The following is an 89,737-nucleotide window of genomic DNA, read 5'->3' on the forward strand; positions in this document are numbered from 1 at the left end:
CTGGAACGGCGCTACCGTCATCCGCCCCGTAAAAAGTCATCATCAAGGAGACAGTTGAACTTTCATAAACGACAGAAAAAACATTGTTTTTAAATGGATTTTCCTTAACTTAATGGCAGTGATGCTCTTGCATGGGAACGCCTATTAAGTTTCCCGGGGATACTACGCTTTGCCGGGGCTACGCACCCAATGCTGGTACAGTTTTTGGGCCAGGCCATCCAGAATGAAGCCAAGCGCGCCAATAAGCACAATCACGGCCATCAGTTCTGAATAGGCAAGCCGGTCGCGGGTGTCCAGGATAAAGTAGCCCAAACCGGAGCTCACGCCCAGCATTTCACACGGAACCAGGACAATCCAGATAACACCAATGGCCAGCCGCACACCGGTCAGTATATGGCCTAAAACACCTGGAAGGATGATTTTCAGCAGGACTTCCTTACGGGTTGCGCTTAGGCTTTTGGCCAGCATCAGCCAGCGCGGGTCCAGTTGCTTGACACCCGACGCGGTATTCATGATGATGGGCCAGACAGCGGCAAAACTGAGCAGGAAGTAAATGGGCGCATCGCCAATACCAAACACCATGACGGCAATGGGCATCCATGACAAGGGCGAAATCATGCGCAGGAACTGGAAGGCGGTGCTGGTCGAGTTCTCAAGGGCGCGTGAGGCACCAATCGCAAGCCCAGCCGGAACGCCGATCAGCAAGGCCAGGCCCAGGCCCACCAGTACCCGTTTGAGGCTGGTCAGGGTATGCAGGGTGAGCTGGTTCTGAACCAGCAGCTCGTACAGGCTGCTGAATGTTTGAGCCGGACTTAGCAGGCTGGCCAGTGAGACATTCGCTTCCAGCAAATGGGTTCCCAGACTCCAAAGGGCAACCAGCATGAGCAAGCCACCTATGCCAAGGGAAAAACGGGCATTGAAGCCGGGTTGTTTGAAATTGGTATGCATAATTTTCGCGCTGGTATAAACGCCTGCAGCCCGATTTGGACAGCTTGCAGGCTGAAGTAAATGTTTAACCGGTAATGATTTCCTGCCGGGTGAATGACTCCAGGCCGAAAGCAGCCGGGCCACCATTATCGAGAATGGCTTTTTTCACAAAGCGGTCGTCCACAAGGTCGCTGGCCACAAAGGCAGGATCAAGTGCCTGCAGGAAATCGTTTCTGCCTGACACCAGGGTGTTCTTGAGTTTTCTGACCAACTCTTCGGTGTAGCTGGGAAAAGGATAAGGCTGAAAATCGATCCGTTTCTCATTCCATTGTGTATTGACGATTGCGCCATTGCTTTCGTACAGCTCCCGGTTCAGCAATTCGGGCACCAGAACCTGTGACAGTGCCTCCAATGAATGCGGGGTATAACGCTTGGCGTTATCCTTGGACAGGATTTGGGCGGTTTCGCTTCTATTATCCTGTATCCAGGCCTGGGCCTGGACAATGGCATTGACCACTTTCTGGGTCCATTCGGGGCGTTCCTGCAAGTCTTGCTCATGCATCAGCACCACACAGCAGGCGTGATCTTTCCAGACGTCACCGGTAAAACGCAGGATCTTGCCCACTTTAAGCACTTCGGCCGAGGCATTGAAGGGTTCGGCAACGGTATAACCGGCAATTTGTTTATTGGCCAGTGCGGGCACCATGTCAGAGGGTGGCATGACAACCAGCTTAACCTGTTGGCTGGTGGGGTTGCCTTCACTAATGGGTTCAAGCCCCTGGTTCTTGAGCAGATGTTGCAACACGACGTTATGCAGGGAATACCAGAATGGAATGGCAACGGTTTTTCCACCCAGGTCTTTAATCTGGTTGATTTCGTGCAAAACGGTCAGGCCCGATCCGGACATATGGTTCCAGGCAACCACTTTAGCCTTGGATTGGCTGCCATAGCGTGCCCAGACAGTCATGGGGGCCAGCAGATGCACCACGTTTACCTGGCCAGCCAGAAATGCCTCCACCAGTTGTGCCCAGCTGCGGAACATGCGGGGTTGTTCCACCTCGAGCCCCTGGGCCTGATAGTATTGCTGATGATCGGCGACCAATAATGGCGTGGCATCGGTAATGGGCAAATAGCCGATTCTTACCGGTGCATTGGGGTCTGCGGCACGGGCCTGGTTGTGCATTTGCAATAAAGGCAGTGCACCCATGGCGGTAAACAAGCCCGATAGTTTTAAAAACAGGCGACGGGCATCTGAAGTGGTGTTGTTAGCGTCTTTCATGTGTCTTCTCTTGGCCGGTAGGTGGCGAGGAACTGTTTTTTATAAGGGGTTCAGGCTGCCATGCTGGCGTTGTTGGCAGCGGTTTTGTTACGTGCCTGCCTGAGCAATTGGATAATTTCCACCCTGGTCTGGGTCAGTGTCGGGGAAATGGTGTCTCTGGGGTGAGGCTGGGTGATCGACCACTGGCCAATCTGGCGGCCCGGCATATCTCCGATCAGAATGATGCGGTCGGCGACAAGCAGGGCCTCATCAATGTCATGGGTCACCAGAATGGCGGCTGATTTGTGTTTTTGTGTGATTTGCAGCAGGAGTTCCTGCATTTCACTGCGGGTGATTTCATCCAGTGCGCTGAAAGGTTCATCCAGTAAAAGGATTTCAGGGTGGCGTGCCAGGCTGCGAGCCAGTGCCGCACGCTGGGCCATGCCGCCAGACAGCTCGGATGGATAACGCAAGCGGGCGGCAGTCAGGTTGACCTCTTCAATCGCCGCTTGCACGCGGGCATTGATTTGTTCCCGGGAGATGTGGGGCTGATGCTTGAAATCCAGGCCAAACCGGACGTTTTCTTCCAGATTCAGCCAGGGCAGCAGGCTTGGATCCTGAAAAACAAAACCCAGGCGCGGATGTGGACCCTGCAAGGGTTCATTGTTGACCTTTACGGTGCCCTGGTCGGCATTCTGCAGGCCGGCCAGTACACGGAGCAGTGAAGACTTGCCCACGCCGCTGGGACCCAGGATGGCCACAATTTCACCTTCAGACAGCTGCAGGGAGAAGTCGCGCAATACAACGGTGGGCGACTGTTTGGGCCTGCTGTAACTGAGTTGGAGTTGTTGGGCATCCAGAACGGTTTTCCTTGCCAACGGTGTCGGGTTCACCATGATGGGTCCTTGTTTAATCGGGAATGAGGTAGAAATCGGCCTTGGTCACGCCGCAATCGGGGCACTCCCAGTCATCGGGAATATCCTCGAATTTGGTGCCGGGAGGCAGGCCGTGTTCGGGAAGGCCAAGCGCTTCATCGTAAATCAGGCCGCAGGGGCCGCACATCCACTGTTTCATTATGCTGCCTCCATGTTGGAATGTTGTTCAAGATCATGAATTTCTTTGCGTAAATGCTTCAGGGCGGGCGTTACGATGGCCACAAAAACAGCCTCTCGCAGGCGTCGCTGGGCAGGGTGACGCATCAGGTAACCTTTGGCGCCCGCATGCAGAAGGGCTGACTGTGCTGCTGCCAGGGTGGCTTCAGACCCATTGGCACGGGCGCGTAAAATGTCCAGAATGCGGGCGGTGCCGTTTTCTGCCTGTGGTGCCAGGCTGCTGACTTCTTTTCTTAAGGTATCAAGACGGGTGGCCAGATCCGTTTCCTGTTCATCCAGGTAAATATTGACATGGGCCGTGGTGATATTGCTTTCCCGAATGGTTTTCAGGCTGCCTTCAATAATGCCAAAGCCAATACCCGATTGACCCAGTACAAAACCGGGCTTGATACGGCTGATAAAGGCTTTGAACTGATCGGGCCGGGCCAGGACGTCATCAGCGCTGACGCGAACATTCCTGAACCGCATGTTCAGGGTTTGGGTGCCCTCAAGACCGGAAAATTCGGGGCAGGGATTCAGGGCCAGCCCTTCGCTGTCGCCCCGTACGGCAAACATGATATAGCCTTCTTCGCCTACCGATGCGGCAACAATGGCAAGATGATCGTTGCCGATATTGGAAACCCATGGCAGGGAACCACTTACCATATAGTCTTTTCCTTCACGCGTGGCGGTCAGATGGATCTTTTCGATGCCGGCAAGGTGTTTGACGGTATTGGACATGCCGGTGCCAGAGAGCAGTTTGCCCTGGGCCACCAGGGGCAGGTAGCGCTGCTTGACCGTCTCATTGGGTGAATGCAGCAAATACCAGGCACAGGTGGACTGGCACCAGGTAAGGAATGCCGTGGAACCGCATTCACGGCCCACTGCCGTGATGATGTCGATTTGGGTGTCCAGGCCCAGTTCAACACCCCCGTATTCTTTTGGAATGGCTGCGGAAAACCCGCCCAGCGCGCCCAGTTGATGCAGGAAGTCAGCAGGGTAAACCCCTTCCTGGTCAATGGCACTGGCCAACGGGGCCAATTCGGTTTTTACCAGGTTGACAATGGAGGCTAAAAGAGCGGTCGTATCGGTTTGACTCACAGCAATATTCCTTACGGGCAGGGAAGAATCTATAAAGAATCAGGCAAAAGGTTGCAACTCGGGGTTAATGGGTGTTTTGGCCAGATTATTGGCGTAATTGCACAGGGTGGCCAGGCTGACGCCCAGAACGGCATCCAGTGCATTGGCTTGTGTATAGCCGGCTGCCAGGAAGTCATTCAGTTGCGCATCGGATACCTGACCCTTGTTTTCCATGACGGCAATGGTAAATTGGGCCAGTGCATTCAGTTTTGGATCGCTAAGCGCCTGGGTGTTGCGCAGGGCCTGAATGAGTTCTTCGGGCATCAGGTTTTTCTTGCGGGTAATGGCGGTATGGCCGGCAACACAAAAACCGCATCCGTTCAGGGTGGCGGCAGTAATTTGCACGACTTCACGTTCGGCATCGCTAAAGCCGTTGCGCGCATTGATGCCACCAACGACCTGGTAGGTTTCCAGGGCGGTGGGGGCATTGGCCAGAACGCCAATCAGGTTGGGGATGAATCCGTTGTTTTTCTTGACGTTTTGCAGGCGTTCGCTGGCTTCGGCGGGGACGGTGTCGAGGGTATGAATGGTTAAGCGGCTCATTATTTTAAACTTTAAATAAATGGGTTTATATTACCTACAAGTATAATGATCGCTGTTATACATGAAAAACAATAAGTGGTAATTTGCTTATGCTTTATTGTTATGTGAGCCGGGAAGAGATGATATGGGGGTACATGGACGATGGCAGTGATGTGTTTTTGTTCGGCAGCTTGAGCTGAGCGTGCTACTGAGACAGCGAAGAACCACCGCCAGAAATGAAAAAGCCCTTAACTTAAATAAAGATAAGGGCTTTTGAATTTTGTGGCGGAGCGGACGGGACTCGAACCCGCGACCCCCGGCGTGACAGGCCGGTATTCTAACCAACTGAACTACCGCTCCGCAGCGGTATGCTTAAAGTCAACATCAAACTGGAAAGTTTGGCGTCCCCTAGGGGATTCGAACCCCTGTACCCACCGTGAAAGGGTGGTGTCCTAGGCCTCTAGACGAAGGGGACAGGACTTTGTCTAACTGATATTAATGCTTCGTATGTGTAGCATTAAAAAGGCCCTGAAAAAGTGTCAGGGCTTTTGAATCTTGTGGCGGAGCGGACGGGACTCGAACCCGCGACCCCCGGCGTGACAGGCCGGTATTCTAACCAACTGAACTACCGCTCCGCAGCGGTATGCTAAAGTCAACATCAAACTTTAAAGTTTGGCGTCCCCTAGGGGATTCGAACCCCTGTACCCACCGTGAAAGGGTGGTGTCCTAGGCCTCTAGACGAAGGGGACAGGACTTTAACTTAAAACTTACTGCATTTTGATTGTGAGCCATAAAACTGTTTCACAACCTGCTTCGCTAAACCTTTCCAAAGAAAGTTGGTGGAGATAAGCGGGATCGAACCGCTGACCTCTTGCATGCCATGCAAGCGCTCTCCCAGCTGAGCTATACCCCCAATTGAGTGACTAGCGAAGAATTAGAATTATGCACGTGTTTATATTTTTGTGCAATGCCTTTTTGCTTCTTGTGTACAAAAAAGCCACATTTCAATTATGTTGCCTTAAAAATGATGTTTTTTTACCAATAAAATGATGTTTACACTTGCCTGGGATTTTTTTGAAAAAAATCAGGTTTTTTTTCTGGCAAGTACACCCAGGCCGATACAAAACAGTGACAATATAATTATCAGGCTATTGCCAGTACGTGCATATAGGGTATGGCCTTGTGTTCCCTGTACCTGTACATCCAATACGCCCGGAATGGCGGTGGGCAGGGCGGCAATCAGGTTTCCACTGGCGTCTATGGCTGCGGTTGTACCGGTGTTGGTGGCACGCACCATGGGGCGGGCGGTTTCCATGCTGCGCATGCGGGCAATTTGCAAATGTTGTCCCAGGGCAAAGGTATTGCCAAACCAGGCCAGGTTACTGACGTTAAACATGATGCTGGCGCCCGGAGAGCCATCGGGCCGGGCAAAAAGGGCGGGCAGCAGCTCCTCGCCAAAAACGTCTTCATAGCAGATATTGGGTGCAAAAACCTGGTCTTGTACCACGAAGTTGTGCTGTAAAGCGGTGCCCCGGTCAAAATCGCCAAGTGGTATGCCAATAGCGTGAACAAACCAGCGAAAACCGTAGGGAATGAATTCGCCAAAAGGAACCAGGTGCTGTTTGTCATAAACAGGCAGCCCCAGGCCGGACATCAATGCCTCGGTGCTGGTGTTCCCATCAAGGGCGATCACGCTGTTGGTGTAGCGCTCACCACGATGATCCAGAGTGCGCAAAGGGACACCCATGAAAAAAACGCTTTGCGTGTGTTCGGCAAGCCGGGTGACCGAGTGCCAGAATTCCGGGCTCATCCTGTCCTGGAAGCCCGGAATAATGGTTTCCGGGAAAATGATGACTTTAGCGGGCGCTTCAGGGTCGGCAGGCTCCAGCAAGGCCAGGTCAAAATTCTCATACATGCTTTCCATCATGGTGTCGGGATGGAACTTGCGGTCTTGGGAAATGTTGCCCTGAACCAGCCTGATTGAAATGGGGTTGCCATGCGGTTGGTGCCAGGAAATTTGTTTCAGGCCGAAACTGATCATGAACAGGCAGACAATGGAGATGAGGCAGAGGATTGATTTTTTTTGCTGTTGTTTTTGCAGGAAGACAAGGCCGGCAGCCAACAGTGCGGATACCAGTGCCGCCATAAAACCCACTCCGTAAGCGCCCAGGACGGGGGCCCAGCCGGACAGGACGCTGTCGGTGTGGGCATAACCCGTGCTGTTCCAGGGAAAACCGGTAAATATGAAGCTGCGCAACCAGTCTGATAATGCCTGGCAACCGGCCCAGACAAGTATGAAGCTGGCCACGCTGCTGCGTGACAGGTAGCGGCTTACACTGGCGGCAAGGACGGGATACAGGCTTAAGTAGGCGGATAGCAGGAAGACGGCAGCGGCGGCCAGCGGGGCGGCCAGCGCCCCGTAGGTATTCATGCTAATGAACAGCCAGTAAATGCCTACGCAGAAATTGCTGATGCTGAACCAGGCAGCGTGCCAGGCAGCCTGGCGTACGCTTCCAGCCCTCAGGACATACCAGGCCAGTATGCCCAGGGTGATGATTTGCGTTGATGACAGGCTCCATGCGGGAAGCGGGAAAGCGGAAAAGCTCAGGGCATGCAAAGCGCCCGCGGCAAGCAATAAAAGCCGGTGCATCATGGTTTAGTTGTCTTTGTTGGTAACAGCGGAAGAGGTGGAGCGCTTGACATGCAGCCATAAGGCACGCCTTGCATCGGCACGCAAGACCCGGAACCTCAGGTTTTCGTGGTCATGCGTGTCTCCACGTTGGGGGATATGATCCAGTTCTGCCGCCAGCCAGCCGCCAATGGTGTCATATTCATCTTCGGGAATATGGCTGTTGATGGTTTGGTTGAAGTCGCTGATATCGGTGATGGCCATGACCCGCCAGGCATTTTCCGACTCGGGGAAAATGGTCTGTTCGGCGTCTTCATCGTATTCGTCTTCAATATCGCCCACAATTTGCTCAAGGACATCTTCCATGGTGATAAGGCCGGTAATGCTGCCGTATTCATCGATGGCGATGGCAAGATGATTGCGGTTTTCCTTGAAGTCGCGCAACAGCTGGTTGAGTTTTTTTGTTTCGGGCACAAAGTAGGCAGGCCGGATCAGGTTGCGGATATTAAGGTTGGGTTCGTTGAAAAAACGCAGCAAGTCTTTGGCCAGCAAAATGCCGATAATGTTGTCACGCTCATTTTCATAAACAGGAAAACGCGAGTGCGCCGTATCAATAATGATGGGCAGGAGTTCCTGCAGGGATTGTGAGGCATCAAGCATGTCCATGCGTGAGCGGGGCACCATGATGTCGCTGACATTTTTTTCGGTAACCGAAATGGAGCCCAGGATCATCGTGTAGGAGTCGTCATCAAGTATTTCCCTGTCATGTGCGGTGCACAGGATTTCCTGGATGTCCTTACGGTCTTCGGGTTCGCTTTGGCCGATAAGGGTTTTAAAACGCTGCAACAAAGTACGTGCGGCTGATTTTTTGGCTGACTTTGTTTCCGAGTCAGCCTCGCTGGAAGGATATGGGTCTGTTGACATCTCTGGACGTCTAGTTAATGGGAATTCAAGCATAACTCAAAATTATTCAGTTTTGATGAAATTTCGGCTTGTTCATTGAAAATGCCTGAATTTCCCCCTTAAGCGTGCTTATTTTTGTGGATTATTAACGCTCCAGATAAGGGTTTTCGATATGTAAACGCGTCAGGATGGCAATTTCCATGGCTTCCATGTGTTCGGCCTCATCATTGCTGATATGGTCGTAGCCCAGGGCGTGAAGGGTGCCGTGCACGACCAGGTGGGCGGCGTGGTTTTTAAGCGGTTTGCCCTGTTCGGCGGCTTCTTTTTCCAGTACCTCAAGGCACAGGATAATGTCGCCGCGGGCCGTTCCTTCCGGGTCGACACCGTATTCGAAGGTCAGGACGTTGGTGGCGTAATCTTTGTTGCGATAGCTGGCATTGAGGGAGCGGCCTTCATCGGCGTCTACCAGGCGCAGGGTCAGTTCGGCACGCTGGAACGCATCGGGACAGTCCCGGCTTGCAGCCTGAACCGCTTTCAGGGCCCAGGCACGCAGCTGCTGACGGGACAGTTCCGGCGCATCAACGGCATATTGAACGGTAAAGCTGAGAACGGGTTCTGGCATGATGGTTTAACGGTAAGAAGATTAACGGGAAGTGTGGCTGGAGACCGCCTCTGACTCATCGTAGGCATCGATGATGCGAGCCACCAGTGGATGACGGACCACATCTTTACTGGAGAAACGTGAAAAAGCAATGCCTTCGACCGACTGCAAAACCTGCAGGGCATGAGACAGACCGCTTTTTTGCCCTTTGGGCAGGTCAACCTGTGACGGGTCACCGGTAATAATGGCCTTGCTGCCAAAACCAATGCGGGTCAGGAACATTTTCATCTGTTCCGGAGTGGTGTTCTGGGCTTCATCAAGGATGACAAAGGCATGGTTCAGGGTGCGGCCACGCATATAGGCCAGCGGTGCGATTTCAATCGTTTGCTTTTCGAACAGGCGCTGTACTTTTTCAAAGCCCATCAGGTCGTAAAGCGCGTCATATAAAGGGCGAAGGTATGGATCCACCTTCTGGGCCAGGTCGCCGGGCAGAAAACCCAGGCGTTCGCCAGCCTCTACCGCTGGACGCGTCAGAATGATGCGTTGTACGTTTTCACGCTCCAGGGCATCAATGGCGCAGGCCACGGCCAGCCAGGTCTTGCCCGTGCCGGCCGGGCCTGTGCCAAAGGTAATGTCATTGCGCAGGACATTATTCAGGTACTGGCGCTGGCTGGGCGTTCTGGGGCGCAGGTCGCTGCGTCGCGTGCGCAGGATGATGGTGTCGCTTTCATCGTCCAGTGGTGGCAGATCGTCCTGCTCTGTTGGCTGGCTTGATGAGGCGGGTGTCGCTTTGTTGTGCGGAGAGGCCTTCTGCTCTACCAGGCCCAGCTGGATATCATCGATGGAGAGGTCTTTGTGGCGGGCCCGCCGATGAAAAATCTCAATGCTGTTGCCCGCCTTCAGGGCCTGCTCGCCTTCCAGGGTAATGCGGTTGCCATTACGGCCAAGCTTGACCCCCCAGGCCTGGGCGATTTGCCGCAGGTTTTCATCGAGGGGGCCACATAGATTGGCCAACTGCATATTGTCGCCATCAAGGGTGATGATAACCGGCTGGTTGCGTTTGACGGCCATTAGCTAACCTGCTCGCTGGTTACCACCTCGCCACGCAGTGAATTGGTGTAGACATCGGTAATGCGTACATTGACGATTTGGCCAATGAGGCGTTTGGGTGCGGAAAAATTGACGATCCGGTTGTTTTCGGTACGTCCGGTCAGCTCGTCTTTGTCGCGGCGTGATTCGCCTTCGACCAGCACGGGCTGAATCGTGTTGAGCATGGCATGGCTGATGGCCTTGGCCTGTTTGTTGATTTGGGCCTGCAAGCGTTGCAGGCGCTTGAGCTTGACCTCGTAAGGGGTGTCATCATGCAGGTCGGCGGCCGGCGTGCCGGGACGACGCGAATAGATGAAAGAAAATGAAGTGTCAAAATTGACGTCTTCGATCAGCTTCATGGTGGTTTCGAAGTCGGCATCGGTTTCACCGGGAAAGCCAACGATGAAGTCGGAGGACAGCGTCAAACCGGGACGTGCTGCATACAGTTTGCGGGCAATGGCCTTGAATTCAAGCCCGGTATAACCGCGCTTCATGGCGGCCAGGATGCGGTCGCTGCCGGTCTGGATGGGCAGGTGCAGGAAAGGCACCAGCTTGGGCAGGGCGCCGTGCGCTTCAATCAAGCGGTTGGTCATTTCCTTGGGATGGGACGTGGTATAGCGGATGCGTTCAATGCCCGGGATTTCATGGACATATTCAAGCAACATGGCGAAGTCGGCGATTTCACCGCTGTCTCCCATGGTGCCACGGTAGGCATTGACGTTCTGGCCCAGCAGATTGACTTCTTTAACCCCTTGGTCTGCCAGGTCGGCCACTTCCTGCAAGACGTCTTCAAACGGACGGGAAATTTCTTCGCCACGGGTATAGGGAACCACGCAAAAACTGCAGTATTTGCTACAGCCTTCCATAATGGAAACGAATGCCGACGGACCATCAACGCGGGCAGGTGGCAAGGCGTCGAATTTTTCAATTTCGGGGAAGCTGATATCGACTTGCGAGCGGCCGGTTTCCTGCCTTTTATTGATCAGGTCTGGCAGGCGGTGCAGGGTCTGGGGGCCGAAAACGACGTCAACGTAGGGGGCACGGCGAATGATGGTGGCCCCTTCCTGACTGGCCACGCAACCGCCGACACCAATGACCAGGTTTGGTTTTTTCTGTTTGAGCTGATTGGCGCGTCCGAGGTCTGAAAAGACCTTTTCCTGGGCTTTTTCACGGATTGAACAGGTGTTGAACAGGATGACATCGGCATCTTCCGGATCGTTGGTCAGCTCCAGGCCCTGGTTTTCACGCAGTACATCAGCCATTTTGTCAGAGTCATATTCATTCATCTGGCAGCCGAAAGTCTTGATGTAAAGCTTGCGGATGCTGCCATCGGGGGCGGCCAGGGAAGACAGGGGAGATTCAACCGCTTCAGGATTAAAGCCGGGACGTTTGAGGTTTGTTTCTTGCATAATCGAATACCGGTGCGGGTTTAAGCCCGGGGGCAAAAAAGGAAAAGCAGATTGTACTCTTATTGTCGCTCTTTTTTCTATCTGTTTGTTTTTACATTGAAAAATGTCCCAAATTAAATTACCCCCAAAAACCGGTGATATCCGGGCGTTGGGGGTAATTTCAATGGCAAGGGTTTATAAGTCGTTTACCTTGTGGCGTGCATCAGCCTTCCATGATTTCGGCGGCAGGGTCTTCTTTTTTGGGTGCTTTCACCATGTCTTCACGTTTGACACCCAGCCACATGGCAAGGGAGGCCGCCACGAAAACCGATGAATAAATGCCAAACCAGATACCGATGGTTAAGGCCAGCGAAAAATAATGCAGGGTGGGACCTCCAAAAAAGAACATGGACAACACCATCATCTGGGTAGAACCGTGAGTAATAATGGTACGGGAGATGGTTTGGGTAATGGAGCTGTCAATGACTTCGCGAACCGAAGTTTTGCGCTGTTTGCGGAAGTTTTCACGGATCCGGTCCATGATAACCACCGATTCGTTGACCGAGTAGCCAAGGACAGCGAGCACGCCGGCCAGTACGGGTAAAGAGAACTCCCATTGGAAAAAGGCAAAAAAGCCCAGAATAATCACCACGTCGTGCAGGTTGGCAATCATGCCGGCAATGGCGAATTTCCATTCAAAGCGGAAACCCAGATACACAATAATACCCAGGACCACAAAGAAAAACGCTTTCAGGCCATTGCTGAACAGTTCGCCACCTACCTGTGGGCCAACAAATTCAACCCGGCGCAGTTCGGCACTGGGGTCTGCCTGTTGCAAAATCTGCATGACCTTTTCGCTTTGCTCGGCCGACGAGACGCCCTCCTGAACGGGCAGGCGAATCATGACGTCTTGCGAGGTGCCAAAATTCTGTACCTGGAAGTCGGTATAACCCAGGGAGGTCACTGATTTACGGATGGAGTCCAGTTCGGCGGGCTGCTGGTAATTGACTTCCATGACGGTTCCACCTGTAAATTCAATCGAAAGGTGAAAACCGCGGGTAACGATGAAAAATACCGCCAGTATGAAAGTAATGGCACTGATCGCGTTAAGGATTGGTGCATACTTCATGAACGGTATGGTTTTACGGATTCTGAATAATTCCATTTTAATTCCTGGTACCCGAACCGCCAGGGTTCAGGTACATTGTTTTCGTGTTAAACCTTGCTTGTGGATGAAAGCGTTTTATTTCTCTGCATCCGGTTTCCAGACAGTACCGATAGCCAGGGTTTTGAGCTTTTTACGACCGCCATACCAAAGGTTGACCAGTGCACGGACACCCACTACGGACGAGAACATGGAGGTCAGGATGCCAAGGGTATGCACGACGGCAAACCCACGGATGGGGCCACTGCCAAACGCCAGCAATGCCAGTCCAACAATCAGGGAGGTCAGGTTTGAGTCAAGAATGGTTCCCCACGCCTTGTCAAAACCGGTATTGATGGCCTGTTGCGGCGAGGCACCGCCACGCAGTTCCTCCCGTATCCGTTCGTTGATCAGCACGTTCGCGTCAATCGCCATACCAAGGGTAAGGGCCAGCGCCGCAATACCTGGCAGGGTAAGCGTGGCCTGCAGCATGGAGAGCAGTGCCAGCAGCAGCAAGACGTTGAAGATCAGGCCCAGGGAGGAGAAAATACCAAAGAGGTGATAGTAAATAATCATGAACACGGCAATCATGATGAAGCCGTACAGGGTGGAATCAAACCCTTTCTTGATGTTTTCCGCACCCAGGCTTGGGCCAATCGTGCGTTCCTCGATAATGCTCATGGGCGCGGCCAATGAGCCGGCACGAAGCAACAGGGATACGTCGGCCGCCTGCTGGGCAGTCATGCTGCCTGAAATCTCAACTTGTCCGTTGGGGATTTCACTGCGGATAACCGGTGCGGTAACGACTTGTCCGCGGTTGTTTTCAAACAGGATAATGGCCAGTCGTTTGCCAATGTTGTCGCGGGTGGTGTCGCGAAAAATGCGGGCACCTTTGTTGTCCAGGGTCAGGTTAACGGTGGGTTCCTGGGTTTGCTGGTTACGGCCGGCCTGGGCGTTTTCCAGGTTTTCACCAGTTAGCAGGACCTGGCGGCGCACCAGAATGGGGCGGCCGTCGCTGTCCTTGAAAGACTCCAGTCCGAATGGCACCGTGCCACTGGCCAGGGCAGACATGGCTGCGGGTGAGTCGTCGACCATACGCAGTTGCAGGGTGGCGGTACGGCCAAGAATTTCCTTGGCCTTGGCGACATCCTGAATGCCGGGCAATTGAACAACGATACGGTCGTTGCCCTGCTGCTGGATAACCGGCTCGGCAACGCCCAATTCATTGATGCGGTTATGCAGGGTAAGAATGTTTTGTTTGAGGGCGGTTTGTTCTACCCGGGCGATTTCGCTTGGGCTGATTTGTCCTGTCAGGATGAATTTGCCGTTATCGGCAGATTCGGTAAAGGTCAGTTCATTGATACGGTTACGGAACGCGGCAATGGCTTTGTTGCGGTCGGTATCGGAGGCAAAGGTGGACACAACGGTGGAGCCTACCTTGTTGACGGACTCGACGTCAACTTTCTGGTCGCGAAGAATGCTGCGGATGTCGGTGGTCAGCGTGTCATAGCGCGATTCCAGTGCGCCTTTCATGTCGACCTGCAGCAGGAAGTGAACGCCACCGCGCAAGTCAAGACCCAGGTACATGGGGTTTGCGCCCAGGCTGGTCAGCCAGTCGGGAGATCCGGACAGCAAGTTCAGGGCAACCGTATAGTCGGGCTCTTGTGTATTGGTATTCAGGCTGCTCTCAAGGATGTCTTTGGCCTTAAGTTGGTTATCGGTGGAAGCGAAGCGGATGCGGATGGTGCCCACCGGACCATTTTGCTGAAAATAGGAGCCCGTATAAGGAATGTTGTTTTGTTTAAGGATGCTGTCAACGCGGCTTAACAGCTGTTGATCGACCTTGAGTGTAACGTTTGCGCTAGAAACCTGGACAGCAGGCGATTCCCCGAAAAAGTTCGGGATGGTGTAAACGATACCGATTACCAATGCAACCAGTACCATTAGGTATTTCCAGAGAGGATAGCGGTTCATGCCGTAGCCGTATAAATATGTGGATTAAAAAAAGAAAGCCCTTAAAAAATTAAGGGCAGGGCAGCCTTACAGTGATTTGATGGTGCCTTTGGGCAGGATATTGGTAACGGCTCCGCGCTGTAGCAGGACTTCAACGGGTTTTTCGGCCAGTTCGGATACTTCGATGGTAATGTAGTTGTCGGTTACTTTGCTGACTTTACCCAGCAGGCCACCTGATGTAATGACTTCATCGCCTTTGGCCAGTGCTTCGACCATGGCTTTATGTTCTTTCTGGCGTTTCATTTGTGGACGGATCATCATGAAATAAAGCACCACAAACATGAGGATGATTGGCAGAAAACTTGCCAATCCACCCGCTGCGCCCTCGGGGGCGGCTTGAGCAATAATGAGTTGTGATAAATCTGTTGCCAGCATGGGGGACTCCAAAAAAATAATTATATTAACGGGATATTGTAGCGGAACTTGATTATTCGATGCCTCTTGCGCGATCTTTTGCGAATTGTTCTTTCCATTGTGCAAAAGTACCGTTCTCCAGTGCCGTGCGCATTTCCTGCATTAAGTTAAGATAGTAATGCAGGTTGTGAAGAGTATTCAGGCGGGCACCGGTAATTTCATTGGCTTTTTGCAGGTGATGCAAATAAGCGCGGGAAAAGTGTTTGCAGGTATGGCAGTGGCAGGTCGGGTCCAGTGGGCGGGTATCATCCCTGTAACGGGCATTGCGGATCTTGATATCGCCAAAGCGGGTAAACAGCCAGCCATTACGGGCATTGCGTGAAGGCATGACGCAGTCGAACATGTCCACGCCGTTGGCGACGCCATCAACCAGGTCCTCGGGGGTACCCACGCCCATCAGGTAACGGGGCGCATTTTCAGGCAGCTTGTGGGTGATGTGCTGCAAAATGCGCAGCATGTCTTCCTTGGGTTCACCCACCGACAGGCCTCCAATGGCATAGCCATGGAAACCGATATCGGTGAGGCCGGCCAGGGATTCATCACGCAGGGATTCATACATGCCGCCCTGGACAATCCCAAACAGGGCATTGGGGTTTTCCAGTTGATTGAAGGTGTCTTTGGAGCGTTTGGCCCAGCGCAGTGACATGCGCATTGAGCGGGCCGCCTCTTCCTGGGTGGCCGGGCGGCCATCAATCATGTAAGGGGTACACTCATCAAACACCATGACGATATCAGAATTCAGGGAACGCTGGATGCGCATGGATTCTTCGGGCGTCAGCAGCAGCTTGGCGCCATCAATGGGCGAAGAAAATTTAACGCCTTCCTCTGTGATTTTGCTGCGCAGGTCACTAAGGCTGAATACCTGAAAACCACCCGAATCAGTCAGGATGGGCTTGTTCCATTGCATGAATTGATGCAAGCCGCCATGCTTTTCGATCACTTCGGTGCCCGGGCGCAGCCAAAGGTGGAAGGTGTTGCCCAGAATAACCTGGGAACCGATTTCCTCCAGCTCATGCGGCAACATGGCCTTGACGCTGCCATAGGTACCAACCGGCATGAACATGGGCGTTTGCACGGTGCCATGGTTTAAGGTAAGGCTGGCGCGTCGGGCCTTGCCTTCGGTTTTTAACAGTTCAAACTTGAGTCCTGACATATTTTTTCAATATAAATGATTTTTATCGGGGAGCTGGGCTGCCTTGCATTCAGGCGCGTGGCGCTATGAACATGGCGTCACCATAGCTGAAAAAACGGTATTGCTGTTTGATGGCGTGTTGATAGGCCTGGCGCATGGTATCAAGGCCACACAGTGCTGAAACCAGCATAAGCAGGGTGGACTGGGGCAGGTGGAAATTGGTAAGGAGCCCGTCTATGACCTGGAATTCGTAGCCAGGGGTAATAAACAGGCGGGTGTCGGCCGAATGGGCACGCGGACATTTTGGTCCGGCAAGACCGCCTTGATGAGCGGCCGATTCCAGTGCACGCACGCTGGTGGTGCCTACGGCAATCACGCGCCCGCCGTTGGCCCGGGTTTGTAAAATGGCCTCTACGGTTTCTTGTCCAACGGTATACCATTCGGCATGCATGGTGTGGTCTTTTAATTGTTCAACCCGCACGGGCTGAAAGGTGCCTGCACCCACATGCAGGGTTACAAAGGTACAGTCAATACCTGCGGCTTTTATTTTCTGCAACAGCGCATCGTCAAAATGCAGGCCGGCGGTTGGGGCGGCAACGGCACCGGGTTCCCGGGCATACACGGTTTGATACCGCTGCTCATCGGACGAGTCGGCCTCGTGCTGGATATAGGGTGGCAAGGGAGTCGCGCCGTATTGATCCAGCAGGTCCAGGACATTTTTTGGAAAACGAAGGTCAAACAATTCACCTTCGCGTCCAAGTACCTCTGCCTCAAAAGCGTTTTCAAAGACCAGTCGGGTACCTGCCTTCGGTGATTTACTGGATTTAAGATGTGCCAGGGCACGGGTGGGCTCGGTTATGCGTTCGATCAGGGCTTCGATTTTTCCACCGCTTTGCTTTTGTCCATGCAGGCGTGCCTTGATGACCTTGGTGTTGTTAAAAACAAGCAGGTCGTTGGGTTTTAGCAGATTCACGATATCGGGGAAGGCAAGGTCGTGGAACCGGTCTTGCGGATCGATGTGCAACAGGCGGCTTTGTCCGCGGGATGCAGGGGGTGTCTGGGCGATAAGCGCTTGTGGCAACTCATAATTGAAGTCGGCAACAGTTAGCGTATTGTTGATCTGATACATGAAAACAGCAAAGGTAATTGGAAAAATATCGAAGGGCGTATTATCATTTCGGCATGGTTAATGCTGGGCAAGGGGTTATTATAAAGCGAGTTTAACCCTGCGCCATTGAAATGAATGGCTCAGGAAAGTTATGCCCTTTTTCAGCACTGGCAGACTGAATATATTGTATTGTGAATCCATCGGAGAAATTATGGCCATCCACGAGATCCGGCACCCCCTTATCAGACATAAACTGGGCATTATGCGCAGTGCAGATCTGAGTACAAAAAGTTTTCGCGAATTGGCCCAGGAAATTTCAGCGCTGCTTACTTATGAGGCCACTAAAGACTTCCCACTTGAAAACACCACCATCAAGGGGTGGTGTGGTAATGTTGTCGTAGAGAAAATTGCGGGCAAGAAAGTAACCGTTGTGCCCATCCTGCGTGCCGGTATTGGCATGCTGGAAGGTGTTCTTTCGCTGGTTCCGGGCGCCAAGGTCAGCGCTGTTGGCATTGCCCGCAATGAGGAAACCCTCGAGGCCGCAACCTACCTGAAAAAACTGGTGGATGACCTGGACCAGCGGATTGCCCTGATTATCGACCCGATGCTGGCGACCGGCGGTTCCATGGTTGCCACCATTGACATGTTAAAAGCGGCCGGTTGCCGCGAGATTCGCGCGCTGGTTCTGGTGGCGGCACCGGTGGGCATTGAAAAAGTGCTCAGCATTCATCCTGATGTGGAAATTTACACCGCCTCGGTGGATGAAGGCCTGAATGAAAATGGTTATATCATTCCCGGACTGGGTGATGCCGGTGACCGGATTTTCGGCACCCGGCAAAAAGATTAAGGAAAACCCCGCCAGTTCCTGTTTTTGTTACGCGGCCGTTACAGTATTGTCTTGTATTTTCAAACAAGATAAAGAAGAAACAAGTCGTCATGTTTTTTTGTTTTTTCTATATTGTAGTTGCCAAAAATCATATATGATGTTCTGAAGCCCGTTAACTTTTTGGAGAAAGCAAATGGCCATACGAAAAAGTCTGGAGCAAACCGAAGAGCAATTGCTGGAAAGCCTGCGCAAAAGTGTTGAAGAGGCGGAAGCATTGCTGAAAGAAGCCGCAGGTGCCGGTGAAGAAAAAGCGCATGAATTAAGGGCAAGGGCAATGGGTGCCATTCACAGGGCAACCGACAGTTTCAAGGAAACCCAGGAAAAAGCGATTGCCCAAAGCAAGGAAGCCGTACGGGTGACCGATGAGTACGTTCATGAAAACCCATGGCGCTCAATTGGCATGGTGGGCCTGGCAGGCTTGTTGTTGGGCGTTATTATTGGTCGTCGTTAAGTATTAAAGGGTACCGCCTTTATGACCGTCAGGCATGATCTGAAGAACGCGGTTGGCAGCCTGTTTAAAATCGCTGCCACCCGCGTGGAGTTGTTTGGGCTTGAAGTGGCCGAAGAAAAAGAGCGTATGCTGGGCATGCTGTGGTTGAGCATGTTTGGTTTTGTTTTTTTTATCCTGGCCCTCATGAGTGCAACTGTATTGGTTGGCCTGTATTTTTGGGGTACCGAATACCGTTTTGTCGTTTTGCTGGGGCTGGTGCTATTTCATACCCTGGCTGCACTGGCCTGTTTTTGGTATGTCCGTTCCCATCTCATCAGGAAAAATCTGCCATTTTCCGCTACGGTCAAGGCCCTGCAAGATGATGCGCAGTGTATACGGGGCAAAACACCGGCAGCTACCGAGGATCGCCCATGAACCGAAAAGAACGGGAGTTGCACAAACAATTTCTGGTTGCCCGAATAGAGGTTGAGCGGGAAATTGCCAGTCTGAGTTTCAGAAAACTGGCTCTCTCGGCTTCCCCACGTGCACTGAAGCAGCAATTACTGCAAAGCGGTAACCTGGGCTTGTCCCGTATGACAGGTATTCCTTCTACCTTGTTTGCTTACCTGGAAAAGAACCCGCGTCTTAGCCTGTTGGTTAGCCGGGTTTTGCTGCGCTCCAGCAAAACCCGTTCAAAAGTGCTTAGGCCGGTGGTGCTGGCGGCGGTTTCCTGGTTTGTTTACAATAAATTCCAGAATCGGGAAAGCAAAGCGCCTTCCCGTCAACCGGTTACTACAAGCCCAGATCCTTCCATAGAGAATCCACCCGGGTTTTGACATCTGCATCCATCTTGATGGGCGTCCCCCATTCGCGTTGGGTTTCACCAGGCCATTTATTGGTGGCATCCAGTCCCATCTTGCCACCCAAACCAGATACCGGAGAGGCAAAATCCAGGTAATCAATGGGCGTGTTTTCAACCAGTAGCGTATCCCGTACCGGGTCCATTCGGGTAGTCATGGCCCATACGACTTCTTTCCAGTCGCGGGTATCAACATCGTCATCAACTACAATAATGAATTTGGTATACATGAACTGACGCAGGATGCTCCAGACGCCAAACATGACACGTTTGGCATGACCAGCGTATTGCTTACGGATGGAAACGACTGCGAGCCGGTAACTGCAGCCTTCCGGTGGCAGGTAAAAGTCAACGATTTCAGGTAGTTGCTTCTTTAGCAGGGGAACAAATACTTCATTCAGGGCCACTCCCAGCACCGCAGGTTCATCGGGAGGTTTGCCGGTATAGGTTGAGTGGTAAATGGGGTTTTTGCGCATGGTAATGCGCTCAACCGTAAAGACCGGGAACCAGTCCTGTTCGTTGTAATAGCCGGTATGGTCGCCGTAAGGGCCTTCCAGCGCCATTTCGTAAGCGGAGGGTTTCGGAGGCGTCATGCCTTCGGGCACTGAAGGAGCCAGCGCGCGCGGGTCTGAGGACGGAAGTATATGCCCCTCAAGCACGATTTCCGCCGAGGCGGGAATGGACAAATCGCTGCCAATGGCCTTGACCAGTTCTGTGCGTGAACCGCGCAGCAGACCGGCAAACTGGTATTCCGACAGGCTGTCGGGAACCGGTGTTACGGCACCCAGGATGGTGGCAGGGTCTGCGCCCAGGGCAACGGCAATCGGAAACGGTTTGCCGGGATTGGCCAGGGCGAAATCACGAAAATCAAGAGCGCCGCCGCGATGTGACAGCCAGCGCATGATGAGTTTGTTACGGCCTACAAGCTGCTGGCGATAAATCCCCAGGTTCTGGCGTTTGGCAAGTGGGCCTCTGGTAATGACCAGGCCCCAGGTAATCAGGGGGGCGACATCGCCAGGCCAGCAGGTCTGGATGGGCAGGCGGTTAAGGTCAACGTCATCGCCTTCAAGAATAATTTCCTGGCAGGCGGCGTGGCGATGCATTTTTGGGGCCATGTCCCACAGTGCGGCTTTAAGCATGGATACCTTGCCAAAAGCGTCTTTCAGGCTTTTGGGTGCCTCGGGTTCACGCAGGGTGGCCAGCAATTCACCTATTTCCCTTAGGGCGCCGGTACTGTCGGCACCCATGCCCCAGGCAACCCGCTGGGGCGTACCAAACAGATTGGCCAGCACCGGAATGTCAGATTTCTGGCCATTGTGCATGGGATTGTCAAAAAGCAGGGCAGGCCCTTCCTTGCGTAATACACGATCGCTGATTTCCGTCATTTCAAGATGGGTGGAAACCGGTGTTTGAATGGCTTTCAGGTTATTCAGTTTTTCGAGCTGACTGAGGAAGTCACGCAGGTCACGGTATTTCAATTTGTTCGGCCTATCAGAATTTGATAAAGAGGCTCCATTATAGGATATCTGGCGACAGTCGGTGCGGGTGTTTGTCGGGTTTGGCAAGCTGGCGTACCAGATATTTCATGACTAAATGAATTTTCGGGTTATATTTGGGGTTTTCCCACTTGCTGGAAATGAAGGATGGCTTTGTTTGATATCAGTCCTGAAACCCGACAGGTTCGTCAGGGAGTAGTTTCTTTTTTTTATGACTTTATTCGTTTAATGGTCATGTACTTGGGTATTGCCGCGATGGTCCTGGTTGCGGCCATCTTCATTTTGCCTGCAGCGCAAGACCGTTTCCAGCAGGTGCGGCTGGCTGTGCTGGCAGCACTGGAACCGGACAATTCCATGGTGTCCGAGCAGGATTTCCTTAGTTTGTTTGCGGTGAATGATCAATATGAGCGATCCAGGAAAGCCCTCTCTTCTGCGGTTGTGAGCCCGGAAGAAGCTGCCACTGAAAAGGGTTTCTTTGCCAATTTGACGATTGACCAGCCTCAGTTCAGCCTGCCGGGTGTGTCGGCCGATCAGGCGCAGTTGTTAAGGGACTACATCGCTCGCAAATTCAAGGTGGCCCGTAATGTGACCGGCTCGCTAATTCTGACCGTTTATGAAACGGCCCGGGAAAAAGATCTTGACCCCCTGCTGGTGCTGGGGGTCATTGCGGTTGAATCACGGTATAACCCTTTTGCCGAGAGTCATGTGGGTGCACAGGGGTTGATGCAGGTGCTGACCCGGGTACATGCCGAGAAATTTGACGAGTTTTACGGTGGGAAATTATCGGCCCTGAATCCGGTGGCCAATGTGCGGGTGGGGACCCGGATTCTGCGAGACTGTATCAAGCGCAGGGGGTCTGTTGATGGGGGACTGGCCTGTTACGTTGGGGCAACAGGCCCGAATGGGGGGAGCGGTTATGCCGCCAGGGTGCAGGCCGAGCGCAAACGGATTGCGCTTGAGTCAGGGATCCCTTTAGGAAAGAACCTGGGGCAGTTCTATTGAGTTTCTTTCTGCCAGTTTTTGCAGGAAAGGCGCCATGCGGGCAATGGCCTCTTTCAGTCTGTCCAGCCCTGTGGCATAAGAAATGCGAATCATGCGGCTGGCATGTTCGGGCCCGAAATCCAGGCCTGGAATAACGGCCACACCGGTTTCATGCAGCAGATCCCGGGCAAACGTCTCGCTATTATCAGAGTAATGGCTGATATCGGCATAAATGTAGAAGGCGCCATCGGGTATAACCGGCACTTTCAGATTCAGTCGCTCAAGTTCGGGTAGCAGATAATCCCTGCGCTCTTTAAAGGCAAGCCTGCGTTTTTCATATATCGCCATGGCTTCATCGGTAAAGCAGGTGATGGCGGCATGCTGGGCAAGGGTAGGGGGGCAAATGCACAGGCTGCTGGCCAGTTTTTCCACGGCAGGCACAATGTCTTCAGGGACGATCATCCAGCCCAGGCGCCAGCCTGTCATATGAAAATATTTTGAAAAACTGTTAATGACGATGATATCGGGATCAATGGACAGGGCGGAAACCGGGTTACGGTCATAGCTCAGGCCAAGGTAAATTTCATCCATGATCACCAGACCGTTGCGTTCTTTGACCGCGCGGATGATTTTTTTCAATTCCTGGCTATCCACGGACGTGCCGGTGGGGTTGCTGGGTGAGGCAATCAGGACGCCACGGGTGTTGTCATTCCAGTTGGCCATGATTTTTTCGGCAGATAGCTGAAACCGTTCTTCTGCGGTACAGGGAATCAGACGGGGGCTGGCACCGGCACAGATTATAAAATTGCTGTTGGCAGGATAGGCCGGGTCTGGCATGAGAATTTCATCGCCAGGATTAAGCGTGCTTAAACAGGCCAGGGACAGGGCACCCGAAGCCCCCGAAGTGATAATGACCTGTTCGGGATTAACGCTGACATCAAAGTGTTTTTTGTAATAGTTGGCGATTTCCGCCCGCAGTGGCGTAATGCCCAATGCCGGGCTGTAACCGCTTAAGCCGGCCTCTGCAGCATGGTTCAGGGTTTCAACAACGATGGTGGGGGCGGTGAAATCGGGTTCGCCTATTCCAAGACTGATAATATCCTGTCCCTGCTCTTTTAGTTTTTGGGCTATTTTGGTTACTTCCATAGCCTGAAAAGTCAGGGCTTTTTCAATTCGTTTGGCAATACGTGACATGGCAAGCTCGGCGGCAAAAAATAAAACAGCAGACACAAGCCGAAAAAGCGTGATTCGGCTGAATATAATAGTGGATTGTAGTTTGTGGACGGCATTCCGTCATTCAGATCGGTGGAATGGCACTTAAAATGTGCGGGTTTGTTTAATTGTTTTCAGGTGGCAATATCATTATGAGCATGAATCGTCGTGCGTTTTTGAGTTTTGGCAAAAAGGCGGTGAGCCAAAGTCCATGGCAAAATTTCTGTCAACGGATTGCCCGCTCCGTCAAGGGGCCAATCCGGGATGAGGGTGAACTTGAAGGTTATGGGGCCGCTTCGGTAACCATCAGCCGGCTGGCCGATGCGCTGCACTTACAGGCTTTGTGTGTCGAGTATGATGCGGCAATGGTGCTGGATGGCATCGCCGTGCGGGAAAACGTGATTGGCCGTTCATGCTTGAGTGTCTGCATTGATCCGTCCCTGTCGCGGGTGGAGCCATTGGGCGATAACGCGTGCCTGGCACAGCCGGCAGCCACCGCCGGCCAATTGCTGTCGCTGGGGTACCGGCAGTTCGAACAGGTGCCCGCCGACGTGACGCTTGCGCACTGGCTGGCAAGTCCCGAATATCATGATGTCAGGCCCGGTTATACCCATACTTCAGGGCTTGAGCGGATTCATGTCATGTTTGCCGATGGTAAAACCGCTGTTTTGGGTGGTTTTGGTGTCAATGATGAGTCTCCGCTTTCAATTCCAAGCCTGCAAAGAATTATTCCCAACCTGTTTGAGCTTTTGCGTGAAGACGATGTCGAATGGAGCCTTGGCCTGGCATGCTGGCCTTTTTCGTACAGGCTGGATGCGCTCAAGGCGCTTCATGCGGATATCAACCTTGCCCGCCTGTTTCTGGGGCATCGGGGAACGCTGGTCTGGGCCCAGGAAATGGTTGTTCGCAAAATGCCCGAACCACCGGCAGTCATGCCGGGCATGGCGATGTTAAGCGGGCAAGAGCGGGAGCGGCTGGTTCACTCGATTACCCATGTGGAAGGCAGAGTCAAGGGATTGTTTGATCCATCCGGTGTATTTCTGTATTTGGATGAATGTCTTTAACTGCGCCAAAAATGGGTGGACAGGTGTCTTTGGGGAATAGACGCACAAATTGAATGATTCATCGTGCAATTCGGACGTATTTTTCGTATGATAGAGAGCTCAATACTCATACACTAGTCTGTACAGGATTCAAAAATGGATGAAAGTTTACGCGCCGCCGCTTTGGAATATCATAAAAAAGGCCGTCCGGGCAAAATCTCCGTAACGCCGACCAAACAATTATCAAACCAGCGAGATCTGGCGCTGGCTTATTCACCTGGCGTGGCGGCTGCCTGTGATGAAATTGTCAGCAACCCTGCCAATGCGATTCAATATACCGCCCGTGGCAACCTGGTTGGCGTGATTACCAATGGTACTGCCGTGCTGGGGTTGGGTAATATTGGCCCCCTGGCCTCTAAGCCCGTCATGGAAGGCAAGGCGGTCCTGTTCAAGAAATTTGCCGGTATTGATGTTTTTGATATTGAAATCAACGAGAATGATCCCGAGAAACTGGTTGAGATCATTGCCGGACTTGAGCCCACTTTTGGTGGCATCAACCTGGAGGACATCAAGGCACCCGAATGTTTTCTGGTAGAGAAAAAACTGCGTGAACGCCTGAAAATCCCGGTTTTTCATGATGACCAGCACGGTACTGCCATCACTGTTGTCTCGGCCTTTCTGAATGGCCTGAAGGTGGTTGGCAAGGATATCAGGAACATTAAGCTGGTTACGTCCGGTGCCGGAGCCGCAGCACTTGCCTGCCTTGACTTGCTGGTTGATATGGGTTTGCCTATTGAAAATATCTGGGTTTCAGATATTGAAGGCGTGGTTTACAAGGGACGCAAGGAATTGATGGATCCTGCCAAGGAACGCTTTGCCCAGGAGACTCCATTGCGTACACTGGCTGAAATTATGGAAGACGCCGATGCTTTCCTGGGGCTGTCCGCCGGTGGTGTACTGAAGCCTGAAATGCTGTTGAAAATGAAGCCGAATCCACTGATTCTGGCCCTGGCCAATCCCAGCCCCGAGATCTTGCCCGAAGACGCACATGCCGTCCGTGATGATGTGGTGATGGCAACCGGCCGTTCCGATTATCCCAACCAGGTCAACAACGTGCTTTGCTTTCCGTATATTTTCAGGGGAGCCCTTGATGTGGGTGCCACCACGATTACCCGTGGCATGGAAAAGGCGGTGGTGCATGCCATTTGCAAGCTGGCCCAGGAAGAACCTAACGACATTGTTGCTGCCGCTTATGGCGGTAACCAGCTTGATTTTGGTCCTGGATACCTCATTCCCAAACCCTTTGATCCCCGCCTGATTGTCAGGATTGCCCCTGCCGTGGCCAAAGCAGCCATGGAAGATGGTGTTGCCACCCGTCCCATTGAAGATCTCGAGGCTTACGCTGAACAGTTGCAGCAGTTTGTCTATCATTCCGGTTCTTTCATGAAACCCATGTTCTCGCTGGCTCGCTCATATGTTCGCGACGGCGGTAAATCCCGTATCGTGTTTACCGAGGGTGAAGATGAACGGGTTCTGCGTGCGGTACAGGTCCTGATCGACGAAAAAATCTGCCGGCCCATACTGGTTGGCCGTCCTGCCATTCTTGAAAACCGCATCCGTCAATTTGGCCTGCGCATTTGTCTTGGCGAAGATGTCGATGTCACCAATTCTGAAAATGATCCCCGTTTCAAACAGTACTGGACAACCTACTGGGAAATGATGAATCGCAAAGGGGTAACCCAGGAATTTGCCCGGGTTGAAATGCGCCGCCGTTTGACGCTGATTGGCGCCATGATGGTTAAGCTGGGTGATGCCGATGGCATGATTTGCGGTACGGTCGGTACTTACGCCAATCACCTGCGCCTGGTTGACCAGGTCATTGGCAAGGCACCTGGCATCACGACTTACGGTGCCATGAATATCCTGCTGATGTCTGAGCGAACGGTCGCGGTGGCCGATACTCACGTAAATGCCGATCCCTCTGCGGCCGAAGTGGCTGAAATTACCCGGATGGCGGCCGAAGAAATGCGTCATTTGCAAATCGAGCCCAAAGTTGCCTTGTTGTCCAGCTCAAACTTCGGGACCGATAACCCGATGTCCGGCTCCAAGATGCGTGAAGCCCTGGGCATTATCCGTGAACAGGAACCCGGTCTGGAAATTGACGGTGAAATGCACGCGGATGCGGCGCTTGATGAAGATGTCCGCAAGCGTATCCTGCCTTCAAGTACCCTGTCGGGCAGCGCCAACCTGTTGATTTGTCCCAATGTGGATGCCGGCAATATTGCCTATAACCTGCTTAAGACATGTGCCGGGGGCAACGTGGCAGTGGGGCCGTTCCTGTTGGGGGTGAACGCGCCTGTCCATATCCTGACTGCCAGCTCGACAGTGCGTCGCATTGTCAATATGGCGGCACTGACGGTTGTTGATGCCAATACACCCGGAAATAAATTCACAGGCCTCTGATCATGCCGCCTCGCACCGGGAAGCACCTGTAGGATTGGTGTTTACCGGTGGCGGGGCCAAGGCCGCTTACCAAATAGGGGTGCTTTGGGCGCTGCTTGATATTCTTGACCCCCATCGCCGTCCCGGCTTTCGCAATCCGTTCCAGATTATATGCGGATCTTCCGCCGGGGCAATCAATGCAACAGGGTATGCCTGTCGGGCAGCCTTTCCGCATGCTTCGGTCAGACGCCTGCGTCATATCTGGAGTAATATCAAAACCAGCCAGGTATACCGTTCTGATCCGGTGGGGGTTTTTGGTAATGCAACCCGCTGGCTGTCCCTGTTGATGTTTGGTTGGGCCAGCCCGTTTATCAGGGCGCAAAGCCCCAAGTCTTTGCTTGATAACCGGCCTTTGGCGCATTTGCTGGGCCGGTTCATGCACTTTGACAATCTCAGGCATAACCTGCTCAATCACGATCTGTCTGCGCTGGCTATTACCGCAACCAGTTATACCACGGGTACCCACTTAACGTTTTACCAGTCCAAACATACCCTGCAGGAATGGCAGGGCTTCAGGCGAAAATCGGTTGCCTGTGACATCAAGCTAAGTCACTTAATGGCCTCCAGCGCTATACCGTTTGTGTTTCCTGCACAATGTCTTTCCGTTCAGGCCCATACCGAGTGGTGTGGCGATGGCTCCATGCGACAGTTGGCCCCCATCAGCCCCGCCATTCATCTTGGGGCGGAAAAGGTGGTGGTCATCAGCACGACGGATCACAATAGACAGGAAGAGGTTTCTTTTGAACATTGCTCGGAAAGTTATCCAACCCTGGCCCAATTGGGCGGGCATGCCCTTTCGGATATTTTTGTGGATGGGCTTTCTATTGATCTGGAACGCATTCACCGTATAAACTCCCTGTTAAAGGTGATTCCCGAACAGACCGATGTCAGGCCGGCCCTGAAAACCATTGATGTTCTTACGCTAAGTCCGAGCAAATCTATTGACGAAATCGCCATGATGCATTTAAATTGCATGCCACAGACCGTACGTGCGTTTTTGCGCGTTTTGGGCGTCTCTTCCAAAGGTGGCGTTCATACAGGTAGTATTGTTGCCTCTCATTTATTATTTGAGGCGGATTTCACAACAGAGTTGATAAATCTCGCTTATGTGGATACGATGCAGCGAATAGATGAAATTAAGGCGTTTTTTAATGAGGGCGCATCATGAGTAAAAAATCAGAAAATACGTTAACGAAGATTCTGTCTTCTGGCGGAGAAATCAAGGCTGACGCCCGGAAGCAGGAAGATGTTGCCGCTTTGGCTGAAGAAATGGGCCTGACGTTTTTTTCCGCTGATTGTGACAAGGCCAGGAACCGTTCCGCCATTTTAAGGGCATTGGCCAAAGCCGTGGATTATCCGGTTTTCTTTGGCAACAATATGGATGCCTTGCTGGACTGTTTGGGAGAAACCCTGCTGGACCAGAAAAAAGGGATGGTGCTCTGGATTAAAAACCTGCATTCGGGTGACCCAACCCTGGCTGATGATGCCCGGGATATTCAGGGTATCCTGAATGATACCCTTGAGTTTGCCGCTGACAAGGATCGGGTTTTTGTGTATTCAATAGAGCATGTGGGCAAACATTCCGACCCAGAGCCTGGTGTGGCACCTGCGCCTTATGCCGAGAGCCAGGGCAAATAAACGACAATAAAAAGTGCAGGAAGCGGCCTTTACCGGTTTGGTCTGTTCTTGCTGATTTCAAACCCAGTCCATTAATGCCGAGCAGGCTGCCGTGAGTGCCAGGCCTGCTGTTTCGGTACGCAAAATCCTTGACCCATAAGTAATTTGGCGGGCGCCATTTTTTTTGAGTAAATCCAGCTCCCGGTCAGACCATCCCCCTTCAGGGCCAACAATCAGGCAAATTTCCTTGATATCAGGCCGTGCTTTCAGGTAAGCGACCAGATCGGTGCCGCCTTCGGGATGACACAGCAGCTTGTTATCCGGTTGGGGATGGTCAGCCACAAACCGGGCCAGTGTTTGCAGGGGTTCTATTTGCAATATCCGGTTTCTGCCGCACTGCTCACCGGCTGATATGGCTACTTTTTCCCAGTGATCCTGACGCTTTTCAAGACGGCTGCCGGTTAAATTCAATACGCTTCGCTCTGCCTGAACGGGTATTAAATGCTGTACGCCCAGTTCGCTGGCCTTTTCGATAATCCAGTCCATTTTATCGCCCGAAGGCAAGCCCTGGACCAGGGTGATTTTGCCCTTGAGTTCATGCTCCTGTGCATTGTAGTGCTTGATGGCGGCCATGGCTTTGCCGTTTGTGAATAGCAATTCGGCATGGTATTGCCCGTGCTTTCCGTCAAACAGGACGATTTCATCCCCTTCACGCAGGCGCAGGGCTCGCGAGGCATGGTGGGCGACATTGTCGGGCAGGGCGATGGTTTCGTTAAGGGGTAGTGGGATGGGACAATAAAACCGGGGAGTAGCCATTGAAAATAAACCGTATGAATAAACAGGTTAATCCTGATTGACAGGGGCGGGCCATAAGCCTGCGCGTAAGTTTAGCCCTGCAGGCAAGGCAATTGCATGGATAAATTTTACTTTATACAGGCAGTCGGCAAAGTGCAAGGTTTAGAGTGCTAAAATTATAGGTTATTGAAAAAATTTGTTCGCAAGATAGTATATATATCGCAAGATAGGACACTCATGAAGAATACTGCCACAAGCAATAATCCGTCACTTCTTTCAAATGCAATCCGTGCGCTTGCCATGGATGCCGTTCAAAAGGCAAATTCCGGTCATCCCGGTGCCCCCATGGGTATGGCAGAAATTGCACAGGCTTTATGGACACGGCATTTGCGCCATAATCCGCAAAATCCAGCCTGGTTTGATCGTGACCGCTTCGTGCTGTCCAATGGTCATGGATCCATGCTTTTGTATGCCTTGCTGCACCTTACCGGTTACGATCTTTCCATCGAAGAACTGAAAAACTTCCGCCAGTTGCACTCCCAAACACCGGGACACCCCGAAGTGGGCATTACCGCCGGTGTCGAAACCACCACAGGCCCCCTCGGGCAAGGTATTGCCAATGCGGTCGGTTTTGCCCTGGCAGAACGCTTGCTGGCGTTGGAATTCAATAAACCCGGTCTGCCTGTCATTGATCACTTCACCTACACCTTTGTCGGTGACGGCTGCCTGATGGAAGGCATCTCCCACGAAGTGGCTTCATTGGCCGGCACGTTAAAACTTTCCCGTTTAATCGTTCTGTACGATGACAATGGCATTTCCATCGACGGTCAGGTGCAAAACTGGTTTGCCGATGACACCCCCAAACGTTTTGAAGCCTATGGCTGGAACGTGATTCGCGATGTGGACGGTCACGATGTGGACGCTGTTGATCGTGCCATTGCACAGGCCAAAGAAGCCGCGCTTGGCGAAAATGCCGGCCCCACCCTTATCTGCTGCAAGACGGTTATCGGTAAAGGGGCGCCCAATATGGCCGGCTCTGAAAAAGTGCATGGCTCACCACTGGGTGCCACCGAGATCGAGGCAACCCGTGCCGCGATTGGCTGGGATCTGCCTGCTTTTGAAATTTCCAGCGAAATTTACCAGGGCTGGAGCCAGGTAGAGCGTGGCATTCAGTTGCAAGACGAATGGCAAACACGTTTTGACCGGTATACACAAGAATTTCCCGAGCAAGCCAAAGAGCTGGCCCGTCGCATGAACGGCGAACTGCCTGCCGGTTTTGCCGATCAATTCAATGCTTACCTGCAAGCGACGGTTAATAAGGCTGAAACGGTTGCTTCACGTAAGGCTTCCCAGTTTGCCATTGGTGCCCTGGCTGAAATCCTGCCCGAATTCCTGGGTGGCTCCGCCGACCTGACCGGTTCCAACTTTACCGACTGGAAAGGGGTTGCGCCGGTTCGTGCCAACAGCAATGGTTTGCAGTTTGGCCGTCATATCAATTATGGCGTACGTGAATTCGGCATGGCCGGTATCATGAACGGTATTGCCCTGCATGGCGGTTACCTGCCATTTGGCGGCACCTTCCTGACCTTTTCCGATTATTCCCGCAATGCGATTCGCATGGCCGCACTCATGAAGCAGCGTGTGGTGCATGTTTTTACCCATGATTCCATCGGATTGGGTGAAGACGGCCCCACCCACCAGTCCGTCGAGCACGCCGCCAGCCTGCGCCTGATTCCCAACCTGGATGTATGGCGCCCTTGCGATACGGTGGAAACCGCCATTGCCTGGAAATCAGCAGTCAGCCGTCCGGCCAGCCTGGGTACAAACGTACAGCATGGCGGTCCCAGTGCCTTGCTGCTGTCGCGTCAAAATCTGCCTTTTGTCGAGCGTAGCCCCGAAGGGTTGGCCAATATTGAAAAGGGTGGCTACGTATTGCGCGATGCCGATCAGGCTAAAGCCATTATTATCGCCACGGGCTCCGAAATTGAAATTGCCCTGAAAGCTCAGGAAGCCCTGGCCAGTGAAAATATTCCGGTGCGCGTGGTTTCCATGCCAAGCACCAATGTATTTGACCGCCAGTCAAAAGAGTGGAAAGATTCAGTGTTGCCAAAAGAGTTGCCTTGTGTGGCCGTAGAGGCAGGGGTGTCTTCCATCTGGTATAAATATACCGGACGCGACGGTGTTGTGGTGGGTATTGATACCTATGGTGAATCGGCACCCGCTGGCGTTTTATTCAAGCATTTTGGCCTGACTTCCGAAAAAGTGGCCGACGCAGTCAAGCAAGTTTTATAAACCAGGAGAGAATGTAATGACCATTCGTGTTGCAATCAATGGATACGGTCGTATCGGCCGCAATGTATTACGTGCCCACTACGAAAGTGGCAAATCACATGATATTGAAATTGTCGCTATCAATGACTTGGGCGACCCTAAAACCAATGCCCATCTGACCCAGTACGACACTGCCCACGGCAAGTTCCCCGGTACGGTAACGGTTGATGGCGATTACATGGTGGTTAACGGTGACAAAATCCGCGTGCTGGCCAACCGTAATCCGGCAGAATTGCCATGGGGCGAGCTCAATGTTGACGTGGTGCTGGAATGTACCGGTTTTTTCACCAGCAAGGAAAAAGCCAGTGCCCACCTGAAAGGCGGTGCCAAAAAAGTCATTATTTCCGCGCCCGGCGGCAAAGATGTTGACGCTACCATCGTATACGGCGTTAATCACCAGGTCCTGAAAGCGACTGATACCGTTATTTCCAACGCATCCTGCACCACCAACTGCCTGGCCCCGCTGGTTCAGCCCCTGCACGAAGCCCTGGGCGTTGAAACCGGTTTGATGACTACCGTTCATGCGTATACCAATGACCAGGTATTGACCGACGTCTACCACGAAGACCTGCGTCGTGCACGTTCTGCCACCATGAGCATGATCCCCACCAAAACCGGTGCCGCGGCTGCCGTTGGCCTGGTATTGCCCGAACTGAACGGCAAACTGGATGGCTACGCGATCCGTGTTCCAACCATCAACGTTTCCATGGTGGACCTGTCTTTCATCGCCAGCCGTGAAACAAGCGTTGAAGAAGTTAACGCGATCCTGAAAACCGCATCTGAAGGCGCCCTGAAAGGCATCCTGGATTACAACGAAGCACCGCTGGTTTCCATCGACTTCAACCATAACCCGGCCTCCAGCTCTTTTGATGCCACCTTAACCAAGGTTTCCGGCAAACTGGTTAAAGTTGCATCCTGGTACGATAACGAGTGGGGCTTCTCCAACCGTATGCTCGACACCACTGTTGCCTTAATGAACGCCAAATAATCAGTTCATTCAGCAATTCACGAAAAACGGCATCCGGTTCCTTAGATGCCGTTTTTCCTTATCACAATCAATATTGTCAAATCACAATGAATGGATGCGCGGTCTGCATGAAATGGCCTGCTCCATGCAGTCGATAATCATAAATCAAGGACATGCAAAAATAATGCTAAACGTTCAAACGCTTTCCGCACTGGCCAAGGCGGATCAACTCAAGGGTAAACGTGTGTTTATCCGTTCCGATTTAAATGTACCCCTGAATGATCAGGGTATTATTACTGAAGATACCCGTGTGAGGGCTTCGGTACCGGCCATTAAAATGGCCCTGGAAGCCGGCGCTGCCGTCCTGGTCACGTCTCACCTGGGACGTCCCACCGAAGGCACCCTGACCGATAAAGACAGTCTGGCATCCGTGGCCGCCCGTTTGTCCGAATTGCTGGGCCAGCCGGTTGAGCTGGTTCAGAACTGGGTGGATGGCGGCGTTGACGTGGCGCCCGGCCAAGTTGTGTTGCTGGAAAATTGCCGCGTGAATGTGGGCGAGAAAAAAAATGACGAAGCACTGTCCCGCAAAATGGCCGCGCTTTGTGATGTTTACGTTAATGATGCATTTGGTACGGCGCACCGTGCCGAAGCCACCACGCACGGCATGGCCCGGTTTGCGCCGGTTGCGTGTGCCGGTCCGCTTCTTGAGGCCGAACTGGCCGCTTTGGGACGTGTGCTGCAAAACCCCAAACGCCCAATGGTTGCCATTGTGGGCGGCTCCAAGGTATCCAGCAAACTGTCCATCTTGCAAGCCTTGGCCGAACGTGTGGACCAGCTTGTGGTAGGCGGTGGTATTGCCAATACCTTCATGTTGGCCAGTGGTCTGAATATTGGCAAGTCCCTGGCCGAACCTGATCAAATAGACCAGGCCAAAACCGTGATTGATATCATGGCCAAGCGCGGTGCCAGTGTACCCATTCCGGTTGATGTGGTTTGTGGCAAGTCTTTTTCTGCCGATACTCCCGCCACTGAAAAAGCCGCTACAGAAGTGGCCGATGACGACATGATTTTTGATATTGGCGGGCAAACCGCCAATACCCTGGCTGATATCCTGAAAAATGCCGGAACCATCGTCTGGAACGGTCCGGTGGGCGTGTTTGAGTTCGACGCTTTTGCCAATGGTACGAAAAAAATTGCCGAAGCGATTGCCGAATCCGAAGGCTTTTCAATTGCCGGTGGTGGCGACACCCTGGCCGCGATTGCCAAATTTGGCATTGCCGACAAGGTTGGCTATATCTCTACCGGTGGTGGTGCTTTTCTGGAATTCCTGGAAGGCAAGACATTGCCTGCCGTCGATATCCTGCAGCAACGCTTTACCCAATAAATTTTTACCCGGCAAGTAAAACTTTATTACATTTCAAACTGATGCCATAATAACGGTTCAGAATAGAACGTAAAAATTATGGCATCAGCTGATGCCCTATTAAAAAATAGGGGTAGGGGAAATGTATAAAAGGCATTTTGTGTCCTTGGGTTTTGTCTTGCTGGCCAGTACGGCCTCTGTGGGTCAGGCGGCAGAAATAGCGTCACTGATACCCACCGGGCGCATTAATGAAGTCAGCAGCATCAAGGCTCGTTTCAGTGAGCCGGTAATTCGTCTTGGACGTGCCGACAGTCCCGATCCCCTGTTGGTTAAATGCGATCACCCTACGCTGACAGGCCATGGGAAATGGAGTGATGTTTCCAACTGGTCTTATGATTTTGAAGGCAGGGTGCCCTCTGGTGTGACCTGCACCGTTTCCCCCAATCCCGCGTTTCGTGACCTGCAGGGCAAGGTCGTACAGTCAGAACCTCAATACACCTTCAATACGGGCGGTCCCCGGGTGGATTATGTCGTGCCCTACGGTGACCAGGTCGATGAAGACCAGGCCTTTGTGATTAATTTCACGGCACCGGTCAATCCCCAATCCCTGGCCCGGAAAGCCGTTTGTACGGTGACCGGCTATGGTGAGCAAATCCCGGTGCGGGTATTGGGGCAGCAGGAAAAACTTGAGCTGTTAAGTCAGTCTTTGGACTATCTGTCAGACCGTGCCGGGCAGGTTGAAGTCGTGCAATGCAGCCGACGCCTTCCTGCCAGTGGCAAAATGCAGCTGTTTATTAACAAAGGTCTTGAAGGTGCCGGCGGTTTGTTGTCTGAACTGCCCTATGAACGAAATTATGAGGTCAGGGAGCCCTTCAAGGTCAGTTTCAGCTGTCTGCGTGAAAACCAGAATGCCGCCTGCATGCCCGTCAAGCCCGTTACCTTAAGCTTTAGCGCCCCGGTTTCGCTTGAACAGGCCAAGGCGATTACCCTGGAAGTGGATGGCAAAACGTATTCCCCTTCCTGGGCGGATGAGTCGCCTGATAATCTGGTTGAAAGTGTCAGGTTTGCGGCTCCATTTCCGGAAAATGCGGAAATGCGGGTGGTGTTGCCCGCTGATTTTCGGGATGACGCGGGCAGGCAGTTATCCAATGCCAGTCAGTTTCCGTTAAAGAGTGCTTTCGGGCGTACTCCACCGTTGGTGAAATTTGCCTCATCCACTTTCGGCATTATAGAAAAACACGCCGAAACCGAGCCGGGCAAAACATTGAAAGAGCAACCTGCCCTGGTCCCCCTGACGGTACGCAATGTGGAAAGCCATTTGCAGGCGGGTGATCACTTCATTTCTCCGGGACAGGTCAGTGATTTTGTACCGCAAACCGACCAGGATGTGCTTAACTGGTTTCACCGGGTGCGTCGTCTTGATGACGTTCGTTACAGTCCTGCCAATATCCGTGCCATCATGAATGACCTGGCCATTGACTGGGACCGGGAAGATCCGAAAACAGAGGTGGATAGCCGCTCGGTGTCCATCCTGGCCAATAATGAAAAAATCTCCAAAATCAATTTGCCTGCTTCAGGTGGCAATAACGAGCGTGATTTTGAAGTGATCGGCTTGCCATTGCAGCAAACCGGCTTTCATGTACTTGAAGTCAAGTCTGCCCATTTGGGACAGTCCTTGCTGAAAGACCGTAACCCCATGTATGTGCGAACGGCAGTATTGGTAACCAACCTGGGCGTGCACGTTAAAAAGGGCAAGGATGATTTTCTGGTTTGGGTTACTACCCTGGATGATGCCAAGCCGGTGCCAGATGCGCAGGTGAATGTCTTGGCTTGCGATGGTCAGGTGGTGGCGGGCGGCCAAACCGGTGAACACGGTATCTGGCATTTGAAAAAGCCCGTCAGTGGCAAGGATTATTGCGAAAACAATGGCATGAGCGGTTATTTTGTCTCTGTGCGTATTCCCGAAACCCATCCCATGGCCAACGGGATGTCGGATTATTCATTTGCCTTGACCAGCTGGGACCGGGGTATCGAACCCTGGCGCTTTAACGTGCCCATGGGGTACAGCAGTGATCAGCTTGACCTGAAAACCCACACGGTGTTTGATCGCAGCCTGTTCCGTGCCGGTGAAACCGTGTCCATGAAGCATTTTATCCGCACCGAAACCCGTGATGGTTTTGCGTTGCCTGATGCCGGGCGCCGGCCTGTGCAATTGACCATTTCGCATATCGGCTCTTCTGACACTTATGAAATTCCCATCGAATGGCAGCCAAGCCCCAGTGGTGGCCTAAGTGCCATCACGAACTGGACGATTCCGAAATCGGCCAAGCTGGGTGAGTATGAGGTACGGTTTGACAGTGTGGGCAGTGATTATTTTGGCAGCGCTTCTTTCAGGGTCGAGGCTTTCAAATTGCCACTGCTCACGGGTAGCCTGAAAATTGCCCAGCCCGGGCAGGAAGGGGGGGCCATTGTTGCACCGCATGCGCTTGATCTGGATTTGCAACTTAATTACATAGCCGGTGGTGCGGCGGGTCAGTTGCCTGTGACCATTTCGGCCATGGCACGGGACCGCTCAGTGTCTTTTGCCGATTACAGCGATTTTTCTTTTGAGCCGCCTCGCACGATAAAGGATGAAGATGACTATGAGCAGTCTGATTCTGCGACACGACTGTTTGTGGATAAAAAACGGTTGGAGCTGGATGACAAAGGAGGGGCACGGCTGGAAATTACCCCTGTTCCAGAGGTTAAACAAGCCAAAACCTTTACCTTTGAAGCCAGCTTCCTGGATCCGAACGGTGAAATCCAAACCCTGAGCCAGCAGGTTGCGGCCTGGCCGGCCAATATCGTGGCAGGCATTCGTACCGGTTACTATCTTGAAAAGGGTAAAAATGCCAAAATCACCGCGCTGGCCCTGACGCCGTCTGGCAAACCGCTTGGGCAAACCCCCATTCAGGTTCAGGCCGTCAAATACACCTCTCATACCGTACGCAAACGTTTGGTAGGCGGTTTTTACAGTTATGACACGCAGCGCGTGAGTCAGGATATGGGTACGGTTTGTGAGGGTCGTACCGATCATGACGGCCGGCTTGAATGCGATGTTTCCCTGACGGAAACCGGGCGTGTCAGCCTGGTAGCCCAAGTCCGGGATGAGCAGGGGAACCTGTCCCGGGCGGAATCTTCTGTCTGGGTTGTCGGGCAGGAAGAACTCTGGTTTGCCGGTGAGAATAATGACCGCATCGATATCATCCCTGAGCGTAAGGAATATGCGGCCGGTGAACAGGCCCGTTTCCAGGTGAGAATGCCGTTTCGGCAGGCAACCGCACTGCTGGCTGTCGAGCGTGAAGGGGTGCTGGAAGCCAGAGTGGTGGATATCGATGGCAAAGATCCAACCGTCAGTCTTGACATCAAACCCGAATGGGGGCCCAATGTGTATGTATCCGTATTGGCTGTGCGTGGACGGGTCCGTCAGTCACCTGGCCTGTCCCTGTTCAACTGGGGCAAAGATAGCGAAGAAGTGGCAGCGCCCACGGCCATGATCGACCTGGCCAAGCCCGCTTTCCGTTTTGGCCTGACCGATATCCGGGTACAAAGTCCGGCGCATAAAATCAATATACAGTTAACACCCGACAAGGAACAGTACAAAATCCGGGAAACCGCCAAGGCTACCATTAAGGCCGTCTTACCCGATGGCAGGCCGGCCGCCGGGGCTACCGTGGCGGTTGCCGTGGTGGATCAGGCACTGCTTGAACTGGCCGATAACCCCAGCTGGAAACTGCTTGAGGGCATGATGGGCGTGCGTCCTTACAGTGTTGAAACGGCCACGGCACAATTGGAAATAATCGGGCGTCGGCATTATGGCCGTAAAGCCTTGCCACCGGGCGGTGGGGGCGGCATTGGCGCGCCCACCCGCGAGTTGCTCGATACGCTCTTGTTGTGGAAGCCCAATGTGGAGCTGGACGGGCAGGGGCAGGCAACCATTGATATCCCGCTTAACGACGTGATTTCCCGCTTTAAAGTGCTGGTGGCGGCCGATCATGGTACGCAGCTGTTTGGTGACGGGGCTGTTTTCATTCATACCACGCAGGACCTGCAAATTATTCCGGGCTTGCCACAGGTGGTGCGCGAAGGCGACCGTTATCAGGCCATGGTCACCGTACGCAATGCCAGTGCCCGAGCCATGAAAACACGGGTACAGGCCAGCTTTACCGGTACAGCGGTGGCACCACAGTCATTGCCGGCGCAAGAGCTTGAACTGGCAGCGGGGTCTTCAGGGCAATTGAGCTGGGATGTCCAGGTACCCATTTCGGGTTCGATCCTTGACCGTCAAACATTAAACTGGACCTTGCGGGTCACTGAAACCGGCACCGGTCATGCGCAGGACCAATTGCGATTCACACAAGGTGTGTCACTTGCAACGCCTGTCACGGTGCGTCAGGCCGCCTTGTTATCGGTCAGCCCTGAAGTACCCGTAAGTAATTTTCAATTGCAAGTGCCACCCGAGTCGCTGCAGAAAGCGGGCCGGTTGATGGGGGGCGTGCAGGTCCAGTTGCAACCCACACTGGCTGGCGGGTTGCAGAATGTGCGTAAATGGTTCAACAACTATCCTTATACCTGCCTTGAACAGGTTTCCTCCATTGCGGTAGGCTTGAACAGTCCCGAAAAATGGAATGCCATCATGGAGCAATTGCCCTCTTATCTGGACCAGGACGGCTTGGCCATGTACTTCCCCAGTGCTGTCCTGAATGGTGATGTGGTTTTGACTGCATACCTGATTGCCATGGCCGATGAAGCCCAAAAGCAGGGGGTGGTTGATGGTATTCCCGACACCTACCGGGAGCGCATGCTTGACGGTTTGCACAACTATGTATTGGGCAAATTGCGGCGCAATACCTGGGCTCCCGTCAATGACAATGTGGAACGCCGCGTGATTGCCCTTGAAGCGCTTTCCCGCTATGGCCGGGTCACGCCTTCCCTGTTGACATCGGTAAAACTGGATACCCAGAGCTGGTCAACCGCTGCGCTCATCGACTGGATGAATATCGTTACCCGGGTCAAGGGTATTCCCAACCGCAGCCAGATGCTGGAGCGGATTCGCCATGCCTTGGTCGCGCGCATGGATCGTCAGGGTACGGCGATGGTTTTTGCCGATACCGATCGCAACTCGTCCTGGTGGCTCATGCTTAACAACGAGGCGAATATGGGCAAGCTGCTGCTGGCTGCCATGAGTAACAAGGCGTGGGAAAACGATATTCCCCATATGTTGCAGGGTCTGTTGCAGATGCAGCAGAAAGGGGCGTGGTCGACCACCACTGCCAACTTGTGGGGAACCCTGGCCGTGGGTCAGTTTGCCCGGCAGTTTGAAAAAACACCGACCAAGGGTAGCGTAAACATGACACTGGTGCCGCAAACCGGAGAAACCCAAACCTGGGAGAACATGAGCCTTAACCAGAAAGTGTTGTCTCCCTGGGCGGGTACGGATATTGAATCGCTGTCACTGGACAAGCAAGGGCAGGGCAGGGTTTGGGCAACCGTCAGTGCGCTGGCGGCCGTGCCGGTGACCCGGCCAGCTTATGCGGGTTATGTAATAGAGAAAACCATTGAGCCGGTCAGCCGGGCTTCAGAAGCCCAATGGACCCAGGGTGATGTTTATCGGGTAAGACTGCTGCTCAAGGCCAAGTCGGCCATGAACTGGGTGATTGTTTCCGACCCGGTGCCTGCCGGTGCCACCATCCTGGGTAGTGGTCTGGGGCGTGATTCGCTGATCAGTACCATAGGTGAAAAAAATGATGTCCGGGAAGGGCCCAGTTTTGTTGAGCGCCATGCTGATGTGTACCGTGCTTATTACCAATATCTGCCAGCCGGAGAGTCGGTGGTGGAGTATACCGTGCGTCTGAATACCCCTGGCCAGTACGTGTTGCCACCCACGCGTGTGGAAGCCATGTATGCACCCAATGTTTATGGGGAATTGCCGAATACGGCCGGCTTCGAGGTGAAAGGGCCATAAGGAATGGGTTTGCAATTGGCGCGGCGTGGCTGGCGTATCCTTGGCTGGTGCGCCATGACCGCAGTGGCGGTGATGGCGCTGGCCTTTTTCCTGATGCGCCTTATGGTGGTGCAGCAGGAAGTACCCTCTTTTGAGACGGTCAAGGCAGACTATCGCCCGTCGTATGTGGCGCTGCTGGATGCGCAGGGTCATCTGTTGCAGCAGCAGCGACATGATTTCCGGGAACGGCGGGGTGAATGGACCACCATTGAGGATATTTCCCCAGCCATGCTGGATGCCTTGCTGGTTTCTGAAGACAAGCGGTTTTATGCGCATCACGGTGTAGATCCCCAGGCCTTGCTGGGGGCTGTCTATAAACGTCTGTTTGAAGGTCATAGTGGTGGGGCTTCAACTTTAAGCATGCAACTGGTGGGTCTTTTGGATGAGCGTCTTTTCAGGCAAAAACGAACCCGCACCTATCGGCAAAAAGCCCGGCAGATCATGATGGCCCAGGCACTGGAGCAACGCTGGAGCAAAGCACAGATACTTGAAGCTTATCTGAATCTGGTTCCGTTTCGGGGAGAGCTGACAGGTATTGCCAGCGTGTCCCGCGCCTTGTTGCAAAAATTTCCTGCGGGTATCAACCACCGTGAAGGCGCCATGCTGGCAGCGCTTTTACGGGCTCCCAATGCACCGGCGCAAAAGGTTGCCCTGCGTGCCTGCGGAATTTTGCAGCGGCAGGCATTCACGCAGGACTGTGATCATTTAGATCGCTTTGTCGGGTATTACCTGGCCAATCAGCAACAGGCCAGACTGGATGATCCGGTGCTGGCACCGCATTATGCCAGCCATTTGCTAGGTCTGTATAAAGAAAGTGGACAAGCGGTTGCTGACACTATTACCAGTACGTTAAACCGCGATTTGCAGGTTTATGCATTGCAAAGCATCCGGCGCAATCTCAAGCCTTTGCAAAAGCATAATGCCAATGATGCCGCGCTTGTCGTGCTGGACAACCGTACGGGTAAGATCCTGAGCTACATTGGTTCTTCCGCGGACCTGGCCAGTGCGGCCCATGTGGATCATGTGCGAGCCCTGCGCCAGGCAGGTTCAACCCTCAAACCGTTTCTGTATGCGCAAGCCATAGACCAGGGCCGTCTGACCGCCGCTTCCCTGCTTGATGACCGCCCGGTTAATCTGGCTACCGGTTCAGGCCTGTATGTGCCGCAAAATTATGACCGGCAGTATTCCGGTTGGGTCAGTGTCAGGGTGGCGCTGGCTTCTTCCCTGAATATTCCGGCCGTGCGCACGCTGACCATGGTGACCCCAGACGCCTTTCAGCACTTGTTAAGCCGTCTTGGCCTGCCGCTGGCGCAGTCGGGTGATTACTACGGCTACAGCCTTGCGCTGGGCAGTGCAGAGGTCTCCTTGCTGAGCCTGACCAATGCGTTTCGGACCTTGGCCAATGGTGGGCGGTACAGTGACATAAACTGGGCCGTACCGGGGGAGGAATATTTGCCGCCTGCTTCCGGTGAGCCGCTTATTTCCGCCTCAACGGCCTGGATTGTGGGGCATATGCTGTCGGATCGCCAGGCGCGGGCCCGCACCTTTGGGTTGGACAGTTCCCTCAGTACTTCTTTCTGGAGCGCCGTTAAAACGGGCACCAGCAAAGACATGCGTGACAATTGGACGATTGGCTGGTCGCAGGACTATACCGTTGGGGTTTGGGTGGGCAATAGCAGTGGTGCCAGCATGTATGACATTACCGGTGTGTCAGGAGCCGGGCCGATTTGGCATGATGTGATGGGATATTTGCACCAGAACCGGCCTGGCAAAGCGCCCGCCATGCCGGCGGGAGTGGTGGCCCGGCAGGTTGTGTTTGAACAGGATCTGGAGCCTTCACGTACCGAATATTTTTTGCCAGGTACCGAACTTTCCCAGGTTGCCCTGGCGAGCTCATTGCCGGTGGTGCAGGATCAGTCCCTGTTTATCAGCCATCCGGCCCATGACACCATTATCGCCCTTGATCCTGACATTCCGGCTGATAACCAGCGACTGGTGCTGCGTGCCGGCAATACGGCCGGACGGGCAACACAAACGGTGAACTGGTATGTGAATGGCCAGTATCTGGGCAGTGCCAATCCGTATGCCTGGCTGCCCTTGCCGGGCCGCCACCGGCTGGAAATCAGGGACGGGCAAAACCGGGTGCTTGATGCGGTTCTCATACAGGTACGTGGTGCCCGCCTTGTCAAACAGGATGATCAGGCGGGTTGAATTATTTTAAAAAAAATACCGTTTTTAATTTTAAATTCATACTGATTGATCATTTAGCAAGGCCGTGTACCCCTGTTTGGTATCGGGCCAGCGCAAGCGAAATCCGCTTTCCAGCAGCAAGGTATTGATGAGCCTTTTGTTGCCAATGCCCGCCGGTGGAGCGCCTTCTGGCGGGCAGGGAACCTGCATGGCGTTTGCCAGCCAGTCGTACAGTTCGTCAATCGGCAGGGGGGTGTTGTCGCTCACCAGGTAACAGGGTGCGGGTTGATGTAAATGAAGGCAATGCACAATGGCCGCGGCGGCGTCTTCAATGTGAATCCGGTTTGCAAAATGCGTTTCATGGCGGGGTACCCGGGTCTGGCCGGCCCGAATCCTTGCAAGAAGCTGTAGCTTTTCAGGGCCATAAAGACCGGACAATCGCAAGATAATGCTTTTATAAGGCAGTGCATGCAATTGCTGTTCCGCTTCTTGCAAAACCCGGCCATTCATCCCCAGCGGCAACAGGGGTGTGTTCTCATCTACCCAATTGCCGTGATGCTCGCCATAAACCGCGCTGGAAGAAATGAAAACAATACGCCGCAGCCAGGTGGTGTTTAGTTTGTCCAGCAGATTGTCCAGACCCTGTATGAAAATGGCCCGATAGGCGTTTTCGGTTCTTTGCGAGGGGGTGGGGCAATAAACAATATCGCTGATTTTTTCAGGCAAGGCTTGCATGCTGTCTGGCTGGCACAGGTCTGCCGGGATCCATTTTATTTGCGGAACCGTTGTTTGTGCGGGGATGGGTGGCTTGGGAGGGTTTCTTCTTAAGCCGTAAACCACATGACCTTGTTGCAGCAACAGGTGTGCGGCACGCAGGCCAAGATCACCGCATCCGGCAATTAAAATGTGTTTGGTGGTGTTCAATGCTTGTATTCCGTCTGTTGGCAGGTTCTGGGGGAAGTTGGTTCCATTTTAGGTGTTCTGGTGCATAATTAGTGCATTGATATCTGACTGTTTGTGAGAAATATGAATTTAGCATCTGATTTTTCCCGCCTGAAAGTGGCGGTGGCCCAATTTCCTGCCGTGAATGATATTGCGGCGAATAAAAAATACATTCATGACTTGACCCTGCAGGCAGTTGCGGATGGTGTTGAGCTGCTGGTGTTTCCCGAGGCGGCCATGTGTTCGTTTGGTTCTGACTTGCCAACCTTAAGGGAAATTGCCCGGCAGCATTCCCCTGGGTTTATTGCGTTCATGCAGGGCCTGGCCCGCAGTCATCAAATGAATATTATTGTGGGCGTGCTAAGTTTAAGCGATGACCCGGCTGAAGAGCGTGTCACTAACCAGTTGCTGGTGATGAATGCCCGGGGTGAAGTGATTGTCCGTTATACAAAATTGCATGTTTATGATGCTTTTAACTTCAAGGAGTCTGACAAGGTAAAGCCGGGAGACATTAAATCGGATGGCTCAGAACTTGGTTTGTTCAAGATTAAAGATTTTACGATTGGCCTGGTCAATTGCTATGATCTTCGTTTTCCGGAGCTGGCCCGTGCCCTGGCGGTCAAGGGGGCGGATGTCATTTCAGTGAGTGCTGCCTGGATTGCCGGGCCTTACAAGGAAAATCACTGGGAAATCCTGCTTAGGGCACGGGCTATTGAAAATACCAGTTATGTGCTGGCTTCAGGGCAGACAGCGCCGCGTTGTGCCGGAAACAGCATGATTATTGACCCAATGGGAAGCGTTGTTGCTGGCTGTGCCGACCAGCCGGGACTGGCGGTAAATGTATTGGAAAAAGACAGGATACAACAGGTCAGAAGTATTCTGTCTTGCCTTGAAAACAGGCGGCTTTAACGTAAGCGTGTTGTTGGCGGGAAGTAAAAAGTCTCCACTGTATATTATTAAAAACAGTGTTAATTTTAATTCTGATTAAAAAGGGCCGGTGCAAGACCGGCCCTTTTGCTGGCAGTGACCTTATCGGCCTGGCCAGCCACGGTTTATTTAACCTTCCTGTTTGTGTTCCAGGCGATCGGGTTCGTATTCACCCCATAGCACATTCAGAATGGCCAGGGCGATGGCAAACCCAATACCTAAAGTCCAGGCAAAATACCACATAGCAAACTCCTGTAAAAATATCGATTAGTAAACGGAATGTTCGTTTTCACGAATATAAGCCGTGGTTACTTTTCCTCTCATGATGCTGTAGGCCCAACGGGTGTACAAAATAATGATGGGCATGAAGATGACAACCGCAATCAGCATGACGAACAGGGTGAAATGGCTGGATGAGCTGTCCCAGACGGTAAGGCTGGATGACAGATGGCTGGATGAGGGCATCATGAACGGGAACATGGATATACCAGCGGTACCGATAATGCCGGTAATGCCAAGTGCGGAAATAAAGAACGCGGCAAAGGTTTTTCCTTTTTTGGCCAGTAGCAGGGCACCCAGGATACCGACATAGCCCAATACGGGGATCAGAATGGTGAGTGGCCAGCGCTGGTAGTTGGCCAGCCATGCACCGGTTTCACGTACCACTTCCTTGGTTAAAGGGTCGGGGCTGGCCGCCAGGTTGATCGCCGATGTAATGCGGTAGCCGTCTATGCCGAAGGCCACCCACAGCCCTGCCAGGGTGAAGCAGATTACGGTAACCAGGCCACTGATGATCATCCATGACTGTGCCCGAGTGTAGATTGGGTCTTCGGTGCGGTGCATCAGGTAAACAGAACCGTGGAAAGTGATCATGCCGCTGGCAACGACCCCGCAAAGCAGGGCGAAGGGATTGAGCAAGGCCCAAAAACCACCTGTGTATGTGGGGTTAAGGATGCTGTCATATTGGAAAGGCACGCCTTGCAGCAGATTGCCAAAGGCCACGCCAAAAATGACCGGTGGAATGAAGCTGCCCACAAACAAGCCCCAGTCCCAGGTTTTGCGCCAGGTGGTATGGGTGAGCTTGCTGCGATAGTCAAAGCCGACCGGACGGAAGAACATCGACCACAGGACAGCCATCATGGCCCAGTAGAACCCTGAGAATGCGGTGGCGTAAATCATGGGCCAGGCGGCAAAAATAGCGCCGCCAGCCGTAATGAACCAAACCTGGTTGCCGTCCCAGTGAGGGGCTACTGTGTTGATGACGGCACGGCGCTCATCATCGGTTTTGCCGACAAATGGAAGCAGTGTGCCTACGCCCATATCATGGCCGTCCATGACGGCGAATCCGACAAGGAGGACGCCAATAAGCAGCCACCAGATGAGCTTTAATATTTCATAATCAATGAGGTTTTCCATAATGTGGTTCCTTAGTGTTTGGACTCGTGAGCATAGCGACCGGTACCCAGGGTGCCGGGACCCTGCCTGGAGAAACGGATCATGAGATATATTTCAACAATCAGCAGAACGGTGTAGAACGTGATGAATCCCGCCAGTGAGCCATAGAGGGAGCTGGTACTAAGCGTGGAAACGGACATGTGAGTGGGCAGAACGCCATATACGGTCCAGGGCTGGCGTCCGAATTCGGCCACGAACCAGCCTACCTCACCGGCGATCCAGGGTAATGGCAGGGAGTACAGGGCCAGTTTCAGCAACCATTTTTTTTCGGTAAAGTTGCCTTTGACTGACGCCCAGAAAGTGGCGACAAAGATGAATAGCATGAAGAAGCCAAGACCCACCATGGCACGGAATGACCAGAACAGGGGTTTGACAGCGGGAATGGTATCTCTTGCAGCCTGGGCAATCATTTCAGGTGTGGCCTGGGCGACATCGGCCGTGTAGCGTTTAAGCAGCAGGCCAAAACCAAGGTCTTGTTTGTGTTGCACGAAATTATCCATGGCTTCCTGGTCATCGCGGTTCGCCCGTAGTTTGTCCAGGGCGACCACGGCTTGCTGGCCAGACTCGATACGGCCATGGTTTTCCTTGATGATATCGTGAATGCCGGGCATGACTTCAGTGGTGGAGCGGGTGCCGATCAGGCCCATTACCCATGGGATTTGAATTGACCAGTCATTTTTCATTTCCGCATCATTGACCGATGCTATTAAGGTAAAGGGTGCGGGAGCCGGTTCGGTTTCCCACATGCCTTCAATCGCTGCCATTTTGGTTTTTTGAGCCTTGCCAATCGAGTAGCCTGACTCGTCACCCAGAACGATAACGGAAAGGATAGAGGCGAGACCAAAAGCTGCGGCAATGCGAAAACTGCGTTTGGCAAACTCGACATCCTGTTTTTTCAGCAGATACCAGCTGGAAATTGAAAGCACGAACATGGATGCCGTTACATAACCGGCAGAAACCGTATGCACGAATTTGTTTTGGGCTTCGGCGTTGAAAACAATTGTCCAGAAATTGTCCATTTCCATTCGCATGCTTTCAAAGTTGAATTCGGCCCCGATAGGGTTTTGCATCCAGCCATTGGCGACCAGGATCCAAAGGGCGGACAGGTTGGTGCCGACTGCCATTAAAATGGTGACCACCAGATGCTGCCTGCGTGACATGCGCTCCCAGCCAAAAAAGAACAGACCGACAAAGGTCGATTCTAAAAAGAAAGCCATGAGGCCTTCAATAGCCAGTGGGGCACCAAAAATATCTCCCATGTAGTGGGAGTAGTAAGCCCAGTTGGTGCCGAATTGAAATTCTAGCGTGAGGCCAGTGGTGACGCCAAGGGCGAAGTTGATGCCAAAGAGCTTGCCCCAGAAGCGGGTCATGTCCTTGTAAATAACCTTTCCCGTCATGACATAGGCGGATTCCATGATGACAAGAATCCATACCATGCCAAGTGTGAGAGGCACGAAAAGGAAGTGGTACAGGGCTGTCAATCCAAATTGCAGCCGGGATAGGTCAACTAATTCATCCATGCGGATTTACTCCTTGAAACTTTTCTGGAATGAGGAGGGGTGGCGTATGTCAGCAGATGTGACACTTACCTTGATGAAAGCAATGAGAAATTTACGGCTCAGGAGAAGAGAGGGGGGGCCTGGCTGCGGTTGGGCCGCCAGCGCATAGTGCGAATGATCAGACGCCATTCGTGGTAAACAATGGCAATGATTTGGCGAACAATAAACCCGAGGAGCAGGATACAGGCCAGAGTGACAATGGCGGTCTGTAGTTCGGATTGAATACAGAACAGGCAGTGGATGTCTGAGGTGTGGGCGGAAGAGTCCTGACCGGGCGAAGTGCCATCGATGATAAGGGTTTTACCGTTTCCGGATGAATCGCAGATGTCGATGGTGAAGGGTGCGATGGGGTCCGTACCCTGAAGGGATGAGACGGAGGGTGAAACCGCTGCCAGGGTCATCGCGATGAGGACGACCCATAAAGCATAGTGGAGAGAGCGGTTTTTGCAGCGGTTCACAATATTGAGTAATAGAACAAGTTAAACAAATTGTAAACACAATGAAAAAAAATTACTTTGCTAAATCTCAAAAAGTTTCTTGATTCAGATTAATTTTCTTCACTGCGCTTTTTTCTCAATTGAAGTGTCGGGATTGTCTCTCGGACATGACATCACAATAAAAAAACCGTACTGAATTGCAAAATTTGCAGGCTGGGGGGAAACTTGGGTAAAAAATTACAAACCCACGTAAAATATAGGCAATTCGGAAATTTGACATAGATCCACTAGGAGAATCTCACATGGCATTAGTTTCAATGCGTCAGTTGCTTGACCATGCGGCCGAAAACGGCTACGGCATTCCTGCTTTTAACGTTAACAATCTGGAGCAGGTCCAGGCCATCATGGAGGCGGCCAAAGAAACCAATAGTCCCGTTATCATGCAAGCCTCTGCCGGTGCCCGCAAATATGCCGGCGAAGGCTTCCTGAAGTATCTAATCCAGGCTGCGGTTGAAAGCTATCCTGAAATTCCTGTTGTCATGCACCAGGACCACGGCCAGTCTCCTGAAATTTGCCAGGGCGCCATTAATTTGGGTTTTTCCAGCGTCATGATGGACGGATCCCTGATGTCAGATGGCAAAACCATTGCTGATTACGAATACAACGTGGATGTTACCAAAAAAGTGGTGGACATGGCCCATAAACTGGGTGTGACTGTTGAAGGCGAACTGGGATGCCTGGGTTCACTGGAAACCATGGAAGGTGACAAGGAAGACGGTCACGGTGCCGACGGCAAACTCACGATTGACCAGTTACTGACCGACCCTGAACAGGCCGCCGATTTTGTGCGCCAAACCCAGCTTGACGCCCTGGCGATTGCCATTGGTACCAGTCATGGCGCGTATAAATTTACCCGCAAGCCAACGGGTGACATTCTGTCTATCCAGCGCATCAAGGAAATTCACGCTCGTCTGCCTAATACTCATCTGGTCATGCACGGCAGTTCAAGCGTACCGCAAGAGTTGCTGGCTGAAATCCGCGAGTTCGGTGGCGATATGAAAGAAACCTATGGGGTGCCTGTTGAGGAAATCCAGGAAGCCATCAAATATGGCGTTCGCAAAATCAATATCGATACTGACATCCGTCTTGCCATGACGGGCGCGATTCGTCGCTTTTTGGCTGAGAATCCGTCCAAGTTCGATCCGCGTGAATACAACAAGCCTGCCCGCGAAGCAGCGAAAAAAATATGTATTGCCCGTTATGAAGCATTTGGTACCGCTGGCAATGCCAGCAAAATCAAACCGGTCAGCCTGTCTGAAATGGCCTCCCTGTATGCAGCCGGCAAGCTCAATCAGCAGGTCAAATAAACCCCTGTCTGCATAAAAGGCAAATACCGGTATAAAAATCCCGCCTTGTATTCATTTGGGGCGGGATTTTTCATTTAAAGCGTTAAAATACCGGGTTTGATCCGTTATGGTTTCTGTCATAACGCAAATATCCAGTCCAACCAAACTTAAGGGTTACAAGTGGCTACTGCACTTCATCAATCAACCATCCAATCATTACCCTTGCTGGCACGCGGTAAAGTACGTGACATGTATGCCGTGGGTGATGATAAGCTGCTTATCATTGCCAGCGACCGCATTTCCGCGTTTGACGTCATTCTTGATGATCCGATTCCGGGCAAAGGCAAGGTACTTACCGAATTAACCGAGTTCTGGCTGAAAAAACTGGCGCACATCATTCCCAATCACTCTACCCATGTGAAGCCTGAAGAGGTGGTGGCCCCTGATGAGATTGAGCAGGTCAAAGGGCGTGCCGTCGTTGTCAAACGGCTGAAGCCCGTTATGGTTGAAGCAGTTGCCCGTGGTTATTTGATTGGTTCCGGCTGGAAGGATTACCAGCAAACCGGTACGGTTTGCGGTGTGAAGTTGCCGGCAGGCCTGAAACTGGCCAGTAAACTGCCCGAGCCTCTTTTTACGCCAGCCGCCAAGGCCGAGTTCGGTTCACACGATGAAAACGTGGATTTTGCCCATGTGGTGAAGGAAGTGGGCCAGGAAATGGCAGAGAAAATTCGTGACATCACCCTGAAACTGTATACGGAAGCAGCCGGTTTTGCCGCGGAAAAAGGGATTATTATTGCCGACACCAAGTTCGAGTTTGGCCTGGATGAAAATAACCAGCTGTATTTAATGGATGAAGTGCTTACCCCCGATTCTTCCCGCTTCTGGCCGGCTGACAGCTACCAGGAAGGTATCAGTCCTCCTTCATTTGACAAGCAGTTTGTGCGTGATTGGCTTGAAACCCAGCCTTGGGATAAAACCGCACCGGCTCCCCGTCTGCCACAAGAAGTACTTGAAAAAACAGCCGCCAAATATCGTGAGGCGGTAAACCGCCTGCTGGCATAATAAAAGGAATATCATGAGCGACAATATCAAGCCTGTTGTGGGCGTTATAATGGGCTCCTCCAGTGACTGGGAGGTCATGCAGAACGCAACCCGGATGCTGGAAGAGTTTGGTGTGCCTTACCAGGCGCAGGTTATTTCAGCCCATCGCATGCCGCACGATATGGTGGCTTACGGGGCCCGCGCCTACAATGATGGCATTCGCGCCATTATTGCCGGTGCCGGGGGCGCTGCCCATCTACCTGGCATGATGGCCGCCCTGACTGAAGTGCCGGTGTTTGGGGTTCCGGTCCCCTCCCGTTACCTGAAGGGTGAAGATTCCTTGCTTTCCATTGTGCAAATGCCCAAGGGCGTCCCGGTGGCCACGTTTGCCATTGGCGAGGCCGGTGCGGCCAATGCGGCCCTGCATGCCATTGCCACCCTGGCCATGACCAATCCCCAGTTGCGTGAAAAATTGCTGGCCTTTCGTGAAAAACAAACGGCTGCCGCGCGTGCCATGACCTTGCCACCTTCGGCTTAGTGTTTTTGCAAACCAAAATTTTTATCTCTTATGAATAATACTGTATTGACTTCTGCTGTTGTTTATCCCGGCCAGTGGCTTGGCATGTTGGGTGGGGGGCAACTGGGCCGCATGTTTTGTCATGCAGCACAAAGCATGGGGTATAAAGTCGTGGTGCTTGACCCGGCCCAGGACAGTCCTGCCGGCACTGTTGCCGAAAAACAGGTGTTTGCGGCCTATGATGATGTAAAAGGGCTGGATGAATTGGCCGCCCTTACGCGGGTGGTTACCACTGAATTTGAAAACGTGCCCGCTGCCAGTCTGAAACAGTTGTCAGGAAATTGCCGGGTCAGTCCTGGTGCGGCTGCAGTAGCCGTGGTGCAGGATCGCATTGCGGAAAAGGCCTTTATTGCCGCGCAGGGCATCCCGGTCGCGCCTTACTCCGAAGTCCGCTCTGCTGCCGATCTGGAAAACGCCGGGCAACACCTGTTTCCAGGCATTCTCAAGGCAGCCCGGCTGGGTTATGACGGCAAAGGGCAGGCCCGCGTTGCCAATGTCCAGGAAGCGCTTGCCGCTTTTGAGTCGTTTGGCAGGGTGCCTTGTGTGCTTGAAGCCATGCTGCCCCTGAAAGAAGAAATTTCGGTCGTTATGGCGCGTGGTTTCGATGGTGAGGTGGCGGTTTTCCCGATTGGACAAAATACCCATGTCAATGGCATTCTTGCCACTACCGTGGTGAATCCCGGGCTTATCGCTGAAAATATCCAGCACCAGGCCAAACAGGCGGCCATCAGGATTGCCGAAGGCCTGAATTATTTTGGCGTGCTGTGCATCGAGTTTTTCATTCTTGAGGATAACAGCCTGGTGGCCAATGAAGTGGCGCCACGCCCGCATAATAGTGGTCACTACACCATGAATGCCTGTGCCAGCAGCCAGTTCGAGCAGCAGGTACGCGTCATGGCCGGCATGCCATTGGGATCCACCCAATTACGGGCACCTGCCATCATGCTGAATATCCTTGGTGACAGCTGGTTCCACCCCGAAACGGGTGCTTTTGCCGAACCGGCCTGGGAAAAGGTGTTGGCCTTGCCGGGCGTGTCCCTGCATCTGTATGGCAAAAGCGAAGCCCGAAAGGGTCGTAAAATGGGTCATGTGAATGTAGTTAACGAAAATTTTGACACGGCGCTTGCCCATGCCCGCCAGGTCAGTGAGATCCTTAATTTAAGCCAGGTATTGTAAATGCGCCCAGATCAGCAGCAGGAAATTCTCAGGGCAGCCACCCGCCTGATGCATGGCGGGCTGGTGGCCTTCCCTACCGAGACGGTTTACGGCTTGGGGGCTGATGCCGAAAACCCTCAGGCCGTTGAAAAAATTTACCAGGCCAAGGGTCGGCCTTCCAATCATCCGGTTATCGTGCATGTGGCCCCCGAGGCCGATTTGTCTTATTGGGCTACGGATATTCCCGATGAGGCCCATCAATTGATCAAGGTATTCTGGCCGGGCCCGTTAACCCTTATTCTGCAAAGGGCCAGCCATATTCCCGATACAGTCAGTGGTGGCCAGGGTAGCGTGGGTATTCGTTGCCCGTCCCATCCCGTGGCCCAGGCCCTGCTGCGGCAGTTCGCCCGACTCAAGCCTTCCGGACAAGGGGGCGTTGCCGCGCCTTCGGCCAATAAGTTTGGCCAGGTATCACCCACTTTGGCAGAGCATGTCATAAGCGAATTTCCCGAAGAGGTGGCCAAGGGTATGCCGGTCCTTGAAGGGGGGGCAGCCGATATTGGCATCGAATCCACGATTGTTGATTTGTCCCGGATCCGTCAGGGAGTAGGGGCCGTTTTGCTGCGGCCAGGACATATCAGCGCCAGCCAGATTGCCCAGGTACTGGGTTATGCGCCGCAATTGCCAGACAGCCATGCGCCACGGGCATCGGGCACGCTCAAGGCGCATTATGCACCACGTACCCCTTTAATACTGGTTACTGCCCAAGAGTTGGCGCAAGGCAAGCTGCAGAACCGGGTGCCGGCAGGGCAGAAATGGGCGGTTTGTGTTTTTGACGCAGGCCGGCAGCCTGAAATTGAAGGGATAGACTGGTTCTCGGTTTCCAATGAACCGGTGCAATATGCCCATGATCTATATGCTTTTTTGCGTCGGGTAGACCAGTTGGGTTACCAGCGTATCTGCATTCAGTCTTTGCCTGAAGACCAGCGCTGGGAGGCGGTGAATGACCGACTGCAAAGGGCCGCTGCTGCTTTTCCCTAAGTGACATTTTTGCCAAACACGATTATGATTGTCCGGTTATGAATCACCGGAAGTTTTTATGATCAAGTTTACCGGCATTGATGAAATAGTCGCAATCCGGCGAGACATCCATGCACATCCCGAACTTTGTTATGAAGAGCATCGTACCGCTGCATTGATAGAACAAAAATTAAAAGAATGGGGTATTGCGTGCACAGGTGGTATCGGGAAAACCGGCGTGGTGGGCAGCATCAAGGCGGGGACCTCAAACAAAACCATTGGTTTGCGGGCGGATATGGACGCCCTGCCCATGCAGGAAGAAAACAATTTTGCCCATCGGTCCCGCCATGACGGAAAAATGCATGGCTGTGGTCATGACGGGCATACGGCCATATTGCTGGCAGCGGCCAGGCATTTAAGCGAGAACCGCAATTTTGATGGTACGGTACGGTTTATTTTCCAGCCCGCCGAAGAAGGTGGGGCCGGCGCCAAAGCCATGATCGAAGACGGCCTGTTCGAGCGTTTTCCCTGCGATGCCGTGTTTGGCCTGCATAACTGGCCCGGCATGCCTGAAGGCAGTTTTGGCTATCGTGCCGGGCCGCTAATGGCGTCCAGCAATATTTTTCGTATCAATATAAGGGGCAAGGGTGGGCATGCCGCAGCGCCGCAAGACAGTGCCGACCCGGTTCCGGTCATTGCGCAATTGGTACAGGCCTTGCAAACAGTGGTGTCACGAAATATTCGTCCCATTGATGCCGCGGTGCTGTCCATCACCCAAATCCATGCCGGTACGGCAAGCAATGTGATTCCCGATCATGGCTGGATTGGCGGGGCAGTGCGTGCCTTTTCCGATGAGGTGGTTGATTTGATCGAGGCCCGCATGAATCAGCTTGCCACACAAATTGCCAACGCGTTTGGCTGTACCAGCGAAGTCATGTTCGAGCGGCGTTATCCGGCATTGGTTAACAGTGAAGCGGAAACCGAACTGTGTGCCGAGGTCATGCGAGGGCTGTATGGAGCAGATAAAAGTGTGGAGTATGTTTTTGAGCATGAACCGGTCATGCCCTCCGAGGATTTTGCCTTCATGTTACAGGAAAGGCCCGGCAGTTACGTCTTCCTGGGCAATGGAGATGGTTCTCACCGGCAGCCGGACCACGGCCTGGGCCCCTGCCTTTTGCATAACCCCAGCTATGATTTCAATGACAACCTGCTTGGCATAGGCGCTTCTTTTTGGGTCAGGCTGACAGAAAAATATCTGGCTTGATGAATCACATGAATGTAAAGGGCATGAGTTGAACATTATTCTGGCTTCCGAGTCACACGAACACACCGATAGCTGGCTGAAAATCATCAAGGCGCATTATCCTCATTGGCATGCGTTTGTGTACCAGCCCGGTATGAGTCAGGCCGATGCGGCGGTTAGCAAGGCCATCGTCTGGAAGCCACCTGCTTCCTTGTTTACCGACTATCCGGGCCTTCAGTACCTGTTCAATATGGGGGCTGGCGTAGATGCCATTTTGCGGCAACCGGGTTTGCCGGCAAAGATCCGGATTGTCAGGCTTGAAGATGCGGGCCTGGCCGATAAAATGCTGGAATATGTCATTCATTACCTGTCAAAAATAACCCGTCCGTTTGACCGTTATGCCCTATTTCAGCAACAGCAGCAATGGAAACCTTTGCCAGAGCTGTCTGCCAGCCAGATTGCCGTAGGAGTGATGGGGCTGGGTGTGATTGGACAGAAAATCGCACAGGCCCTGGCCGGACTGGGATACACGGTCCATGGCTGGTCGCGTACCGAACGAAAACTGCAGGGCGTACACACTTATGCAGGAGAAAATGGCTTACCCGGCTTTTTGCAAAACACGCGGATTTTAATTAATGTATTGCCACTAACGCAGCAAACCAGAGGCATTCTTAACCGGCGAACCCTGGCTCAATTGCTGGCGCCGGCCAGTCTTATTAATATTGGTCGTGGCGAGCACCTTCAAGAAGAAGACCTGCTTGAATTGATGAGATCGGGGCATATTGGCAAGGCGGTGCTGGATGTTTTCAGTACCGAACCTTTGCCCCATGGACATCCTTTCTGGGTACATCCCGATATTATCGTGACACCTCATATTTCCGGACCTACCAATGACGAGCTTGCCCTGGCACAGATCAACCAGAAAATCACTGATCTTGAAAATGGCCGGGATATTGGTGGAATAGTTTCACGGGAAGTGGGTTATTAAGCTTGGCGCATTGGCCATTATTCCGGCAATACCCCATTGTGTTTGCCGGGGCTGAACTTAGGTAAGTGCAAAATAGGCGGCAAAAATAATCAGTAAAATAACAATGAAACGGAATACTGAAACATTGTTTTTGGGTACGCTGGTGTAGGGGATTTGTTCGGGAAGATCGGCAACCGGCTCATTGGCCGGTAGTTCTGTTGCTGCCTCATGAGGGATGGTCGATGCGGGTGCCTGAACAGGCGCTTCAGGGTTTTGTGACGCCTGTGTTTCCAGGAGTTGCTTTTGGCTGGCCTTAATGGCGGCTTCCAGATCTGGCAGGGGCCAGATGTTTTCGGCTCTGCCACTCAAGACCAGGAAAGGGTCAATATTGGGCGATTCAAGCTCTTCCAGAAGGCCGGTAATTTCGAATTTCAGGTCGCTGTCGGCGCCCAGTTTATTAAGCGGCATGCCGTCTTTGAGTTTTTGCCAGTCGCGGGCACGGCTGCGCAGCATGAAACGCCAGTCTTCCCCCGAGGCATTTTCAATGTCAGGTAAATGAGTGGTTCGCATAATCATAAAAGCCCCGGTCATCTTTTCTTTCAGGAAAATATCAAAGGCTTTCAGAATGGGTTGCCATGGTTCAGGCAGGATATTTTCAAGCGCGTCCAACCTGTGGGTCCAGTGCTTTAGTGCTTCGGCGGTTGGCGCACTTAAATAGGGGTAGACTTTTTCAGGGTTATTAGCGGTGCGGGCAGTGTTGATATGGGTGTCGTCAAACAGTGCCCACCAGAACAGCGCAGGCCAATGACGGGCCTGAAGTTCAAGGACGATATCTTGCTGAAAGACATGGTGCAATTCAACATTATTGTCATCAGGAATGCAGTCCTGGCTTAACAGGTTGGCAAGATAAACAACGTCCTGCATATTGGGTTCCTTTCGCTTTTAGAGTTCGGTGTATTTTTTTGCATTACCCCGCGCTTTATCCAGCGGGTATTTAATTTCATTAAGTGCCAGCTTCTCTGCTGCGGCTTCAAGGATATCAATATCCAGTACACGGCTAATTGTTAATAAATACAGGAAAACATCGGCTATTTCATGCTTTACCGCCTGTAATTTTTGTTTATTGAGCCGTAAGGACTCCTCTTCTGTCATCCATTGGAAAATTTCCTGTAATTCAGCGGCTTCCACGGTAAGGGCCATAGCGATATTTTTGGGAGAGTGATAGTTGTCCCATTCCCTGTCATGGGCAAACTGCTTCAGTTTTTGCTTGATATGGTCAAAATCGGCAGCCATTTTCTTCCTTAAATATAAGCAATTATATAGGCCTAAAAGCAGCCGGGGATTGCCCGGCTGCTTTTAGGCCTTGAAGAGACGGGGATTATGGCTTGATGGCGATTTTCAGAACGCCATCACGTTGGTTGGCAAAAAGGTCATAAGCCTCGACAATGTCGTCCAGTTTGTATTCGTGCGTAACCAGTGCTTCCAGATTGACGCGGCCTGTTTCAACGATTTTGAGCAGGCGACGCATCCTTTCCTTGCCACCGGGACACAGGGCGGTAACGATTTTATGATCGCCAAGACCTGCGGCAAACGCACTGACCGGAATGGTCAGGTCTTGAGAGTAAACGCCCAGACTGGATAGCGTGCCACCCGGTTTCAGGACGCGAAGTGCCTGTTCAAATGTGGTTTGGGTACCCAGGGCTTCAATACTGGCATCTACCCCGCGACCGGCGGTGAGCTTCATGATTTCGTCAACCACGTCCACTTTTTTGAAGTTCAGGGTCACATCGGCGCCCATTTGGCGGGAGATTTCCAGGCGTTCGTCTACGCCATCAACGGCGATAATGGTGGCGGCGCCGCGCAGTTTGGCGCCAGCGGTAGCACACAGACCAATGGGCCCCTGGGCAAAGATGACCACGGTGTCACCAATTTTGATATTGCCATTTTCGGCACCCACAAAGCCGGTGGACATGATGTCGGGACACATGAGCACCTGTTCGTCTGTCAGTGCATCGTGAACGGGTGCCAGGTTGGCCTGGGCATCGGGAACCAGCACGTATTCGGCCTGGGTGCCATCAATAATGTTGCCAAAGCGCCAGCCACCGGTTGCCTTGTAACCATGGCAGGCGCAGGTGCCATTGGCAGTAAGATAACCACCATCCTGGGAAGGAAAACCGTCTTGGCAGGCGTAAGAGGTAAAGCTGGGACAAATGGCACCTGCAATGACCCGCTGGCCTTCCTTGTAGCCCGTTACGTTACTGCCCAGCTTCTCAATAATGCCTACCGGTTCGTGTCCGACGGTCAGCCCGGGAGCTACCGGGTATTCTCCTTTCAGGATATGGACGTCGGTGCCGCAGATGGTGGTGGTGGTAATGCGCAAAAGTGCATCGTTGGGGCCCACATCGGGGATGCGTTTTTCCTGGATCTCTATGCGACCGGGGGCAACAAAAACTGCAGCTTTCATGGTTGACATGGCAGTCCTCCTGAGTAAGATGAGGTAAGGGGAAGGGCGGGATGCTTTATTCCACTGTGTACAACTATACAACTATACAATTTTAAAATGACAGGATTTTTATCAATTGTAATGTTTTGTTGTAGGAGGGTGCGCTGATTCAGCGCAACAGGAGGGCGCAAGCAAGTTAGAATACGGTATTATTAATTCAAGTAGATGTTGGCGTGGTTTATTCAGTCAAGGAAATATTCAAGACATTGCAGGGAGAGGGCGCGCAGGCGGGACGTACTGCTGTATTTTGCCGCTTCTCCGGCTGTAATTTGTGGTCGGGCCGTGAACAGGATCGTGCCGGTGCCCAATGCACTTTCTGTGATACCGATTTTGTCGGCACCGATGGGACAGAAGGCGGAAAGTACGCGTCAGCCCAGACATTGGCAGCCTTGCTGGCCAAGGTTTGGGGGGCAGGCACCGAAAACCGTTTCGTGGTTTTCACGGGGGGAGAACCCTTGCTGCAACTCGATGCTGCCCTGATTAGTGCGGTTCACGGGCAGGGGTTTGAAATTGCTGTTGAAACCAATGGCACTCTGCCCGTACCGGAAGGTATCGACTGGATTTGCGTCAGCCCCAAGGCTGGCAACACACTGGTACAGACCCGGGGTAACGAGCTAAAACTGGTGTATCCGCAACCGAGTATTAATCCCTCCGAATTCGAGCACCTTGATTTTCAGCAATTCTGGCTTCAGCCCATGGATAATCTCCTGCAGCGCACCAACACGGCGCAGGCCATTGCCTGGTGCCTTGAGCATCCTCGCTGGCGATTAAGTACACAAACCCATAAAATCATAGGGATACGATAGTGGCAAGCAATGCACTTGTGCTTTTTTCCGGTGGCCAGGACTCAACGGCCTGTCTGGCTTGGGCGTTAAACCGTTATAACCGTGTGGAAACGGTCGGTTTCGATTATGGCCAGCGTCACCATGTAGAACTGGCATGCCGACAAAATGTGATTGAGCAAATTCGCCGGCAGTTTCCTGAATGGGACAAAAAACTGGGCCAGGATCATCTGCTGGACTTGGGTTTGCTGGGGCAAATCTCAGATTGCGCTTTAACCGGTGAAACTGAAATTCTGTTTGCGGAAAGTGGTTTGCCCAATACCTTTGTGCCTGGGCGCAACCTTATTTTCCTGACCTTTGCCGCCACCCTGGCTTATCGTCGTCATCTTGACGTACTGGTGACCGGTGTGTGTGAAACCGATTACTCCGGTTATCCGGATTGCCGCAGCAATACCATGCAGGCACTTCAGTTGGCCCTTAACCTGGGTATGGAGCAGCAATTCAGGATAGAGACACCGTTAATGTGGCTGGACAAGGCCCAAACCTGGCAACTGGCCAGCGATTTGGGGGGGGCGGCTTTGCTGGAAATTACCCGCGAGCACAGCCATACCTGTTATTTGGGAGAGCGCAACCGGCGCTTTGACTGGGGCTATGGTTGTGGCACATGCCCCGCCTGTGAGCTTAGGGCCAAAGGATTCGAAGCATTTATGAAAACACAGCAGGGCGAGGCCGGTTGATGATACGCATTACACGAAAAATGGAATTTGACGCGGGTCACCGTATACCCGATCACCGTAGCCAGTGCCGCAATTTGCACGGTCACCGTTATGTGCTTGAAATTACCCTTGAGGGCGAAGTACAGGACGCTCCAGGGCAGTCGGATAATGGTATGGTGCTTGATTTTTCGGATATCAAGGCCATTGCCAGGGAAAAAATTGTGGATCCATGGGACCATGCTTTCCTGGTTTGTAAAAGTGATACGGCGGTTCTTGAGTTCCTAAAGTCAATGCCTGGCCATAAAACGGTTGTTACCGCTAAAGTACCCACGGCAGAAAACCTGGCCCAATTGGCTTTCGATGTGCTGGCTCCCGCTTTTGCCCGGCGCTATGGCAAAGACCTGGTATTGCATCGGGTGCGTCTGTATGAAACGCCTAACTGCTGGGCCGATGCGACCAGGGCGACAGAAGTCGGTTAATTCGGGTTCCTTGATGGGATGCGCAGGTAGGTGTATGTGTAGGGCGGGTCTCTCATCTGCCATGTTTTGAATATTGTCAGTTTGGAAGTGGTATCAAGCATGAAAATCAGGTCTTTTTTACAGCAAGATGAAGATGCCGTCATCCGTTTATGGAATGAGTGCGGTTTGGTCAGGCCATGGAATGATCCAAAAAAAGATATTGAACGTAAACTGACGACTCAGCCAGAACTGTTTTTGGTGGTTGAGAAAGAGGGTGTCGTGGTTGGCTCGGCCATGGTTGGTTACGAGGGGCATCGGGGCTGGGTGTATTACCTGGCGGTTGATCCAGCTTGCCAGGGGCAAGGCATTGGCCAGGCACTTATGCAGGAAGCCGAGCATTTGTTGATGGAAAGGGGGTGTCCCAAGATTCAGTTGCTGGTGCGCAGTAATAACAGCCAGGTGCTGGATTTTTACGAAAGACTGGGCTATGAGACAGGCGATGTGGTCATGCTGGGCAAACGTCTGATTCCCGATGCGTAGGCTTGCAAATTTGCCAGCCGGTTAAAAATGCAGGGAATAAGGATGTATATTAAACTGGTGGCGATATGATCAACATCAAGGAGATAACATGGCTTATGAACTGCAGTCCCCATCAGAAACCCAGAGCGTCATTGTGGGCGGCGGCACGATGGGAACCGATATTGCGACCGTTTTGCTGCGTGCCAGGTCCCGTTGCATTATTGTAGAGCCCAACCCGTCGCTGCATGAAGGCATATTCAACCGGATTGCACAAAACTTGCAGTCCATAGGACGGGAAGAGAATCATTCTTTGCTGACAGTAGTTGGTTCGCTTGAAGAAATCGATTGGTCTGGCGTCCATCTTGTCATAGAGGCTATTCCAGAAAATCTTGAACTGAAGCAAGCGTTATTCAAGGATCTTGAACGATTGGCAGGGGCAGAAACCATTTTATGCAGTAACAGCTCAAGTTTTCCAATCAGTGTTATTACCGAAGGCCTGCAAACCGCTGAAAGAATGGCCGGTTTGCATTTTTTCATGCCAGCGCATATCGTTCCACTGGTTGAAGTGGTGCTGGGTAAACAAACCGAACCCGCAGTGGGGACGAGTCTGGTTGCCCTGATGAAGCGCTGTGGCTCGGTGCCTGTGCTGATTCGCAAGGATGTGCCAGGTTTTCTGGCCAATCGTCTGCAGCATGCCATTGGCCGTGAGGCCTATTCGCTCATCCAGTCGGGTATTGTGACCCCGGAAGATGTGGATGCAGCCGTGCGTTTTGGATTTGGTTTCCGTTATTTGGCGGCTGGCCCTATCATGCAAAAGGAAATTGCCGGATGGGATGTGCATGCCGCGGCAGCGGCAACCATTTACCCCGACCTGTCAAACGCGGCAATGCCACCTGCCATCCTGACTGAGAAAATAAAAAATGGCAAATACGGCATGAAAACCGGCGAGGGCTTCTATAAATGGACCCCTGAGTCCATGCAAGAGGAAAAACAGCGTTATGACAAGGCATTAAGACAAGGGCTTGAAATTTTGTCGAACGATTTGCCTGATATCGAACCCTGATTGGATGTTTTTTAAGAAAATCCCATTGACCTTGTCTGGCCGGGGATAATGGGATGATTATTTTGTCTTTTATCCCCGAACAGGGGCTTGACAGTGCAGGCAAGTGCAGCTTTTTTTCCAATAAATATCTGTTTTTACAGATAATAATTTGGATTTTCAGATTGTTTTCCATTATCCGAATTAAATTGCCCCAAAATGAATGTGCGGTTTCTGTAAAAGGTGTAACATTCAGCCTGATATTATCTTTAGAGGAGTGTAAAATGAAGAAACCAAATTCTGGCAGTCGCCTTAAATTTGGGTTTATTGCGTTAATGGCACTTACGGTTGCTGGATGTTCGTCAATCAGCAACGTCAGTCCAGACGGGGTAACCGAAGATCCGATCTGGCCAAATGTGGAAAGCGTCACATTAAATAACAAGCAGGGTACTTACCCCAACTTTTATAATCTGACGCAGGTCCGTTCTGGCGTAACCAAAGACCAATTGTATTATTTACTGGGTCGTCCTCACTTCAGTGAGGGTATCAGCGCCAAGGAATGGGACTACCTGTTCCACTTCCATACCCCGGATATGGGTGTTGATAATGTAACCACCTGCCAGTTTAAAATTCTTTTCGATACTGACAGTATTGCCCGCAGTTTTTACTGGCGTAGTGTAGGCGAAGGCGCAGGTTGCCCGCCAGGAAGCGCTAAAGAGTCATATACGCTAAGCGCAGATGCTTTGTTTGAATTTGACAAATCAACATTAAGCGCCATTACCGCAGGTCGTCAGGAACTGGACAATCTTGCACAAAGCCTTAACAATGCCAAAAATATCACAGGTATTACCATTGTTGGTCATACTGATACCCTGGGTAATAGTGCTTATAACATGCGCCTGTCACAGGCGCGCGCAGAAACCGTGGGCAATTATCTGGTCAGCCAGGGTATTCCAGCCAATATGATTCAGGCATATGGTGTGGGTGAAACACAGCCTGTTGTGCAATGTACCGGCAGTGGCCAAGAGCTGATCAATTGCCTGGCACCCAACCGCCGTGTGGTCATTACCGTCGATAACAAACAATAAAACAGGCTGTTATTTACAACTATTACAGTCTGAACCATATTTACACCCGGGCCGTATAACTTCAAAAAAGTTATACGGTTTTTTTTGTCACAAATGTTGTATGAAATGTAAGTGAATTATGTTGTTTATCAAAAGTGTCGACTTAATAGTTTATTGCGATTAAGTTTGATTTATAACAAGATTGTCTATGAAATCTACCGTTACCATAGTTCCAAGCTTTAAATTGACTTATTAAAAACTCAATACGGGGAATGAATAAGTATTTTTTTTTAAAAATTTTTAAAAAGATACTTGTATTTTAAAGAGGTTGTTAACATGGTGAAAATGAAAAAATCCATTGCCAGCTACGCGCTTGCATCAATATTATGTCTGGCCGGCAGTGCCGGTGCCATGGCACAGGACAAAACCGCTGAAGCGGCCAAAACAGAACGCTACAAACCGAATAATGAATTGATTGTTGCCATCGAGCCTGCAAATGGCCAGAATCCTGCAGAAGTCGAACTGGGTAAAAAACTGTTTTTTGATCCCCGTCTGTCACGGTCAGGATTCATTTCCTGTAACTCCTGTCACAACCTGGGCATGGGCGGTAGCGATAACCTGCCAACCTCAATTGGCCACAACTGGCAGGAAGGCCCCATCAACTCTCCTACCGTGTTGAACTCCAGCCTGAACTTTGTCCAGTTCTGGGACGGCCGTGCGGCAAACTTGCGCGAACAGGCCGGTGGCCCCATTGCCAACCCGCTCGAAATGGCTTCCTCACATGACCTGGTGGTGAATATCCTTGAGTCCATTCCCCAATACAAAGAAGAGTTCAAACAGGTATATGGTACAGACAGCATCACTATTGATGAAGTGACCAAAGCCCTGGCTGTATTTGAAGAAACCCTGGTAACACCCAATGCACCCTTTGACCGTTGGTTGAAAGGTGATGAAAATGCCATTAATGACCAGGAGCTGCGCGGCTACCTGACCTTTAAAAACAGCGGTTGCGTTGCCTGTCATAATGGTGCCAATGCAGGCGGAACCTCGTTCCAGAAAATGGGTGTGATTGAACCGTACGTCACCGATAACGAATCTGCCGGCCGTGCCGGTGTTACCGGTAAAGACGTTGACCGTATGATGTTCAAGGTGCCTACCCTGCGTAACGTGGAACTGACCTATCCGTACTTCCACGATGGTGCGGCCAATACATTGGCTGAAGCGGTGAACATTATGGGAAGACTGCAGCTGGGCCGCAAGTTTGCAGACAATGAAATTGAAGACATCGTTGCTTTCCTGAAAACCCTTACCGGTGATCAGCCAAGGTTTGAAATGCCTATATTGCCACCTTCCAGTGATTTGACACCACGTGCCAAACCATTTGAATAAGCGGAGCAAGGGTGAAATGGCAATGAACTGATCAGCGGCCATTCAAAAAACCGGTTCAAAAACACCTGTCTCGCATCTGCGAACAGGTGTTTTTTGATTATGGGATTGCATGAGTCGGGATCTTATAATTGAGATTGGTAACAACTTGTGACTGTTTTGATACAGCTGCTTTTTGTTTTTAAGACAAGACAATCATTCTGTCAGCATATTCACTTACAATCACTGGTAATGAAACTGGAAATTATCAAGATCTATTCGGAGAATATGAATGAAGCTTTATTATTCAACATCGTCGCCTTTTGTCCGTAAAGTGATGATGGTGGCAGAAGAGCTGGGCTTGTTGGATCAAATTGAAAAAGAAACGGTTCAGGTTCACCCGGTTAACCGTTTGCAAACACTTATAGCCGTCAATCCTTTGGGGCAGGTTCCTACCCTGATTACTGATGACGGCCAGGTGCTTTTCGACAGCCGGGTTATTTGCGAGTACCTGAATGAAAAAGCCAATGGCAGCCTGTTTGGCAATCAGGACAGCCGTTGGGGTATTTTGTCCGAACTGACTGCCCTGGATGGTTCGCTAAGTGCCCTGGTGGCTGCCCGTTATGAAATAAGTGTGCGCCCTGTAGAGTTGCAGTGGCTGGCTTGGGTGGATGCGCAAATGGACAAGGCCCGCACCACCCTGGATTATTTTGAAGGCAAGGCCGAATCACTGGAAGGTCGCGCGGATATTGCCCTGTTGGGGCTGGCCTGCTTGTTGGGTTATCTTGATTTTCGTTTTGCCCACTTCGACTGGCGCAAGTCATATCCCAAGCTGGATGCCTGGCATGCGAAATTTTCTCAAAGGCCTTCCGTGTTAAATACGGTGCCAGTCTGATTTTGAATTTATCCAGGTTTGATCCTCATTCCCTGCGTGTTTTCCTGCTGGCTGCCCAACACTCCAGTCTTACCAAAGCGGCCCAGGGGGCACACCTTACTTTGTCGGCCGCCAGCAAGCGGGTTTCCGAGCTTGAAAAACAGCTTAATTGCACGCTTTTCATCCGGCAGCCCAGGGGGGTGACGCTAACGCCTGCCGGGCACGCACTGGTGGAGCATGCCCAACAGGTCATCAGCACGATTAACCGTATGGCTGCCGATATGGGTGATTATGCCGCAGGCCTGCGTGGTCAGGTCCGGATGTGGGCCAATACCTCTGCGGTGATTCAGTTTTTGCCCGGTGATCTGGCCCGGTTTTCCAGCCAGAATCCGGCGATTCGCTTGAGCCTTGAAGAAAAGTTGAGTCATGAGATTATTTCGGCATTGACCCAGGAAAAAATTGATATTGGCATTTTTGCCGATAATATTCCCAGTGGGCAAGTGCAGAAAAGTCTGTATCGCTTTGATCAGCTGGTGTTGCTGGTACCTTCTTCCCATGCGTTGCGGGGTTCGCCACCGGTATATTTCAGGGATGTGCTGCATTACGATTTTGTGGGCTTGTCCGATGGCAGCTCTTTGCTGGTTCGTATGCAGGAAGCCGCTTTGGCTGCTGAAAAATCATTGCGCCTGCGGGTACAGGTAAGCAGTTTTGATGCCATTTGTCGCATGATAGAGGCCGGGCTGGGTATTGGACTTTTGCCTCGCGCCTCGGTCCGCCCCGAAATTCTGGGTACCGGCCTGCATGCGGTTGATCTGCTGGACAGCTGGGCAGAGCGCACTTTATGGATTGGGGTACGTAATGAACATAGCCTGACCCCCGATGCCTTGCGTCTGTATGCTTTTCTGAAACGGGCCCGGCATGCCAGCCAAAATAACGAGGCTGTGCCGCTGCCTTGAATTTCAGGAAAGGGTGGTTTAGAAAAAATTGATTTTCAAAAAGCCGATTTGCTTTCATCATAGTGTCTTATTGAAAGCAATAAGAGGCAACAGGAATGACAAAACCAATGGACGGCGTCAAGGTACTAGAACTGGGACAACTCATTGCAGGACCTTTTGCCTGCAAAATGCTGGCAGAATTTGGTGCCGAGGTCATAAAGATAGAACCTCCGGAAACCGGAGACCCCTTACGAAAATGGCGTTTGTTGCATGAGGGCACATCGGTCTGGTGGGCCTCGCAGTCCAGGAACAAACAGTCGGTTACCCTGGATTTGCGCCAGAAAGAAGGGCAGGATGTCATTCGCCTTTTAATTAAAGAAGTGGATGTGCTGGTGGAAAACTTCCGTCCCGGAACCCTTGAGAAATGGGGGCTGGGTTGGGAAGAATTGAAGGCCATCAATCCGCGCCTGATTATGCTTCGGGTCTCGGGTTATGGACAAACCGGCCCCTATAAAGATCTTCCCGGCTTTGGTGTGGTGGGTGAGGCCATGGGGGGATTAAGGCACCTGAGCGGTGAGCCGGGCCGTCCACCGGTACGGGTGGGTGTTTCCATTGGTGATTCCTTGTCTGCCTTGCATGGCGTGATTGGTGTTTTGCTGGCTTTGCGTCATCGTGATCAGAATGGGGGCGATGGGCAGGTCATTGACGTGGCGCTTTATGAGTCGGTCTTCAACATGATGGAAAGTATGGTGGCCGAGTATTCCGTGTTTAATGAAATCCGGCAACCTGCGGGCAGCAGCTTGCCAGGGATTACTCCCAGTAATGCGTATCGCTGCGCGGATGGCAAGTATGCCCTGATTGCCGGTAACGGAGACAGTATTTTCAAGCGTTTGATGACATTGATCGGGCGTGACGATATTGGCAATGATCCCGAGTTTGCGCACAACGACGGGCGCTCCAGACAGGCTGAATATATTGATGGCGTCATTGGACAATGGGCGGCCCGGCATTCTTTGGAAAATGTGTTGCAGGCCCTGCACGAGTCACGTATCCCGGCCGGAAAAATTTATGACGTGGCCGATATCGTTAATGACCCGCATTACAAAGAGCGGCAAATGCTGTTGCAGGGCGAGCTAGAGGATGGCACACCGGTCATCTTGCCGGGGATTGTACCCAAACTCAGTGCAACACCGGGTGAGGTGCGTCGCAGGGCACCCACGCTGGGTCAGGATACGGCAAGCGTATTGACGGCATTGGGGATAGATGAACAAATGCAGCAGCAATGGCGCAAACAGGGAATCATTTAGGTGGGAACGAAGGCAATGACGAGCAATAAAATTTACATGCAGGAAGTGGCGTGTCGTGATGGGTTTCAGAATGAGGCCATGTTTATTCCGACCGAAGAAAAGATTGCCATAGTGGATCAACTGAGTGAATGTGGTTATGCCAAAATAGAAGTCACGTCATTTACGTCACCCAAAGCCATTCCCGCGTTGCGTGATGCTGAAGAGGTCATGCACCGTATTCGACGCAACCCCGATGTGTTGTATACCGTGCTGGTGCCCAATTTGCGTGGCGCGGAAAGAGCCATGTCGTGTGGGGTGGATGAAATCAACTTGGTGATGTCCGTCAGTGAGCAGCATAATCAGTCCAATTTGCGCATGACGCGTGAGCGTTCTTTTGAACAACTGGCCGGTATTATCGGTGAAGTCAAATCAACGCCGGTACAGATCAATGTTTCCCTTTCCTGCGCTTTTGGTTGTCCCATGGAAGGGGATGTGGCTCAAGATGAGGTTTTGTCCTGGACAGATCGTTTTGCCGGGTTGGGTGTGCATGGCATCACATTATGCGATACCACCGGCATGGCATATCCAACGCAGGTTGGTGCGCTGTTTGAACGCGTTAAGTCGAGATTTCCCGGGCTTGAGCTAACCGCACATTTTCACAATACACGCGGAATGGCCCTGGCCAATGCCAATGCGGCAATCGCGGTGGGCATAAACCGTTTTGATGCTTCTCTGGGAGGATTGGGCGGATGTCCTTATGCACCAGGTGCTTCGGGTAATGTATGTACGGAAGATATGGTACATATGTTTGAGTTGATGGGGCTGGATACGGGTATTGATTTGCCGGGGATTTTGGCGGTAGCGGCCAGGTTGCCCAAATTGATTGGCCATGATGTGCCCGGCCAGATCCTGAAAGCAGGCCCACGTTTAAAGCTGCATCCGGTACCGGATTGTGCAGTAAGTGCAGGTTAACGATTATGATACTGCCGGTATAAAAGGCATTCAATAAGACAAAAAGAGATACGTTTTCGCGTATCTCTTTTTTTTGTGTTTTTTATGGGTCTGCCAGTAATGGCAGACCTGTCGTGCCGGTTTTATTCCATTTTAATGGTGGTGTTGACGCCCTGGGCATGATGGGTCCAGCGCGCCGTGATGGATTTGGTTTGGGTCCAGAAGCTGACAGCCTGTTTGCCATTCGGTCCCAGATCGCCCAGTTTTGAGCCGCGTGAACCGGTGAAGCTGAACCAGGCCACGGGTACGGGGATGGGAATATTGATGCCAATCTGGCCGACATCGACATTGTTCTGGAAGTAACGGGCATCGCCACCGCTTTGCGTGAAGATGGCCACGCCATTGCCATTGGGGTTGGCATTAATGAATTCAATTGCTTCATCCAGGGTATCCACGCAAACCACACACAATACCGGCCCAAAAATTTCTTCCTGGTAAATACGCATCTCGGCTTTGACACCGGCAAAAATGGTAGGGCCGACAAAGTTGCCGTTTTCATAGCCTTCAACCGTAATATCGCGGCCATCCAGCAGCAATTCGGCGCCTTCATCAATACCGGACTGAATCAGGCCGCGCACCCGTTCACGGGCCGCAGGCGAAACCAGCGGGCCAAGGTCTGCCGCGCGGTCGGTACCGACATTGACCTTGAGTTTTTTGCTGCGCTCAACAAAATCATCCAGCCATTCTTTGGTCTTGCCCACCATGACCGCGACGGACGTGGCCATGCAGCGTTGGCCGGCAGCGCCAAAAGCGGCACCCACCAGTTGGTTCAGTGCCACTTCCTTGTCGGCATCCGGCAGAATGACGCAATGGTTTTTGGCACCCATCATGGCCTGGCAGCGTTTGCCGGCATTGGAAGAGCGCCGATAGATTTCCGTGCCCACGCGGGTGGATCCAATAAAAGACACTGCCTTGATGTCCGGGTGCTCGCACAAGCGGTTGGCCACTTCAGGGCCGCCATGCACCACGTTCAGGACACCCGGAGGCAAGCCTGCCTCAAGGGCCAGTTCGGCCAGAAACAAGGATGAACTGGGATCTTGCTCGGAGGGTTTAAGCACAAAGGTATTGCCGCACGCAACGGCAATCGGGAACATGAAGCAGGGCAGCATGATGGGGAAGTTGAAAGCGGTTATACCGGCACAAACGCCCAAAGGTTGGTTCAAAGTATAGACATCAATACCCGATGCCGCATTTTCGGCATATTCACCCAGCTGCAGGCTGACAATCGAGCAGGCGTGTTCAATGACCTCAAGACCCCTGCCCACCTCACCTTCGGCATCGGGTAGGGTCTTGCCATGTTCCAGGGTAATCAGTTCGGCCAGCTTGGTGGCGTTTTCACGCACCAGTTGCTGCAGTTTCAGCATGACCCGCATGCGGGTACCCTGACCGCTATTGCGCCAGGTCTTGAAGGCTTCCTTGGCACTGGCAACGGCCTGATCCACTTCGTCAAGGGTGGCAAAGGGAACCCGAGCAACCACTTCCTGGTTGGCCGGATTCACCACATCTTGCCAGACATCGGACTTGGAACGGATTTTTTCACCATTGATAATCAGGGGAACTTCTGGGATGGAACGCATTATGTAATCCTTTTACTTATTTAAGAAGAGAGCAGCTTGATTCGGAAAGGGGCTGGAAAGCTTCTGCGGCCGGAATGGTGGCCAGCAGTTTCGAGTAATCCCATTCGCTTTGTTTTTCAGACGGCTTTTTGACTTCATACAGATACATGTCGTGAATCACACGGCCATTGGGCTGAATGGAAGCGTTGTGCATGATGGGGTCTTCAATGGGTATCTCGCGCATTTTGGCGGCTACTTTATCCCCTTCGGTAGACTTGGCGGCAGCGACTGCTTTCAGGTAATGCAAGACACTTGAATACACGCCGGCCTGGGTCATGGTGGGCTTCAGATTGTTGAATTCCTTGGCAAAACGGTTGGACCAGTCACGGGTATTATCATCAAAATCCCAGTAAAAACCGTCAACATAACTGAGCCCCTGGGCGCTTTCATTGCCCAGTGCGCGCAGGTCAGAGAGGAAAATCAGCAGGGATACCAGTCGCTGGCCGCCCTCGCTAACCCCAAATTCCTTGGCCTGCTTGACCGCATTGACCGTATCCTGGCCACCATTGGCCAGCGCGACCACATCGGCTTTGGAGCTTTGTGCCTGCAGCATGAAAGAGGCATAATCGGAGTTGTTCAGAGGGTGACGAACCGCACCATTTACCTTGCCACCCAGCGATTCCACCATTTTTGATGTATCGGCTTCAAGTGAGTGTCCAAAAGCGTAGTCAACCGTGAGGAAGAACCATGATTTGCCACCGGTGGCAATGGTGGCCTTGGCGCCCCCCACTGATTGTGAATAGGTGTCAAACATCCAGTGAAAGCCCACCGGAGAGCATTCTTTATTGGTCAGGGCCGTTGTGGCCGGGCCGGAAAACAGCACCACCTTGTTCTTTTCGCGGGCAATATTCTGGACGGCCAGCGCAACGGCCGAATTGGTCAGGTCGGCAATGGCGGTTACCCCATCGCGGTCAAACCATTCCCGGGCCTTGGCGGCGCCCACATCAGCCTTGTTCTGGTTATCGGCAGAAACAAGGTCGATGTTCATGCCCTTGCACTCTGCGGCCAGGCAATCATTAATGGCCATTCTGGCGGCCGCCACCGATCCCGGGCCACCCATGGAAGCATAGGTGCCGGACATGTCGGTAAGGACGCCAATTTTGACGGGGGGAATGTCACTGGCGCCGGCCATTGAGCTGAACGCCAATGCGCAACTCAGGGCAAGCGTGTGCGCTGGTAATTTCATAATTTGTCTCCGGGGTTTTTCATTCGTTTTAATCAGTCTCTTTGGACCTGATACAGTTTGATGTGTACAAATTAAAATTGCAATATAAAATATGCACATCTATTGTTTAAAAATGCACATATGAAAACACTTGACTGGGATGGGTTGAGATACTTTCTTGAGGTGGCAAGAACCCAGCGTGTAAGCGCAGCCGCCCTGCGCCTGGGTGTTGAGCATACAACCGTGGCAAGAAGGATTCGTCAGCTGGAAACGCAAATGGATACCTTGCTGTTCGACAAGTCCCGCTCCTCAGGGTTTATCCTGACGGCAGCCGGTCATGAACTGCTGGCCCATGTCGAGCAAATGGAAAGCCACTTGTTTAATGCCAGGGAGAAGGTAACCGGGGTGGGGGAGTCTTTGTCGGGACATATCAGGGTGGCGGCCACAGAAGGTTTTGGCTGCTATATTATTACGCCCCTGTCCATGCGGTTCCAGCAACAATACCCCGATATCACCCTTGATGTCTTGCCTGTGCCGCGTTTTGTCAGTCTGACCCGGCGTGAGGCCGATATCGCCATTACGATTGAACGTCCTTTGCGCGGACCTTATGTGTGCAGCAAATTGTGTGATTATTCCCTGATGCTCTATGGAACGCGTGAGTATTTGCAAAACCATCCTCCCATTCGGCATCAGGATGACCTTAAGCTTCATTCCGGGATCAGTTATGTTGAAGAGCTGATTTACAGCGACCAGTTGCGCTACCTGGAAGATGTGCTGCCTTTGAGCAACGTTGTCTTCAAAAGCACCAGTATTATTGCGCAATATTTTGCCTGTTTGCAGGGACAGGCATTGGCCATCCTGCCTGGCTTCATGGCAGCCCGGAATCCGCAGCTGGTCGCTATTTTGCCAGAAGAAGTCCATATCCAGCGCAGTTTCTGGATGTATTTTCATGAAGACCTGAAGCGCATCAAACGCATTACCGCCTTTTGTGATTTTGTAAGAAGTGTGGTAGAAAGGAATGCAGGATTAATGAAAGGAACAAGCGAAGCCTTGTTCATATTTTAACGATAATGGAGAATGCTTATGTACATGACGTTGCGGGCACAAGATGGCCATGTTTTTGATGCTTACGTGGCCGGAGAGGAGACTGCCCGTTCAGGTATCGTGGTTATCCAGGAAATTTTTGGTGTTAATAGCCACATACGTGATGTTGCCGATTTTTTTGCCGCTCAGGGCTATCGTGTGATCGCACCCGCCCTGTTTGACAGGGTTCAGGCAAAGGTGGAACTGGGCTATACCCAGAAAGACATACAAAAGGGCCTTGAGCTGCGCAGTGAAATCAGTCAGGAGCAGGTCCTGCAGGATATTGCCGCTGCCGCTCAGGCACTGGACAAACAATCCAGCGTGGGTGTTGTAGGCTATTGCTGGGGGGGGACGCTGGCATGGCTGGCCGCGTGTAAAATACCTGCAGTCAAGGCTGCTTCATGCTGGTATGGTGGTGGTCTGGCACAGGTTGCCCATGAGCAAACCACGGTGCCGGTGCAAATGCATTTTGGCGAACTGGATAAATCCATTCCTGCCAGCGATATCGAGCTTATCCGCAAGGCTCAGCCGGATGTTGAGATGTTTGTGTATGCGGGCGTTGATCACGGTTTTGGCTGTGACCAGCGCGGTTCTTACGATAAAGCGGCAACCGAATTGGCACGCCTTAGAACAATTTCGTTTTTTGCGAAACACTTATAAAAAACAAATTCAGGAGGTGGCTATGAAAATCTATAAAATCTTGTTGGCAGCCTTATTGGCTGCAGGCGCAAGCACCCATGTCGCGGCCAGTGTGCCTGTTCTTGCCGTGCCCGAAGAGCCCGTGCTTTTTCTGGAACAGCCGCCGGTTTTTGGCAAGGTACCTGAAAGTGCCGTTGTCATTTCCCCGCAAATGCCACTTTCCTGGTTTTCTGGCAGTCAGCCCCTTAAACAAACACAGCAAGCCATTACGCTGCTCGAGCAAGCCGGGCTTCAGGGGCTTAATTCTGCCGATTACCCCATAGAAAGCCTGAAACAGTCACTGACACAGGCCAATAACGGGCAATTAAGTACCGAACAGGTGGCTCAACTGAATAATCGCATAAGCCAGGTCATGCGGACTTATGTCAAGGATCTTAAAAATGGACGGGTTGATCCGGCCAGTGTAAAACAGAAATTCAACCGGACACCCATTACCGATGCACAGGCGGATGCCTTGCTGCAAAATGCCCTGCAACAAGAAGACTTGGCCAGTCTGCCTCAAACCATTACCAGCCCCATACCCATGTATGGCAGTTTGCTTAAGGTCCTGGCTCACTATAAAACCCTGGTTGATAGCCCGGCATGGCAAACGCCGTTGCCAGCCATCAAGGGCAATGGCCTTAAATCCGGGCAGCCGTATGCGGGTCTGGCGGGTGTGCAGGCGCGACTCGAGGCCTTGGGAGACCTTCCTGCCGGTTCTGCGGTGCCTGCCGTTTATGATGCCAGGCTGGTGCAAGGCATAAAAAATTTCCAGGAGCGACATGGACTCGAGCCCGACGGGGTGTTTGGCAAGGGTACGCTGGCCCAGCTGTCGGTAACGCCAGCGCAACGCGTCAGGCAAATTGAAGTTAGTCTTGAACGTTTGCGCTGGACGCCCTTAACCACACATTCACGCATGATTGTGGTGAATGTGCCCGAATTCATTTTGCGGGGTTATACCGTTAATATGGGTAAGGTAGAGCCACAAATTGAAATGAAAGTCATTGTGGGCAAGGCCTTTAATACCAGTACCCCCCTGTTTGATGGTGAAATGAAGTTTATCGAATTCAGTCCCTACTGGAACATCCCCTATTCAATTGCCCGCAGTGAAACAATTCCGCGCTTGCGCAGGGACCCTGGCTATTTAAGTCGTCAGGGAATGGAGTTTGTGGTGGGCAACAGTGTGTCAACGGCAGTCAGCGAAGCAAACATGAGTGCGGTATTGGCTGGCAAGGCGCGTATTCGTCAGCGTCCCGGGCCACAAAATGCCCTGGGCGATATTAAATTCATCTTCCCCAATAACATGAGCATTTTCCTGCACCATACCCCTTCAGTCGGGCTGTTTGACCGAACCCGCCGCGATTTCAGTCACGGCTGTATTCGTGTCGAGGAACCTGTTGGACTGGCGCAGTTTGTCTTGGTCAACCAGCCCGAATGGACAGCGACACGCATCAAATCGGCAATGGAATCCCGAAAATCGAATACAATGAAGCTCAACGAGCCAATTCCGGTTGTTCTGGCATACAGTACCGTCGTCGTGAAAAATAATAAAACGTACTTCTTCCCCGATATCTACGGGCAGGACAAACTGCTGAACCAGGCTCTTCTGCGTCATGCGCAGCAACGTGCCTCACGGCCCTTGTTTGCGTCCAATCCTTAAAAATCATCAGGAGAATGTATAGCATGTTGTTGCGTACACCTCATACGCGGCGCCAGTTTTTGCGAACAACCCATAAACTGGCGCTAACAGGTGCAGTGTTTTCAATCGCCCCATCTGTCAATGCCAGTTTATCACTAGGCTCCACCAATCATCTTCTTGCCCTGGATCATACCCATACCAATGAAAGGCTGTCTTTGGTTTATCGCCTGGGCAATCAATATGTCAATTCGGCGCTTACCCGTTTAAACCGTTTTTTGCGCGATCATTATTCAGGTACGGTGGGTATCATGGATCCCGCGCTTTATGACATTCTTGATGGTATCAAGGTGGCCTTGCGTGTTGATATGCCTTATCAGATCATTTCCGGTTACCGTGATCCTCATACCAACGAACGTTTGCGTAAAACACGCGGTGGTGGCGTGGCCAAGAAAAGTCTGCATATGCAGGGAAGGGCACTGGATATTCGCATGCCCGGCGTACCACTTGACGAGTTGCGTGACGCCGCGCTGTCGTTAAAAGCCGGTGGTGTTGGCTATTATCCAGACAGCCGGTTTGTACATGTGGATACCGGTGGCATCCGCAGCTGGTAATGCATTGCTCAAAAAAGCAGACCTGTGTGCCCGTACCATTTTTGGTCCGGGCACGGGTTTATGCATGCAGCGTGATATCTGAGTGTTATGCTGCGAAAACAGAACATCAATCTGCCGCCATATAACCGCCAATTATTTATTTGATAAATTTTTGTGCAGTGCGGTAAAATGAGCTTATTGAAGACGAGACATTATTTCCATCAAAAAAATATTTTGTTGGCCTGGTTATCAAGTTGGCTGGTTATTAAATTTCACAATGATTGATGTGGATTCTCATCTGAAAAATCATTTAAAGTATTTGATTTTTAACATTTTTTCATAAACAATTATTGTGAGTGACATTTTTTATTAAATCGGATATAACTATCGGTTTATTGGAAATAATAATTGTTTCGAATAACATAATAAACAATTAGGGTTGATGAAATGAAATTCGCAGATTTCAAGCCGGGACAGGTATTTGAACAGGGTCCAAGGCGTGTTACTCAGGAAGAAATTCTTGCCTTTGCCAAAACGTATGACCCGCAATGGTTTCATGTTAATCCTGAAAAAGCGGCAGACAGTCATTGGGGCGGTTTAATTGCCAGTGGCTGGCATACCTGCGGCATGGCCATGAAAATGGCAGTGGATGCCGTGCTCGGAGAGTCCGAGTCATTTGCCTCTCCGGGCCTGGATTACGTGAAATGGCTCAAACCGGTACGCCCTGGAGATGATCTGTTCTGGAAGGGCATTATCAAGGCAAAACGTGAGTCAAACTCACGTCCCGGTATCGGTATTATTCTCTGGAGCTGGGAGGTGACCAATCAGAAAGGGGAGATCGTTCTTGAACTGGATGCCACCAATTTGTTTGACATTTCAGGGCAGGAAAATCACGATTCCTGAAGTCAGAACCGCCCGGCTGTCATGTAACCGGGTAAATTTGAGGTTGGCAGTAACGATGGCGATGGCAAGCCATAACCAAAAAGGACTGAAGCGGGTGTAATCCCCGCTTCAGTCCTTTTTTATTGGATCTTATTGCCACCAACTACATGCGAGCCTGTTTCCAGGCCCGCATGTTATACCTGGATCAATAAAAGGCTTGCAGGCCGGTTTGGGCACGGCCCAGAATCAGGGCGTGAATGTCGTGGGTGCCTTCGTAGGTATTAACCACTTCAAGGTTGACCAGGTGGCGGGCCACGCCGAATTCGTCGGAAATACCGTTACCGCCCAGCATGTCACGGGCCATGCGGGCAATGTCAAGTGCCTTGCCACATGAGTTGCGCTTCATGATAGAGGTGATTTCAACGGCAGCAGTGCCTTCATCTTTCATGCGGCCCAAACGCAGGCAGCCTTGCAGACCCATGGTGATTTCGGTTTGCATGTCAGCCAGTTTTTTCTGGATCAGCTGGTTTTGTGCCAGAGGGCGGCCAAATTGCTTGCGATCCAGCGTGTACTGGCGAGCCGTATGCCAGCAGGCTTCTGCCGCACCCAGTGCACCCCAGGCAATACCAAAACGGGCAGAGTTCAGGCAAGTGAAAGGACCACGCAGGCCGCTTACGCCAGGCAGCATCTGGTCGTCAGGAATTTCCACATCGTCCATGACGATTTCACCGGTAATGGATGAGCGCAGACCCACTTTTCCATGAATGGCCGGAGCGCTTAAGCCTTTCATGCCTTTTTCAAGAATGAAGCCACGGATCTTTCCATCAAATTCACCACCTGTGCAACGGGCCCAGACAACGAATACATCGGCAATGGGAGAGTTGGTGATCCACATTTTATTGCCAGTCAGACTGTAGCCGTTTGCGGTTTTTTTGGCGCGGGTTTCCATGCCATCAGGATCGGAACCATGATTGGGTTCGGTTAAACCAAAGCAGCCAATCCATTCACCGGTAGCCAGCTTGGGTAAGTATTTCTTTTTCTGGGCTTCGCTGCCAAATTCATTGATCGGCACCATAACAAGCGAAGACTGCACGCTCATCATGGAGCGGTAGCCGGAGTCAATACGTTCCACTTCACGGGCAACCAGGCCATAGGAGACATAGTTCAGGCCCGAGCCACCGTATTCAACCGGAATGGTCACGCCCAGCAGGCCCAGTTCACCCATTTCCCTGAAAATGGAAGGATCGGTTTTTTCATGACGGAAGGCTTCCAGCACGCGTGGAGCCAGTTTGTCCTGGCAGTAAGCGTGGGCAGCGTCGCGAATCATGCGCTCTTCATCAGTTAACTGTTCGTTAAGCAATAAAGGATCGTCCCAGTGGAAAGAAGGATTTGAAGACATGGTGTTGACTCCTGAAAATTGATGATTTTATGGTTTTACAATGTAATGAGACATATTCTATGTGCCATTTATTCACATGGCAATTGATAAAAACGCACAATATGGTGCAATATAGTCACTTCAATCCGTTGGAAAGGAAAAAATATGCGTAAAGGAGTGCCCAATCTGGGAGCATTGCAGGCATTTGAGGCATCGGCGCGACTGGGATCTTTTTCCCGGGCGGCCGAAGAACTGTCCCTGACGCATAGCGCCGTCTTCAGGCAGGTTGCGGGGCTGGAAGAACGTCTGGGCGTTGAGCTGTTTACCCGGGTGCGACGCCGGATTGTATTGACCGATCATGGGGCGGAATATGCCGCAAGGGTCCGGCATCACCTGGAGCAGTTGCAAAAAGACACGTTTGGCCTGATCAGCCGCGCCGGTATTGGCCGCAGCCTGCATATTGGCACCGTTCCCACCCTGGCCACCACCTGGCTGATTCCCCGCCTGGCCGGTTTTCAGCGGCAGTATCCCGATATTGCCATCAGTCTTTCCATCAAGACGGCCCCTTTTTTATTCAAGGATTTTCCGGTTGATGCCGCCATCTATCATGCCGAGCAGCCCTGGAGCAATACCCACAGTATTCGTCTTTTTTATGAACAGGAGCTGATTCCGGTGTGTTCATCGCAACTGCTGGCACGGGTTAAAAACAAAGGAGTGAGGGCATTGGCGGAAATGACCCACCTGCACATGATGACGCGGCCTGATGCCTGGATGCAATGGTACGAGCACAACCATTATGACTGTGAACCACACATACTGGCCGGGCCCAGATACGAGGTCTTTAGCATGTTGCTGGCCGCGGTGGATGCCGGTTTGGGGATGGGGCTGTTTCCGGCTTTTATTGCCAGGGAGCATATCAAGAGCGGGCGTTTTGTGATGCCGGTGCCGGCAGTATTGCCAGTAGATAAATCTTATTATTTTGGCTATCCCGATGACCGTAAAACGTCAGAAGCACTTGGCCTGTTTGAACAATGGCTGGTGACGCAGGCACTGCAGCCGGCCTGAGGACAGGCCGGCCGGGTACGTTTTTATTTGAAAATAACGGTTTTGTGGCCGTTTAGCAAAATACGGTGTTCTACATGGTGTTTCACCGCCCGTGACAGTACCAGCGACTCGGTGTCACTGCCCACCTGGGCCAGGTCATCGGCGGTCATGGTGTGATCGACGTATTGGATATCCTGTTCGATAATCGGGCCTTCATCAAGGTCGGCCGTCACATAATGGGCGGTGGCGCCAATGATTTTTACGCCGCGGGCATGTGCCTGGTGATAAGGTCGTGCGCCTTTGAAGCTGGGCAGGAAGCTGTGGTGAATATTGATGGCGCGTCCTTGCAGGGCCTGACACAAATTGTCGGACAAAATCTGCATGTAGCGGGCCAGTACCACCAGGTCTACGTTAAGATCTTCCACCAGCTGGATGATTTGCTGCTCTTGTGCAGGCTTGGTTTCGGGTGTAATGGGCAGGTAATGGAAGGGGATGCCATAAGAAGCCGCCAGGGATTCGTAATCACGGTGGTTTGAACCGATTCCAACGATATCCACTGGCAATGAACCGTGATGCGCGCGGAACAGCAGATCATTCAGGCAATGTCCCTGTTTGCTGACCATGATCAGGATTCGGGCTTTTTGCTGGGCACTATACAGATTCCAGTTCATGTTGAACTGCTCACCCAGAGGCGTGAATTTTTGCTTGAGGCTGTCAAGGTCCTGTGCGGTTTCAAGGGAAAAATGAACACGCAGGAAAAACTGGCGGGTTTCTTCATCGCCAAATTGCTGCGAGTCCAGAATATTGCCATTCAGTTCAAGCAGGAAACCGGAAATGGCATGCACAATGCCGGTACGGTCGGGACAGGAAACGGTAAGGATGTAATCTTTTTGCATGTTAATGGGATGTTGGGTTAAGTGCTTGCCAGACTTCATCTGCCAGCGCCAGGCAGGAAGTCAGGCCGGGTGATTCGATGCCAAACAGGTTAACCAGATTGGCAATCCCGTGTTGGGCGGGGGTCGAGATCATGAAATCGGCAGCTGCTTCATCGCGGGAAACAATTTTCGGGCGTATGCCGGCATAGCCGGGCTCAAGGCTGTCATCGGCCAGCTCGGGCCAGTAACTGCGTACGGCTGCATAGAATTGTTGGGCACGGGCGGGATCGACCGTATAGTCTTCTTCAGTGATCCACTCGGTATCGGGGCCAAATTTGGCCTGTCCGCCCAAGTCCAGCGTTAAATGGACACCCAGGCCAGACTCGTTGGGCATGGGGTAAATGAGATGGGAAAAAGGCGCCTTGCCGCTTAAGGTAAAGTAATTGCCTTTGCAATAGTACCCGGGGGGGATAAACGCCGGGTTGAGCCCTTTGAACTGGCGTGCCAGGCTGGGGGCGTGCAGGCCGGCAGCGTTAACCAGGATATTACAGCGCAGGTTCATGGCCTCGTCACCGCCAAAGGTACAGTTGAAGGCGCCGTCTTTTTCTATGATCACGCTTTCAAGTGGCGTATGGAAAACACACTGCCCGCCATGGTTTTCAAGGTCACCCTGCAAGGCCAGCATCAGGCCATGGCTGTCTATAATGCCGGTGGAGGGTGACAGCAGGGCCGCCTCGCAGTGCAGCATGGGTTCCAGGGCCAGGACGTCTTGGCGGTTCAGCCTTTGCAGGTCATGAACCTGGTTGGCGGTAGCCTGGGCTTGTATCTTGTCCAGTTGCGGCAGTTGCGCGCTTGAAGTGGCCACCAGCAGCTTGCCAATACGCTGGTGTGCAATGCCGCGTTCTTCGCAATAACGGTACAGCATTTCTTTGCCCTGTACGCATAAGCGGGCTTTCAGGCTGTTGGTGGGATAATAAATGCCGGCATGTATCACTTCCGAGTTGCGTGAGCTTATGCCCATGCCAATGGCTTCCACGGCTTCAACCAGCAACACTTCCTTGCCGGCCATGGCCAGTTTACGGGCCGTGGCAAGGCCCACCACGCCAGCACCAATCACAATGCAATCAATATCCACACCCATTTTCATGCCTTGCTGAGAATGGCTTGCGGGGTCAGGTCGAAACTGCCCGCATGGTAAACCAGGGGCAGGCTATGGGTGTGACCGCAGCGTTCCACTTCACCAATCAGGATCATGTGATCTCCTTCATGGTAACGGTTGCGGCTGTAGCATTCAAACCAGGCGGCGCAGCATTCATTGGCCAGTTTGGGCACGCCATATTCATTCAGGGTGTAATGCGCACCGGCAAAGCGTTCTTCAGCCGTACCTTTGGAAAAGCGGCGGGCCAGCTCAAGCTGTTCGGCGGCCAAAACGTGAATAATATAACGTTCGGTTTGCTCAAATGCCCTGATATTGGAAGAGTCCTGGGTGAGGCTCCATAGAACCAGCGGCGGATTGAGCGACACCGAATTGAAAGAACTGACGGTTAATCCAACCGGCTTGCCAGTATCGGGGTGAGTGGTGGTGACGATGGTAACGCCAGTGGCAAAGCGGCCCAATGCCGTTCTAAATGCGGGAGAATCAAAATCGGGAGCACGTAAGCTCATGGTAAACCTTGTGAATCAGAAAAAAACAGGCATATCAGGGCGACAGGCGCGTGAAGGTCCAGTTGCCATTATTGTCTTTGCTGTATTGGATGCGATCGTGCAGGCGTGAAGGCCGGCCTTGCCAGAATTCGATGGTTTCGGGAATAATCAAGTAGCCGCCCCAGTAAGGGGGCTTGGGTATATGACTGCCGAATTTTTCCTTGAAATGCTGTTCCCGGGATTCGAGTTCCGCACGGGTAATGGGCTGGCTTTGAATGGAAGCCCAGGCGCCAATGCGTGACTCTTCGGGACGGCTGTTGAAATAATCGGTGGAAGCTTCTTCGGTCAGTTTGACGACATGACCGTTGATATGTACCTGCCTTTGAAGGGGAAGCCAGCAGAAAAGTGCACTGATATTGGGGTTGGCGCTTAAGTCTTTACCCTTGTTGGATTCGTAGCTGGTGAAAAACACCAGACCCTCTTGGTCGAAACCTTTTAACAGGACTGTACGGGAAGAAGGTTTACCTTCAGCTGAAACCGTGGAAACGATCATGGCATTGGGCTCGAGGATTTCTCCCTGACGAGCCTCTTCAAACCAGTTTGAAAACTGGGTCATGGGGTCGGGGGCCAGCTGGGATTCAAGTAAAACGTTTCTTTCGTACTTTTGGCGCAAATCGGCAATAGACATGGCAGTGAAATGGATACGTAAAAGGGTTAGTTTACAGCACGGCAGTCACCGTGCTTACGGTTTGGCAATGCGTTGCTTAATAAGTTCTGCCAGTTCAAACAGGTTTTCGTCATTGATGCTTGCCTGGGCCAGGGCATTGGCGGTTTCCAGCACATATTCGGGGCAGGGACCACAGGAGCCGGTGGCATTAAGAACGATATCAACGGTTTCTTCCCGGGTCAGCCCTTGCACGTAGGCATGGCTGTTGATGTCCATGACAAAGGCAAGCGCGGTGATGGGGCCCATCATGGTTTCACACCGGATCCACTTGGGAATGTAGGCGCCAGAAGGCATTTCGCGCTTCCAGAGCAGGCGGAACTGTTCATGAATGTTGTCATCATGCAGTTTGTAAACCTTGCCCTGGCATGTGCCGCCAACATCAAGACCAAAAACCAGGCCCGGCTGCTCGGGGGTACCCCGGTTGACACTGGACCACAGGCATAGTGAGCGGTGATAGCCCTGCAGCGTGGCCAGGCGATCTTCCTGAAAATTGAATTCGGGGCGCCAGATTAAAGAACCGTAACCAAATACCCAGATTTCTTCCGGGGACGGATGCTCGGCAAGCGTTTGCAACATGGACAGTTCGCGTTCTTCATCGGTCCACAGGCGGAATTTCTGGATATGTTCAATAGCCTTGTGCAAGGCGGTAGGAAGAGGAGTCTTCACTTTGAATTCGATTTAAAAATGTACGTTAAAATAGCTTGACTTCAGTATAGGACAAAAGAGACATAAATGAGTATGCAGGAAAGTAATAATGAGCGTCGCTTTGGGGGCTTGCGCCGGCTATATGGTGAAAAAGCAACGCAAACCCTTGCCAATGCTCATGTGATGGTGGCTGGCATCGGTGGTGTCGGTTCCTGGGTGGCCGAGGCCCTGGCCCGTTCCGGTGTTGGCCATCTCACGCTGGCCGATTTGGATCATGTGGCCGAGTCCAATGTAAACCGGCAGATTCATGCCTTAAGCCAAACTATGGGTATGGCCAAGGTCCAGGCCATGGCAGAGCGTGTGGCAGGCATTAATCCTGAATGTCAGGTGTACCCGTTTGAGGATTTTGTTGATGCCAACAATATTGATGAGTTGCTGGATGGCAGGCGTCCCGATGTTTTTATTGACTGCACCGACCAGGTTTCGGCCAAGGTTGCCATGGTGCTGGCCTGCCGCCAGCGCAAGATTCCCCTGGTCATGTGTGGCGGAGCGGGGGGCAAAACCAATCCCTTAAGTTTGAGTGCCGGTGATTTGTCACAGGCCCGCAATGATGCCTTGCTGGCCCGCTTGCGAAATATCCTGCGCAAGCAGCATGGGTTTGCGAAGGGTTCGGATCATAACGGCAAGGCCCTGAAACGGGTTCCCAAAATGAATGTGGATTGTTTCTGGTTTGACCAGCCGGCCATTTTGCCCGATTTGTGGCAGGCAGGTAAAAACGAGGCCGGCCAAGCGGGCGATGCTCCGCTGCAGGGACTGTCCTGTGCCGGTTACGGGTCTTGCGTGACAGTGACCGCCACCATGGGCATGGCGGTGGCCAATGCGGGCATTGCGCTAGTGCTGAAAGCACCCCGTTGCTAAGTTTGGGTACCTTGTCGCTTTGTTTGGGCACATCGTCGTTGTATGCAACCGCGCTGTCGCTTCGCGTGGGTACCTCATCGTTATATGCAACCGCGCTGTCGCTTCGTGTGGGTACCTCATCGTTATATGCAACCACCCCGTCGCTTCGCGCCACCCCTCCACGGGAGGGGAATTTTCCGAACTCTTTTGAATAGGGAAAAGAATTCAACCGATTCCCCTCCTGCGGAGGGGTGGCAGGCAAAGCCTGACGGGGTGGTTCTAAACTAACCGAAGCATCCAACGAAGCCCCAACCCATTCCCCTCCTGCGGAGGGGTGGCAGGCAAAGCCTGACGGGGTGGTTCTAAACCAACCGAAGCATTCAACGAAGCCCCAACCCATTCCCCTCCCGTGGAGGGGTGGCAGGCAAAGCCTGACGGGGTGGTTGCACGCACCTCACATAAACTCAAACAATACCTGCCCGGTATGGGAGTTGTGCCGGGTAGCCATCAAGGTTTCGGGTGTTCCGGCAGCCACCACTTCACCCCCTTCGGTTCCTCCTTCAGGGCCCATGTCCACAATCCAGTCGGCTTCGGCCATGATATCCAGGTTGTGTTCAATCACCACCACGGTATTGCCGGCCTCTACCAGACGGTGCAAAACGTGAATCAGCTTTTCAACATCGGCCATGGACAGTCCTACCGTTGGCTCGTCCAGCACATACAGGGTATGCGGGCGGCTGGAGGCCCGGCCGGTTTTAATGATTCCTTCATCCATCCGCGCCTTGACCAGTTCGGTGACCAGCTTGATGCGCTGCGCCTCTCCTCCCGAAAGCGTGGGAGAGGGTTGCCCCAGGGTCAGGTAGCCCAAACCAACGTCTTGCAGCAATTGCAGGCTGCGGAACACTTTGGGATGGGCGGCAAAATAGGGCAGCGCATCGTCAATTTCCATGCGCAAGACTTCTCCCACGGTTTTGTCGCGCAGGCGAATTGCCAGGGTGTCGCTGTTGAAGCGGTTGCCGTTGCAGGCCTCGCAGTGAACTTTGACATCGGGCAGGAAGCTCATTTCAATCGTACGCATGCCCTGTCCTTCACAAATCGGGCAACGTCCTTCTCCGGTGTTGAAGGAGAAGCGCGAGGCGTTCCAGCCCCGGATCTTGGCGTCACGGGTTTCGGCAAATTGTTTGCGGACGTCGTCCCAGAAACCCACGTAGGTGGCGGGACAAGAGCGCGGTGTTTTGCCAATCGGGGTCTGGTCTACTTCCAGCACGCGGTCCAGGGGTTCCCAGCCTTCTATTTGCTCACATCCCTTCCATTGTGGTGCATTTTTGGTGCCAATGAATTGTTTAAGGTTATCCAGCAAAACATCACGGGCCAGGGTGGATTTGCCTGAACCGGACACGCCGGTAATCACGGTAAGCCGGTTAAGCGGCACTGCTGCCGTGACGTTTTTCAGGTTATGCAGGCTGGCATTTTTAACGGTAATGAAAGCAGTCTCGTTACCAACCGGGCGTCGTGCCTGCATGGGGTGGGCAATAGGATGGGCCAGGTATTTGCCGGTTAATGAATTCGGGTTGCTGGCAATGTCCTGATAACTGCCCTGGGCCACCACCGTACCGCCCCGTACCCCGGCACCGGGACCAATATCAATAATATGGCTGGCGCGACGAATGGTGTCTTCATCGTGTTCAACCACCACCAGGGTGTTGCCATTGCCTTCAAGGCGGGCCAGGGCATTAAGCAGGATGCGGTTGTCGCGTGGGTGCAGGCCAATGGTGGGTTCGTCCAGAATATAGCAAACCCCTTGCAGGTTGGAGCCCAGCTGGGCCGCCAGGCGAATGCGTTGTGCTTCGCCACCGGACAGCGTGGGGGCGGAGCGGTCCAGGCCCAGATAACCCAGCCCCACTTCTTCCATAAAAGCCAGGCGGCTCCTGATTTCAGACAGAATGTCACGTGAAATATCGGTTTCCCGTTTGTTCAGGTTTAAACTGTTAAAGAAGGCCAGTGCCTCTGAAACGGGCAGGGTGGTGAGTTCGGTAATGGCCTTGTTTTGCCATTGCACGGCACGGGCATTGCGGTTCAGGCGCAGGCCATGGCATGAAGGGCAAACCTGCAAGGCTTCTTCTTCCTCTTCACTGGTGTTGATCCAGCTGCTTTCCTCACCGGTTTGTTCGGCATCAAAACCGCTGATCTTCAGGCCGGTTCCAAAGCAATCCGGGCACCAGCCGTGTTTTGAGTTGAAAGAGAACAGCCGCGGGTCGGGTTCGGGAAAGCTCATGCCACAGCAAGGACAGGCGCGTTTTACAGAGAAGTGCTGCTGGTTCAGGTGGCTGGCCTGCAGGGGATTGTCCCGGTCCAGTTCCCAGATGATGCTCATGCTGCCCTGGCCATGCTCCAGCGCTTTGTGCAGGGCATCTTTCAGGCCGCTTTCATTGTTCACGTCGACGATGAAATCGGCAATCGGCAGTTCTATGGTGTGCTCCTTGTAACGATCCAGTCGTGGCCAGGGCTGTACCGGAATGAAATCGCCATCAACCCGTAAATGCGTATAGCCTTTGGACTGTGCCCATTTGGCCAGGTCAGTGTAATAGCCTTTACGTGCAGTGACCAAGGGCGCCATAACCCCGATGTGCTGCCCTTTGTGCGCCTGTAAAATACGGGAAAAAATCTGTTCGGCGGTTTGCGGCTCTACCGGCACCTGGCAGTCGGGACAGAACTGGGTGCCCAGTTTCACATATAGCAGGCGCAGGAAATGGTGGGTTTCCGTCATGGTGCCCACGGTGGATTTGCGCCCGCCCCGGCTGGTGCGCTGTTCAATTGCCACCGTGGGTGGAATGCCGTAAATGGCGTCCACATCGGGCTTGCCGGCCGGCTGCACCACGGCACGGGCATACGCATTAAGCGATTCCAGGTAGCGGCGCTGGCCTTCGTTGAACAGGATATCAAAAGCAAGCGTGGATTTACCCGAACCCGATACCCCCGTAATGACGGTAAAGGTATTGTGGGGGATGTGGACATTGATGCTTTTCAGGTTGTGTTCGCGGGCATTCATGATGTCGATTTGATCGGGCCTGGCCGGGCTGCCGCGACCTTGCTGGCGCAGGGCGGTTCCCAGATAGGCCGGAGAGGCCTCATTCAGGCTGGCTGGTGCAGGGGCGAGTATGCTTTGCTCATACTCGCGCAGGGCCTGCCCGGTACTGGAGCTGGCATGCTGCATGACTTCGGTCGGGGAGCCCTGGGCCACAATCCGGCCACCGGCTTCACCGCCATCGGGGCCAAGGTCAATGATCCAGTCGGCCGCCCTGATCACATCCAGGTTATGTTCAATAATCAGCAGGGAGTGACCGGCGGCCAGCAGTTTGCGGAAGGCGCGCATCAGGCGGGCCACGTCATCAAAGTGCAGGCCGGTGGTGGGTTCGTCAAACAGGAACAGGCTGCCTTTCTTGGCGACCTTGGCGCTTGAAATGCCGCTGCGGGCTGCCGTGGCCAGGTGACCGGCCAGTTTAAGGCGCTGGGCCTCGCCGCCCGAAAGGGTGGGAACCGGCTGGCCCAGCGCAAGGTATTCCAACCCCACATCCGAGAGCGGCATCAGGCTGGTTTGCACATCGCGCAGCCCCTTGAAAAACTCCAGCGCCTCGTGCACGGTCATGGCCAGCACCTGGTCAATAGAGGCTTTGCGTCCCAGATGTTCTATGGTGACCTCTAGTATTTCAGGCCTGAAACGTTTGCCATCACAATCGGGGCAGCGCAGATAGACATCGGACAGGAACTGCATTTCCACATGCTCGAAACCGGTGCCGCCGCAGGTAGGGCAGCGTCCATCTCCGCTATTGAAGCTGAAAGTACCTGCGGTATAGCCGCGCTCGCGCGAAACCATCGCCTGGGCAAACAGCTTGCGGATGGCATCAAAAGCTCCCACATAACTGGCCGGGTTGGAGCGGGCGGTTTTGCCAATGGGGGACTGGTCCACCATGACCACATCGGCCAGCTGTTCGGCGCCCAGCAGGCGGGTAAATGGTCCGGGGGCTTCGGTAGGCTTGCCAAAATGCTTCAGCAGTGCCGGATGCAAAACATCCTGGATAAGGGTGGACTTGCCTGAACCGGATACACCGGTAATGCAGACCAGCCGGCCCAGAGGGAAGGAGACGTCGACATTCTTCAGATTGTTGGCCTGCACGCCTTCAAGGATCAGTTTGGGCGTGTTGTCGCTAACCGGCATTGGGCGCGGCGATTCCACCTTCAGTCTGCCGCCCAGGTACTGCCCGGTAAGCGAAGAAGCCGAGCGCAATTGTCCGGGCGTACCGTCAAAAATGATTTCACCGCCGCGTTCGCCCGGGCCTGGGCCAATATCCAGAATCCGGTCGGCGGCCACCATCACTTGCGGGTCGTGTTCAACCACTACCAGGGTATTGCCGGCATCGCGCAGGCGCAGCATGACTTCAATAATACGGTGCATATCACGCGGATGAAGGCCAATAGAGGGTTCATCCAGCACAAAAAGCGTATTCACAAGAGAGGTGCCCAGCGCCGTTGTCAGGTTGATGCGCTGCACTTCGCCACCCGACAAGGTTCGGCTTTGGCGGTCCAGGCTCAGATAGCCCAGTCCCACATCGCAAAGAAATTTCAGGCGGGTGCGGATTTCGGTCAGCACCAGGGTCATCGCGGCATCGTTTTCGCCGCCCGGCTCCAATTGACTGAACAAGGCATGTACCCGTTCAATGGGCAGCTGCATCAGGTCATGAATGGCCAAGCCGCCCAGTTGGTTAAGTTGTTCCTGGCTCCAGGTTGCCCCCACTGGCTTGAAGCGTTGGTAGTTACCAGTCAGTGGATTATCCTGGCGGGTATTGCCCAGGCGCCACAGGTTGGCATCAGGCTTCAGGCGCGAGCCATGACAGGCCGGGCAGGGTGTGTAGCTGCGGTACTTGGACAGTAAAACGCGCACGTGCATTTTGTAGGATTTGGTTTCCAGCCAGTCGAAAAAGCGTTGTACCCCGTACCATTGGTGTTTCCAGGCCGAGGTGCCGCCTTTCCATTCAGGGTCGCCATAAAGGACCCAGTTTTTTTCCGCCTGGTTAAGACTGTTCCAGGGAGTGGTGGTACGAATGCCTGTTTTTTTGGCATATTGCATCATTTCGGTTTGGCATTCGCTGTAGCTGGGGGTTTGCCAGGGCTTTACGGCCCCTTCTTCCAGTGACTTGTTTTCATCGGGAATCACCAGGCCAAAATCAATGCCCATGGCCCGGCCAAAACCCCGGCAGGTTTCGCAGGCACCCAAGGGGGAATTGAAGGAAAACGTGCTGGGCAAGGGGGCGGAATAGGTAATGTCACAGTGGGCGCAATGCAACTGGTCACTGAATTTCCAGGTATGCAGGGGGGTGTTTTCGTTATCCAAGGCGTAAATGGAGCAATGCCCGTTGCCGTATTTCAGGCAGGCTTCAAGCGCTTCCATGACACGCGACACTTCAGCATTGGAAAAACGTAGCCTGTCTTGCACTACATGCAGCACGCGCTGGGATTCGGAAACCGGTTTTTCTTTCTTTTTCTTGTCTTTGACAAGGCGGCTTACCGTACGGGTTTCTTCAGCATGAATCCGGGTATAGCCCTGTTGCTCCAGATAGTCCCTGATTTCTGTTTCAGAATAGTTAAGCGGCACAATCACCGGGAAGGTAAGCACCAGTCGTGGGTCGTTGGCAGTGGCGGACAGGCTTGCCAGTGAATGGTAGATGCTTTCCGGGTTGTCTTTTTTTACCTCACGGGCACAACAGCGGCAATACAGGCGGGCTGCCCGGGCATAAAGCAGTTTCAGGTGATCGTTCAGTTCGGTCATGGTGCCCACCGAGCTGCGTGAGTTGCGTACAGGGTTGGTCTGGTCGATCGCGATGGCAGGCAAAATGCCTTCGATGCGTTCAACCTGGGGCTTGTCCATGCGGTCCAGGAACTGGCGGGCATAAGGAGAAAAGGTTTCTACATACTTGCGCTGCCCTTCGGCATACAGGGTATCAAACGCCAACGAGCTTTTGCCCGATCCGGACACCCCGGTAATGACGGTGAACTCTCCAGTGTTGAAAGTGACATCGAGGTTTTTAAGGTTGTTCTGTCGGGCGCCGACGATCTTGATTTGAGAACTCATGTGAATGGATACCGTTATGCTTGAATGCTTTGGGGCGGATGGCCGAAAATTTTCAGGGTAAAACAGGATACTGTTCAAATATCCAGATCCATTATATGACGGCTTTGCTGCCAACGTCATGAAACCCTGCTGCTGACACGAGTGAATTGTGCCTGAATGGGAGGCCTGAACTGTTAAACTTGGCATTTGGGCAACTAATTTATTGGATAGGCGGAGTATGTCAGGCGAATCATTACAACATGCGGCTTTGCCGCTAGGCATTACCATGGGGGATGCGGCCGGTATTGGCCCCGAACTGGTCGTGAAACTGTTCGCAAACGGCTTGCCGGCACCGGCGGTGGTGTATGGTGATGCGGGCAGCCTGATCAGGGCGGCCGGTTTCCTGGCGCTGCCCCAGGTGCATATACAGGAATTTGCCAGTATTAATACCTATCTTCAGGCAAACCCGGCCATACCGGGTACTGTTGTCATGCCCGTTATTAACTGCGCACCGCCCATTCCGGCCAGCCTGCCCTTGGGCCGGGTTAGCAAAGAAGCCGGACAGGGGGCATATGCGTATCTTTGCCAGGCTATTGATGATGCCATGGCCGGACAAATTGCCGCCATTGTGACTGCACCCTTGCATAAGGTTTCTTTAAAAATGGCGGGGGTGAATCATCCCGGGCACACCGAAATCCTGGCGCAACGCTCGGGGGCGGGGCATGTGGGCATGATGCTGCTTAACGACGAACTCAGGGTCCTGCTGGTCAGCATTCATATCCCGCTGTCTGCAGTGCCACAACAGGTTACCCATGAAAATGAATGTACTGCCATCCAGCTTGCGCACCAGGCCTGTCGCCAGTTGGGGATCGCCCAGCCACGTATTGCCGTGGCCGGCTTAAACCCGCATGCCGGAGAAGAAGGACGTTTTGGCCAGGAAGACGTCAATATTATTGCACCCGCCATTGCACATATGCGTGAACAGGGGATAAACGTAAGCGGCCCTTACCCCGGAGACACTATCTTTATGCGGGCCCGCAAGGGTGAGTTTGATATGGTGGTGGCCCAATACCATGACCAGGGTTTAATTCCCGTGAAATATCTGGGCGTGGATAACGGGATTAACGTAACCGTTGGCCTTCCTTTCATTCGAACCAGTGTTGATCACGGCACCGCTTTTGATATTGCCGGAAAAGGTATTGCCGATGAATCTTCGTTGCGGGCTGCCTTTGAACTGGCCATGAAAATGAAAGTGACTCCCGAATAAACAGGTGGACCCACGTCTGGTTTCCACGTGGAACATGGGAACCAGCAAACCCGGCCATTTTCGTTCCCATGCTCCCGCGTCACTGCCATTAAGTTAAGGAAAATCCATTTAAAAACAATGTTTTTTCTGTCGTTTATGAAAGTTCAACTGTCTCCTTGATGATGACTTTTTACGGGGCGGATGACGGTAGCGCCGTTCCAGAC

The 89,737-nt window shown here is 52.6% G+C and carries 77 protein-coding genes and 5 tRNA genes; 41 read left to right on the forward strand and 41 right to left on the reverse strand.

All coding sequences use genetic code 11. The features are described 5' to 3' along the window. Positions 1–162: 162 nt before the first annotated feature. From IE074_RS09900 to queA, 21 genes are all read right to left on the reverse strand, one after another. A complete protein-coding gene (locus tag IE074_RS09900; protein WP_189385313.1) occupies positions 163–948 on the reverse strand; it encodes an ABC transporter permease in 786 nt (261 codons plus the stop codon). A 64-nt stretch (positions 949–1,012) separates the two neighbouring features. Next, on the reverse strand, positions 1,013–2,206 hold the full coding sequence (locus IE074_RS09905; RefSeq protein WP_189385314.1) for an ABC transporter substrate-binding protein: 1,194 nt from the start codon (positions 2,204–2,206) through the stop codon (positions 1,013–1,015). 50 nt (positions 2,207–2,256) lie between these two features. Next, entirely contained in the window at positions 2,257–3,081 is an 825-nt protein-coding gene (locus IE074_RS09910; RefSeq protein WP_189385315.1) for an ABC transporter ATP-binding protein, read from the reverse strand. 13 nt (positions 3,082–3,094) lie between these two features. Next, positions 3,095–3,259, reverse strand: a complete 165-nt coding sequence (locus IE074_RS09915; protein WP_189385316.1) for a rubredoxin — start codon at positions 3,257–3,259, stop codon at positions 3,095–3,097. Continuing rightward, on the reverse strand, positions 3,259–4,377 hold the full coding sequence (locus tag IE074_RS09920) for an acyl-CoA dehydrogenase family protein (RefSeq protein WP_189385317.1): 1,119 nt from the start codon (positions 4,375–4,377) through the stop codon (positions 3,259–3,261). The genes IE074_RS09915 and IE074_RS09920 overlap by 1 nt, the downstream gene beginning before the upstream one ends. Positions 4,378–4,416: 39 nt before the next feature. Beyond that, on the reverse strand, positions 4,417–4,959 hold the full coding sequence (locus tag IE074_RS09925; RefSeq protein WP_189385318.1) for a carboxymuconolactone decarboxylase family protein: 543 nt from the start codon (positions 4,957–4,959) through the stop codon (positions 4,417–4,419). A 262-nt stretch (positions 4,960–5,221) separates the two neighbouring features. Beyond that, positions 5,222–5,298, reverse strand: a tRNA-Asp gene (locus tag IE074_RS09930). Between the two features lie 39 nt (positions 5,299–5,337). Next, positions 5,338–5,413 (reverse strand) — tRNA-Glu (locus IE074_RS09935). An 83-nt stretch (positions 5,414–5,496) separates the two neighbouring features. Next, positions 5,497–5,573: transfer RNA gene (locus IE074_RS09940), tRNA-Asp, on the reverse strand. A 38-nt stretch (positions 5,574–5,611) separates the two neighbouring features. Beyond that, positions 5,612–5,687, reverse strand: a tRNA-Glu gene (locus IE074_RS09945). Between the two features lie 88 nt (positions 5,688–5,775). Further along, positions 5,776–5,851 (reverse strand) — tRNA-Ala (locus IE074_RS09950). Positions 5,852–6,022: 171 nt separating this feature from the next. Next, positions 6,023–7,591 (reverse strand): apolipoprotein N-acyltransferase, encoded by a 1,569-nt coding sequence (lnt, locus tag IE074_RS09955; RefSeq protein WP_189385319.1) that lies wholly within the window; start codon positions 7,589–7,591, stop codon positions 6,023–6,025. A 3-nt stretch (positions 7,592–7,594) separates the two neighbouring features. Further along, positions 7,595–8,491, reverse strand: coding sequence for a CorC family transporter (locus tag IE074_RS09960; protein WP_189385320.1), 897 nt, complete (start codon positions 8,489–8,491; stop codon positions 7,595–7,597). A 124-nt stretch (positions 8,492–8,615) separates the two neighbouring features. Continuing rightward, positions 8,616–9,092 carry an rRNA maturation RNase YbeY gene (gene ybeY / locus IE074_RS09965; RefSeq protein WP_189385321.1) on the reverse strand — a complete coding sequence of 159 codons (477 nt, stop codon included), beginning with the start codon at positions 9,090–9,092 and terminating at the stop codon, positions 8,616–8,618. Between the two features lie 21 nt (positions 9,093–9,113). After that, complete coding sequence (locus tag IE074_RS09970; protein ID WP_189385322.1) at positions 9,114–10,142, reverse strand: PhoH family protein; 1,029 nt, start codon at positions 10,140–10,142, stop codon at positions 9,114–9,116. Further along, positions 10,142–11,569: a tRNA (N6-isopentenyl adenosine(37)-C2)-methylthiotransferase MiaB gene (gene miaB, locus IE074_RS09975; protein ID WP_189385323.1), complete on the reverse strand. Its 1,428-nt coding sequence runs from the start codon at positions 11,567–11,569 to the stop codon at positions 10,142–10,144. The genes IE074_RS09970 and miaB overlap by 1 nt, the downstream gene beginning before the upstream one ends. Positions 11,570–11,771: 202 nt before the next feature. Further along, positions 11,772–12,713, reverse strand: a complete 942-nt coding sequence (gene secF / locus IE074_RS09980; protein WP_189385324.1) for a protein translocase subunit SecF — start codon at positions 12,711–12,713, stop codon at positions 11,772–11,774. Between the two features lie 78 nt (positions 12,714–12,791). After that, positions 12,792–14,666: a protein translocase subunit SecD gene (secD, locus tag IE074_RS09985; protein WP_189385325.1), complete on the reverse strand. Its 1,875-nt coding sequence runs from the start codon at positions 14,664–14,666 to the stop codon at positions 12,792–12,794. A 66-nt stretch (positions 14,667–14,732) separates the two neighbouring features. Then, complete coding sequence (gene yajC / locus IE074_RS09990; RefSeq protein ID WP_189385326.1) at positions 14,733–15,080, reverse strand: preprotein translocase subunit YajC; 348 nt, start codon at positions 15,078–15,080, stop codon at positions 14,733–14,735. A gap of 52 nt (positions 15,081–15,132) precedes the next feature. Beyond that, the gene (tgt, locus tag IE074_RS09995) at positions 15,133–16,272 is read right to left on the reverse strand and encodes a tRNA guanosine(34) transglycosylase Tgt (RefSeq protein WP_189385327.1); all 1,140 of its coding nucleotides are present in this window, start codon (positions 16,270–16,272) and stop codon (positions 15,133–15,135) included. A gap of 49 nt (positions 16,273–16,321) precedes the next feature. Next, positions 16,322–17,380 (reverse strand): tRNA preQ1(34) S-adenosylmethionine ribosyltransferase-isomerase QueA, encoded by a 1,059-nt coding sequence (gene queA / locus IE074_RS10000; RefSeq protein ID WP_189385328.1) that lies wholly within the window; start codon positions 17,378–17,380, stop codon positions 16,322–16,324. A 190-nt stretch (positions 17,381–17,570) separates the two neighbouring features. On the opposite strand from queA, the gene upp reads away from it, so the two are divergent. The 4 genes from upp to IE074_RS10020 all read left to right on the forward strand — a co-directional run bounded on the left by upp (position 17,571) and on the right by IE074_RS10020 (position 19,511). Further along, positions 17,571–18,206, forward strand: a complete 636-nt coding sequence (gene upp, locus IE074_RS10005) for a uracil phosphoribosyltransferase (RefSeq protein WP_189385329.1) — start codon at positions 17,571–17,573, stop codon at positions 18,204–18,206. A gap of 172 nt (positions 18,207–18,378) precedes the next feature. Beyond that, positions 18,379–18,696, forward strand: a complete 318-nt coding sequence (locus IE074_RS10010) for an ElaB/YgaM/YqjD family protein (RefSeq protein ID WP_189385330.1) — start codon at positions 18,379–18,381, stop codon at positions 18,694–18,696. Between the two features lie 21 nt (positions 18,697–18,717). Then, entirely contained in the window at positions 18,718–19,110 is a 393-nt protein-coding gene (locus IE074_RS10015) for a phage holin family protein (protein ID WP_189385331.1), read from the forward strand. Further along, complete coding sequence (locus IE074_RS10020; protein WP_189385332.1) at positions 19,107–19,511, forward strand: hypothetical protein; 405 nt, start codon at positions 19,107–19,109, stop codon at positions 19,509–19,511. The genes IE074_RS10015 and IE074_RS10020 overlap by 4 nt, the downstream gene beginning before the upstream one ends. Here the strand turns inward: IE074_RS10020 and IE074_RS10025 are convergent. Beyond that, positions 19,468–21,012 carry a UbiD family decarboxylase gene (locus tag IE074_RS10025; RefSeq protein WP_189385333.1) on the reverse strand — a complete coding sequence of 515 codons (1,545 nt, stop codon included), beginning with the start codon at positions 21,010–21,012 and terminating at the stop codon, positions 19,468–19,470. The two genes, IE074_RS10020 and IE074_RS10025, sit on opposite strands and share 44 nt — an antisense overlap. Positions 21,013–21,177: 165 nt before the next feature. Here IE074_RS10025 and IE074_RS10030 point away from each other — a divergent pair, with 165 nt between their 5' ends. Beyond that, complete coding sequence (locus tag IE074_RS10030; RefSeq protein ID WP_189385334.1) at positions 21,178–22,032, forward strand: lytic transglycosylase domain-containing protein; 855 nt, start codon at positions 21,178–21,180, stop codon at positions 22,030–22,032. Here the strand turns inward: IE074_RS10030 and IE074_RS10035 are convergent. After that, positions 22,003–23,205, reverse strand: coding sequence for a pyridoxal phosphate-dependent aminotransferase (locus IE074_RS10035; protein WP_189385381.1), 1,203 nt, complete (start codon positions 23,203–23,205; stop codon positions 22,003–22,005). The genes IE074_RS10030 and IE074_RS10035 overlap by 30 nt on opposite strands. A gap of 170 nt (positions 23,206–23,375) precedes the next feature. Here IE074_RS10035 and IE074_RS10040 point away from each other — a divergent pair, with 170 nt between their 5' ends. From IE074_RS10040 to IE074_RS10055, 4 genes are all read left to right on the forward strand, one after another. After that, on the forward strand, positions 23,376–24,287 hold the full coding sequence (locus IE074_RS10040) for a hypothetical protein (RefSeq protein ID WP_189385335.1): 912 nt from the start codon (positions 23,376–23,378) through the stop codon (positions 24,285–24,287). Positions 24,288–24,422: 135 nt separating this feature from the next. Beyond that, positions 24,423–26,729 carry an NADP-dependent malic enzyme gene (locus IE074_RS10045; RefSeq protein WP_189385336.1) on the forward strand — a complete coding sequence of 769 codons (2,307 nt, stop codon included), beginning with the start codon at positions 24,423–24,425 and terminating at the stop codon, positions 26,727–26,729. Next, positions 26,692–27,936 (forward strand): patatin-like phospholipase family protein, encoded by a 1,245-nt coding sequence (locus tag IE074_RS10050; RefSeq protein ID WP_189385337.1) that lies wholly within the window; start codon positions 26,692–26,694, stop codon positions 27,934–27,936. Before IE074_RS10045 ends, IE074_RS10050 begins: the two co-directional genes overlap by 38 nt. After that, positions 27,933–28,406: a barstar family protein gene (locus IE074_RS10055; protein WP_189385338.1), complete on the forward strand. Its 474-nt coding sequence runs from the start codon at positions 27,933–27,935 to the stop codon at positions 28,404–28,406. The genes IE074_RS10050 and IE074_RS10055 overlap by 4 nt, the downstream gene beginning before the upstream one ends. Before the next feature lie 57 nt (positions 28,407–28,463). On the opposite strand, the gene IE074_RS10060 is transcribed toward IE074_RS10055, so the two are convergent. Beyond that, on the reverse strand, positions 28,464–29,201 hold the full coding sequence (locus IE074_RS10060) for a 16S rRNA (uracil(1498)-N(3))-methyltransferase (protein ID WP_189385339.1): 738 nt from the start codon (positions 29,199–29,201) through the stop codon (positions 28,464–28,466). Between the two features lie 216 nt (positions 29,202–29,417). On the opposite strand from IE074_RS10060, the gene tkt reads away from it, so the two are divergent. From tkt to pbpC, 5 genes are all read left to right on the forward strand, one after another. Beyond that, entirely contained in the window at positions 29,418–31,472 is a 2,055-nt protein-coding gene (tkt, locus tag IE074_RS10065) for a transketolase (protein ID WP_189385340.1), read from the forward strand. 16 nt (positions 31,473–31,488) lie between these two features. Then, positions 31,489–32,499: a type I glyceraldehyde-3-phosphate dehydrogenase gene (gap, locus tag IE074_RS10070; RefSeq protein ID WP_189385341.1), complete on the forward strand. Its 1,011-nt coding sequence runs from the start codon at positions 31,489–31,491 to the stop codon at positions 32,497–32,499. A 163-nt stretch (positions 32,500–32,662) separates the two neighbouring features. Next, the gene (locus IE074_RS10075) at positions 32,663–33,862 is read left to right on the forward strand and encodes a phosphoglycerate kinase (RefSeq protein WP_189385342.1); all 1,200 of its coding nucleotides are present in this window, start codon (positions 32,663–32,665) and stop codon (positions 33,860–33,862) included. 121 nt (positions 33,863–33,983) lie between these two features. Further along, on the forward strand, positions 33,984–39,845 hold the full coding sequence (locus IE074_RS10080) for an alpha-2-macroglobulin family protein (RefSeq protein WP_189385343.1): 5,862 nt from the start codon (positions 33,984–33,986) through the stop codon (positions 39,843–39,845). Positions 39,846–39,848: 3 nt separating this feature from the next. Then, positions 39,849–42,095, forward strand: coding sequence for a penicillin-binding protein 1C (gene pbpC / locus IE074_RS10085; RefSeq protein ID WP_344985128.1), 2,247 nt, complete (start codon positions 39,849–39,851; stop codon positions 42,093–42,095). Between the two features lie 36 nt (positions 42,096–42,131). Here the strand turns inward: pbpC and IE074_RS10090 are convergent, their stop codons facing one another. Next, positions 42,132–42,998, reverse strand: coding sequence for an NAD-dependent epimerase/dehydratase family protein (locus IE074_RS10090; RefSeq protein WP_189385344.1), 867 nt, complete (start codon positions 42,996–42,998; stop codon positions 42,132–42,134). 102 nt (positions 42,999–43,100) lie between these two features. Here IE074_RS10090 and IE074_RS10095 point away from each other — a divergent pair, with 102 nt between their 5' ends. Next, on the forward strand, positions 43,101–43,925 hold the full coding sequence (locus IE074_RS10095; protein WP_189385345.1) for a carbon-nitrogen hydrolase family protein: 825 nt from the start codon (positions 43,101–43,103) through the stop codon (positions 43,923–43,925). 147 nt (positions 43,926–44,072) lie between these two features. Here IE074_RS10095 and cydX read toward each other — a convergent pair whose 3' ends face one another. The 4 genes from cydX to IE074_RS15075 all read right to left on the reverse strand — a co-directional run bounded on the left by cydX (position 44,073) and on the right by IE074_RS15075 (position 47,415). Continuing rightward, positions 44,073–44,186 carry a cytochrome bd-I oxidase subunit CydX gene (cydX, locus tag IE074_RS10100; RefSeq protein WP_189385346.1) on the reverse strand — a complete coding sequence of 38 codons (114 nt, stop codon included), beginning with the start codon at positions 44,184–44,186 and terminating at the stop codon, positions 44,073–44,075. 24 nt (positions 44,187–44,210) lie between these two features. Continuing rightward, complete coding sequence (gene cydB / locus IE074_RS10105) at positions 44,211–45,347, reverse strand: cytochrome d ubiquinol oxidase subunit II (protein ID WP_229793985.1); 1,137 nt, start codon at positions 45,345–45,347, stop codon at positions 44,211–44,213. Between the two features lie 23 nt (positions 45,348–45,370). Beyond that, positions 45,371–46,924 (reverse strand): cytochrome ubiquinol oxidase subunit I, encoded by a 1,554-nt coding sequence (locus tag IE074_RS10110; protein ID WP_189385383.1) that lies wholly within the window; start codon positions 46,922–46,924, stop codon positions 45,371–45,373. A 92-nt stretch (positions 46,925–47,016) separates the two neighbouring features. Further along, entirely contained in the window at positions 47,017–47,415 is a 399-nt protein-coding gene (locus IE074_RS15075; protein WP_189385348.1) for a DUF2946 domain-containing protein, read from the reverse strand. A gap of 281 nt (positions 47,416–47,696) precedes the next feature. Between IE074_RS15075 and fba the strand changes: the two genes are divergently transcribed. The 7 genes from fba to IE074_RS10150 all read left to right on the forward strand — a co-directional run bounded on the left by fba (position 47,697) and on the right by IE074_RS10150 (position 54,764). Then, on the forward strand, positions 47,697–48,761 hold the full coding sequence (gene fba / locus IE074_RS10120; protein WP_189385349.1) for a class II fructose-bisphosphate aldolase: 1,065 nt from the start codon (positions 47,697–47,699) through the stop codon (positions 48,759–48,761). 159 nt (positions 48,762–48,920) lie between these two features. Continuing rightward, on the forward strand, positions 48,921–49,802 hold the full coding sequence (locus tag IE074_RS10125; protein WP_189385350.1) for a phosphoribosylaminoimidazolesuccinocarboxamide synthase: 882 nt from the start codon (positions 48,921–48,923) through the stop codon (positions 49,800–49,802). A 13-nt stretch (positions 49,803–49,815) separates the two neighbouring features. After that, positions 49,816–50,319, forward strand: a complete 504-nt coding sequence (purE, locus tag IE074_RS10130; protein WP_189385351.1) for a 5-(carboxyamino)imidazole ribonucleotide mutase — start codon at positions 49,816–49,818, stop codon at positions 50,317–50,319. A gap of 30 nt (positions 50,320–50,349) precedes the next feature. Then, entirely contained in the window at positions 50,350–51,534 is a 1,185-nt protein-coding gene (locus IE074_RS10135; protein WP_189385352.1) for a 5-(carboxyamino)imidazole ribonucleotide synthase, read from the forward strand. Continuing rightward, on the forward strand, positions 51,535–52,554 hold the full coding sequence (locus tag IE074_RS10140; RefSeq protein WP_189385353.1) for an L-threonylcarbamoyladenylate synthase: 1,020 nt from the start codon (positions 51,535–51,537) through the stop codon (positions 52,552–52,554). Between the two features lie 58 nt (positions 52,555–52,612). Next, the gene (locus IE074_RS10145) at positions 52,613–53,797 is read left to right on the forward strand and encodes a M20 aminoacylase family protein (RefSeq protein WP_189385354.1); all 1,185 of its coding nucleotides are present in this window, start codon (positions 52,613–52,615) and stop codon (positions 53,795–53,797) included. 28 nt (positions 53,798–53,825) lie between these two features. Further along, positions 53,826–54,764: a 2-hydroxyacid dehydrogenase gene (locus tag IE074_RS10150; protein ID WP_229793980.1), complete on the forward strand. Its 939-nt coding sequence runs from the start codon at positions 53,826–53,828 to the stop codon at positions 54,762–54,764. Between the two features lie 57 nt (positions 54,765–54,821). Here the strand turns inward: IE074_RS10150 and IE074_RS10155 are convergent, their stop codons facing one another. The 3 genes from IE074_RS10155 to IE074_RS10165 all read right to left on the reverse strand — a co-directional run bounded on the left by IE074_RS10155 (position 54,822) and on the right by IE074_RS10165 (position 57,216). Beyond that, positions 54,822–55,667, reverse strand: coding sequence for a hypothetical protein (locus IE074_RS10155; RefSeq protein ID WP_189385355.1), 846 nt, complete (start codon positions 55,665–55,667; stop codon positions 54,822–54,824). An 18-nt stretch (positions 55,668–55,685) separates the two neighbouring features. Further along, positions 55,686–56,036: a nucleotide pyrophosphohydrolase gene (locus IE074_RS10160; protein ID WP_189385356.1), complete on the reverse strand. Its 351-nt coding sequence runs from the start codon at positions 56,034–56,036 to the stop codon at positions 55,686–55,688. 85 nt (positions 56,037–56,121) lie between these two features. Next, positions 56,122–57,216 carry an NAD(P)-dependent alcohol dehydrogenase gene (locus tag IE074_RS10165; RefSeq protein WP_189385357.1) on the reverse strand — a complete coding sequence of 365 codons (1,095 nt, stop codon included), beginning with the start codon at positions 57,214–57,216 and terminating at the stop codon, positions 56,122–56,124. Positions 57,217–57,419: 203 nt separating this feature from the next. Here IE074_RS10165 and queE point away from each other — a divergent pair, with 203 nt between their 5' ends. The 11 genes from queE (at position 57,420) to IE074_RS10220 (ending at position 67,259) form a co-directional block, all read left to right on the forward strand. After that, complete coding sequence (queE, locus tag IE074_RS10170) at positions 57,420–58,052, forward strand: 7-carboxy-7-deazaguanine synthase (RefSeq protein ID WP_189385358.1); 633 nt, start codon at positions 57,420–57,422, stop codon at positions 58,050–58,052. Next, on the forward strand, positions 58,052–58,765 hold the full coding sequence (gene queC / locus IE074_RS10175) for a 7-cyano-7-deazaguanine synthase QueC (RefSeq protein ID WP_189385359.1): 714 nt from the start codon (positions 58,052–58,054) through the stop codon (positions 58,763–58,765). The genes queE and queC overlap by 1 nt, the downstream gene beginning before the upstream one ends. After that, entirely contained in the window at positions 58,765–59,223 is a 459-nt protein-coding gene (queD, locus tag IE074_RS10180) for a 6-carboxytetrahydropterin synthase QueD (protein ID WP_189385360.1), read from the forward strand. Before queC ends, queD begins: the two co-directional genes overlap by 1 nt. A gap of 99 nt (positions 59,224–59,322) precedes the next feature. After that, entirely contained in the window at positions 59,323–59,742 is a 420-nt protein-coding gene (locus IE074_RS10185) for a GNAT family acetyltransferase (RefSeq protein WP_189385361.1), read from the forward strand. Positions 59,743–59,830: 88 nt separating this feature from the next. After that, positions 59,831–60,784: a 3-hydroxyacyl-CoA dehydrogenase family protein gene (locus IE074_RS10190; RefSeq protein ID WP_189385362.1), complete on the forward strand. Its 954-nt coding sequence runs from the start codon at positions 59,831–59,833 to the stop codon at positions 60,782–60,784. A gap of 260 nt (positions 60,785–61,044) precedes the next feature. Continuing rightward, positions 61,045–61,848 (forward strand): OmpA family protein, encoded by an 804-nt coding sequence (locus tag IE074_RS10195; RefSeq protein ID WP_189385363.1) that lies wholly within the window; start codon positions 61,045–61,047, stop codon positions 61,846–61,848. Between the two features lie 390 nt (positions 61,849–62,238). Further along, positions 62,239–63,216: a cytochrome-c peroxidase gene (locus IE074_RS10200; RefSeq protein WP_189385385.1), complete on the forward strand. Its 978-nt coding sequence runs from the start codon at positions 62,239–62,241 to the stop codon at positions 63,214–63,216. Positions 63,217–63,484: 268 nt separating this feature from the next. Next, positions 63,485–64,087 (forward strand): glutathione S-transferase, encoded by a 603-nt coding sequence (locus tag IE074_RS10205; protein WP_189385364.1) that lies wholly within the window; start codon positions 63,485–63,487, stop codon positions 64,085–64,087. After that, entirely contained in the window at positions 64,087–65,022 is a 936-nt protein-coding gene (locus IE074_RS10210; protein ID WP_189385386.1) for a LysR family transcriptional regulator, read from the forward strand. The genes IE074_RS10205 and IE074_RS10210 overlap by 1 nt, the downstream gene beginning before the upstream one ends. Before the next feature lie 95 nt (positions 65,023–65,117). Next, entirely contained in the window at positions 65,118–66,308 is a 1,191-nt protein-coding gene (locus tag IE074_RS10215) for a CaiB/BaiF CoA transferase family protein (protein WP_189385365.1), read from the forward strand. 15 nt (positions 66,309–66,323) lie between these two features. Continuing rightward, entirely contained in the window at positions 66,324–67,259 is a 936-nt protein-coding gene (locus IE074_RS10220) for a hydroxymethylglutaryl-CoA lyase (protein WP_189385366.1), read from the forward strand. 122 nt (positions 67,260–67,381) lie between these two features. Here IE074_RS10220 and IE074_RS10225 read toward each other — a convergent pair whose 3' ends face one another. After that, entirely contained in the window at positions 67,382–68,875 is a 1,494-nt protein-coding gene (locus tag IE074_RS10225; RefSeq protein ID WP_189385367.1) for a CoA-acylating methylmalonate-semialdehyde dehydrogenase, read from the reverse strand. A 16-nt stretch (positions 68,876–68,891) separates the two neighbouring features. Beyond that, on the reverse strand, positions 68,892–70,100 hold the full coding sequence (locus IE074_RS10230; RefSeq protein ID WP_189385368.1) for an ABC transporter substrate-binding protein: 1,209 nt from the start codon (positions 70,098–70,100) through the stop codon (positions 68,892–68,894). Between the two features lie 120 nt (positions 70,101–70,220). Here IE074_RS10230 and IE074_RS10235 point away from each other — a divergent pair, with 120 nt between their 5' ends. From IE074_RS10235 to IE074_RS10255, 5 genes are all read left to right on the forward strand, one after another. Continuing rightward, complete coding sequence (locus IE074_RS10235) at positions 70,221–71,144, forward strand: LysR family transcriptional regulator (protein WP_189385369.1); 924 nt, start codon at positions 70,221–70,223, stop codon at positions 71,142–71,144. Positions 71,145–71,156: 12 nt separating this feature from the next. Beyond that, positions 71,157–71,822: a dienelactone hydrolase family protein gene (locus IE074_RS10240; protein WP_229793981.1), complete on the forward strand. Its 666-nt coding sequence runs from the start codon at positions 71,157–71,159 to the stop codon at positions 71,820–71,822. Between the two features lie 22 nt (positions 71,823–71,844). Beyond that, complete coding sequence (locus IE074_RS10245; RefSeq protein WP_229793982.1) at positions 71,845–73,500, forward strand: L,D-transpeptidase family protein; 1,656 nt, start codon at positions 71,845–71,847, stop codon at positions 73,498–73,500. Between the two features lie 23 nt (positions 73,501–73,523). After that, positions 73,524–74,090 (forward strand): peptidoglycan L,D-endopeptidase MepK, encoded by a 567-nt coding sequence (gene mepK, locus IE074_RS10250; protein ID WP_189385371.1) that lies wholly within the window; start codon positions 73,524–73,526, stop codon positions 74,088–74,090. A gap of 426 nt (positions 74,091–74,516) precedes the next feature. Next, positions 74,517–74,972 carry a MaoC family dehydratase gene (locus IE074_RS10255; protein WP_189385372.1) on the forward strand — a complete coding sequence of 152 codons (456 nt, stop codon included), beginning with the start codon at positions 74,517–74,519 and terminating at the stop codon, positions 74,970–74,972. A gap of 184 nt (positions 74,973–75,156) precedes the next feature. On the opposite strand, the gene IE074_RS10260 is transcribed toward IE074_RS10255, so the two are convergent. Next, positions 75,157–76,350, reverse strand: a complete 1,194-nt coding sequence (locus tag IE074_RS10260) for an acyl-CoA dehydrogenase (RefSeq protein WP_189385373.1) — start codon at positions 76,348–76,350, stop codon at positions 75,157–75,159. Positions 76,351–76,494: 144 nt separating this feature from the next. Here IE074_RS10260 and IE074_RS10265 point away from each other — a divergent pair, with 144 nt between their 5' ends. Then, positions 76,495–77,394, forward strand: coding sequence for a LysR substrate-binding domain-containing protein (locus IE074_RS10265; RefSeq protein WP_189385374.1), 900 nt, complete (start codon positions 76,495–76,497; stop codon positions 77,392–77,394). 23 nt (positions 77,395–77,417) lie between these two features. Here IE074_RS10265 and purU read toward each other — a convergent pair whose 3' ends face one another. From purU to IE074_RS10290, 5 genes are read right to left on the reverse strand one after another with little or no spacing between them, the layout of a single operon-like run. Next, complete coding sequence (gene purU / locus IE074_RS10270; protein WP_189385375.1) at positions 77,418–78,269, reverse strand: formyltetrahydrofolate deformylase; 852 nt, start codon at positions 78,267–78,269, stop codon at positions 77,418–77,420. A 1-nt stretch (position 78,270) separates the two neighbouring features. Next, the gene (locus tag IE074_RS10275) at positions 78,271–79,389 is read right to left on the reverse strand and encodes an NAD(P)/FAD-dependent oxidoreductase (protein WP_189385376.1); all 1,119 of its coding nucleotides are present in this window, start codon (positions 79,387–79,389) and stop codon (positions 78,271–78,273) included. Positions 79,390–79,391: 2 nt separating this feature from the next. Continuing rightward, the gene (locus IE074_RS10280; protein ID WP_189385377.1) at positions 79,392–79,913 is read right to left on the reverse strand and encodes a flavin reductase family protein; all 522 of its coding nucleotides are present in this window, start codon (positions 79,911–79,913) and stop codon (positions 79,392–79,394) included. A gap of 34 nt (positions 79,914–79,947) precedes the next feature. Further along, positions 79,948–80,580, reverse strand: a complete 633-nt coding sequence (gene pdxH / locus IE074_RS10285; RefSeq protein WP_189385378.1) for a pyridoxamine 5'-phosphate oxidase — start codon at positions 80,578–80,580, stop codon at positions 79,948–79,950. Between the two features lie 54 nt (positions 80,581–80,634). Continuing rightward, on the reverse strand, positions 80,635–81,195 hold the full coding sequence (locus tag IE074_RS10290; protein WP_189385388.1) for a gamma-glutamylcyclotransferase: 561 nt from the start codon (positions 81,193–81,195) through the stop codon (positions 80,635–80,637). Positions 81,196–81,351: 156 nt separating this feature from the next. Here IE074_RS10290 and IE074_RS10295 point away from each other — a divergent pair, with 156 nt between their 5' ends. Then, positions 81,352–82,182 (forward strand): tRNA threonylcarbamoyladenosine dehydratase, encoded by an 831-nt coding sequence (locus IE074_RS10295; RefSeq protein WP_189385379.1) that lies wholly within the window; start codon positions 81,352–81,354, stop codon positions 82,180–82,182. A 433-nt stretch (positions 82,183–82,615) separates the two neighbouring features. On the opposite strand, the gene uvrA is transcribed toward IE074_RS10295, so the two are convergent. Continuing rightward, a complete protein-coding gene (gene uvrA, locus IE074_RS10300; RefSeq protein ID WP_189385380.1) occupies positions 82,616–88,288 on the reverse strand; it encodes an excinuclease ABC subunit UvrA in 5,673 nt (1,890 codons plus the stop codon). A gap of 217 nt (positions 88,289–88,505) precedes the next feature. Between uvrA and pdxA the strand changes: the two genes are divergently transcribed. Continuing rightward, positions 88,506–89,534 (forward strand): 4-hydroxythreonine-4-phosphate dehydrogenase PdxA, encoded by a 1,029-nt coding sequence (gene pdxA, locus IE074_RS10305; protein WP_229793983.1) that lies wholly within the window; start codon positions 88,506–88,508, stop codon positions 89,532–89,534. Positions 89,535–89,737 lie beyond the last annotated feature (203 nt).

Source organism: Advenella faeciporci (assembly GCF_014652395.1).
Taxonomy (GTDB): domain Bacteria; phylum Pseudomonadota; class Gammaproteobacteria; order Burkholderiales; family Burkholderiaceae_B; genus Advenella; species Advenella faeciporci.

Coding starts and splice junctions, on each gene's coding strand:
- IE074_RS10145 (WP_189385354.1), top strand. CDS start 52,613: ATGATCAAGTTTACCGGCATTGATGAAATAGTCGCAATCCGGCGAGAC.
- IE074_RS10010 (WP_189385330.1), top strand. CDS start 18,379: ATGGCCATACGAAAAAGTCTGGAGCAAACCGAAGAGCAATTGCTGGAA.
- secF (WP_189385324.1), bottom strand. CDS start 12,713: ATGGAATTATTCAGAATCCGTAAAACCATACCGTTCATGAAGTATGCA.
- IE074_RS10055 (WP_189385338.1), top strand. CDS start 27,933: ATGAGTAAAAAATCAGAAAATACGTTAACGAAGATTCTGTCTTCTGGC.
- IE074_RS10190 (WP_189385362.1), top strand. CDS start 59,831: ATGGCTTATGAACTGCAGTCCCCATCAGAAACCCAGAGCGTCATTGTG.
- IE074_RS10245 (WP_229793982.1), top strand. CDS start 71,845: ATGAAAATCTATAAAATCTTGTTGGCAGCCTTATTGGCTGCAGGCGCA.
- IE074_RS10030 (WP_189385334.1), top strand. CDS start 21,178: ATGGCTTTGTTTGATATCAGTCCTGAAACCCGACAGGTTCGTCAGGGA.
- IE074_RS10215 (WP_189385365.1), top strand. CDS start 65,118: ATGACAAAACCAATGGACGGCGTCAAGGTACTAGAACTGGGACAACTC.
- IE074_RS10275 (WP_189385376.1), bottom strand. CDS start 79,389: ATGGGTGTGGATATTGATTGCATTGTGATTGGTGCTGGCGTGGTGGGC.
- IE074_RS09905 (WP_189385314.1), bottom strand. CDS start 2,206: ATGAAAGACGCTAACAACACCACTTCAGATGCCCGTCGCCTGTTTTTA.
- uvrA (WP_189385380.1), bottom strand. CDS start 88,288: ATGAGTTCTCAAATCAAGATCGTCGGCGCCCGACAGAACAACCTTAAA.
- IE074_RS10220 (WP_189385366.1), top strand. CDS start 66,324: ATGACGAGCAATAAAATTTACATGCAGGAAGTGGCGTGTCGTGATGGG.
- pdxA (WP_229793983.1), top strand. CDS start 88,506: ATGTCAGGCGAATCATTACAACATGCGGCTTTGCCGCTAGGCATTACC.
- IE074_RS10135 (WP_189385352.1), top strand. CDS start 50,350: ATGAATAATACTGTATTGACTTCTGCTGTTGTTTATCCCGGCCAGTGG.
- IE074_RS10255 (WP_189385372.1), top strand. CDS start 74,517: ATGAAATTCGCAGATTTCAAGCCGGGACAGGTATTTGAACAGGGTCCA.
- IE074_RS10160 (WP_189385356.1), bottom strand. CDS start 56,036: ATGGCTGCCGATTTTGACCATATCAAGCAAAAACTGAAGCAGTTTGCC.
- IE074_RS10040 (WP_189385335.1), top strand. CDS start 23,376: ATGAGCATGAATCGTCGTGCGTTTTTGAGTTTTGGCAAAAAGGCGGTG.
- IE074_RS10240 (WP_229793981.1), top strand. CDS start 71,157: ATGCTTATGTACATGACGTTGCGGGCACAAGATGGCCATGTTTTTGAT.
- IE074_RS10095 (WP_189385345.1), top strand. CDS start 43,101: ATGAATTTAGCATCTGATTTTTCCCGCCTGAAAGTGGCGGTGGCCCAA.
- IE074_RS09960 (WP_189385320.1), bottom strand. CDS start 8,491: ATGTCAACAGACCCATATCCTTCCAGCGAGGCTGACTCGGAAACAAAG.
- gap (WP_189385341.1), top strand. CDS start 31,489: ATGACCATTCGTGTTGCAATCAATGGATACGGTCGTATCGGCCGCAAT.
- IE074_RS10035 (WP_189385381.1), bottom strand. CDS start 23,205: ATGTCACGTATTGCCAAACGAATTGAAAAAGCCCTGACTTTTCAGGCT.
- purE (WP_189385351.1), top strand. CDS start 49,816: ATGAGCGACAATATCAAGCCTGTTGTGGGCGTTATAATGGGCTCCTCC.
- IE074_RS10290 (WP_189385388.1), bottom strand. CDS start 81,195: ATGTTGCAAACGCTTGCCGAGCATCCGTCCCCGGAAGAAATCTGGGTA.
- mepK (WP_189385371.1), top strand. CDS start 73,524: ATGTTGTTGCGTACACCTCATACGCGGCGCCAGTTTTTGCGAACAACC.
- tkt (WP_189385340.1), top strand. CDS start 29,418: ATGAAGAATACTGCCACAAGCAATAATCCGTCACTTCTTTCAAATGCA.
- IE074_RS10235 (WP_189385369.1), top strand. CDS start 70,221: ATGAAAACACTTGACTGGGATGGGTTGAGATACTTTCTTGAGGTGGCA.
- miaB (WP_189385323.1), bottom strand. CDS start 11,569: ATGCAAGAAACAAACCTCAAACGTCCCGGCTTTAATCCTGAAGCGGTT.
- lnt (WP_189385319.1), bottom strand. CDS start 7,591: ATGATGCACCGGCTTTTATTGCTTGCCGCGGGCGCTTTGCATGCCCTG.
- tgt (WP_189385327.1), bottom strand. CDS start 16,272: ATGTCAGGACTCAAGTTTGAACTGTTAAAAACCGAAGGCAAGGCCCGA.
- IE074_RS09900 (WP_189385313.1), bottom strand. CDS start 948: ATGCATACCAATTTCAAACAACCCGGCTTCAATGCCCGTTTTTCCCTT.
- IE074_RS10045 (WP_189385336.1), top strand. CDS start 24,423: ATGGATGAAAGTTTACGCGCCGCCGCTTTGGAATATCATAAAAAAGGC.
- IE074_RS10020 (WP_189385332.1), top strand. CDS start 19,107: ATGAACCGAAAAGAACGGGAGTTGCACAAACAATTTCTGGTTGCCCGA.
- IE074_RS09915 (WP_189385316.1), bottom strand. CDS start 3,259: ATGAAACAGTGGATGTGCGGCCCCTGCGGCCTGATTTACGATGAAGCG.
- ybeY (WP_189385321.1), bottom strand. CDS start 9,092: ATGCCAGAACCCGTTCTCAGCTTTACCGTTCAATATGCCGTTGATGCG.
- pdxH (WP_189385378.1), bottom strand. CDS start 80,580: ATGTCTATTGCCGATTTGCGCCAAAAGTACGAAAGAAACGTTTTACTT.
- secD (WP_189385325.1), bottom strand. CDS start 14,666: ATGAACCGCTATCCTCTCTGGAAATACCTAATGGTACTGGTTGCATTG.
- IE074_RS10195 (WP_189385363.1), top strand. CDS start 61,045: ATGAAGAAACCAAATTCTGGCAGTCGCCTTAAATTTGGGTTTATTGCG.
- IE074_RS10050 (WP_189385337.1), top strand. CDS start 26,692: ATGCCAATACACCCGGAAATAAATTCACAGGCCTCTGATCATGCCGCC.
- IE074_RS09970 (WP_189385322.1), bottom strand. CDS start 10,142: ATGGCCGTCAAACGCAACCAGCCGGTTATCATCACCCTTGATGGCGAC.
- IE074_RS10155 (WP_189385355.1), bottom strand. CDS start 55,667: ATGCAGGACGTTGTTTATCTTGCCAACCTGTTAAGCCAGGACTGCATT.
- IE074_RS10265 (WP_189385374.1), top strand. CDS start 76,495: ATGCGTAAAGGAGTGCCCAATCTGGGAGCATTGCAGGCATTTGAGGCA.
- queD (WP_189385360.1), top strand. CDS start 58,765: ATGATACGCATTACACGAAAAATGGAATTTGACGCGGGTCACCGTATA.
- IE074_RS10280 (WP_189385377.1), bottom strand. CDS start 79,913: ATGAGCTTACGTGCTCCCGATTTTGATTCTCCCGCATTTAGAACGGCA.
- IE074_RS10060 (WP_189385339.1), bottom strand. CDS start 29,201: ATGGCTACTCCCCGGTTTTATTGTCCCATCCCACTACCCCTTAACGAA.
- IE074_RS10185 (WP_189385361.1), top strand. CDS start 59,323: ATGAAAATCAGGTCTTTTTTACAGCAAGATGAAGATGCCGTCATCCGT.
- IE074_RS10080 (WP_189385343.1), top strand. CDS start 33,984: ATGTATAAAAGGCATTTTGTGTCCTTGGGTTTTGTCTTGCTGGCCAGT.
- purU (WP_189385375.1), bottom strand. CDS start 78,269: ATGCAAAAAGATTACATCCTTACCGTTTCCTGTCCCGACCGTACCGGC.
- IE074_RS10205 (WP_189385364.1), top strand. CDS start 63,485: ATGAAGCTTTATTATTCAACATCGTCGCCTTTTGTCCGTAAAGTGATG.
- IE074_RS09925 (WP_189385318.1), bottom strand. CDS start 4,959: ATGAGCCGCTTAACCATTCATACCCTCGACACCGTCCCCGCCGAAGCC.
- IE074_RS10075 (WP_189385342.1), top strand. CDS start 32,663: ATGCTAAACGTTCAAACGCTTTCCGCACTGGCCAAGGCGGATCAACTC.
- cydX (WP_189385346.1), bottom strand. CDS start 44,186: ATGTGGTATTTTGCCTGGACTTTAGGTATTGGGTTTGCCATCGCCCTG.
- IE074_RS10295 (WP_189385379.1), top strand. CDS start 81,352: ATGAGTATGCAGGAAAGTAATAATGAGCGTCGCTTTGGGGGCTTGCGC.
- IE074_RS09910 (WP_189385315.1), bottom strand. CDS start 3,081: ATGGTGAACCCGACACCGTTGGCAAGGAAAACCGTTCTGGATGCCCAA.
- IE074_RS10260 (WP_189385373.1), bottom strand. CDS start 76,350: ATGTCTTCAAATCCTTCTTTCCACTGGGACGATCCTTTATTGCTTAAC.
- queA (WP_189385328.1), bottom strand. CDS start 17,380: ATGTATCAGATCAACAATACGCTAACTGTTGCCGACTTCAATTATGAG.
- IE074_RS10015 (WP_189385331.1), top strand. CDS start 18,718: ATGACCGTCAGGCATGATCTGAAGAACGCGGTTGGCAGCCTGTTTAAA.
- IE074_RS10165 (WP_189385357.1), bottom strand. CDS start 57,216: ATGTCAACCATGAAAGCTGCAGTTTTTGTTGCCCCCGGTCGCATAGAG.
- IE074_RS10225 (WP_189385367.1), bottom strand. CDS start 68,875: ATGCGTTCCATCCCAGAAGTTCCCCTGATTATCAATGGTGAAAAAATC.
- IE074_RS10230 (WP_189385368.1), bottom strand. CDS start 70,100: ATGAAATTACCAGCGCACACGCTTGCCCTGAGTTGCGCATTGGCGTTC.
- IE074_RS10200 (WP_189385385.1), top strand. CDS start 62,239: ATGGCACAGGACAAAACCGCTGAAGCGGCCAAAACAGAACGCTACAAA.
- upp (WP_189385329.1), top strand. CDS start 17,571: ATGGCCATCCACGAGATCCGGCACCCCCTTATCAGACATAAACTGGGC.
- IE074_RS10140 (WP_189385353.1), top strand. CDS start 51,535: ATGCGCCCAGATCAGCAGCAGGAAATTCTCAGGGCAGCCACCCGCCTG.
- yajC (WP_189385326.1), bottom strand. CDS start 15,080: ATGCTGGCAACAGATTTATCACAACTCATTATTGCTCAAGCCGCCCCC.
- pbpC (WP_344985128.1), top strand. CDS start 39,849: ATGGGTTTGCAATTGGCGCGGCGTGGCTGGCGTATCCTTGGCTGGTGC.
- fba (WP_189385349.1), top strand. CDS start 47,697: ATGGCATTAGTTTCAATGCGTCAGTTGCTTGACCATGCGGCCGAAAAC.